At 73.6% G+C, this 112,002-nt stretch carries 110 protein-coding genes and 2 riboswitches (2 of these 112 running past the window's edge); of the genes, 59 read left to right on the top strand and 51 right to left on the bottom strand.

What is annotated here, in order from left to right:
* The 4 genes from GA0070562_RS26045 to GA0070562_RS26030 all read right to left on the bottom strand — a co-directional run.
* Positions 1-1,456 carry the 5' portion of an ABC transporter substrate-binding protein gene (locus tag GA0070562_RS26045; RefSeq protein WP_091426977.1) on the bottom strand. Its footprint begins 221 nt before the window's first position, so 1,456 of the gene's 1,677 nt are visible here — the first part of the coding sequence; it begins with the start codon at positions 1,454-1,456; the stop codon falls past the left edge of the window.
* Positions 1,457-1,573: 117 nt separating this feature from the next.
* Positions 1,574-2,575 carry a LacI family DNA-binding transcriptional regulator gene (locus tag GA0070562_RS26040; RefSeq protein ID WP_091426976.1) on the bottom strand — a complete coding sequence of 334 codons (1,002 nt, stop codon included), beginning with the start codon at positions 2,573-2,575 and terminating at the stop codon, positions 1,574-1,576.
* Positions 2,576-2,803: 228 nt separating this feature from the next.
* The gene (locus tag GA0070562_RS26035) at positions 2,804-3,526 is read right to left on the bottom strand and encodes an FkbM family methyltransferase (protein ID WP_175438884.1); all 723 of its coding nucleotides are present in this window, start codon (positions 3,524-3,526) and stop codon (positions 2,804-2,806) included.
* A gap of 397 nt (positions 3,527-3,923) precedes the next feature.
* Positions 3,924-4,304, bottom strand: coding sequence for a YccF domain-containing protein (locus GA0070562_RS26030; protein WP_175438877.1), 381 nt, complete (start codon positions 4,302-4,304; stop codon positions 3,924-3,926).
* Positions 4,305-4,399: 95 nt separating this feature from the next.
* On the opposite strand from GA0070562_RS26030, the gene GA0070562_RS26025 reads away from it, so the two are divergent.
* The 5 genes from GA0070562_RS26025 to GA0070562_RS26005 are packed head-to-tail and all read left to right on the top strand — an operon-like array spanning position 4,400 to position 8,606.
* Positions 4,400-5,560 carry an FUSC family protein gene (locus GA0070562_RS26025; RefSeq protein WP_254663872.1) on the top strand — a complete coding sequence of 387 codons (1,161 nt, stop codon included), beginning with the start codon at positions 4,400-4,402 and terminating at the stop codon, positions 5,558-5,560.
* 9 nt (positions 5,561-5,569) lie between these two features.
* Positions 5,570-6,679, top strand: coding sequence for a M24 family metallopeptidase (locus GA0070562_RS26020; RefSeq protein ID WP_091426973.1), 1,110 nt, complete (start codon positions 5,570-5,572; stop codon positions 6,677-6,679).
* A complete protein-coding gene (locus GA0070562_RS26015; protein WP_091426972.1) occupies positions 6,676-7,818 on the top strand; it encodes an acyl-CoA dehydrogenase family protein in 1,143 nt (380 codons plus the stop codon). The genes GA0070562_RS26020 and GA0070562_RS26015 overlap by 4 nt, the downstream gene beginning before the upstream one ends.
* Positions 7,819-7,827: 9 nt before the next feature.
* Entirely contained in the window at positions 7,828-8,043 is a 216-nt protein-coding gene (locus GA0070562_RS26010) for a DUF433 domain-containing protein (RefSeq protein ID WP_091426971.1), read from the top strand.
* A gap of 59 nt (positions 8,044-8,102) precedes the next feature.
* Complete coding sequence (locus GA0070562_RS26005) at positions 8,103-8,606, top strand: Lrp/AsnC family transcriptional regulator (RefSeq protein WP_091427090.1); 504 nt, start codon at positions 8,103-8,105, stop codon at positions 8,604-8,606.
* On the opposite strand, the gene GA0070562_RS26000 is transcribed toward GA0070562_RS26005, so the two are convergent.
* Positions 8,539-9,150 carry a histidine phosphatase family protein gene (locus GA0070562_RS26000; protein ID WP_091426970.1) on the bottom strand — a complete coding sequence of 204 codons (612 nt, stop codon included), beginning with the start codon at positions 9,148-9,150 and terminating at the stop codon, positions 8,539-8,541. The two genes, GA0070562_RS26005 and GA0070562_RS26000, sit on opposite strands and share 68 nt — an antisense overlap.
* 160 nt (positions 9,151-9,310) lie before the next feature.
* Here GA0070562_RS26000 and GA0070562_RS25995 point away from each other — a divergent pair, with 160 nt between their 5' ends.
* Positions 9,311-9,505 carry a CsbD family protein gene (locus GA0070562_RS25995; protein WP_073829538.1) on the top strand — a complete coding sequence of 65 codons (195 nt, stop codon included), beginning with the start codon at positions 9,311-9,313 and terminating at the stop codon, positions 9,503-9,505.
* A gap of 63 nt (positions 9,506-9,568) precedes the next feature.
* Here the strand turns inward: GA0070562_RS25995 and GA0070562_RS25990 are convergent, their stop codons facing one another.
* The gene (locus GA0070562_RS25990; protein WP_091426969.1) at positions 9,569-10,975 is read right to left on the bottom strand and encodes a KamA family radical SAM protein; all 1,407 of its coding nucleotides are present in this window, start codon (positions 10,973-10,975) and stop codon (positions 9,569-9,571) included.
* 143 nt (positions 10,976-11,118) lie between these two features.
* Between GA0070562_RS25990 and kdd the strand changes: the two genes are divergently transcribed.
* Genes kdd through GA0070562_RS25960 form a run of 6 tightly spaced genes read left to right on the top strand, consistent with a single transcriptional unit; the run spans position 11,119 to position 17,850 of the window.
* Positions 11,119-12,180, top strand: coding sequence for an L-erythro-3,5-diaminohexanoate dehydrogenase (kdd, locus tag GA0070562_RS25985; RefSeq protein ID WP_091426968.1), 1,062 nt, complete (start codon positions 11,119-11,121; stop codon positions 12,178-12,180).
* A gap of 4 nt (positions 12,181-12,184) precedes the next feature.
* On the top strand, positions 12,185-13,807 hold the full coding sequence (locus GA0070562_RS25980; protein ID WP_091426967.1) for an amidohydrolase: 1,623 nt from the start codon (positions 12,185-12,187) through the stop codon (positions 13,805-13,807).
* The gene (gene kamD / locus GA0070562_RS25975; protein ID WP_091426966.1) at positions 13,804-15,363 is read left to right on the top strand and encodes a lysine 5,6-aminomutase subunit alpha; all 1,560 of its coding nucleotides are present in this window, start codon (positions 13,804-13,806) and stop codon (positions 15,361-15,363) included. Before GA0070562_RS25980 ends, kamD begins: the two co-directional genes overlap by 4 nt.
* Positions 15,360-16,115 carry a lysine 5,6-aminomutase subunit beta gene (gene kamE, locus GA0070562_RS25970; protein WP_091426965.1) on the top strand — a complete coding sequence of 252 codons (756 nt, stop codon included), beginning with the start codon at positions 15,360-15,362 and terminating at the stop codon, positions 16,113-16,115. Before kamD ends, kamE begins: the two co-directional genes overlap by 4 nt.
* Positions 16,112-16,504, top strand: coding sequence for a 3-aminobutyryl-CoA ammonia lyase (gene kal, locus GA0070562_RS25965; protein ID WP_091426964.1), 393 nt, complete (start codon positions 16,112-16,114; stop codon positions 16,502-16,504). Before kamE ends, kal begins: the two co-directional genes overlap by 4 nt.
* An 11-nt stretch (positions 16,505-16,515) precedes the next feature.
* The gene (locus tag GA0070562_RS25960) at positions 16,516-17,850 is read left to right on the top strand and encodes a glutamate mutase L (RefSeq protein ID WP_091427089.1); all 1,335 of its coding nucleotides are present in this window, start codon (positions 16,516-16,518) and stop codon (positions 17,848-17,850) included.
* Between the two features lie 434 nt (positions 17,851-18,284).
* On the opposite strand, the gene GA0070562_RS25955 is transcribed toward GA0070562_RS25960, so the two are convergent.
* The 4 genes from GA0070562_RS25955 to GA0070562_RS25940 all read right to left on the bottom strand — a co-directional run bounded on the left by GA0070562_RS25955 (position 18,285) and on the right by GA0070562_RS25940 (position 24,574).
* Entirely contained in the window at positions 18,285-19,067 is a 783-nt protein-coding gene (locus tag GA0070562_RS25955) for an ABC transporter permease (RefSeq protein WP_091426963.1), read from the bottom strand.
* A complete protein-coding gene (locus tag GA0070562_RS25950) occupies positions 19,064-20,038 on the bottom strand; it encodes an ATP-binding cassette domain-containing protein (protein ID WP_091426962.1) in 975 nt (324 codons plus the stop codon). Before GA0070562_RS25950 ends, GA0070562_RS25955 begins: the two co-directional genes overlap by 4 nt.
* Positions 20,039-20,106: 68 nt before the next feature.
* Positions 20,107-23,217 (bottom strand): ATP-binding protein, encoded by a 3,111-nt coding sequence (locus tag GA0070562_RS25945; protein ID WP_091426961.1) that lies wholly within the window; start codon positions 23,215-23,217, stop codon positions 20,107-20,109.
* A gap of 52 nt (positions 23,218-23,269) precedes the next feature.
* Positions 23,270-24,574 carry a low temperature requirement protein A gene (locus GA0070562_RS25940; RefSeq protein ID WP_225853306.1) on the bottom strand — a complete coding sequence of 435 codons (1,305 nt, stop codon included), beginning with the start codon at positions 24,572-24,574 and terminating at the stop codon, positions 23,270-23,272.
* Positions 24,575-24,707: 133 nt separating this feature from the next.
* On the opposite strand from GA0070562_RS25940, the gene lnt reads away from it, so the two are divergent.
* The 3 genes from lnt to GA0070562_RS25925 are packed head-to-tail and all read left to right on the top strand — an operon-like array spanning position 24,708 to position 27,696.
* Positions 24,708-26,303 (top strand): apolipoprotein N-acyltransferase, encoded by a 1,596-nt coding sequence (gene lnt / locus GA0070562_RS25935; protein WP_244254754.1) that lies wholly within the window; start codon positions 24,708-24,710, stop codon positions 26,301-26,303.
* A gap of 26 nt (positions 26,304-26,329) precedes the next feature.
* Positions 26,330-27,121: a polyprenol monophosphomannose synthase gene (locus GA0070562_RS25930; RefSeq protein WP_091426958.1), complete on the top strand. Its 792-nt coding sequence runs from the start codon at positions 26,330-26,332 to the stop codon at positions 27,119-27,121.
* A gap of 53 nt (positions 27,122-27,174) precedes the next feature.
* Positions 27,175-27,696 carry an FxsA family protein gene (locus GA0070562_RS25925; protein WP_091426957.1) on the top strand — a complete coding sequence of 174 codons (522 nt, stop codon included), beginning with the start codon at positions 27,175-27,177 and terminating at the stop codon, positions 27,694-27,696.
* Positions 27,697-27,759: 63 nt separating this feature from the next.
* On the opposite strand, the gene GA0070562_RS25920 is transcribed toward GA0070562_RS25925, so the two are convergent.
* Entirely contained in the window at positions 27,760-28,101 is a 342-nt protein-coding gene (locus tag GA0070562_RS25920) for an RNA polymerase-binding protein RbpA (protein ID WP_007070998.1), read from the bottom strand.
* A 225-nt stretch (positions 28,102-28,326) separates the two neighbouring features.
* Between GA0070562_RS25920 and GA0070562_RS25915 the strand changes: the two genes are divergently transcribed.
* Positions 28,327-29,808 (top strand): peptide MFS transporter, encoded by a 1,482-nt coding sequence (locus tag GA0070562_RS25915; RefSeq protein WP_091427088.1) that lies wholly within the window; start codon positions 28,327-28,329, stop codon positions 29,806-29,808.
* Between the two features lie 6 nt (positions 29,809-29,814).
* On the opposite strand, the gene GA0070562_RS25910 is transcribed toward GA0070562_RS25915, so the two are convergent.
* From GA0070562_RS25910 to GA0070562_RS25900, 3 genes are read right to left on the bottom strand one after another with little or no spacing between them, the layout of a single operon-like run.
* Positions 29,815-30,405, bottom strand: coding sequence for a pyridoxamine 5'-phosphate oxidase family protein (locus GA0070562_RS25910; protein ID WP_091426956.1), 591 nt, complete (start codon positions 30,403-30,405; stop codon positions 29,815-29,817).
* Between the two features lie 60 nt (positions 30,406-30,465).
* Positions 30,466-31,638 carry a hypothetical protein gene (locus GA0070562_RS25905; protein WP_091426955.1) on the bottom strand — a complete coding sequence of 391 codons (1,173 nt, stop codon included), beginning with the start codon at positions 31,636-31,638 and terminating at the stop codon, positions 30,466-30,468.
* A 12-nt stretch (positions 31,639-31,650) separates the two neighbouring features.
* A complete protein-coding gene (locus GA0070562_RS25900) occupies positions 31,651-33,003 on the bottom strand; it encodes an MFS transporter (RefSeq protein WP_091426954.1) in 1,353 nt (450 codons plus the stop codon).
* Positions 33,004-33,082: 79 nt separating this feature from the next.
* On the opposite strand from GA0070562_RS25900, the gene GA0070562_RS25895 reads away from it, so the two are divergent.
* From GA0070562_RS25895 to GA0070562_RS25880, 4 genes are all read left to right on the top strand, one after another.
* A complete protein-coding gene (locus tag GA0070562_RS25895; protein ID WP_091427087.1) occupies positions 33,083-33,733 on the top strand; it encodes a TetR/AcrR family transcriptional regulator in 651 nt (216 codons plus the stop codon).
* 71 nt (positions 33,734-33,804) lie between these two features.
* Positions 33,805-35,112, top strand: a complete 1,308-nt coding sequence (locus tag GA0070562_RS25890; RefSeq protein ID WP_091426953.1) for a flavin-containing monooxygenase — start codon at positions 33,805-33,807, stop codon at positions 35,110-35,112.
* A complete protein-coding gene (locus GA0070562_RS25885) occupies positions 35,109-35,951 on the top strand; it encodes an SDR family NAD(P)-dependent oxidoreductase (protein WP_091426952.1) in 843 nt (280 codons plus the stop codon). The genes GA0070562_RS25890 and GA0070562_RS25885 overlap by 4 nt, the downstream gene beginning before the upstream one ends.
* Before the next feature lie 10 nt (positions 35,952-35,961).
* Complete coding sequence (locus tag GA0070562_RS25880; protein WP_091427086.1) at positions 35,962-36,471, top strand: NUDIX hydrolase; 510 nt, start codon at positions 35,962-35,964, stop codon at positions 36,469-36,471.
* On the opposite strand, the gene GA0070562_RS25875 is transcribed toward GA0070562_RS25880, so the two are convergent.
* The 5 genes from GA0070562_RS25875 to GA0070562_RS25855 all read right to left on the bottom strand — a co-directional run bounded on the left by GA0070562_RS25875 (position 36,468) and on the right by GA0070562_RS25855 (position 45,917).
* Complete coding sequence (locus tag GA0070562_RS25875) at positions 36,468-38,645, bottom strand: glycoside hydrolase family 95 protein (protein WP_091426951.1); 2,178 nt, start codon at positions 38,643-38,645, stop codon at positions 36,468-36,470. The two genes, GA0070562_RS25880 and GA0070562_RS25875, sit on opposite strands and share 4 nt — an antisense overlap.
* Positions 38,642-39,667 (bottom strand): LacI family DNA-binding transcriptional regulator, encoded by a 1,026-nt coding sequence (locus tag GA0070562_RS25870; RefSeq protein WP_091426950.1) that lies wholly within the window; start codon positions 39,665-39,667, stop codon positions 38,642-38,644. The genes GA0070562_RS25875 and GA0070562_RS25870 overlap by 4 nt, the downstream gene beginning before the upstream one ends.
* On the bottom strand, positions 39,664-42,072 hold the full coding sequence (locus tag GA0070562_RS25865; RefSeq protein WP_091426949.1) for a beta-glucosidase family protein: 2,409 nt from the start codon (positions 42,070-42,072) through the stop codon (positions 39,664-39,666). Before GA0070562_RS25865 ends, GA0070562_RS25870 begins: the two co-directional genes overlap by 4 nt.
* A gap of 236 nt (positions 42,073-42,308) precedes the next feature.
* The gene (locus GA0070562_RS25860; RefSeq protein ID WP_091426948.1) at positions 42,309-43,505 is read right to left on the bottom strand and encodes an ROK family transcriptional regulator; all 1,197 of its coding nucleotides are present in this window, start codon (positions 43,503-43,505) and stop codon (positions 42,309-42,311) included.
* 48 nt (positions 43,506-43,553) lie between these two features.
* Positions 43,554-45,917: a TIM-barrel domain-containing protein gene (locus GA0070562_RS25855; protein WP_091426947.1), complete on the bottom strand. Its 2,364-nt coding sequence runs from the start codon at positions 45,915-45,917 to the stop codon at positions 43,554-43,556.
* 115 nt (positions 45,918-46,032) lie between these two features.
* Here GA0070562_RS25855 and GA0070562_RS25850 point away from each other — a divergent pair, with 115 nt between their 5' ends.
* A complete protein-coding gene (locus GA0070562_RS25850) occupies positions 46,033-48,042 on the top strand; it encodes a beta-galactosidase (RefSeq protein WP_091426946.1) in 2,010 nt (669 codons plus the stop codon).
* 14 nt (positions 48,043-48,056) lie between these two features.
* On the opposite strand, the gene GA0070562_RS25845 is transcribed toward GA0070562_RS25850, so the two are convergent.
* Entirely contained in the window at positions 48,057-48,686 is a 630-nt protein-coding gene (locus GA0070562_RS25845; protein ID WP_393353601.1) for a LysE family translocator, read from the bottom strand.
* Positions 48,687-48,890: 204 nt separating this feature from the next.
* On the opposite strand from GA0070562_RS25845, the gene GA0070562_RS25840 reads away from it, so the two are divergent.
* Entirely contained in the window at positions 48,891-49,433 is a 543-nt protein-coding gene (locus GA0070562_RS25840) for a GNAT family N-acetyltransferase (protein ID WP_091426944.1), read from the top strand.
* Here GA0070562_RS25840 and GA0070562_RS25835 read toward each other — a convergent pair.
* Complete coding sequence (locus tag GA0070562_RS25835; protein WP_091426943.1) at positions 49,428-49,832, bottom strand: YkvA family protein; 405 nt, start codon at positions 49,830-49,832, stop codon at positions 49,428-49,430. The two genes, GA0070562_RS25840 and GA0070562_RS25835, sit on opposite strands and share 6 nt — an antisense overlap.
* 134 nt (positions 49,833-49,966) lie before the next feature.
* Between GA0070562_RS25835 and GA0070562_RS25830 the strand changes: the two genes are divergently transcribed.
* Positions 49,967-50,437 carry a DnaJ family domain-containing protein gene (locus GA0070562_RS25830; RefSeq protein ID WP_091427085.1) on the top strand — a complete coding sequence of 157 codons (471 nt, stop codon included), beginning with the start codon at positions 49,967-49,969 and terminating at the stop codon, positions 50,435-50,437.
* Positions 50,438-50,443: 6 nt separating this feature from the next.
* Here GA0070562_RS25830 and GA0070562_RS25825 read toward each other — a convergent pair whose 3' ends face one another.
* The gene (locus GA0070562_RS25825) at positions 50,444-51,010 is read right to left on the bottom strand and encodes a maleylpyruvate isomerase N-terminal domain-containing protein (protein WP_091426942.1); all 567 of its coding nucleotides are present in this window, start codon (positions 51,008-51,010) and stop codon (positions 50,444-50,446) included.
* Between the two features lie 5 nt (positions 51,011-51,015).
* Positions 51,016-51,792: a class I SAM-dependent methyltransferase gene (locus tag GA0070562_RS25820; RefSeq protein WP_091426941.1), complete on the bottom strand. Its 777-nt coding sequence runs from the start codon at positions 51,790-51,792 to the stop codon at positions 51,016-51,018.
* A 31-nt stretch (positions 51,793-51,823) separates the two neighbouring features.
* Between GA0070562_RS25820 and GA0070562_RS25815 the strand changes: the two genes are divergently transcribed.
* Together GA0070562_RS25815 and GA0070562_RS25810 are read left to right on the top strand one after the other, a co-directional pair.
* Positions 51,824-52,717: an MBL fold metallo-hydrolase gene (locus GA0070562_RS25815; protein ID WP_254663871.1), complete on the top strand. Its 894-nt coding sequence runs from the start codon at positions 51,824-51,826 to the stop codon at positions 52,715-52,717.
* Between the two features lie 467 nt (positions 52,718-53,184).
* Entirely contained in the window at positions 53,185-53,931 is a 747-nt protein-coding gene (locus GA0070562_RS25810) for an SDR family oxidoreductase (RefSeq protein ID WP_091426940.1), read from the top strand.
* Here the strand turns inward: GA0070562_RS25810 and GA0070562_RS25805 are convergent.
* Positions 53,911-54,504: a TetR/AcrR family transcriptional regulator gene (locus GA0070562_RS25805; protein ID WP_091426939.1), complete on the bottom strand. Its 594-nt coding sequence runs from the start codon at positions 54,502-54,504 to the stop codon at positions 53,911-53,913. The two genes, GA0070562_RS25810 and GA0070562_RS25805, sit on opposite strands and share 21 nt — an antisense overlap.
* 121 nt (positions 54,505-54,625) lie before the next feature.
* Between GA0070562_RS25805 and GA0070562_RS25800 the strand changes: the two genes are divergently transcribed.
* Positions 54,626-55,825, top strand: coding sequence for a macrolide family glycosyltransferase (locus tag GA0070562_RS25800; RefSeq protein ID WP_372443373.1), 1,200 nt, complete (start codon positions 54,626-54,628; stop codon positions 55,823-55,825).
* A 43-nt stretch (positions 55,826-55,868) separates the two neighbouring features.
* Here the strand turns inward: GA0070562_RS25800 and GA0070562_RS25795 are convergent, their stop codons facing one another.
* Positions 55,869-56,405: a DUF1062 domain-containing protein gene (locus GA0070562_RS25795; protein ID WP_225853373.1), complete on the bottom strand. Its 537-nt coding sequence runs from the start codon at positions 56,403-56,405 to the stop codon at positions 55,869-55,871.
* Between the two features lie 327 nt (positions 56,406-56,732).
* Between GA0070562_RS25795 and GA0070562_RS25790 the strand changes: the two genes are divergently transcribed.
* Positions 56,733-57,350: an acyl-CoA-like ligand-binding transcription factor gene (locus tag GA0070562_RS25790; RefSeq protein ID WP_091426936.1), complete on the top strand. Its 618-nt coding sequence runs from the start codon at positions 56,733-56,735 to the stop codon at positions 57,348-57,350.
* A gap of 69 nt (positions 57,351-57,419) precedes the next feature.
* Entirely contained in the window at positions 57,420-58,988 is a 1,569-nt protein-coding gene (locus GA0070562_RS25785) for an MDR family MFS transporter (protein WP_091426935.1), read from the top strand.
* 64 nt (positions 58,989-59,052) lie between these two features.
* Here GA0070562_RS25785 and GA0070562_RS25780 read toward each other — a convergent pair whose 3' ends face one another.
* From GA0070562_RS25780 to GA0070562_RS25770, 3 genes are all read right to left on the bottom strand, one after another.
* Positions 59,053-59,361 carry a hypothetical protein gene (locus GA0070562_RS25780; RefSeq protein WP_091426934.1) on the bottom strand — a complete coding sequence of 103 codons (309 nt, stop codon included), beginning with the start codon at positions 59,359-59,361 and terminating at the stop codon, positions 59,053-59,055.
* Positions 59,362-59,506: 145 nt separating this feature from the next.
* The gene (locus tag GA0070562_RS25775) at positions 59,507-60,325 is read right to left on the bottom strand and encodes a TIGR04222 domain-containing membrane protein (RefSeq protein ID WP_091426933.1); all 819 of its coding nucleotides are present in this window, start codon (positions 60,323-60,325) and stop codon (positions 59,507-59,509) included.
* Between the two features lie 13 nt (positions 60,326-60,338).
* Positions 60,339-61,880, bottom strand: coding sequence for an ArnT family glycosyltransferase (locus GA0070562_RS25770; protein ID WP_091426932.1), 1,542 nt, complete (start codon positions 61,878-61,880; stop codon positions 60,339-60,341).
* A 108-nt stretch (positions 61,881-61,988) separates the two neighbouring features.
* Here GA0070562_RS25770 and GA0070562_RS25765 point away from each other — a divergent pair, with 108 nt between their 5' ends.
* The 7 genes from GA0070562_RS25765 to GA0070562_RS25735 all read left to right on the top strand — a co-directional run bounded on the left by GA0070562_RS25765 (position 61,989) and on the right by GA0070562_RS25735 (position 66,685).
* Complete coding sequence (locus GA0070562_RS25765) at positions 61,989-62,477, top strand: GNAT family N-acetyltransferase (protein ID WP_091426931.1); 489 nt, start codon at positions 61,989-61,991, stop codon at positions 62,475-62,477.
* A 67-nt stretch (positions 62,478-62,544) separates the two neighbouring features.
* Entirely contained in the window at positions 62,545-63,099 is a 555-nt protein-coding gene (locus tag GA0070562_RS25760) for an isochorismatase family protein (RefSeq protein ID WP_091426930.1), read from the top strand.
* A gap of 62 nt (positions 63,100-63,161) precedes the next feature.
* On the top strand, positions 63,162-63,689 hold the full coding sequence (locus tag GA0070562_RS25755) for a DUF2087 domain-containing protein (RefSeq protein ID WP_091426929.1): 528 nt from the start codon (positions 63,162-63,164) through the stop codon (positions 63,687-63,689).
* Complete coding sequence (locus GA0070562_RS25750) at positions 63,686-64,195, top strand: GNAT family N-acetyltransferase (RefSeq protein WP_225853372.1); 510 nt, start codon at positions 63,686-63,688, stop codon at positions 64,193-64,195. Before GA0070562_RS25755 ends, GA0070562_RS25750 begins: the two co-directional genes overlap by 4 nt.
* Positions 64,196-64,269: 74 nt before the next feature.
* On the top strand, positions 64,270-64,704 hold the full coding sequence (locus GA0070562_RS25745; RefSeq protein ID WP_091426928.1) for an Hsp20/alpha crystallin family protein: 435 nt from the start codon (positions 64,270-64,272) through the stop codon (positions 64,702-64,704).
* A gap of 115 nt (positions 64,705-64,819) precedes the next feature.
* Complete coding sequence (locus tag GA0070562_RS25740) at positions 64,820-65,809, top strand: tyrosine-type recombinase/integrase (RefSeq protein ID WP_091426927.1); 990 nt, start codon at positions 64,820-64,822, stop codon at positions 65,807-65,809.
* A 30-nt stretch (positions 65,810-65,839) separates the two neighbouring features.
* On the top strand, positions 65,840-66,685 hold the full coding sequence (locus GA0070562_RS25735) for an LLM class flavin-dependent oxidoreductase (protein WP_091426926.1): 846 nt from the start codon (positions 65,840-65,842) through the stop codon (positions 66,683-66,685).
* 3 nt (positions 66,686-66,688) lie between these two features.
* On the opposite strand, the gene GA0070562_RS25730 is transcribed toward GA0070562_RS25735, so the two are convergent.
* On the bottom strand, positions 66,689-67,060 hold the full coding sequence (locus tag GA0070562_RS25730) for a VOC family protein (protein WP_091426925.1): 372 nt from the start codon (positions 67,058-67,060) through the stop codon (positions 66,689-66,691).
* Positions 67,061-67,159: 99 nt separating this feature from the next.
* Here GA0070562_RS25730 and GA0070562_RS25725 point away from each other — a divergent pair, with 99 nt between their 5' ends.
* Positions 67,160-67,618, top strand: coding sequence for an Rv0361 family membrane protein (locus tag GA0070562_RS25725; protein ID WP_091426924.1), 459 nt, complete (start codon positions 67,160-67,162; stop codon positions 67,616-67,618).
* A 3-nt stretch (positions 67,619-67,621) separates the two neighbouring features.
* Here GA0070562_RS25725 and GA0070562_RS25720 read toward each other — a convergent pair whose 3' ends face one another.
* From GA0070562_RS25720 to GA0070562_RS25710, 3 genes are all read right to left on the bottom strand, one after another.
* A complete protein-coding gene (locus GA0070562_RS25720; protein WP_372443374.1) occupies positions 67,622-68,308 on the bottom strand; it encodes a thymidine kinase in 687 nt (228 codons plus the stop codon).
* Positions 68,309-68,405: 97 nt separating this feature from the next.
* Positions 68,406-69,797 carry an MFS transporter gene (locus GA0070562_RS25715; protein ID WP_091426922.1) on the bottom strand — a complete coding sequence of 464 codons (1,392 nt, stop codon included), beginning with the start codon at positions 69,795-69,797 and terminating at the stop codon, positions 68,406-68,408.
* Between the two features lie 20 nt (positions 69,798-69,817).
* Entirely contained in the window at positions 69,818-70,585 is a 768-nt protein-coding gene (locus tag GA0070562_RS25710; protein ID WP_091426921.1) for a glycerophosphodiester phosphodiesterase family protein, read from the bottom strand.
* 88 nt (positions 70,586-70,673) lie between these two features.
* On the opposite strand from GA0070562_RS25710, the gene GA0070562_RS25705 reads away from it, so the two are divergent.
* Both GA0070562_RS25705 and GA0070562_RS25700 read left to right on the top strand, forming a co-directional pair.
* Entirely contained in the window at positions 70,674-71,123 is a 450-nt protein-coding gene (locus tag GA0070562_RS25705) for a helix-turn-helix domain-containing protein (RefSeq protein WP_225853371.1), read from the top strand.
* Positions 71,116-71,484, top strand: a complete 369-nt coding sequence (locus GA0070562_RS25700; RefSeq protein WP_091426919.1) for a DUF4180 domain-containing protein — start codon at positions 71,116-71,118, stop codon at positions 71,482-71,484. The genes GA0070562_RS25705 and GA0070562_RS25700 overlap by 8 nt, the downstream gene beginning before the upstream one ends.
* 173 nt (positions 71,485-71,657) lie before the next feature.
* Here the strand turns inward: GA0070562_RS25700 and GA0070562_RS25695 are convergent, their stop codons facing one another.
* Both GA0070562_RS25695 and GA0070562_RS25690 read right to left on the bottom strand, forming a co-directional pair.
* Entirely contained in the window at positions 71,658-72,308 is a 651-nt protein-coding gene (locus GA0070562_RS25695) for a flavodoxin family protein (protein ID WP_091426918.1), read from the bottom strand.
* Positions 72,309-72,369: 61 nt separating this feature from the next.
* Positions 72,370-73,137, bottom strand: coding sequence for a lysophospholipid acyltransferase family protein (locus GA0070562_RS25690; RefSeq protein WP_091426917.1), 768 nt, complete (start codon positions 73,135-73,137; stop codon positions 72,370-72,372).
* Between the two features lie 208 nt (positions 73,138-73,345).
* On the opposite strand from GA0070562_RS25690, the gene GA0070562_RS25685 reads away from it, so the two are divergent.
* Positions 73,346-74,758, top strand: a complete 1,413-nt coding sequence (locus GA0070562_RS25685) for a cytochrome ubiquinol oxidase subunit I (protein ID WP_091426916.1) — start codon at positions 73,346-73,348, stop codon at positions 74,756-74,758.
* A gap of 17 nt (positions 74,759-74,775) precedes the next feature.
* The gene (gene cydB / locus GA0070562_RS25680) at positions 74,776-75,774 is read left to right on the top strand and encodes a cytochrome d ubiquinol oxidase subunit II (protein ID WP_091426915.1); all 999 of its coding nucleotides are present in this window, start codon (positions 74,776-74,778) and stop codon (positions 75,772-75,774) included.
* A gap of 69 nt (positions 75,775-75,843) precedes the next feature.
* Here the strand turns inward: cydB and GA0070562_RS25675 are convergent, their stop codons facing one another.
* On the bottom strand, positions 75,844-76,542 hold the full coding sequence (locus tag GA0070562_RS25675; RefSeq protein ID WP_091426914.1) for a DUF6319 family protein: 699 nt from the start codon (positions 76,540-76,542) through the stop codon (positions 75,844-75,846).
* A 65-nt stretch (positions 76,543-76,607) separates the two neighbouring features.
* On the bottom strand, positions 76,608-77,072 hold the full coding sequence (locus GA0070562_RS25670) for a peroxiredoxin (RefSeq protein WP_244254875.1): 465 nt from the start codon (positions 77,070-77,072) through the stop codon (positions 76,608-76,610).
* Positions 77,073-77,162: 90 nt separating this feature from the next.
* On the opposite strand from GA0070562_RS25670, the gene GA0070562_RS25665 reads away from it, so the two are divergent.
* Positions 77,163-77,555: a YciI family protein gene (locus GA0070562_RS25665; RefSeq protein ID WP_091426912.1), complete on the top strand. Its 393-nt coding sequence runs from the start codon at positions 77,163-77,165 to the stop codon at positions 77,553-77,555.
* Positions 77,556-77,574: 19 nt separating this feature from the next.
* Positions 77,575-78,795: an RNA polymerase sigma factor gene (locus tag GA0070562_RS25660; protein ID WP_091426911.1), complete on the top strand. Its 1,221-nt coding sequence runs from the start codon at positions 77,575-77,577 to the stop codon at positions 78,793-78,795.
* Positions 78,796-78,813: 18 nt separating this feature from the next.
* Here GA0070562_RS25660 and GA0070562_RS25655 read toward each other — a convergent pair whose 3' ends face one another.
* Positions 78,814-79,647: a patatin-like phospholipase family protein gene (locus GA0070562_RS25655; protein WP_091426910.1), complete on the bottom strand. Its 834-nt coding sequence runs from the start codon at positions 79,645-79,647 to the stop codon at positions 78,814-78,816.
* A 72-nt stretch (positions 79,648-79,719) separates the two neighbouring features.
* Here GA0070562_RS25655 and GA0070562_RS25650 point away from each other — a divergent pair, with 72 nt between their 5' ends.
* Positions 79,720-80,448, top strand: coding sequence for an SDR family NAD(P)-dependent oxidoreductase (locus GA0070562_RS25650; protein ID WP_091426909.1), 729 nt, complete (start codon positions 79,720-79,722; stop codon positions 80,446-80,448).
* 51 nt (positions 80,449-80,499) lie between these two features.
* Here the strand turns inward: GA0070562_RS25650 and GA0070562_RS30955 are convergent, their stop codons facing one another.
* Both GA0070562_RS30955 and GA0070562_RS25645 read right to left on the bottom strand, forming a co-directional pair.
* Positions 80,500-80,625, bottom strand: coding sequence for an MFS transporter small subunit (locus tag GA0070562_RS30955; RefSeq protein ID WP_255474251.1), 126 nt, complete (start codon positions 80,623-80,625; stop codon positions 80,500-80,502).
* Positions 80,622-82,040: an OFA family MFS transporter gene (locus GA0070562_RS25645; RefSeq protein WP_091426908.1), complete on the bottom strand. Its 1,419-nt coding sequence runs from the start codon at positions 82,038-82,040 to the stop codon at positions 80,622-80,624. The genes GA0070562_RS30955 and GA0070562_RS25645 overlap by 4 nt, the downstream gene beginning before the upstream one ends.
* 180 nt (positions 82,041-82,220) lie before the next feature.
* Between GA0070562_RS25645 and pdxY the strand changes: the two genes are divergently transcribed.
* The 5 genes from pdxY to GA0070562_RS25620 all read left to right on the top strand — a co-directional run bounded on the left by pdxY (position 82,221) and on the right by GA0070562_RS25620 (position 86,910).
* Positions 82,221-83,072: a pyridoxal kinase PdxY gene (pdxY, locus tag GA0070562_RS25640; protein ID WP_091426907.1), complete on the top strand. Its 852-nt coding sequence runs from the start codon at positions 82,221-82,223 to the stop codon at positions 83,070-83,072.
* 97 nt (positions 83,073-83,169) lie between these two features.
* The gene (locus tag GA0070562_RS25635; protein ID WP_091426906.1) at positions 83,170-83,634 is read left to right on the top strand and encodes a helix-turn-helix transcriptional regulator; all 465 of its coding nucleotides are present in this window, start codon (positions 83,170-83,172) and stop codon (positions 83,632-83,634) included.
* 5 nt (positions 83,635-83,639) lie between these two features.
* Positions 83,640-84,050 carry a VOC family protein gene (locus GA0070562_RS25630; RefSeq protein WP_091427082.1) on the top strand — a complete coding sequence of 137 codons (411 nt, stop codon included), beginning with the start codon at positions 83,640-83,642 and terminating at the stop codon, positions 84,048-84,050.
* A gap of 8 nt (positions 84,051-84,058) precedes the next feature.
* Positions 84,059-84,508 carry a pyridoxamine 5'-phosphate oxidase family protein gene (locus tag GA0070562_RS25625; RefSeq protein WP_091426905.1) on the top strand — a complete coding sequence of 150 codons (450 nt, stop codon included), beginning with the start codon at positions 84,059-84,061 and terminating at the stop codon, positions 84,506-84,508.
* A 26-nt stretch (positions 84,509-84,534) separates the two neighbouring features.
* Entirely contained in the window at positions 84,535-86,910 is a 2,376-nt protein-coding gene (locus GA0070562_RS25620) for an ATP-binding cassette domain-containing protein (RefSeq protein ID WP_091426904.1), read from the top strand.
* 39 nt (positions 86,911-86,949) lie between these two features.
* Here GA0070562_RS25620 and GA0070562_RS25615 read toward each other — a convergent pair whose 3' ends face one another.
* The 3 genes from GA0070562_RS25615 to GA0070562_RS25605 form a co-directional block, all read right to left on the bottom strand.
* Positions 86,950-87,657 carry a response regulator gene (locus tag GA0070562_RS25615; RefSeq protein ID WP_175438876.1) on the bottom strand — a complete coding sequence of 236 codons (708 nt, stop codon included), beginning with the start codon at positions 87,655-87,657 and terminating at the stop codon, positions 86,950-86,952.
* Between the two features lie 98 nt (positions 87,658-87,755).
* On the bottom strand, positions 87,756-89,018 hold the full coding sequence (locus tag GA0070562_RS25610) for a sensor histidine kinase (RefSeq protein ID WP_091426903.1): 1,263 nt from the start codon (positions 89,016-89,018) through the stop codon (positions 87,756-87,758).
* A 7-nt stretch (positions 89,019-89,025) separates the two neighbouring features.
* A complete protein-coding gene (locus tag GA0070562_RS25605; RefSeq protein ID WP_091426902.1) occupies positions 89,026-89,595 on the bottom strand; it encodes a hypothetical protein in 570 nt (189 codons plus the stop codon).
* 289 nt (positions 89,596-89,884) lie between these two features.
* Here GA0070562_RS25605 and lanKC point away from each other — a divergent pair, with 289 nt between their 5' ends.
* The 4 genes from lanKC (at position 89,885) to GA0070562_RS25585 (ending at position 96,553) form a co-directional block, all read left to right on the top strand.
* Positions 89,885-92,530, top strand: a complete 2,646-nt coding sequence (gene lanKC / locus GA0070562_RS25600; protein ID WP_175438875.1) for a class III lanthionine synthetase LanKC — start codon at positions 89,885-89,887, stop codon at positions 92,528-92,530.
* A gap of 354 nt (positions 92,531-92,884) precedes the next feature.
* Positions 92,885-94,150: an MFS transporter gene (locus tag GA0070562_RS25595; protein ID WP_091426900.1), complete on the top strand. Its 1,266-nt coding sequence runs from the start codon at positions 92,885-92,887 to the stop codon at positions 94,148-94,150.
* Positions 94,151-94,306: 156 nt separating this feature from the next.
* A complete protein-coding gene (locus GA0070562_RS25590) occupies positions 94,307-95,035 on the top strand; it encodes a hypothetical protein (RefSeq protein WP_091426899.1) in 729 nt (242 codons plus the stop codon).
* A gap of 522 nt (positions 95,036-95,557) precedes the next feature.
* Positions 95,558-96,553: a tyrosine-type recombinase/integrase gene (locus tag GA0070562_RS25585; protein WP_091427080.1), complete on the top strand. Its 996-nt coding sequence runs from the start codon at positions 95,558-95,560 to the stop codon at positions 96,551-96,553.
* On the opposite strand, the gene GA0070562_RS25580 is transcribed toward GA0070562_RS25585, so the two are convergent.
* Entirely contained in the window at positions 96,543-97,565 is a 1,023-nt protein-coding gene (locus GA0070562_RS25580; protein WP_091426898.1) for a beta family protein, read from the bottom strand. The two genes, GA0070562_RS25585 and GA0070562_RS25580, sit on opposite strands and share 11 nt — an antisense overlap.
* Positions 97,566-97,690: 125 nt before the next feature.
* Here GA0070562_RS25580 and GA0070562_RS30950 point away from each other — a divergent pair, with 125 nt between their 5' ends.
* Together GA0070562_RS30950 and GA0070562_RS25570 are read left to right on the top strand one after the other, a co-directional pair.
* Positions 97,691-98,710, top strand: a complete 1,020-nt coding sequence (locus GA0070562_RS30950; RefSeq protein ID WP_091426897.1) for a hypothetical protein — start codon at positions 97,691-97,693, stop codon at positions 98,708-98,710.
* A riboswitch (ZMP/ZTP riboswitch) is annotated at positions 98,709-98,790 on the top strand. Its footprint overlaps the gene before it by 2 nt.
* Before the next feature lie 13 nt (positions 98,791-98,803).
* A complete protein-coding gene (locus GA0070562_RS25570; RefSeq protein WP_091426896.1) occupies positions 98,804-99,670 on the top strand; it encodes a bifunctional 5,10-methylenetetrahydrofolate dehydrogenase/5,10-methenyltetrahydrofolate cyclohydrolase in 867 nt (288 codons plus the stop codon).
* 3 nt (positions 99,671-99,673) lie between these two features.
* On the opposite strand, the gene GA0070562_RS25565 is transcribed toward GA0070562_RS25570, so the two are convergent.
* Complete coding sequence (locus tag GA0070562_RS25565; protein WP_091426895.1) at positions 99,674-100,453, bottom strand: endonuclease/exonuclease/phosphatase family protein; 780 nt, start codon at positions 100,451-100,453, stop codon at positions 99,674-99,676.
* Between the two features lie 174 nt (positions 100,454-100,627).
* Between GA0070562_RS25565 and GA0070562_RS25560 the strand changes: the two genes are divergently transcribed.
* Entirely contained in the window at positions 100,628-101,401 is a 774-nt protein-coding gene (locus GA0070562_RS25560; RefSeq protein WP_175438874.1) for a sulfite exporter TauE/SafE family protein, read from the top strand.
* Positions 101,386-102,189 (top strand): GNAT family N-acetyltransferase, encoded by an 804-nt coding sequence (locus tag GA0070562_RS25555; protein ID WP_091426894.1) that lies wholly within the window; start codon positions 101,386-101,388, stop codon positions 102,187-102,189. The genes GA0070562_RS25560 and GA0070562_RS25555 overlap by 16 nt, the downstream gene beginning before the upstream one ends.
* Here the strand turns inward: GA0070562_RS25555 and def are convergent.
* A complete protein-coding gene (gene def, locus GA0070562_RS25550) occupies positions 102,169-102,678 on the bottom strand; it encodes a peptide deformylase (protein ID WP_091426893.1) in 510 nt (169 codons plus the stop codon). The genes GA0070562_RS25555 and def overlap by 21 nt on opposite strands.
* Positions 102,679-102,699: 21 nt before the next feature.
* On the bottom strand, positions 102,700-103,197 hold the full coding sequence (locus GA0070562_RS25545; RefSeq protein ID WP_091427078.1) for a MarR family winged helix-turn-helix transcriptional regulator: 498 nt from the start codon (positions 103,195-103,197) through the stop codon (positions 102,700-102,702).
* Positions 103,198-103,245: 48 nt separating this feature from the next.
* Here GA0070562_RS25545 and pip point away from each other — a divergent pair, with 48 nt between their 5' ends.
* A complete protein-coding gene (gene pip, locus GA0070562_RS25540; RefSeq protein WP_091426892.1) occupies positions 103,246-104,211 on the top strand; it encodes a prolyl aminopeptidase in 966 nt (321 codons plus the stop codon).
* A 70-nt stretch (positions 104,212-104,281) separates the two neighbouring features.
* Here pip and GA0070562_RS25535 read toward each other — a convergent pair whose 3' ends face one another.
* Entirely contained in the window at positions 104,282-105,475 is a 1,194-nt protein-coding gene (locus GA0070562_RS25535; RefSeq protein WP_091426891.1) for a chorismate-binding protein, read from the bottom strand.
* Between the two features lie 123 nt (positions 105,476-105,598).
* Here GA0070562_RS25535 and GA0070562_RS25530 point away from each other — a divergent pair, with 123 nt between their 5' ends.
* On the top strand, positions 105,599-105,799 hold the full coding sequence (locus tag GA0070562_RS25530) for a DUF5999 family protein (protein WP_013286363.1): 201 nt from the start codon (positions 105,599-105,601) through the stop codon (positions 105,797-105,799).
* A gap of 94 nt (positions 105,800-105,893) precedes the next feature.
* Here the strand turns inward: GA0070562_RS25530 and gcvP are convergent, their stop codons facing one another.
* A complete protein-coding gene (gene gcvP, locus GA0070562_RS25525; protein ID WP_091426890.1) occupies positions 105,894-108,716 on the bottom strand; it encodes an aminomethyl-transferring glycine dehydrogenase in 2,823 nt (940 codons plus the stop codon).
* A 73-nt stretch (positions 108,717-108,789) separates the two neighbouring features.
* Positions 108,790-108,880, bottom strand: a riboswitch (glycine riboswitch).
* A gap of 57 nt (positions 108,881-108,937) precedes the next feature.
* Complete coding sequence (locus tag GA0070562_RS25520) at positions 108,938-109,780, bottom strand: NAD-dependent protein deacetylase (protein WP_091426889.1); 843 nt, start codon at positions 109,778-109,780, stop codon at positions 108,938-108,940.
* Positions 109,781-109,945: 165 nt separating this feature from the next.
* On the opposite strand from GA0070562_RS25520, the gene GA0070562_RS25515 reads away from it, so the two are divergent.
* Positions 109,946-110,602 (top strand): NAD(P)H-binding protein, encoded by a 657-nt coding sequence (locus GA0070562_RS25515; protein WP_091426888.1) that lies wholly within the window; start codon positions 109,946-109,948, stop codon positions 110,600-110,602.
* Positions 110,603-110,651: 49 nt separating this feature from the next.
* Here the strand turns inward: GA0070562_RS25515 and GA0070562_RS25510 are convergent, their stop codons facing one another.
* Together GA0070562_RS25510 and GA0070562_RS25505 are read right to left on the bottom strand one after the other, a co-directional pair.
* A complete protein-coding gene (locus GA0070562_RS25510) occupies positions 110,652-111,329 on the bottom strand; it encodes a DivIVA domain-containing protein (RefSeq protein ID WP_091426887.1) in 678 nt (225 codons plus the stop codon).
* Positions 111,326-112,002, bottom strand: the 3' portion of a protein-coding gene (locus GA0070562_RS25505; protein WP_091426886.1) for a globin domain-containing protein. The gene runs 499 nt beyond the window's last position; 677 of the gene's 1,176 nt are visible here — the last part of the coding sequence; its start codon lies off the right edge, out of view; the stop codon is at positions 111,326-111,328. Before GA0070562_RS25505 ends, GA0070562_RS25510 begins: the two co-directional genes overlap by 4 nt.

Genomic DNA, 112,002 nt, shown 5'->3' with positions numbered 1-112,002 from the left:
CGTTGGCGTACGACACCAGCGCGTCGGTCGCCTCCTTGCTCTGGAACCGGCCGAAGTTGCCGGCGGGCGAGGCGGTGCCGACCGGCTTGAGCACCCGGCCGTCCATGACGGTCCGGTAGATGTCGTACGGCGTGGCGCCGCTCTCGGTCCACCGGAACGTGGCCTCGAAGTTGCCCTGCTCGACGTTGCGGAACCAGGCGTCCTGGTTGGCCTTGTCGACTGTGGCCGCGATGCCGATCTTCGCCAGGTTGCCCTTCACGATCTCCAGGCTGGTCTGGTAGTCGGACCAGCCGGCCGGGTCGGTGAGCCGGATCGTGACCGGCTTGCCGCTGCGGTCCTTCAACGTGTTGCCGTCGAGCTTGTAGCCGGCGCCGGTGAGCAGCGCCTTGGCGCCCTCGACGTCGACCTTGTGCTCCTGGCCCTTGTACTCGGGCGCGATGAACGAGTCACCGGCCGGGCTGGGCAGGCCGGTCACGCTCTTGACCTCGGGGTGGAAGTAGCCGGCCTCCGCGGTGGTGAAGATGTCCGCCCGGTCGACGACCATGTTCATGGCCTTGCGCAGCGTCGGGTCGTCGAACGGCTTCTTCGTGGTGTTCAGGTAGAGGCCGTGGATGCCCAGCACCGGCGGCGCCCACATCTTGTGGTTCTTCTGGTCCTTGGCCACGAACACCGTCTGGTAGTTCGGGATGAAGACGAAGCTCCACTCCGACTCGCCGTTCGCCAGCGCGGTGGTCTGCGCGCTGTTGTCGGTGTACGAGGTGTACCGCAACTCCTTGACCTTCGGCGCGTCCTGCCAGTAGCCGCTGTCGCGTACCGCGAGCGTCATGCTCGCCGGGGTGAACGACTTCAGCGTGTACGGGCCGCTGCCGACCGGCTGCTTAACCGGGTCGCTCGCCGGGTCGGCGATCTTCTCCCACAGGTGCTTGGGCACGATCGGCACCCGCCACAGCACCTTCTGCTGGTTGACGAACTGCGGGCTGGCCATCGAGATGGTGACCTCGTTGCCGCTCGCGGTCGCGTCGGTGTACGGCACGCCCTGATCGTTGAGGGCCGGGAACTTCTTCACCAGGTTGTAGGTGAACGCGACGTCCTCGGCGGTGACCTTCTGCCCGTCGGACCAGGTGGCGTTGTCCCGGATGGTCACCTTGACCGTCTTGTAGTCCGACGACCACTCGGCCTTGGTGGCCAGCCACGGCTTGAACGGCTCGGCCGGCTTGACCGGGTTCCACATCATCAGCGGCTCGTAGATCTGCCACCGGTAGCCGAGCGACGCGGCGGCCGAGGTGGTGAGGAACGGGTTGTTGTTCTCCGCCTGCGGGCCGTTGGGCATGCCGACGTTCAGCACAGTCGCGGCCTGGCCGCTCTTCTTGTTCGCGTTCGGGCTGTCGCCGCAGGCGGCGGCGCCGGTGACCATCGCGCCGGCCAGCGCGAGGGCGAGGAGTTGCCGTCTTCTCATGGAGGTCTCCCTCGGTGGTCCCGCGATCCTCGGGCGGGATGTGGTGGATGGAGGGTGTGCGGTGGTGCCACCGGCGGGCGGGCCCGCCGGCGTGGTCGCCGGGTGCGGCGGGGTGGGTCAGGTGACGCGTGTCGAGTCGCGGGCGGTGAAGCCGGTCGGGATGACGGTCGGGGTGTCCGGCAGCGGGGTGCCGGTGAGGTGGCCGATGAGCAGGCGGGCGGCGGCCGTACCCATCTCCCGCAGTGGCTGGCGCACGGAGCTCAGCGGCGGGTGGGTGTGCCCGGCCAGCGGCAGGTCGTCGAAGCCGACCACCGCCACGTCCTGCGGGACGCGCCGCCCGGCGTCGCGCAGCGCCTGCAACGCCCCGGCGGCCGACAGGTCGTTGTGGGCGAAGACGGCGTCGAACGGCACGCCGTCGGCGAGCAGCCGCCGCACCGCCGAGCGCCCGCACTCGAAGGTGAAGTCGCCCTCCACCACCCGGTCCGGCTCGATCGGTACGCCCGCGTCGGTGTAGGCGCCGGCGAACCCGGCGAGCCGCTCCCGGGTGCAGCCGAACTGCCGCAGGCCGGTGACGACGAGTGGCCGCCGCCGGCCGAGCGCCAGCAGGTGCGCGGCGGCGGCCCGCGCGCCCGCCTCGTTGGTGGTCCGCACCGACGGGAAGCCGGGCTGGTGGCCCCGGTCGTCGATGAGGATGACCGGCAGGCCACGCCGGTGCAGCTCGGTGATGTAGTCGAGCGTCCCCTCCGGTTCGACCACGAGCAGGCCGTCGAACGACTTGGCCGACACCTGGGAGGCGAACCGGCGCATCGACTCGTCGCCGTGGGTGCAGGTGAACAGCAGCATGCCGTAGCCGGCGGCCTCGACCACGTCGGCCGCGCCCTGGAGGACCTCGCCCATCCAGGGCCAGGTCAGCGCGGGGACCAGCATCCCGACCACCCGGGTACGCCCACGGGCCAGCCCGACCGCGCGGGCGCTCGGCACGTACCCGAGGTCGCTGATCACGGCCCGGACCCGGTCGGCGGTGCGCACGTGCACCTCGCCCTTGCCGTTGAGCACCCGGGAGACCGTCGTCTTGCTCACCCCGGCGCGGGTGGCGACGTCGGCGATGGTGATCGGCACGTGACGCTCCCGGGTCGCAGGGATGAGCGGAGTGTTTCGGAACCGGTTGCGGAAGCGGTTCCGTGGCAGTCAACCCAAGTGGCGCGGCTCACGTCAATCACAGACGGATAACGATGCATTGCTAAGTTCGAGCTTTGAAAAAAGTGCCCGTGCAGGGGGTCTGCCGATCAGGGCGTTGAGCAGGGTCGATGCCGTCCGGCCGGACCGTCCTCCATCCGAAGTGGAGGTTCAGGGACGCGCGTACACGTCGCCGGAGTTGGCTTCGTCCGGCAGCGCGCCCAGGTATGCGGCCACCTCGGCGGCCGGGCGCCAGCTGGGCAGCGCGAACTCCATCTCGTCACCGATCGCCACCGTGAACCGGGTGAAGCCGAGCGCGGTGAGCCGGTCCAGGCAGCGCGCCGCCGCCACCCGGGCGATGGTGGTGAACTCGAACGACAACGCCGGGACCGGCCGGCTCAGCCCGGCCAGCACGGCGTCCTCGAAGCCCTCCACGTCGATCTTCACGAACGCCGGTACGCCGTACGCGGCCACGAGCGCGTCCAGTGTGGTGCCCGGCACCTCGATCTGCGCGTCCCAGGTCTCACCCGCCCAGCCGGGCGCGCCGTCGGCGGCGCGGACGAACCCGGGGGAGGCGGTGGAGACCGTCGGGTTGGCCGAGTTGACGTGCAGTCGCACCGGGCCGCCCGCACGCCCGCAGGCCGCCTCCACCACTGTCACCGCAGCGTCGCCCGCGTACATCTCGCGCAGCGCCCGGGCGCACAGCGGCTGCGGCTCGACCGCCACCACTGTCGCGCCGAGCCGGCGGAAGCTGCCCAGCCGGTCGCCCACGTGCGCGCCGACGTCGAAGACCAGGTCACCGGCGCGGACCAGCGGGGCGTAGAACGCGTCGAGGGCGGCGTCGCGAGCCGGGTCGCCGTGGTAGAACTCCAGCGATCGGCGCAGACCGGACATCGCCGGGTCCGCCTTGAGCGTCTCGATCACCCCGTCCCGCACACCCCCGACGCTAGCCGCCGCGCCTTGATGGCGAGCCGCATTCGCGTCCGTGAGGCAACCACCCCATCCTCCTAGGATGCAGTAGAGGTGGTGCGCCCGGATCGGCCCGGCAGATCTTGGTAGAAAACGGCCCTTATAGGGGCCACTTCCTACCAAGATCTGCCGCGGTCCCGGTGACCGGAACGCGGATCCCGCCAGTCAAGACGTGCGCTCGTTGACCGAGGCGCCCCACCATGGGTGGAACCTCATGGGTGTCAAACACGGGCGGAGACACCCATGAGGTTCCACCCGCTCACGCGTGGCGGGGGAAAGGGCTGGGCGCGGCGAGGGCTGACGGTCGGGCCCGTCGGTGTGGTTACGGCGTTTCGACGACCTCCTGGCCGAGCGGCCACAGCGCCGCCGGGACCAGCTTGAAGTTGGCCACCCCGAACGGGATGCCGATGATCGTCACGCAGAGCGCGATCCCGGCGAGGATGTGCGAGAGGGCCAGCCACCAACCGGCCAGCACCAGCCAGAGCACGTTCGCCAGTCCGGAGGGGAGCCCGGCGCCGGGCTTCGACACGAGGGTGCGGCCGAACGGCCACAGCGAGTACGAGGCGAGCCGCAGTGAGGCGACGCCGAAGGGGATGGTGACGACGAGGACGAAGCAGATCAGGGCGGCGATGCCGTAGCCGAGGGCCAGGACGAAGCCGCCACCGAAGACGAGCCATAACAGGTTCAGCAGAAAGCGGATCACCACTCCATGATCCCTCGCGTCCGCAAGCGCGGGGCGGCCTGGGAATACCGGTGTGGATGCCGGGTAGAGGAGGGCGTGACCGAGCCCGAGCCGTCGTGCCTGTGGCGTTCGGGCGGGCGGGCGCTGCCGTGACCCCGGTGGCTCCGGCGGCGCGCCGCGAGTTCCGGGAGGCGTACGAGCGGCTGCGCCGGTACTTCATCGTGGCCCTCCAGGCGGGTCTGGCCGCCGGTCTGGCCTGGTACGTGGCCAGCACGCTGCTCAAGAACCCGCAGCCGCTGTTCGCGCCGGCGGCAGCGGTGGGCACCATCGCCGCGGCGATCGGCAACCGGATCCGGCGCACCGCCGAGCTGCTCGGCGGCGTGATCCTCGGTGTGCTGGTCGGCGACCTCATCATCAAGGTGATCGGGGCCGGACCGGTGCAGACCGGCCTGGTGGTCGCGTTCGCAATCTCGCTGGCGGTGGTGATCCGGGGCAGCGGCGCCGTGATGGTGCAGGCCGGCAGCACCGCGGTCCTGCTGGGCACGGTGGAGCCCAACGCGCCGGACCTGGCCGTGCCGCGGACGGCGAACGCGCTGGTGGGCGGCGGGGTGGCGGTGGTGGTGGCGTTGCTGTTGCTGCCGCTGAATCCGGTCCGGGTGGTGCACCGCGCGGCCGGGCCCACGCTGGACCTGTTCGCCAAGGAGCTGACGGCGACGGCGAAGGCGCTCGCCGCCCGGGACGCCGGGGAGGCCGAGGCGGCGCTGGGCCGGCTGGAGGCGGCCGAGGCCGAGCGGAAGCAGACCACCGAGATCGTCGCGGCGGCCCGGGAGGTGACGGCGTTGTCGCCGTGGCGGTGGCGGCGCCGGGCCCAGTTGCGCCGCTACGAGAACGCCGCCGCCCACCTGGAGCTGGCGTACACGAACAGCCGCAACATGGTCCGCCGGGTGGTGGCGTTGCTGGAGGCCGGGGAGCCGGTTCCGCCGGCCCTGCCGGCCGCGGTCGAGGCGTTCGGGCAGTCGCTGCGGCTGCTGCACCGTGACTTCCTGGCCGGGCGGCCGCCGGACATCGCCCGTACCCGGGCGCGGGACGCCGCGCGGGAGGCCGGCCGGGCGCGTGCCGCCGGTCTCGGTTTCTCCGGCACGATCGTGGCCTCGCAGCTGTTCATCGTGGTCGGCGAGTTGCTGCGGGCGTCCGGCATGACCAAGATCGAAGCGGACCGGATGGCCGGCGTCTGCGAGCATCGACCGGACTCCCGCCCGGACCCAAACGACCGTTAAGCTTCGGCTGTGGGAATCGAGGAACTGTACCCCGCCGGGCGACTGACCGCGGCCCAGCGCGCCACCGCCGCGGCGGGCCTGGACGCGCTGCTGCTCACCCCGGGTTCCGACCTGCGCTACCTGACCGGCTACGACGCCCGCGAGGGGGAGCGGCTGACCTGCCTGGTCCTGCCCGCCGAGGGCGAGCCGACGCTGGTCGTGCCGGTGCTGGAACGGCCGGACGCCGAGGCCGCGCCCGGCGCCGGGTACCGGATCGTCGACCACGCCGACGGCACCGACCCGTGGCCGCTGGTGCGCGCGGCGCTACCCGGCCCGGTCCGCGCCGTCGGTCTGGCCGACCGGATGTGGGCACAGCAGGTCCTCGCGCTGCGCGACGCGCTGCCCGGCGCTGCCCAGCGGCTCGCCTCCGACGTGCTGCGGGAGATGCGGATCCGCAAGTCGCCGGCCGAGGTGGCCGCGCTGGCCGAGGCGGGCGCCGCGATCGACGCGGTGCACCTGCGGATGGGGGAGTGGCTGCGCCCTGGCCGCACCGAGCGGGAGGTCGCCGCCGACCTCGCCGCCGCGATCCGGGCCGCCGGGCACGCCGCTGTCGACTTCGTCATCGTGGCCGCCGGCCCGAACGGCGCGAGCCCGCACCACGGCACCTCGGACCGCCCGATCGGCGTGGGCGAGCCGGTGGTGGTCGACATCGGCGGCACCATGCCGTCGGGCTACCGCTCCGACTGCACCCGCACGTACGTCGCCGGCGGCCCCGCCCCGGCCGAGTTCGTGGACTACTACGCGGTGCTGCGGGAGGCGCAGCGCGCCGCGGTGGCCGCCGTCGCGCCGGGCGTGACCGCCGAGGCCCTCGACGCGGTCGCCCGCGACGTGATCGGCGCCGCCGGTTTCGGCGACGCCTTCCTGCACCGCACCGGCCACGGCATCGGCCTCGACGGCCACGAGGAGCCGTACGTGGTGACGGGCAACCCCCGGCCGCTTCAGGCCGGCATGGCTTTCTCGGTCGAACCCGGGATCTATCTCGCCGGGCGGCACGGAGCCCGGATCGAGGACATCGTCGTCTGCACGACGGACGGCGGGCAACGGCTCAACACCACCCCCACGGAGCTCATCGCGCTATGAACGTCGACCGGATCCTGCCCACCGACGAGGCCCACGACCTGCTGGACCTCGCCACCGAACTCGCCGACCGGGAACTGGCCCCCAAGGCCGCCGGTTTCGAGGAGCGCGCCGAGTTCCCCCGGGAGGTGCTGCGCACCCTGGGCCGGGCCGGCCTGCTCGGCCTGCCGTACGCGGAGGAGCACGGCGGCGCCGCCCAGCCGTACGAGGTGTACCTCCAGGTGCTGGAGATCCTCGCCAGCCGGTGGCTGGCGGTGGCCGAGGCGGTCAGCGTGCACACGCTGTCCTGCTACCCGCTGGCCCAGTTCGGCACCGACGAGCAGCGCAAACTACTGCCGGACATGATCGGCGGGGAGCTGCTCGGTGCGTACTGTCTATCCGAGCCGCAGGGTGGCTCGGACGCGGCGGCCCTGACCACGCGGGCGGTGCGCGACGGCGACGCGTACGTGGTGACCGGCACCAAGGCGTGGATCACGCACGCCCGGGTGGCCGACTTCTACAACATCTTCTGCCGCACCGGCGGCCCCGGCCCGAAGGGCATTTCCTGCCTGCTGGCCGACCGGTCCACGCCGGGCATCCACCCGCAGGCCGCCGAGCGCACCATGGGGCTGCACGCCTCCCCGATCGCGCAGATCGCCTTCGACGACGCCCGGGTGCCGGCGGAGCGGCTGGTCGGCGGCGAGGGCGCCGGGTTCGCCATCGCGATGTCCGCGCTGGACTCCGGCCGCCTGGGCATCGCCGCGTGCGCTGTGGGCCTGGCCCAGGGCGCGCTGGACTACGCGGTCGGCTACGCCCGGGAGCGCCGCCAGTTCGGCCGGGCGATCATCGACTTCCAGGGGCTCGGGTTCAACCTGGCCGACGCCGCCACCCAGATCTCGGCCGCGCGGGCGCTCACGCTCGCCGCCGCGCGGCTGCGTGACGCCGGACGCCCGTACTCGATCGAGGCGGCCAAGGCGAAGCTGTTCGCCACGGACGTGGCGATGCGGGTGACCACCGACGCGGTGCAGGTGCTCGGCGGCGCCGGGTACGTCGCCGACCATCCGGTCGAGCGGTACATGCGTGAGGCCAAGGTGCTCCAGATCGTCGAGGGCACCAACCAGATCCAGCGACTGGTCATCTCCCGCGCGCTGGCGAAGGGCTAGCCTGTCGCGGTGACCTTCCCCCGGATCACCGTGGACCCCGACGTCATGGGGGGTGCGCCCTGCGTACGGCAGTCGCGCATCCCCGTGGCCACCCTGCTGGCCATGATGGCCGAGGGCATGTCCGTCACGGACATCCTCACCGACCTGCCGTTCCTGGACGAGGAGGACATGGCGGAGGTGCTGAACTTCGCCGCGGACGCGGTGCGCGACCGGACGGCCCGCTGAGCGTCACCGCGGCGGGCCGGGTGCGGCGTGGGAGCGCTTTTCCGGCTACTGTGCAGCGCGTGGAGGAGATCGACCGTGCCATCGTCGCCGCGCTGACCGGGGACGGTCGGCTGTCGTACACGGATCTGGCCGAGCGGGTGGGCCTGTCGGTGTCGGCCGTGCACCAGCGGGTCCGCCGGCTGGAGCAGCGCGGTGTGATCAAGGGGTACGTCGCCCGTGTGTCGTTCGAGGCGTTGGACCTGCCGCTGACCGCGTTCGTGGCGATCCGGCCGTTCGACCCGTCGCAGCCGGACGACGCGCCGGAGCGGCTGGCGCACCTGCCCGAGATCGACTCGTGCTACTCGGTGGCGGGGGAGGACTTCTATCTCCTGCTGGTGCGGGTGGCCGGTCCGGCCGATCTGGAGCGGGTGCTCCAGGAGATCCGCACGGCCGCGAACGTCACCACGCGCACGACGGTGGTGCTGTCGACGCCGTACGAGAACCGGCCGCCGAAGATCAGTGGCGAGCTGACCGGTCGGGGGCGTCCCCGTCCGTCGGCGGAGCCGGCAGGTTCCACCGCCTGATCACCCGCCGGCCGTGCTCGTGACCGAGCACGCTGAGCGTGGCGGTGTCCAGCCGCAGCAACGCGCCGGCCGAGGGCGGCAGCCCGATCCAGCGGGCCCCGAGCACGCGCAGGCTGTGCCCGTGCCCGACGAGCGCGACGTCGCCTTCCTCGAGCAGCGGGGCGACCCGGTCCAGGACACGGTCCAGGCGTGCGCCGACCTGCTCCGGGGACTCGCCGCCGGGACCGCCGTCGGTCCAGATCGTCCAGCCGGGCCGTTCGGCCTGGATGTCCGCGGTGGTGCGGCCCTCGTACTCGCCGTAGTGCCACTCGGCCAGGTCGGGCTCGATCGCGTCCACGGTGAGCCCGGCCAGGGCGGCGGTGCGGGTGGCGCGCTGCCGGGGGCTGGACAGGACCCGCGCGAAACGCCGGCCGGCGAGCAGCGGAGCCAGCGCGCCTGCCTGCCGCTCGCCGTCGGCTGTCAGCTCCAGGTCGGTGTACGAGGTGTGCCGGTGGGCGGCGCTCCACGTTGTCTCGCCGTGCCGGATCAGCAGGATCTCGTTCACCGGCCCAGTCAACCATGGTCGGGCGGCGTCGGCCGGGCGTCGAACCTTCAACCTATTGTCCTAGGACGCACTACGCGATGTGCGCCGGTCAACGGCGTTTCACACGACAGTCACCGGGGACGCGACAAGGGCAAGGCGTAGCCGGACGAGGGAGGGCGACATGAGCTTCACCGACAAGGCGAAGAACAAGGCCCAGGAGATGAGCGGCATGGCCAAGGAGCGCATCGGCGACGTGACCGACAACGAACGGTTGCGGGCCGAGGGCGCCTCCGAGCAGAGCACGGCGCGCGCCCGGCAGGCCGGGGAGCACGCCAAGCAGGCGGGCCGCGACGTCAAGGACGCCTTCAACAAGTGAGTACGCGAACGGCGGGCCACCTCATCGCAGAGGTGGCCCGCCGTCGTGGCGCTGGGGCCGGGATCAGTCGTCGCGGTGCGCGAGCCACCAGGCCTGGCCGGCCTCGGGCAGCATATCGATCGGGTCGTAGTAGGCGTAGCGCTTGTTCAGCGCCTCCAGGTCGGCCGATTCGATCGAGGTGCGGTAGTTCTTCGTCCAGTAGGAGATGCCGCGCTCACGGTCGTAGTCGGTGAGCATGTGCACCCAGCGCTTGCCGACGAACGGCACGTCGCAGACGATCCGCGGGGTGGCGTAGCCGGGCAGGTAGCCCATGATGTCGTGCTGGAGCTGCTGGGCGTGCCAGACGGGGACGCGCCAGTGCTCGGCGTTGGGGATCATGTCGCACATGTAGAAGTAGTACGGCAGGATGCCCGCCTCGCCCTGGAGCGCGAAGCAGAGGTCGAGCAGGTCGGCGCTGGTGGCGTTGACGCCGCGCATGAGCACGCCCTGGTTGCGGACGTCGCGTACGCCGACGTCGAGCGCGGTCTGGGCGGCCTTGGCGACGAGCGGGGTCAGCGACTGGGCGTGGTTGACGTGGGTGTGGATGGCCAGGTTGACGCCGCGGCGGGCGGCGGTGCGGGCGACCCGTTCGAGGCCCTCGACCACGTCGGGCTGGAGCCAGTGCTGGGGCAGGCCCATGAGCGCCTTGGTGGCGAGCCGGATGTCGCGGATCGTCTCGATCTCCAGCAGCCGCATCAGGTACGACTCGAGGTTGCGCCACGGCACGTTGGCGACGTCGCCACCGGAGACCACCACGTCGCGTACGCCGGGGTGGGCCTTGAGGTAGGTGATGTGGGCGTCGTAGCGGTCGACGGGCTTGAGGGTGAGCTTGAGCTTGTCGACGGCGGGGGTGGAGTTGCCGACGAGGTCCATGCGGGTGCAGTGGCCGCAGTACTGCGGGCAGGTGGAGAGCAGCTCGGCGAGGACCTTGGTGGGGTAGCGGTGGGTGAGGCCCTCGGCGACCCACATGTCGTGTTCGTGGAGGCTGTCGCGGCTGGCGTACGGGTGTGAGGGCCAGTCGGTGCGCCGGTCGGAGGCGACCGGGATCATGTAGCGGCGGATCGGGTCGGCGAGCAGCGCCTCGGTGCTCATCGGCTGATGCGGCACCATGGTGTTGAGCATCTGCGGCGGCACCAGCATGGACATGGTGGCCAGGGCCTTCTGGTCGGCCTCCAGGTCGGCGTAGAAGGTCTCGTCGACGGTGTCGCCGAGGACGGCGCGGAGCTGCTTGATGTTCTTGACGCAGTTGACCCGCTGCCACTGGGCGCTCTCCCACTGGTCGCGGGTGATGTGGCGCCAGCCGGGGAAGCGGGTCCAGTCGGGTTCGACGAGGGGCGCGCGGCGGTATTCGTAGGGCTGTCCGGCGGCCGGGACGGTGGCCGGCGCGTGGCGGGGCGTCGGGATGGTCTCCACCGGTTGGGTCTGGGTCACGGCCCCTCCTCGTCACTGTGCGGGTTGATCAACGGTTGCGAAGGCTACTGGAAAATCTGCGGTGAAGAAATTAGTCTGCCGTAAGTTTTCCCGCGACGCGACCCCTGGCCGGGGGTTCGGGCGGCTGGACATAGGGGGTCGGCGTGACGTCACCGGTGGGCCTGCACCGAGTCGTGGAGCCGGCGGGGGTGCTCCCGCAGGCGGCCTGGCGGCTGGACCCGGACCCGCGGATCGCGGCGAACGAGGTGCGGATCCGGGTCGAGCGGCTGAACCTGGACGCGGCGAGTTTCCGGCAGCTGGCGGAGAAGCACGGCGGCGACGGGGACAAGGTCCGCGCCGAGGTGCTGGAGATCGTGTCGACCCGGGGGAAGATGCAGAACCCGGTGACCGGTTCGGGCGGCATGCTGATCGGCACGGTCGAGGAGGCGGGCCGCCGGTCGCCGCTGGGGCTGAAGGCTGGTGACCGGGTGGCGACGCTCGTGTCGCTGACGCTGACGCCGCTGACGATCACCGACGGGCTGGCCCGCTGGGACGGGCGCAGCGAGCAGGTGCCGTGCGACGGGCACGCGATCCTGTTCGCCCGGTCGATCGCGGCGGTGCTGCCGCCGGACCTGCACCCCGAGTTGTCGCTCGCGGTGCTGGACGTGTGCGGGGCGCCGGCGTTGACGGCGCGGGTGGTGGCCGAGCAGGTGGCGCGGCGGTCCCGCGAGGGTGATCCGCGTCCGGTGGCGGTGGCGGTGATCGGCGGGGCCGGCAAGAGTGGGTCGTTGTCGCTCGCGGCGGCGCGGCGGGCCGGCGCCGCCCGTACCGTCGGGGTGGTTCCGGTGGCCTCGGAGCGGGACGCGTTGACGGCGGCCGGGCTGGCCGACGTGGTGGCGCTCGCGGACGCGCGGGATCCGGTGGGGCTGTCGACGGCGGTGACGACGGCGCTGGGTGTGCCGGCGGACGTGACTGTGGTGTGCGTGGACGTGCCGGGGTGTGAGCACGGCGCGGTGCTGGCCACGGCGGACGGCGGTACGGTGATCTTCTTCTCGATGGCGACGAGCTTCGCGGCGGCGGCGCTGGGCGCGGAGGGCCTGGCGGCGGACGTGACGATGCTGGTGGGCAACGGGTACGTGCCGGGGCACGCGGCGCTGGCGCTGGACCTGTTGCGTGCCGAGCCGGGGGTGCGCGGTCTGTTCGAGGCCCGTCTGGCGGCAGACTGAGACCATGACGAACCCCTCGACGCTGTATCGCGGCGGAGTGCTGCACTGTCCGGCCGACCCGAGCGCGACCGCGCTGCTGGTGCGCGACGGGCGGATCGCCTGGCTGGGCACGGGCGCGGACGCGCCGCGGGCGGACCGGGTGGTGGAGCTGGGCGGTGCGCTGGTGACGCCGGCGTTCGTGGACGCGCACGTGCACGCGACGGATACCGGGTTGGCGTTGTCGGGGCTGGATCTGTCGGCGGTGCGGTCGGCGGGTGAGCTGCTGGAGGCGGTGTCGGCGTTCGCGGCGGGTCTGCCGGGTGACGCGGTGGTGCTGGGGCACGGCTGGGACGAGTCGGCCTGGGCGGATCCGGCGTTGCCGGACGCGGCGGCGCTGGATCGGGCGGCCGGCTGGGCGGATCCGGCGTTGCCGGACGCGGCGGCGCTGGATCGGGCGGCCGGTGGGCGGCGGGTGTATCTGTCGCAGGCGTCGATCCATTCGGCGCTGGTGTCGGCGGCGTTGCTGGGGGCGTGCCCGGAGGTGGTGTCGGCGGCCGGGTACGAGGCGTCGGGGTGGCTGCGGCGCGACGCGCATCACGTGGTGCGGGCGGCGGCGTTCAGCTCGGTGACGCGGGCGCAGCGGGTGGCGGCGCAGCGGCGGGCCCTGGAACACGCGGCGTCGCTGGGTGTCGCGGCGGTGCACGAGTGCGGTGGTCCGGACATCTCCGACGAGGAGGACTTCACCGGGCTGCTGGCGATCTCGGGGGCCGGGGTGCCGGAGGTGTACGGGTACTGGGGTGAGCTGCTGGGTGCGGCGAAGGCCCGGGAGCTGGGCGCGGTGGGCGCGGGTGGTGACCTGTTCGCGGACGGGGCGCTGGGGTCGCGGACGGCGCACGTGTCGGCGGCGTACCTGGACGGTGAGGCGGGGGCGTGCGGGCACGGGTACGTGTCGGCGGAGCAGGTGCGTGATCATCTGCTGGACTGCGCGGCGCACGGGTTGCAGGGCGGGTTCCACGCGATCGGGGACGCGGCGATCGGGACGGTGCTTGCGGGGTTCGCGCTGGCGGCGCGGACGGTGGGCACGGACCGGTTGCGGGCGGCCCGGCACCGGGTGGAGCACGCGGAGATCATGAGCAAGGCGCTGATCGCCGGGTTCGTGGAGTACGGGATCGTGGCGTCGATGCAGCCGGCGTTCGACAGGTTGTGGGGCGGCGCGGGCCGGATGTACGAGTCGCGGCTGGGGTTGGCGCGGTCGTTGGAGTCGAATCCGATGGGTGCGATGCACGGGGTCGGTGTGGCGTTGGCGTTCGGGTCGGATTCGCCGGTGACGCCGCTGGATCCGTGGGGGTCGGTGCGGGCGGCGGCGGCGCATCACAACCCGGCGCAGCGGATGAGTGTGCGGGCGGCGTTCGCGGCGCACACGCGTGGCGGGTGGCGGGCGGTGCACCTGGACAACGAGGGTGTGCTGGCGTTGGGGGCGCCGGCGACGTTCGCGGTGTGGGACACCCCGGCGGGCGTGGAGCGGGGGCTGCCGGTGGTGCTGGCCGAGGATCCGGAGTTGCGGGGCGCGGACGATCCGACGCCGCTGCCGGTGTGCCGGGCCACCGTGTTGCGCGGTGACGTGATCTATGAGGAAGGGTCTTCGTGACAGGGAAGCTTGGGCTGGATCCGGCGCTGGTGGCGCGGGCGCGGGAGTTGGCGCGCCGGGCCGGGCAGCCGGTGGTGGATCTGGCGCGCAGCCACACCACGGTGTCGGTGGAGCGGGCGGTGCTGCGGCTGGCCGGGGTGACCGGCGCGGACCCGGACGGCATTCCGTGGGTGAACCGGCTCGTGGACGCGGTGGTCGCGGACGTGGGGCTGGGGCACGGGGTGGCGGCGCCGGTGTTCGACGCGCTGGTCCGTGAGGACATCGCGGATGTGACGTTGCTGGCGCAGAAGGCGGCGGCCGGGTCGGTGCGGTTCGGGCAGCCGTCGGGGAAGGCGGCGACGGCTGCGCGGCGGGCGTCGCGTAAGGCGGTGGCGGCGGGGGTCCGGGCGATCGACAGGCGGCGCGCGGAGCGGGACCGGCTGGTGAAGCGGTTCGGCGATCCGGAGCGGCGGCCGTGGATCTATCTGATCGTGGCGACGGGTGACATCTACGAGGACATCCCGCAGGCGCAGGCGGCGGCGCGGGCCGGCGCGGACGTGATCGCGGTGATCCGGTCGACGGGGCAGTCGCTGCTGGACTACGTGCCGGAGGGTGCGACCCGGGAGGGGTTCGCGGGCACGTACGCGACGCAGGAGAACTTCCGGTTGATGCGGGCGGCGCTGGACGAGACGTCGCGGGAGCTGGGCCGGTACGTGCGGTTGACGAACTACGCGTCGGGTCTGTGCATGCCGGAGATGGCGACGCTGGCCGGCCTGGAGCGTCTGGACATGATGCTCAACGACTCGATGTACGGGATCCTGTTCCGTGACATCAACCCGATCCGCACGTTCGTGGACCAGCGGTTCTCGCGGCAGGTGCACGCGCGGGCGGGGATCATCATCAACACCGGTGAGGACAACTACCTGACCACCGCGGACGCGGTGGACGAGGCGCACACGGTGACGGTGTCGCAGCTGCTCAACGAGTTCTTCGCGCACGAGGCGGGGCTGGCGGACTGGCAGCTGGGGCTGGGGCACGCGTTCGAGATCAACCCGGATGTGCCGGAGTCGTTGCGGTTGGAGCTGGCGCACGCGTTGCTGGCGCGGGAGTTGTTCCCGGACGCGCCGTTGAAGTGGATGCCGCCGACGAAGCACATGACCGGTGACGTGTTCCGGGGCAACCTGCTGGACGGGTTCTTCAACCTGGTGGGCACGATGACCGGGCAGGGGATCCTGCTGGTCGGGATGATGACCGAGGCGGTGGTGACGCCGTGGCTGTCGGACCGGGACGTCGCCCTGCAGAACGTGCGGTACGTGCTGGGCGCGGCGGGCGGGTTGCACGAGGACTTCGTGCCGGCGCCGGGCGGGTTCATCCAGCAGCGGGCGCACCGGGTGCTGGGTGAGGCGGTGGACCTGCTGGAGCGCATCGGTGACCAGTCGTTGCTGACGGCGATCGCCGAGGGCACGTTCGGGATCATGAAGCGGCCGGCGGACCGGGGCAAGGGCCTTTCCGGGGTGGCGCGGCACGAGGCGGACTACTACAACCCGGCCACCGAGATCCTGGAGCAGCCCCTGTGAGCGAGAAGACGATCGTGCGGCCGTACGGGGACACCACCGGTGACGGCATGGTGCAGGTGTCGTTCACGTTGCCGGTTCCGCACGACAAGCGGGCCGAGGGCGCGGCGGTGCAGCTCGCGAACAAGATGGGCATGGATCCGGCGATGCTGGTGCACGCCAAGCCCATCGGCGACGGGTTCACGTTCTTCGTGGTGTACGGGCGGGTGAACCACCTGGTGGACCTGGCGAAGGTGCAGGTGGTGGAGCGTGACTATCCGCTGCTGTCGGCCAAGGAGGTCAACGCGGTGGTGAAGCGGCGGCTGCGCCGCAAGCTGTCGGTGGTGGGCGCGTGCATCGGCACGGACGCGCACACGGTGGGCATCGACGCGATCCTCAACGTCAAGGGCATCGCCGGGGAGAAGGGCCTGGAGTACTACCGGGAGCTGAAGGTCACGAACCTGGGCGCGCAGGTGAGTGTGCCGGAGCTGGTCGAGGCGGCTCGGCGGGAACGCGCCGACGCGGTGCTGGTGTCGCAGGTGGTGACGCAGCGCGACGCGCACCTGCACAACACGCGGGAGATGTCGGCGGCGTTCCGGGAGGCGATGCCGGCCGGGCGCCGGCCGCTGCTGATCGTCGGCGGGCCGCGGTTCGACGAGACGATGACCGGCGAGCTGGGCGTGGATCGGATCTTCGGCCGTGGCACCACTCCGGGTGAGGTCGCCAGTTACCTCGTCCACGCTTTGATCACTTCCAGGAAGGCGAACACCCCATGAGCGATCCGCGTGTCGGTCTCACAGTCGTCCACCGCCGGTACGTGCCGTACTCCCACGCCCACTACGCGGGCAACCTGGTCGACGGGGCGTACGCGTTGGGGTTGTTCGGTGACGTGGCCACCGAGGTGTGCATCCGCACCGACGGCGACGAGGGGTTGTTCGCCTCGTACTCGGATGTGCAGTTCCGGGCGCCGATGAAGGCCGGTGACGTGCTGGAGGTGACGGCGACGGTGACCCGGGTGGGCACGCGCAGCCGCACGATCGACTTCGCCGCGACGGTGGTGTGCCGGGGCCGGCCGGACAAGGGCGAGTCGGCCGCCGAGGTGCTCGACGAGCCGATCGTGGCGGTCACCGCGACCGGCACGGCGGTCGTACCGCCGTCGGCGTGAGCGAGCCGATGTTGCGCGCCGTCGTCTGCGCGGACGTCGGGTCGACGTACACGAAGGCGGCGGTGGTCGACCTCGACGGCGGCCGGCTGCTGGCGGCGGCGTCCGCGCCCACCACTGTGGGCACCGATGTGCTGCACGGGCTGGATGCCGCGGTCGGCGCGGCCACCGCGTCGGCCGGGGTCGCCGAGGTGCCCTGGTACGTGTGTTCGTCGGCCGGGGGTGGGTTGCGCCTGGCGGTGATCGGCTACGAGCCGCTGGTGACCGCTCAGGCGGGCCGGCGGGTCGGCCTGTCGGCGGGCGCGAACGTGGTGCACGTGGCCGCCGGGCGGCTGTCGGGGGCGGATGTGGCGGCGTTGCGGGCGGCCCGCCCGGACGTGGTGCTGCTGGTGGGCGGCACCGACGGTGGCGACGCGGACACGGTGGCGCACAACGCGACGCGGCTGGCGAAGGCCCGGTTCCGGGTGCCGGTTGTCCTCGCCGGCAACGCCGACGTGCGTGACGACCTGCACGCGCTGCTGGCGGGCGCGGGGGTGCCGGTGACGGTGGCGGGCAACGTGCTGCCCCGCATCGGGGTGCTGGAGCCGGCGTCGGCGCGGGCGGCGATCCGGGAGGTGTTCCTGCGGCACGTCATCGGCGGCAAGAAGCTGTCCCGGGGTGCCCGGTTCGCGCGGCTGGTCCGCGCCGCGACGCCTGATGCGGTGCTCACCGGCGTGGAGGTCCTCGCCGGCACGCTCGGCGGCGATCTGGCGGTGGTGGACGTGGGCGGGGCCACCACCGACGTGTACTCGGTGCTGACGCCGGACGAGCGCGACAGCGGCCCGAGTCAGGAGGTCGCCGGAACGCTGTGGCGGGCCCGTACCGTCGAGGGTGACCTGGGCATGCGGTGGAGCGCGCCCGGTGTGGTGCGCGCGGCGGTCGAGGAGCGGCTTCTCGACCCGGCCGACGAGCCGGAGCTGGCGGCCGCGGCGGCGGTGCGGGCCGCCGATCCGGGGTTCCTGCCCGCCGGTGACGCGCAGCGGGCCGTGGACCGGCGCATCGCGGCGCTGGCGGCGACCGTGGCGTTGCGGCGGCACGCCCGGGGCGCGGCGACGGGGGAGCGGGCCGGGCGGGACCTGCGGGAGGTGAAGCTGCTCGTCGGTTCCGGTGGGGTGCTGCGGCACGCCGAGCCGGGCGACGCGGCGGCGGTGCTCGACGCGGTGCTGACCGATCACGCGGGTGGGTGGGCGTTGCCGCGGTCGGCCCGGCCGGTCGTCGACGTGGACTACGTGCTGGCCGCCGCGGGGCTGCTCGCCGGCGACCATCCGGGTGCGGCGGCGGCGATGCTGCGGCACCACCTCGGTGCCTGAAGCAGGCTCAGGAATCGAGACGCGCCGACGCGACACGCCGTGTTGCAACACACGACAGGCCCGGGTGGGTTGACAGCGGCGGGGGTCTACGCCGTACCGTCTTTGAGTCCTACCACGGGAAGCGGCTGTTGTTCGCTTCGTCCCTTCGTCCGCTGGCCGAGCGACCGGAAGGTTGCGGCGGCCAGGTCCAGCGGGCGGGGGTCGGCGGGGCGGCGCGAACCGGTCGCGGTTACCGGTGTACGGGCAGGGTGAGAGGCACGGCCAGTAGACAACGGCCAGGCGGGGGCAGCCAGTCCACGTCGGGTCGGTCCGAAGGTCGGCGCCGATCGTCTTCGCCCCACCGGCCGGGAAGGGCCTGGGAGCATCGGGGCGCGGCTTCGGCCGCGCCCCGATTTCATCCCCCCGATGTTCCCCGTGTCAGCGGCCGAGCCCTCTCAGCGGCCCAGCCGCCGGTAGCTGCGCACCGCCGCCGGGGCGGCCACCGCGATCAGCGCCAGCGGCCAGGCGATCGCCAGTTCCAGCGCGTGCCGGGCCGGCCACGAGTCCCCGCCCAGGCCCGGGTTGCCGAACAGGTCCCGGGCCGCCGCCACGGTCGCTGACAGCGGGTTCCACGCGGCGATCGCGCCCAGCCAGTCCGGCATCAGCTCCGGCGCGACGAACACGTTGGACAGGGCGGTCAGCGGGAACGCCAGCGGGAACACCACCACCGCGACCGTGTCCGGGTTCGGCACGAGCAGCCCGAACAGGATGCCCACCCAGGTCATCGCGACGCGCAGCAGCAGGATCAGCGCCACCGCCGCCAGTGCCGGGCCGATGCCCTCGCGCCACTGCCAGCCCACCAGCAGCCCGCACACCACCAGCGTGGTCATCTCCAGGCACGCCCGTACCAGGTCGGCGCCGGCGCGGCCGGACAGCAGCGCCGAGCGGGCCATCGGCAGTGACCGGAACCGGTCCACCACGCCCCGGCCGGCGTCGACCGCGATCGCCGACGCGGTCGCGCCGAGGCCGTAGAGCATCGTCATGACGAACACGCCGGGCAGCAGGAACTCCCGGTAGCTGCCCTGGCCCGGCACGGTCATGCCGCTGCCGAACACGTAGCCGAACACCAGCACGAACATGATCGGCAGGGTGAAGTAGAGGATGATCTCCTCCGGTGCGCGGACGACGTGCCGCATGTTCCGCCCGGCCATCAGCCATCCGTCGGTCAGCGCCCTCACGACGCCACCCCCACCCGCTGCGCGTCGGCGTGGGCGCCGGTGAGCCGCAGGAACGCCTCGTCGAGCGTGGGCCGGCGGACCAGGACGTCCTCCACGGCGATCCCGGCGTCGTCGAGGGCCCGCAGCACGGCGGTGAGCACGGCGATCCGGTCGGCGACCGGCGCGTCCACGCGCCGCAGCTCGGCGTCCACAGTCGCGGCCGCGCCGGTGGCCCGTTCCACCACAGTGGCCGCGGCGGGCAGGTCCGTCGCGTCGGCGACCACCAGTTCCAGCCGGTCGGCGCCGATGCGGGCCTTCAGATGCTCCGGGGTGCCCTCGGCCACGACCCGGCCGGTGTCGATGACGCAGACCCGGTCGGCGAGGTGGTCGGCCTCCTGCAGGTACTGGGTGGTCAGCAGCACCGTGGTGCCGTCGGCGACCAGTTCCCGCACCGCCGTCCACAGGCCGTTGCGGCTGCGCGGGTCCAGGCCGGTGGTCGGCTCGTCGAGGAACAGCACCCGCGGCGGCACCACCAGGCTGGCCGCCAGGTCCAGTCGGCGGCGCATCCCACCGGAGTAGGTGCCGGCCGACCGGTCGGCCGCCTCGGTCAGCCCGAACCGGTCCAGCAGTTCCTCGGCCCGGCGGCGGGCCCGGCGCGCGGACAGGCGGCGCAGCCGGCCGAACAGCACCAGGTTCTGCCGCCCGCTGAGCACCTCGTCGACGGCCGCGTACTGGCCGGTCAGGCTGATCGCGGCGCGGACCCGGTCCGGGTCGGAGGCGACGTCGTACCCGGCCACCCTGGCCCGGCCGGCGTCGAACCGCAGCAGCGTGGTGAGGATCCGCACCGCTGTGGTCTTGCCCGCCCCGTTGGGGCCGAGCACCCCGTACACGGTGCCGGCCGGCACGGCCAGGTCGAAGCCGTCCAGTGCGGTGGTGCGGCCGTATCGTTTTCGTATCCCGTCGGCCAGCACGGCCGTCGTGTCGTCGGTCATGGGTGTCAGCGTCACCGGCGTCGCTGACCGGGCGCGTACGGCGCGCGCACCGGGCGGCGCCGCGCCGGTCAGCGGCCGTCGAGCAGCGCCAGCGCCCGCTGCCGGGGCAGGTTCGCGCCGCCGGCGTACGCGGTGGCGAACGCCGCCTCGCCCAGGCGTTCCCGCAGCGTGGCGGCGGTCGGTGTGCCGGCCGGGGCGTCGGCCGCGCCGGTGCCGGCCAGCAGCGCCGCCGCCGCGCCCAGCAGGCGGGCCGCCGCCTCGTGGTCGCCGTCGCGCAGCAGCGGACCGGCCAGCCCGTCGGCCGCCGCGGCCACCACCGGCGCGTCCCACACCCCGGCGTCGGCGGAGAGGACCTGCCGGTAGTGGGCGCGGGCTGTCGCCGGGTCGCCGGCGGCGTCGGCGAGCTGCCCGAGCGTCACCAGCGCCGCCAGCCGCACCACCTCGGCGCCGAACCAGCCCGACGGGCACTGCGCGACCGCCCGTTCGCACAGCGCCCGCGCCCGCTGCGGGTCGCCGTCGCGGCGGGCGATCTCGCCGAGCCCCAGATCCGCGGCGGCGACCAGCTCCGGCGCGCCGGCCGGCCCGGCGATGCGCCGCACCCGCCGGTAGTCCTCGGCCGCGCCGGCCAGGTCACCGGCGACCAGCCGCCCGTCGGCGCGGGTACGCAGCAGCTCCGCCAGGTCCAGGGTGGAGCCGAGCTGTTCGGCCAGGTCCAGCGCCTCCGCCATCGGCGCGGCCGCCGACGCGACGTCACCGGTGCGGTAGGCGGCCTCGGCGCGGGTGGACAGCGTCACGATCATGCCCCAGCGGTCTTCGAGGGCCCGGAAGCCGGCCAGCGCGGCGTCCAGCTCGGCGCGGGCCTGCTCGTGACGGCCGTGCAGCAGGCTGACCATCGCCGTGCCCAGCAGGCCCAGCGCCCGGCTCCACGGGTCGGTGCCGAGCAGCCGGTCCTGGACGGCCTGCTCGTGCAGCGCCGCCGCGTCCTGCGGTGACGGGGGGCCGCTGGCCATGCCGGACAGGTACAGCAGGAACGGATGCCGGGGCGGCCGGGCCAGGGTCCACAGGATCCGCGACGCGGTGTCCACCTCGCTGCGGTCACCGCCGCCGGCGAGCGTGGCGACCAGCAGGCCCAGCGCGTACTCCTCGGCCAGGTCGCCGGGCGGGCCGTCGAGCCGGTCGACCAGCCGCCGGGCCAGCGCCGCGCCCTCCCCGCGCAGGCCCCGCAGCCACCAGTAGAACGCCAGCGCCGCGACCAGCCGCAACCCGGTGCCGGTGTCCGCGTGGCGCAGCGCCGCGTGCAGGTCGTCACGGGCTGCGTCCAGGCGGCGCAGCCACCGGTCCTGGCCGACGCCGCGCAGGCCCGCGTCGCCGGCCAGCGCCAGATCCAGGAAGTACGCGGCGTGCGCGTCCCGCACCCGCGCGTCCTCGCCGTGCTCGGCGAGCCGGGCCGCCGCGAACTCGCGGATCGTCTCCAGCATCCGGTACCGCCCGCCGGTGGCCTCCACCAGCGACTTGTCCACCAGGCCGGTGAGCACGTCCACGACGTCACCGGCGTCCGGCGCGCACACGGCCTGCACCGCGGCCAGGTCGGCGGCGCCGGCGAACACGCTCATCCGGGCGGCCAGCCGCCGCTCCGGGGCGTCGAGCAGGTCCCAGCTCCACCCCACGACCGCCTCCAGCGTGCGGTGCCGGGGCGCCGCGGTGCGGTCACCGCGGCGCAGCAGCCGGAACCGGTCGTCCAGACGCGCCGCGACCTGCGTCACCGGCAGGGCCCGCAGCCGCGCCGCCGCCAGCTCCAGAGCCAGCGGCAGCCCGTCGAGGGTGCGGCAGATCCGCAGCACCGCCGGGGTGGTGGCGGCGTCGAGGGTGAACCCGGGAGACACGTCGGCGGCCCGGTCGGTGAACAGCCGCACCGCCGGGTACGCGGCTGCCGCCTCCGGCGCGGCCGGCCCGTCCGGGGCGGGCAGCCCGCCGACCGGGCACAGCGCCTCGCCGGTGAGCCCCAGCGGCTCCCGGCTGGTGGCGAGCACCCGCAGGCCGGGCGCCGCGGCGAGCAGCCGGCCGGTCAGCCGGGCCGCGTCGTCGACCACGTGCTCGCAGTTGTCCAGCACCAGCAGCAGCCGCCGGTCGGCCAGCGCCGCGACCAGCCGGTCGGTCAGGTCGGCCGGGCCGCCGGGTGTGCGCAGGCCGGCGTCGCGCAGGTCCAGCGCGGCCAGCACCGCCGGCGCGACCGGCGCCCCGGGTGTCACAGCGGCCAGTTCCACCAGGCACACCGGCCCGTCGTGGCCGGACGCGACGGTGGTGGCCAGCCGGGTCTTGCCGGCGCCGCCCGGGCCGTGCAGCGTGACCAGCCGCGCCGCGCCGAGCAGGTCGTGGACCCGCCGCAGTTCCGGTTCCCGGCCGACGAAACTGGTGAGCGGGCTGGGCAGCCGCGCGGCCGGCGCGGCGTCGTCGCGCAGCAGCGCCGTGTGCAGCGCGACCAGCTCCGCCGACGGGTCGGTGCCCAGTTCCTCGGCCAGCACCCGCCTGGCGTCGGCGTAGACGGCGAGGGCCTCGGCGCGGCGGCCGGCGCCGTGCAGGGCACGCATCAGCAGACCGTGCAGCCGTTCCCGCAGCGGATGCGCCGCCACCAGGTCCCGCAGCTCGGCGATCAGCGGCACGCCGGCCGCCGCGAGCGACAGCTCCGCCTCGACCCGGTCCTCGACCGCGGCCAGCCGCGCCTCCCGCAGCCGGGCCGCCTCGGCGTCGGCGAACGGCGCGCCCGTCACGTCCGCGAGGGGTTCGCCGCGCCACAGGCCGAGCGCGTCGCGCAGCAGCGCCGCCGCGCGGTCCGGATCACCGGCGGCCAGCGCCGCCCGCCCGGCCGCCGCCAGGCCGGTGAACCGGTGCACGTCCACCCGCTGCGGGTCGACGGCCAGCCGGTAGCCGGCCGGACCGAACTCGATGTGCGCGTCCGGCAGCAGCCGCCGCAGCCGCGACACCTGCGACTGCAGCGCGTTCGCGGCCTGCTCGGGCGGCCGGTCGCCGTACACGCCGTCGACGAGGCGCTGCGGCGCCACGGTGCGGTCGGCGTCGAGCAGCAGCAGCACCAGCAGCGCGCGCAGCCGCCCGCCGGCGACGGGCAGCACGCTGCCGTCGGCCGCGTACGCCTGGGTCGCGCCCAGCACACCGAACCGCATGCGCCCGATTGTCGCCTGTCGCCGGTGACGCCCACACTCCCCACCCGCGGGGTCACAGGTGGTGCCGGCGCCATTCGGACTGCTCCTGTTCGGCGGCGACCTGCTCGTCCAACGCGGTCCGGCGCACCTGACTGCGCCACGGGTCGGCCGACCGCAGGCCCAGCAGGACCACCGAGACGCTGGCCACCGCCAGGATCGCCAGCGCGGCCACCGCAGGCAGCCGGCCGGCCCACGGCAGTCCCACAGCCATCGCGGCCGTCACGGCGGTGGGTACCGCCGAAACGCGGTGCGTCGCGCGCACCCCCAGCGCCAGCAGCCCCAGCATGTAGATGACCAGTCCGGCGAACAGCACCCGGTTGTCCAGAGCGGCGGCGTGTTCCCGCCAGGGATCACCGCGCGGGTGGGAGATGGCGGTGAGGTAACGCTTGAGGCCGAGGGCGAACAGGATGATCCCGGTGATCAGCGGCAGGTGCAGGTAGGCGTAGGCGTCGCGGGCGAGCGCTGCCCGTGCGCGCACGTCGCGGGTGCGATGCAGGCGCTGCTCCAGCGCGGGCGCCAGGCTGTCGAAGTACAGCCACCACAGCGCCGCGATGATGGTGATGCCGAGCACCGACGCCACGATCACCGGCCACGTGGCCGGCAAGCCGGCGCTCAGCTTCGGCCCCAGCCCGAGCGAAATGATCGACTCGCCGAGCGCGATGAGCAGGATCAGGGCGTACCGCTCCGCCCAGTGGGCGGCGGACACGACTGTCAGCCCGGCGCTGGGGGCGAGGCCTCCGGAGGTGTACTCGATGCAGAGCGCGGCCAGCCACAGCGCCAGCGGCAGCCACGCCACCCAGGTCTGCTGGGGCGACTCGGGCAGGGCCGCGGTGGCGAGAATCAACGCCACGCTGGTCAGCGGCGGCAGGCCGAGGCGCACGGCGGTCCGTCCGCGGTGGCTGCTGCGGCTGAGGAACACCAGCACCTGGGCCGCCCGGATGACGAGGTAGCAGCAGGCGAACAGAACCGCGGCGGGCGGTCCGGACTGCCGCTGCGCCGGCCCGTCGGCGAACGCCGCCGGCATGGCCAGGGTCAGAACGAACAGGGCCGCCACCGTCACCGCGCCGACGAGCGGCATCACGCCCTGGTCGGTACGGACGACATTGCCCACGGCGGCGAAGGACACCCAGCACCACCACAGCAGCAACAGCAGCAACAGCCCGGCCAGCAACGACCTGCCGCTCAGGGTTTCGGAGAGCACGTTGGTGACGTTCAGGAACGCGAACACGAACACGAGGTCGTAGAACAACTCGACCCGGGTGACGCGGGAGCCGGGCGCGGTCGGCAGGATGCGGCCCCGTCCCCGCTCAGCGCTCATGCTGCCGAGCATGACAGCGGGGCTCCGCCCACCGGGCGCAGTTGTCCGATCGGTGGCGCAGGGGTCCGGGCCGACGACCGGTACGGGCGGGTAGCCTTCGGCCCGTGATCGAGGGGAGAAGCCGGTGACGACGCTGGACCGGGAACAGCCGCGTGCCACCGACGGGGCACCCGGCGACGGCGGCGCGCGTCCCCTGCCGCTGACGCTGGCCGTGCCGGCCGCCGTGCTCGCCGGGGTGGCGCTGCTGCTGGCGTTCCCGCCGTACGGGTGGTGGCCGCTGGCGCCGGTCGGCGTGGCGTTGCTGGCCGCCGCCGTGCACCGGCGGCGGCTGCGCGCCGGCGCCGGGCTGGGCTTCCTGACCGGGCTGGCGTTGTTCGCGCCGCTGCTGGAGTGGACGAACCTGCACACCGGCTACCTGCCGTGGGCGCTGCTGTCGCTGCTCCAGGCCGCCTTTCTGGCGCTGCTGGGCGCCGCCACCGCCTGGGTGTCGCCGCTTGCGGACCGGCACCGGACGGCGTGGCCGCTGCTCACCGGCGTGCTGTGGGTGGGGCAGGAGGCGCTGCGTGACCGCGCCCCGTTCGGCGGGTTCCCGTGGGGGCGGCTGGCGTTCAGCCAGGACACGTCGCCGCTGCTGAAGCTCGCCGCGCTCGGCGGCGCCCCGCTGGTCACGTTCGCCGTCGCGGTCGCCGGCGGGCTGCTGGTGACCGCCGCGTGGCGGGACTGGCGGCGTACGCCCGGGCAGTGGCGGCCCGTCGCCGGGCTGACCGCCGCGCTGGTGGCGCTGCTCGCCGCGGGCACGGCCGTGCCGACCGGGGTACGCGGCGCGGGCGACACCGTCACCGTAGCGATCGTGCAGGGCAACGTGCCCCGTCTCGGGCTGGACTTCAACGCGCAGCGGCAGGCGGTGCTGAACAACCACGTCGACGCGACGCTGGACCTGGCGCGGCGGGTCGCCGAGGGCGGCCAGGCGCGGCCCGACATGGTGGTGTGGCCGGAGAACTCCAGCGACATCGACCCGCTGCGCAACCCGGGCGCGGGGGAGCGGATCTCCCAGGCCGCCGACGCGATCGGCGCGCCGATCCTGGTCGGCGCGGTGCTGGTCGGGCCCGGTCAGGGGCAGGTGCGCAACGCGGGGCTGCTGTGGCGGCCGGGCACCGGCGCGGACCTCGACCAGGTGTACACGAAACGGCATCCGGTGCCGTTCGCCGAGTACGTGCCGCTGCGCTCCGTCGCCCGCAAGATCAGCTCCCAGGTCGACCGGGTCCGTTCCGATTTCGTACCCGGTGACCGTCCCGGCGTGCTGGACGCCGGCCCGGCGGTCCTCGGCGACGTGATCTGCTTCGAGGTGGCCTACGACGGCATCGTTCGGGACACCGTCACCGGCGGCGCGCAGCTGCTGGTGGTGCAGACGAACAACGCGACGTTCGACGTGGCCGAGGCCCGTCAGCAGATGGCCATGGTGCGGCTGCGGGCGGTGGAGCACGGCCGGGCCGCGTTGATGGCCTCCACGGTCGGGGTGTCCGGGTTCGTTTCCCCGGACGGGCGGGTAGACGGTGCGACCGGGTTCAACACCGCCGCCGTGGTGGTGCGGCAGATGGAACTCGGCGACGGGCGTACCCCGGCGACCACGGCCGGGGTGTGGCCGGAGGTGGCGCTGACGGCGCTGGCGGTCGCGGCCCTGGCCGGCGCGGCCGTGCTGCGCCGCCGCCGGGAGGTCGCTCCCGGCTGAGCCGACGAGCGGGAGGCGGTGCGACGGTGGGCGTGGCAGCCGACAGGCGGACGGTCGGCCATCGCGGGGTGGGGCGGGTCCTGGTGGTCATCCCCACCTACAACGAGGCCGACAACGTCGGGCGCATCGTCGCCCGGGTACGCGCGGTGGCGCCGGCGGTGGACGTGCTCGTCGCCGACGACAACAGCCCCGACGGCACCGGCGCGATCGCCGACACCCTCGCCGGGAACGACCCGCGGGTGCACGTGCTGCACCGGGAGGGCAAGGAAGGGCTCGGCGCGGCCTACCTGGCCGGTTTCGCCTGGGCCCGCACCCGCGGCTACGACGCGGTGGTGGAGATGGACGCCGACGGCTCGCACGCCCCGGAGGACCTGCCGGCGCTGCTGCACGCCGCCCGCGACGCCGACGTGGTGATCGGCTCCCGGTGGACCCGCGGCGCGCGGGTGCTGAACTGGCCGTGGCGGCGGCTGCTGCTGTCGCGGGTGGGCAACCTGTACGCGCGGCTGGCGCTGGGCATGCCGGTCAGCGACGCCACCGGCGGCTACCGGGTGTACCGGTCCAGCGCGCTGGACGCGATCGACCTGGGCTCGGTGCGTTCCCAGGGGTACGCGTTCCAGGTGGAGCTGTCGCGGCTGGCGCACCGCGCCGGGGTGCGGATCGTGGAGGTGCCGATCACGTTCGCCGAGCGGGAACACGGCGACAGCAAGATGAGCCCGCTGATCGTGGCCGAGGCGCTGTGGCGGGTCACCCGCTGGGGGGTGCGGGACCGCCTGGCGACCGCGTCCGCCCGCCCGGACGCGCTCGCGCGCTGGCCTTGAGCGAGGGCGTGTCATGCTTGAGGGGCGTGATGACCCCGGGCTGATGAGGTGAGATGCGCCGAGGACTGAAGTACGTACCACCGGCCCTGCTGCTGCTCGCGCTGCTGGAGCTGACCGTTTTCGTGCTGGTCGGCCGGGCCGTCGGGTTCGGCGCGGCGGTGCTGCTGGTGTTCGGGGCGTCCCTGCTGGGTCTGGTCCTGCTGCGCCGCGAGGGCATGCGGGCGTGGCGGAGTTTCCGGGCCGCCGCCCAGGCGGGCCGTCCGCCGGGCCCCGAGGTGACCGACGGGCTGGTCGGGCTGCTGGGTGCGCTGATGCTGGCGCTGCCGGGCCTGGTCAGCGGCGTGGTGGGCCTGCTGTTGCTGGTGCCGCCGCTGCGCCGGCTGGCCGGTGGCGGGGTGCGCCGGGCCACCGAACGACGGGTGTCGTCGATGGTCGCCGGTGACCTGTTCGGGCCGCGCCGGGTGCGCGTGTACCGGGGTGCGCCGCAGCCGGCCCCGGAGCCCTCGCCGGCCCCGGCGCCGCAGCCGGTCACCGACCCGGGCAAGGCCATCGAGGGCGAGATCGTCGACCGCTGAGGCGGTGGAGACAGCGAAACGCCCCCGGGTGATCCCGGGGGCGTTTCGGCGTCCTACGGACGGTCAGGCACGACCGCGGCGGGTCCGGACCTCCTGGAGCCGCTCGGCGAGGATGTCCTCCAGCTCGGCGATCGAACGCCGCTCCAGCAGCATGTCCCAGTGGGTACGCGGCGGCTTGGCCTTCTTCTGCTCCGGCTCGGTGCCGTCGACCAGGCGGGCGACGCTGCCGTCGAACTTGCACTCCCAGGTCGTCGGGACCTCGGCGTCGACGGCGAACGGCACCTCGAACTGGTGGCCCTTGGCGCAGAGGTACTCGCGGGTCTGGCGCGGCGCGAGCTCCGTGTTGCGGTCGGATTCGTAGCTGACCGCGCCCAGCCGGCTACCGCGCAGCATGCGCTCGCCCATGATCGACTTCCCCTCGTTCGTGGTGCTGGTCTTCAGGTGTAACGACCGGTCACCGCTCGCCCATTCCCCGGCCCACGGCGGCAGGGCCGTACGCGGGTCGGGAGTGTCAAGGGTAACCGGCCATGACAGCTGCCCGGCGGGGTCGTCCCCGGCCGGGCCGAATCGGTGGAGTGTTTCGCCTGTCAACGGGGATGTTACCCACCTGTTTGCGTGCCGGAGGTGACGATGAGCAGTGACGCGCCGGTCGGGGCCCGGCCACCCGCCGGGAAGACCTTCTTCGGTCATCCCCGTGCGCTGTCCACGCTCTTCCTCACCGAGATGTGGGAGCGGTTCAGCTTCTACGGCATGCGGGCGATCCTCGTGCTGTACCTGACGGCCGCGGTCGCCGACGGCGGGCTGGACCTCGGCGAGTCCAGCGCCAACGCCGTGTACGGCACCTACAACGCCATGGTCTACCTGATGGCGCTGCCCGGCGGCTGGGTCGCCGACCGGCTGATCGGCGCGCGGCGCAGCGTGCTGTGGGGCGGCGTGGTGATCGCCGCCGGTCACTACGTGATGGCGATCCCCACCGGGTGGAGCGTGTTCGCCGGCATGGCGCTGATCGTGCTCGGCACCGGCCTGCTCAAACCGAACATCTCCACCATGGTCGGTGACCTGTACGAGCGGGACTCCCCGCGCCGTGACGCCGGGTTCTCCATCTTCTACATGGGCATCAACCTGGGCGCGTTCATCGCGCCGCTGATCACCGGCTTCCTCGGCGAGAAGATCAACTGGCATCTGGGGTTCGGCGCCGCCGCGGTCGGCATGACCTTCGGCGTGCTCCAGTACGTGCTGGGCCGCCGTAACCTCGGTGACGCGGGCGCCCGCCCGGCGGACCCGCTGCTCGGCGCCGACCGGCGGCGCGCGCTGACCCGAATCGGCGTGGCCAGTGTCGTGGTGCTCGCCGCCCTGCTGGTGCTGCTGGTGTCCGGCTGGTTCACCGTCGACACGGTGGTCAACCTGCTGACCGTGGTGACGGTGCTGGTCACGGTCGGCTACTTCGCGCGGATCCTCACCGACCGGGAGATCAGCGGCACCGAACGCAGCCGGATGAAGGCGTACGTGTGGCTGTTCCTGTTCGCCGCCTCGTTCTGGCTCATCTACGACCAGGCCGGGTCGGTGCTGAACATCTTCGCCGCCGACCGGACCGACCGCTCGGTGGGCGGGTTCACGTTCCCGGCGTCCTGGTTGCAGTCGGTGAACCCGATCCTCATCATCATCGGCGCGCCGCTGGCCGCCGCGCTGTGGCTCAAACTCGGGCACCGGGTGTCCACGCCCACGAAGTTCGCCGTCGGCCTGGTGCTCAACGGTCTGTCGTTCGTGCTGATGGCCGCCGCCGCGCGGGCAGCCGTCGGCGGCGACCTGGTCTCACCGCTGTGGCTGGTCGCGGTGTACGCGATCCAGGTCGCCGGCGAGCTGTCACTGAGCCCGGTCGGCCTGTCGGCCACCACGAAACTCGCCCCGGTCAAGTACGCCAGCCAGATGCTGGGCCTGTGGTTCCTCGCCACCGCCGTCGGCGACGCCATCGGCGGCCAGGTGGCCCGGCTGGCCGACACCTGGTCCCAGCCGGTGTACTTCCTGACCTTCGGGCTGGCCTCGGTGGTGCTGGGCCTGGCCGCGGTGATGTTCACCCGCCAGATCCGGCAGCTGATGGCCGGCATCCACTGACCGCGCTCACACCGCCGGGGTGGGCGGCAGCGGCAACGGCAGGCCGGGCAGCCCGTCGAGGCTGGTGGCGACGTGGTCCTTGCCCGCGAAGTACGCGCTCAGCGACGCGTCGTCCTCCCGGGCGAACCGGCGTTCGTGCAGGTCCCGGTCGGCGTCGTAGGTCATGAACGGCACCGCGTATCCGCAGGTGTCGCGGATCAGCTCGGCGTGCGCCACGATGACCGCGCGCAGCCCGTGCGGACCGGGGTCGATGTCGGGGAAGTGGGCCAGCAGACCGGCCCAGCGCGGATCGTCGCGGAACACCGGCTCACCGCGCCCGTGCACCCGCACGATGTTGGGCGGGCCCGTGAACGCGCACCACATCAGCGTGATGCGGCCGTTCTCCCGCAGGTGGGCGATGGTCTCGGCGTTGCTGCCGGCGAAGTCGAGGTACGCCACAGTGCGTTCGTCGAGCACCGCCAGGCAGCCGCGCAGCCCTTTCGGGGAGAGGTTGACGGTGCCGTCACCGGACAGCGGGGCGGTGGCGACGAAGAACATCGGCTGCGCCTCGATGAAGTCCCGCAGCCGGCCGTCGATGCGCTCGTATGTCTTTCCCATGCCCCGATCCTCGCCCCCGGCCGGGGTATGGCGCTGCCCCGTTCCCAGCCCGTGGCCGCCTCAGCCGGTCCGCGTGCCCAGCCGCGCCAGCGCCGTGGCCAGATCGCTGACCTGGTCGGCGAGCTGCCCGGCGCGGCGCTGCGCGGCGTCCCGGTCCGCCTCGATCACGGCCGTGCGCGCGGCCAGCTCGGCCGCCCGGGCCTCGGCGGCGCTCGCGGCCCGCCGCGCCTCGGCCAGCTCCGCGGCCAGTGCGTCCCGCTCGGCGGTACGGGCGGCAGCCTGCTCCACCGCGGCGGCCACGTCCGCGCGGGCCCGTTCGACGGAGGCGGCAGCCTCGGCGCGGACGCGTTCCAGTGCCGCCTCGGCGTCGGCGCGTGCCGCGTCGGCCCGGTCCCGCTCGGCCCGGGCCTGCTGCGCGGAGGCGGCCTGGGTGTCGGCCCGCTCGGTCGCGGCACGGGCGGAACGCTCCGCCTCGGCGGCCCGGGCCTGGGTTGCCTGCGCCTCGGCACGGGACTGTTCGGCCCGGTCGAGGGCCTCGGTGGCGGAGCGGGTAGCCCGTTCGGCGTCGGCGCGGGCGGCGTCCCGTTCGGCGGTCAGCTCGGCCGCCCGGCGGCGTTCGGCGTCGCGTTCGGTGCGTACCGTGCGCAGTTCGTGCCGGGCCGCGTCGCGGTCGCGTTCGGCCTGCACCCGCAGCGCCTGCGCCGCGCCCGCCTCGGCGCGGGCCGCGTCCCGGGCGTCCTCTGCTGCGGCGGCCCGTTCGGCCGCGGCGGACGCGGTGGCCTCCGCCCGCTCGGCGCGGTCGGCGGCAGCGTCGCGTTCGGCGTACGCGGCGCGGGCCTGCTGCCGCTCGCGAGCAGCCGCCGCGGTGGCGTCCTCGGCCTCGCGGCGGGCCTCGTCGCGTTCGGCGTGCGCCGCCGCGACCTGCGCGGACGTCTCCGCGCGCAGCTCGGCGAGCTGCCGTTCCACACCGGCCGGGGACAGCTCGGCGTGCAGCGCCTCGGTGAGCGTCTCCACGATCTGGTCGAGCCGGTCCACGGCCTCCCAGGTGCGCGCCACCTGACCGGGCAGGCCGGGGGAGTTGCGGTGACGCATCCGCGAGTTGCGGGCGGCCCGCTGGCAGGCGCCGTCGTTGTCCCGGCAGTAGCGGAACGGGCGGCCCGCGCCGGCGCGTTGCGGCACGTCGCGTCCGCAGTGGGCGCAGGGTCGGATGTCGGTGGCGGGCTCGGCGTCCATCGGGCGCGAAGTCTATCCGGCGGCGTCGGCCCGGGCCGCGCCGTCGAGGGTGTAGCGGCGTTGCAGCAGCACAGCGATCACCATCACGGTGGCGGGCAGCAGCCCGAAGCCGTAGCGCAGCGCGTCGAGCGCGGCCGGGGACTGGGTCACGGTCTGCCCGGCGGTCGAGGCCACGAACCCGCCGGCGGCCAGGCACAGCGCGTACGCGTAGGGGCCCAGCGCCGCGCCGGTGGCCTCGGTGGCGGTCCACACCCCGGTGTACGTGCCGGCCCGCTCGGTGCCGCCGGCCGCGCGGATCACGTCGGGCAGCATCGAGAACGGCAGCAGTTGCATGCCGGCGAACGCCACCCCGAGCACCGCCACGGCGGCGACCAGCACGGGCAGCCCGGCCGGACGGCCGACGGCGAGCACGAGCGACCCGGCGGCGAACGCGGCCTGCCCGGCGAGCAGGGCACGTTGCTTGCCGATCCGCCGCGCCACCGCCAGCCAGCCCGGCGTGACGAGCAGCGCGGGTGCGACGAACGCGGCCACCAGCACGGTGGTGAGCCCGGGGCGGCCCAGCTCGTACTCGGCGTAGTAGGGCACACCGGCCAGCACCAGGTGGGTGGTGGTGGACATGGCCAGGTACGCGCCGACCAGCCAGCGGAACTGCCGGTCGCGCAGGCTGGCCGCCAGCGCCCGCCACCCGCCCGGGCCGTGCGGCGGGACCGTGTCGGCGGCGGTACGGCGCAACCGGCCGATCCCGGCGACGCCGACGAGCATCGCGGCGAGCATGCCGGCCGCCAGTAGCACGCCCATCCGCAGGTAGCCGTCGCGGGTGGCGTCGTCGCCGCCGGCCAGCAGCGGTGCGAGCAGCCCGGAGACCAGGATGCCGAGCGTCAGCACCACCATCCGGAACGCCATCAGCCGGGTCCGCTCGTGGTAGCCGATCCGCAGGTCCGCCGGGGTCGCCAGGTAGGGCACCTGGTACGCGGCGAACAGCAGGTTGCCGGCGACGAAGAACACCGCCACCCAGCCCGCCGCGGCGGCGCCGGTGAGGTCGCCGGGCACCGCGAACAGCGCGGCGAACGCCAGTGGCAGCACGCACCCGGCCAGCAGCAGCCGGCGGCGGTGGCCCCGGCGGGCCTGCTCGACGTCGCAGCGGTGCCCGATCCACGGGTGCAGCAGCACGTCGGCGATCTTCGGCAGCAGCAGGGTGAGCCCCGCCAGCCACGGCGCGACCGCCAGCACGTCGGTCAGGAAGTAGAGCAGCAGCAGCCCGGGCACTGTGACCCAGACGCCCATGCCGAGCGAGCCGGTGGCGAACCCGACGAGCGGGCCGCGCGGCAGGGTGACCGCGTCGGAGCGCTGATCCAGCCCGGTCATGGCGGTCTCCTGTCCTCGGGGCACGCCGCCCCCAATCCAACGGTTGCTGGATTGTAGGGGGAACAATGGCCGGATGACCATGCCTCGCCGCCGGCCGGGCCGGCCCCGCCGCGACGACCAGCGGCCGACCCGTGACCTGGTGCTCGCCGCCGCCACCGCGTTGTTCGCCGAACGGGGCTTCGACGCGGTCAGCGTGCGCGACGTCGCCGCCGCGGCGGGCGTGGACGCGGCCACCGTCGTGCACCACACCGGCACCAAGGCGCAGCTCTACGACGCCTGCTTCGCCCGCGTGTTCAGCGCCGAGCGGGAGGTCATCGAGGCCGCCGGGGAACGCGCCCGGGCGGCCCTGTCGGCCGGGTCGCCCGACGCGCTGCGGGCGCTGCACGACCTGGTGGACGTGTTCGTCGACTTCCTGGAGGACCGGCCGGAGACGACAGCGCTGTGGCTGCGCCGCTGGCTGGAGCCGCAGCGGCACGGTGAGCTGGACCGTCGCTACGCCGCGCCGCTGTACGGGCTGGTCGAGGAACTGCTGGTGGCCGCAGCCGGGGCCGGCGCGCTGACCGAGCCGACCCCGCACGTGACGGTGCGTTCCCTGGTCTGGGCGGTGCACGGGCACGTGGTGGCGCTGGCCGCCGGGGCCGGCTCGGGCGCGCGGGAGCGGCGGGAGTTCCGGGCGTTCGTGCACCGGTTCCTCGACGCGCTGTACCGGGGCGGCCCGCCGGACGCCTGACCGGCACCGGCCTTGACGCCGGCCTCCGCTCCGGGCGATTATCCATCGGTCGTTGGATTAAGGAGGCGGGCATGGCCGTACCGAGGGTCGCCGTCGTCGGCGCCGGAGCCGCCGGACTGGCCACACTCAAGGCGCTCGCCGACGCCGGTGTCCCGGCGATCGCGTTCGAGGCGGCCGACACGCTCGGCGGCCTCTGGGTGTACGGCGCACCCGGCTCGCCCGCGTACCGCACGCTGCACCTGAACACCAGCAAGGGGCGCACCGAGTTCGCCGACCACCCGATGCCGGCCGACTGGCCCGACTACCCCGACCACACCCGCGTCGCCGGCTACCTCGGCGACTACGCCGACCGGTTCGGGCTGCGCGAGGCGGTACGGCTGCGGCACACCGTCGAGCGGGTCACCCGCACCGGTGACGGCTGGCGGGTGCGCGCCACCGGCCCGGACGGCCCGGTCGAGGTCGACGTCGAGGCGGTGGTGGTCGCCAACGGGCACAACCGGGTGCCGAAGCGGCCCGAGCCGTATCCGGGCGAGTGCACGGCCGAGCAGATGCACAGCCACGACTACCGGGGACCGGAGCAGCTCGCCGGGCGGCGGGTGCTCGTGGTCGGCGGCGGCAACTCGGCCATGGACATCGCCGTCGACGCCTCGTACGCCGCCGCGCGCACGCTGCTGTCGCTGCGCCGCGGCGTGTGGGTGGTGCCCAAGTACCTGCTGGGCCGCCCGTCGGACACGCTCAACGGCGCGCTCGCCCGCCGGCTGCCCTGGCGGCTGCGGCAGCGGATCAGCCAGACCATGATCACCACCGCCGTCGGGCCGCCCAGCCGGTACGGGCTGCCCGCGCCGGCGCACGGCTTCCTCCAGGACCACCCGACGCTGTCCGACGCGCTGCTGTCCCGGCTCACCCACGGCGACATCCAGGCCCGGCCCGGCATCGCCCGCTTCGACGGCGACCGGGTCGAGTTCACCGACGGCCGCGCCGACGAGGTCGACCTGGTCGTGTGGTGCACCGGCTACCGGGTCGAGATGCCGTTCCTCGACCCGGCGCTGGTCGGCGACGGCGCGGACCGGTTGCCGCTGTACCGGCACGTGTTCCACCTGGACGCGCCCGGGCTGGCGTTCGTCGGGCTCATGCAGTCCACCGGCGCGGCGTTCCCCCTGGTCGAGGCGCAGGCCCGGCTGGTGGCCGCGCGGCTGGCCGGCACCTGGGCGCCACCGGACGCGGCCCGGCAGGCCGCCGCCTGCCGCGAGGAGCTGCGCGCCGCCACCGCCCGGTGGGGGCAGCGCCGCCCGCACATGCGCGTGGACTTCGACGTCTACCTGGCCGAGCTGGGCCGCGAGCTGGCCACCGGGCGGCGCCGGGCCGGGGCGGCACGATGAGCGCGCCGGGCCGTAGCAGCGCGCTGGCCGGGCGGCGGGTGCTGGTCACCGGCGCTCGGGGCACGTTCGGGCAGCACCTGGGCGCGGCGCTCACCGCGGCGGGCGCGCGCGTGGTCGGGCTGGACCTGCACGCCGACGCCGACGCCACACCGCCGGTGCTCGGCGTCGACCTGACCGACCCGGCCGCGACGCCACCGGCGGTGGCCGCCGCCGTCGACCGGCTCGGCGGACTGGACCTGCTGATCAACAACGCCGGTGTGGGCGGCCCCGCGCCCGCCGAGCTGCCGCCGGACGAGGTGGTACGCCGCCAGATCGAGGTGAACCTGCTCGCCGCCTGGCGGACCACAGCCGCCGCGATGCCGGCCCTGGAGGCGGCCCGCGGCCGGGTGATCTTCGTGGCCAGCCGGATGGCCGTGCTGCCGCTGCCGCTCGCCGCCGCCTACGGGGTCAGCAAGCGGGCGCTCGTCGCGTACGCCGACGCGCTGCGCCACGAGGTCGGCACGCACGTCGGCGTCAGCGTCGTCTACCCCAGCATGGTCGCCTCCCCGATCCACGACAGCACGGTGGCGGCCGGGCTGTCGCTGAGCGGGGTGTCGCGGCCGGAGCCGGTCGAGGGGGTGGTGGCCGCGATCCTGCACGCCGCCACCGCCCGGCGCGCCCCACGGGACGTGGCCACCACCCGGCGCGGCCGGATCGAGATGGCGCTGGCCCGGCACGCTCCGGCGCTCGCCGACCGGATGGTGCGCCGTACCGTCGCCGGGCGGCTGGCCGCCGGTGACCTGGACGGTGCGGCGCTGGCCGAGGGCATGGTCCGGCGGCACCGGCAGGCCCGCCGGTAGCCTGCTCGCCATGGCCGTCTCGCCCTACATCGCCCGGCTGCGCCGCCACGTCGGCCACGACCTGCTGATGCTGTACGGCGTCAGCGGCGTGGTGACCGACGACGCGGGGCGGGTGCTGCTGGCCCGCCGGGGGGACAACGGCCGATGGTCGGTCCCGGCGGGCACCGTGGATCCGGGCGAGCAGCCCGCCGACGCGCTGGTGCGCGAGGTCCGCGAGGAGACGGGCGTGACGGTGACGGTCGACCGGCTGGCAGGTGTCGCCACCCATCCGGTGGTCTACCCCAACGGCGACGCCTGCGAATACCTCAACGTCTGGTTCCGCTGCCGGGCGATCGGCGGGGCGCCGACGGCCGACGGCGACGAGTCGCTGGCGGCGGCCTGGTTCGCTCCGGACGCGCTGCCGGACCTGGACGACTGGGCGCGGCTGCGGATCTCCACCGCGCTCACCGACGACGCCCCGCCCTGGTACGTCGTGCCGGGGGAGAGTCACCCGGCGCTGAACCGGCCCGACAACCTCTAGCGGAACACCACCTCGTACGGCCGGTCCGGGGTCAGCTCCACCGCACGGTGGCCGCCCGGCGCGTGCACGACCACGCGCTGCGCCACCGGCGACACCAGCCGCGCCCCCACCCGGCCCGACCCCCAGGTCAGCTCCTCGACGGTGACCCGGCCCCGGCAGGTGATGCCGCGCAGCGTCCCGGCGGGCAGGCCGGGCGGCGGCGCGGGCAGCAGCCGCAACGTGCCCGGGCGCGACTGCACCAGCGACTCGATCAGCACCGCCGGCAGCGCGTGCGCGGCGTCGGCGTTGTACGTGGTCCGGCCCGGGTTGTGCGCGCTCATCAGCGACCGGAAGAACATGTCCGCGCCGAGGATCCTGCGCAGGTTCGCCGCGACCAGCTCGCCGTCGCGCAGCCGGGCCGCCGCCAGCGCCCGGTGCAGGCTGCCGTGCGCCGACTGGTTCTCGTCGCCGCGCAACGTCAGCGCCCGGTGCGCGGCGGCGGCCAGCTCCGGGGTGTCGTCCGGGTCGATCTCGTCCAGTGGCCACACCGGATACAGGTGACTGACGTGCCTGTGGTCCTCGTCGCCGGTGCTGCCGGGCCACGCCCACTCGGCGAGCGCGCCGCGCCGGTCCACCAGGTAGCCGGGCGGCCGTACCCCGGCCCACCGGTCGGCGCCTGTCACCTCGGCGGCCAGCCGCAGCGCGTGCCGGGCCGCGGCGACGTCCATGGTGGCGTTGACCGCGACCGGAGAGGTCCGGCCGGTGTCGTCGTACGGGCCGGTCTCCGGCGAGTACGACGGCAGCAGCGCGGGACGTCCGTCCACGACGGTCAGCACGTCGGCGAAGAAGTCCGCCACCTCGGCCAGCCAGCCGGCCACCTCGCCCAGCGGCTCACCGGTGACCAGGTGGTGTTCGTGCAGCGGGTGCAGCAGCCAGTCCGCGCCGGCGAGCCACGCGGTGAACGGCCACTCCGGGTGGACGTGGAACAGGTGCCCGTGCTCGCCGTCGGTGCGGCTGGGCGCCAGCAGCCCGCGTGCCCCGTACACCGCGCGGGCGTTGGCGCGCCAGTGGTCCACCTGCGCGGCGACCAGCCGGGCGTGCGCCGCTGTGACTTCCGGCAACGCGCCCACGTTCGCGCCCGCGAGCTGGAGGTTCAGGTTCGCGTCGGTGGTGAAGTCGCCGGCCCACGCGGCGTCCCACGAGCCCAGCCACAGCCCGGTCAGCCGGGGCGGCAGCACGCCGCTGGCGCTGAACAGCAGGTACCGGCCGGAGTGGAACAGCCGTTCCAGCAGCGCCGGGTCCAGCCGGTCCGGCGCTGCGGCCTGCCGGGCCAGCAGCTCACCGACAGGCAGCGCCCGGTCGGCGGCGGGCACGCCGAGGTCCAGGCCGACCCGGGTGTACGGGCCGTGATGGCGGGGCACGTGCCGGGCCAGCAGCGTGTCGTAGTTCCCGGCGAGCGCGGCGAGCCGCCGTTCCGAGGCCCGGGTACGCCAGGGCGGCTTCTCGGGCCGGTCGACGAGCGTGGTGAGCAGCGCCGGTCCGCGTACCCGTACCCGGTCGCCGTCGACGCTCGCGTCGCCGCGCAGCAGCGTCAGCCCTTCGAACCCGTACGCCCCGCCGCGTTCCGGGTAGCGGGCGCGTATTCGCAGGAACACCAGCCCGTCGCGGCGGTACGCGGCCTGCTCGTACACCACGTCGGCCGGGTTGCCGGGCAGCTCACCCGTCACCCCGACGACGCAGTCGCCCTGGTCGAGGTGGATCACCGCCACGGCGCCGGCGCGGGAGGCGAAGCAGCGCCGCCGCCCGCCCGACCACTCGACAGTCACCTCGCCCGTGGCGAAGTCGGTGTCGCGCCGGTAGCCGGAGACCGGTCCGGGCGGCGCGTCGACGGTGAGCGCGAACCCGGGGTGGAACGACTGGGTCCACTCCAGCTCCCGGCTGCCGGTGAGCAGCCGGGCGGCCTCGGCCCGCCGTCCGGCGAGCACCAGGGCGCGGATGTACGGCATCCGGCCGGCCAGCTCGGGCGCGCGGGCGTGCCGGGTGCCGTTGGGCAGGACGAGCCGGTGGTGGTTCACCACGATCCGCTCCGCGTGCGGCCGCCCGTGGACCATCAGGCCCAGCTCGCCGTTGCCGGTGAGGAACGCGTCGGTCCAGTCGTCGGCCGGTGCGGTGTCGTGGATGCGGTGCGCCGTCACCGGCCGGTCCCGCCGCTGGTGTCCCGCACGGTCAGGTGCGGTTCCAGCAGTGTCACCTCCGGCACCGGCTCGCCGTTCAACCGCCGCATCAGCAACGCCACCGCCTGCCGGCCGACCTCCTCGGCGGGCACCGGCACGCAGGTGAGCCCTGACTGTTCGGCCAGTTCATCCGGGCAGATCGCGACGACCGACACGTCGCGGGGCACCCGGCGGCCCAGCAGCGGCAGCGTGGCGAGCACCGGGCCGACCGCCGACTCGTTCTGCACCACCAGCCCGGTGACGTCCGGGTGGTCGGCGAGCAGCGCCTCCAGGTCGTGGCGTACCGCCGCCGGCCCCTCCTCGCAGGGCCGGGTCACCGCGTCGACGCCGAGCCGCCCGGCGGCGGCGCGTACCCCGGCGCGGGTGCGGTGGGCGAACCCGGTGCCCCGGTCGTAGACCGCGGCGGGCGCGCCGAGCAGCGCGACCCGCCGGTGCCCGGCGGCGGCCAGGTGTTCCACGCACAGCTCCCCGGCGCGCCGGAAGTCGAGGTCGACGCAGGCCAGTCCGGTGCTGTCGGCGGGGTGCCCGATCAGGACGCCGGGTAGCGCCAGCTCGCGCAGCAGCGGTACCCGGGAGTCCTCCAGCTCCACGTCCATCAGCAGCACGCCGTCGACGAGCGCGCTGCCGGCGATGCGGTGCAGCCCGGCCGGTCCCTCGTCGGCGGTGACCAGCAGCACGTCGTGGTCGTGGCGGCGGGCGGTGGTGACCACCGCGGTGGCGAAGCGCATCACCACTGGCACCTGCATGCCGGTGCGCAGCGGCAGCACCAGGGCGATCACGTTGGCCTTGCGGCTGGCGAGCGCGCGGGCCCCGGCGTGCGGGTGGTAGCCGAGCGCGCGGACGCTGGCGAGCACCCGGCTGCGGGTGGTGGCCGAGATGGTGCGTTTGCCGCTGAGCACGTACGACACGGTGCTGGCCGCCACCCCGGCGTGGCGGGCCACGTCGGCGATGGTGACCTGCTCGCCAGGGGTCCGGCCGCTCACCGGGCCGTCCCGAAGCTGGTGCCCGCCGGTTCGGCTGTCGCGTCGCCGCCGGTGACGGTGAGCGCGCCGGCGAGCCGGATGTCCCGCGCGGACCTGCCGACCAGCACCGAGTGGACGGCGTCCTCCACCACCATCGCGGCGCGGGTCTCGTCCCACCAGGCCAGTTCGGCGGTACGCAGGCGCATCGTCACCCGGGCGGCGCAGCCCGGGTCGAGCGTGACGCGGGCGAAGTCGCGCAACTGCCGCAGCGGCTGCTTGACCCGCGAGCGCCGCTGCCGGGTGTAGAGCTGCACGACCTCGGTGCCCGGGCGGCGGCCCGTGTTGGTGACCTCGACGCTCACCTCCACCTCCTCGCCGGCGCGCGCCGTGGCGGTGCTCAACCGGAGGTCAGCGTAGTCGAACTCGGCGTAGCTGAGCCCGTGCCCGAACGGGTACAGCGGCTCGCCCCGGTGGTAGAGGTAGGTGGCGTCGGCGCCGATGACGTCGTAGTCGAGCAGGTCCGGCAGTTCGGCGGCGTCGGCGTACCAGGTCTGGGTGAGCCGCCCGCCCGGGTCGGCGGCGCCGAGCAGCACGTCGGCCAGCCCGTTGCCGTGTTCCTGTCCACCGTGGGCGCTCCACAGCACCGCCGGCAGGTGCTCCTGCGCCCAGCCGGCCGCGTACGGGTAGCTGCTCGTCAGCGCCAGCACGGTACGCGGGTTCGCGGCGTGCACGGCCCGCAGCAGCTCCGCCTGGCCGGTCGGCAGGGCCAGGTCGGCCCGGTCCTCGGTCTCCCGGCCGTTGACCATCGGGTGGTTGCCGAGCACCACCACCGCCACGTCGGCGGCGGCCGCCAGCGCGGCGGCCTCGGCCGCCCCGTCCACGAGCAGCGTCACTGCGAACACGGCCGGGTCGCCGGTGGCGACGCTCAGCCGCCCGTCCGGTGCGACGCCGACGTGCCGGCCGGTGGCCAGGTGGTGCAGCAGCGCGGTGCCGTGGGGCCGGTGGTGCAGGCGGAACGTCTCGCGTACCACCCAGCCGCCCGGTCCGTCGCGGTCTGCCACGAGGGCCCCGGTGTCGTCGGCGCCGACGTACCGGCCGGTGTCCACGGCGCGCAGCGCCACCACGTCGCGCCCCCAGTCGACCACGTCGAACTCGGCCGGGCTGTCGCCGAGCGCCAGCGGGCCGTCGCCGTCGTGGCGTACCGCCCGGTCGCCGACGTGCAGGGTGATCCGGTCCGCGCCGGGATGGGTGGTCACCTCGGGCAGGCGCCCGAGCAGCCCGGCGTACGCGCTGATCGTGTACGGCGGGGTGCCGCTGTACCAGTCGGTGAGCACCGTGTCGGCGAGCGGGCCGAGCACCGCGACGCGGGTGCTGGGGCGCAGCGGCAGCAGGCCGTCGTTGCGCAGCAGCACCACCGACTGGCGGGCGGCCTCGCGGGCGAGTTCCCGGTGGGCGAGGCTGTCGAGCGTGTGGGGCGGCACGTCGTCGTGGGGATCGGGGTTCAGGTCGCCCAGCCGCGACCGGACGGACAGGATCCGCCGCACCGCCCGGTCCACGTGGGAGACGTCGACGAGGCCGCGGGCCAGCGCCTCCGTGAGCCGCTCCACGGTGGGGGTGCTGTCCTCGTCGTCCTCGGTGAAGCTGTCGATGCCGGCGCGCAGCGCGGCGGCGAAGCCGGCCACGTGGTCGGGCAGGTGTCCCTGCACGCCGGCGATGTTGCCGACCGCCCCGGCGTCGCCGACCACCATGATCTCGTCGTCGGCGTAGCCGCGCAGCTCACCCTCGATGAGCGGGCTCAGGTGCGCCGGCACGCCGTCGACCAGGTTGTACGACGCCATCACCGCCACGGCTGCGCCGGCCGCCAGCGGGGCGCGGAAGGCCGGCAGCTCGTACTCGCGCAGCATCCGGGGCGGCAGGTCGCTGGAGGTGGTGGCCCGGTCGGTCTCGTTGTTGTAGCCGAGGAAGTGCTTGAGCGTCGGCGCGGTCCGCAGCCGGATCGGGTGGTCGCCGCGCAACCCGAGCGCGTACGCGGTGGCCAACTCGCCGGTCAGCCACGGGTCCTCGGACCAGCCCTCCTCGTTGCGTCCCCACCGGGGGTCGCGCAGCGGGTTGACCACCGGCGCCCACACGTTGAGGCCGACGCGGTCCGGGTCGGCCCGGTGCTTGACGCGTACCTCGTCGCCGACGGCGGCCCCCACCGCCCGGATCAGGTCCGGGTTCCAGCTCGCGGCCAAGCCGATCGCCTGCGGGAAGACGGTGGCGGTGCCGAGCCACGCGACGCCGTGCAGCGCCTCGGTGCCGGTGCGGAACGCGCGCAGGCCGAGCCGGGGCACCGGCGCCTGCCACTGGTGCAGCAGGCCGAGTTTCTCCGGCAGCGTGAGCCGGGCCAGCAGGTCGTCCAGACGATGGGGGACGGGGTCGGTCATGGTGGGCGCCTCCGGTCGGCGTACGTGCTGCCGCTCGTCCGTCGAAGCGCTTCGACGGACGAGCCGGTGATGCGGCGTCGCGTACGCGAAAAGGGGTGGTGGGGGTGCGGCAGTGTCGGCCCGGAGCGGTGGTGAAGCGCTTCGACAACCGCCGAAAAACACGCCGCTTCGGGTTGCCCGGTCCCGGAACGCGGCGCTACCGAGGTTGGCACCTTCCGGCCGGTGCGGTCAAGGGGTCATCCGGCGGGCAGGCGCCCGGCCTCCACAGTGGCCAGCGCGGCGGTGGCCCCGCCCAGCGCCCCGGCCGCGGACCCGAGCGTGCTGGCCTCCAGCCGCACGCCGGGCGGAACCGGTGTGCGGGCCGCGAGTTCGGCGTGGGCGGCGGGCAGCAGCCACGGCGCGAGCGCCGCCAGGTGCCCGCCGACCACCACCACCTCCGGGTCGAGCAGCCCGGACAGCACCGACGTCGCCTGCCCGAGCAGCCGGCCGATCTCGGTGAGCCCCGTCCGTACCGGCTCGTCCCCGGCGCGGGCGAGTACCTGGATCCGTTCCACCTCCGGCAGATGGTCGGTGACCGGGCCGGCGCCTGGTAGCAGGCGGCGGATCACCGCGTCCACGCCGAGCAGCGCGGTGAGGCAGCCGCGCCGCCCGCAGTCGCAGGCCGGTCCGTCCGCGGCCAGGGGCAGGTGCCCGACGTCGCCGGCGAAGCCCCGGCCGCCGCGCAGCAGCCGGCCGCCGCTGATCAGGCCCGCGCCGATCGCCGGCCCGCCGGTGAGGTGCACCAGGTCGGTCGTGGCGGCGTACGGGCCGTGCCGCCGCTCGGCCAGCACGGCGAGGTTGGCCTCGGTGTCGACGGCGACGGGGAAATCCCTGTCGCGTAGCGCGCGACGAACCGACGCGGCCAGCGGCACGCCGCGCCAGCCCAGCGCGGGTGCGGCCGGCACGTCGCCGTCGGGGTCCACCAGCCCGGGTACGGCTACGGTGAGGCCGAGCACGGTGCGGTCGGCGCCGATCCGGTTGACGGCGCGCCGGGTCAGCGCGGCGAGCGCCTTCACCGTCTCCTCGGGACCGGCGGTGGCGGCGGGGAACGCGCGCCGCCAGGTCAGCACCGGGTCGCCGCCGAGTCCCGCGGCGACCGCGACCAGTTCGTCCGCGCCGACGCGCAGGCCGAGCCCGACGTAGCGGGAGCCGTCGAGGACGAGCATGGTGGCCGGGCGGCCCACCCGGTTCTCGGTCAGCCCGGTCTCCCGCAGCAGGCCGTGTTCGATCAGCTCGGCGACCAGGCTGGAGACGGTGGCCTTGTTCAGCCCGGTGTGGGCGGCGACGTCGGCCCGGGAGCAGGGGGCGTGACGGCGGACGTGCCGGAGCACCGCGGCCCGGTTGGTCACCCGCACGTCGCCGAGGTCGGCCGTCGGCCGGTCGATGCTGATCACGTACTGCCCGCCTCCTGCGCCCGGCCCCGAGTTCGGCTACAGCTTAAACTAAAGGGGCGAGATTCCGGCCGGCCGGTCTCCGCCGCCGAACCACGGCGCGAACGGCGTCACCGGGACCGGCTCGCCGTCGAGCACCGCCCGGCGCGGCGGGTCCGTCCCGACGACGCTGACCCCCCGGACGTCCAGCGGCCCGTCCACGCGCACGCGCAGCGTGTCGCCGTCGCGTACCGCCGTGACAGTGGTGTCGCCTTCGGGGTCGTGCACCACGCTCACGCCGTCGACGCCGCCCCAGGCCACGAGCGTGACGTCCCGGAACGGGCCGGTCCCGACCGTCGCCGCGGGTGCCACGGTGGGGATCAGCGCGCCGTGGCGCACGTACAGCGGCAGCCGGTCCAGCGGCACGCTCACCCGCAGGTGCCGGCCGCCGGGGTGCCGCTGCCCGGTGTCCGCGTCCAGCCAGTCGTCGCCCGTCGGCAGGTAGACGGCGCGCTCGCCGGACGGGTCGAGCACCGGCGCCACCAGCAGGTCGGGGCCGAGGCGGTACTGGAGGTCGGCGGTCCAGGCGGCCGGGTCGTCCGGGCTGTCGACGAGCAGCGCCCGCAGCATCGGGCCGCCGGTGCGGGCGCTCGCCACCGCCGCCGACCAGAGGTACGGCAGCAGCCGGTAGCGCAGCCGCAGCGCGTCCACCGCGTGCCGTTCCGCCTCGGGCGGGAACTCCCACGGCAGCCGGCTGGTGGTGCCGTGCAGCCGCACCAGCGGCGAGAGGGCGCCGAACTGGGTCCAGCGCACGTACAGGTCCGGCTCGGGTGTGCCGTGGAAGCCGCCGGTGTCGTGGCTCCAGAACGGCACCCCGGACAGCCCGTGGGACAGGCCGCCGCGCAGCGTGCTGGCCATGCCGGGCCAGGTGGCGTTGACGTCGCCGCTCCACTGCGCGCTGTGCCGCTGCCCGCCCAGGTACGACGAACGGGCCCACACGGTGCGGTGCCCGGCCACCTCCTCGGTGACGTCGGCTACCGCGTCGTTGAACAGCAGTGCGTACACGTTGTGCAGTTCGACGCCGGTCATGCCGTTGTGTGCCACCGCGTCGGCGGGCACGCCCTCGGCGAAGTCGGTCTTGAACGCCGCGACGCCCTGCGCCAGCAGCGGTCGCAGCAGGCCCTGGAACCAGCGCACCGCGGCCGGGTTGGTGAGGTCCACGACGGCGCATTCCGGGTAGCTGCCGTGCCAGGTGTCGGCGACGTACGTGCCGCCGTCCGGGCGGCGCAGGAAGTACCCGGCGGCCTCGGCCTCGGCGTAGAGCGGGCTGCCGGTCATCAGGTACGGGTTCATCCAGAGGCACACCCGGAAGCCCTGCTCGGTGAGGTCCTTGAGCATGCCGTCCGGGTCGGGGAAGGCGTCGGCGTCCCAGCGCAGATCCGACCAGTGGCCGGCGACCTGCCAGTAGCAGTCGAGGTGCAGCACGTCGCAGGGGATGTCCCGCTCCCGGATGCGCCGGGCCCGTTCCAGCACGCGCTGCTGGCTGTCCGGGAAGAAGCCGGAGGAGATCCACGCGCCGAACGCCCACCTCGGCGGCAGGTACGGCCGTCCGGTCAGCGTGTCGAGCCGGTCGAGCACCTGCGCCGGGGTGGGCCCGGCCAGCACGTAGTAGTCGAGCAGGTCGTCCGGGACGAGGATCTGCACGCTGCTGTGGGTGCTGGCGCACACGTCGAACTGCACCGGCAGCCCGCTGTCGACGAGCACGCCGTAGCCGCGGTCGGAGAGGTAGAACGGCACGTTCTTGTGCGAGCGGTCGGACTCGCCGCCGAAGGCGTCGAAGTTCCACATCAGCGGGCGCTGGCCGCGCTTGTCCAGCGGGGTGAACTTTTCGCCGAAGCCGACGAACCGTTCGTCGCCGGGCGCGACGAAGCTCTCGTGCCAGGCGACCGGCTCGCCGTCGAACGTGGAGCGGCCGAGCGGCAGCGTGCGGCGGCGACCGCTGATGTCCCGGGTACCGCCGTCGGAGGCCAGCAGCAGCCGCCCCTCAGGAGTGAGGAACCGCAGCCCCCACGGGTCCAGGCACAGCTCGGCGACCACGCCACCGGCGCCGACCCGGACGTGTCCGTCGGTGACGGTCACGGCGGCGGGGTGCGGCTGCGGGTGGACCAGTGTCAGCGCGGCCGCGGACCGGCTGCGGACCGAGAGGTCGTCGGCGAGGCGTACCCGGATGATCCCGTCGCCGGCGGCCTCGACCCGCGCGACCAGCGTGCGGCCGGACGCACAGGTCGCGGTGAGCGTGACCCCGTGCGCGTCGGTCGCGGCCACCTCGGCCCGCAGCACGTCGTCGGCGCCCTCCTCGCCGGGGGCGCGGACCGGCAGGTCGGGCGGGTCGGCCACGAACGTCTCGTACGGGACCAGCGGCGGGCGGTACGGCATGGGCGTCTCCTCGCGGCGTCCACGGGCGGTCCCGCCAGTTTCTTTGGAAGCCCAACTAACTGTCAATGATCGACGGCATTGACTTTCCTTCTCACCTGTTCCTATTTTGGCCGGGATGACAACTAAAGCGCCGTGGGACGACGGCCGTCTCTGCTACGGCGGCGACTGGAACCCGGAGCAGTGGCCGCCGCGGGTGTGGCGCGAGGACGTCGCCCTGATGCGTGCCGCCGGGGTCAACCTGGTCACGGTCGGCGTGTTCGCCTGGTCCCGGCTGGAGCCCGAGCCCGGCCGGTACACGCTCGACTGGCTCGACGACGTGCTGGACCTGCTGCACTCGGCCGGCATCCGCGCCGCCCTGGCCACCCCCACCGCCTCGCCGCCGCCCTGGTTCTCGCTGCGCCACCCGGACGCGCTGCCGGTCACCGCCGACGGCGTCCGCCTGACCCACGGCAGCCGCGACACCTACTGCGCCGCCGCGCCCGCGTACCGCGACGCCGCCCGCAGCATCGCCGGGGTCCTCGCCGCCCGCTACGCACACCACCCGGCGCTGGCGCTGTGGCACGTGCACAACGAGTACGGCACCACCTGCCACTGCCCGCACGCCGAGGCGGCGTTCCGCCGCTGGCTCACCACCCGCTACGGCGACCTCGACGCGCTCAACGACGCCTGGGTCACCAGCTTCTGGAGCCAGCACTACTCCGACTGGGCGCAGGTCGGCACGCCCCGCGCCACCCAGTACCTCGCCAACCCCGGCCAGCTGCTCGACTTCCGTCGCTTCTGGTCCGACACGCTGCTGTCCGCGTACACCGAGCAGCGGGACCTGCTGCGCGCGGCGAACCCGGCCGTGCCGGTCACCACCAACTCCGTGCTCGGCGACTGGGTGCCGGTCGACCACGCCCGCTGGGCGCGCGAGGTCGACCTGGTGGCGATCGACCACTACCCGTCCACGACCGACGCGGGCGCGGAGGAACAGACCGCGCTCGCCGCCGACCTCGCCCGCGGCTGGGCCCGCCACGGCGCCGGACGGCCGGTGCCGTGGCTGCTCATGGAGAGCGCGCCCAACCAGATCCACACCGCCGGGCGGATGCACACCAAGGAACCCGGCCGGATCACCCGGCACAGCCTCGCCCACGTCGCACGCGGCTCCGCCGGAGTGATGTTCTTCCAGTGGCGCGCCCCGGCCGGCGGCGCGGAACGCTTCCACTCCGCAGTGGTGTCGCACGCCGGGGCGGACACCCGCGTGTTCCGCGAGGCCACCGACCTGGGCGCCGCGCTGGGCCGGCTCGCCGGGACCGCGCCGGGCCGCGTCCAGTCGGCCGTGGCCGTCGCGTACGACGCGGCGAGCGGCTGGGCGCTGCGGCACCCGGGGATGCCCCGCGACGGACTCGACCACCCCGGCGAGGTGGCCGCCGCGCACCGGGCGCTGTGGCACGCGGGCGTCACCGCCGACGTCGTGCCGCCCGGCAGCCCGCTCGACGGCGCCCGGCTGCTCGTGCTCCCCGCCCTCTACCTCGCCTCGGACGCCACAGCCGACTGGGTACGCCGGCACGTCCACGGCGGCGGGCACCTGCTGGTGACCTGGCTCAGCGGCGTGGCCGACGAGCACGCCCGGGTGCGCCTGGGCGGCTACCCGGGGGCGTATCGGGACCTGCTCGGCGTGCGGGTGGAGGAGTTCCACCCCCTCGCCGACGACGAACAGGTGTCGCTGACCGGCGGCGGGACCGGCCGGATCTGGTCGGAGACGGTCCACACCGACGGCGCCGAGACGGTGAGCGCGTACGCCGGGGGAGTGCTGGACGGGCGGCCCGCCGTCGCCCGGCACCGGGTCGGCGACGCGTACGCCTGGTACGTCTCGACCCGTCCCGACGACGACACCTACCGGCGGCTGCTCACGGAGGCGGCCCGGCTCGCCGGTGTGACCCCGACCTGTCCCGGCGCGCCTGCGGGCGTGGAGGCGGTACGCCGGCACGACAGCGACGGGACCCTGCTCTACCTGCTCAACCACACCGACCAGCCGCAGCGGGTGCCGGTCACCGGGCTCGACCTGCTGACCGCCGCGACGGTCGACGGCTCCCTGACGCTGGAGCCGGGCGCAGTGGCGGTGCTACGCGAGGCAGCGCGCTGATGCGCGTACCCGGGTCAGGGGGTGGCGACGGCGGCGCGGGAGCGGTCGGCGGCGATCCGCACCGCGAGCGCCGCCAGCACCGTGCCCATCACGTACCGCTGCAGGCGCGCCCAGCCCGGCCGGCGGGTGAGGAACGCCGACACCGAGCCGGCGCTGAACACGATGAGCGCGTTCACGGTGAGCGCCACGACGATCTGGGTCAGGCCGAGCAGCAGACTCTGCACCGCCACGTGCCCGCGCGCCGGGTCGACGAACTGCGGCAGCAGCGACACGTACAGGATGGCGATCTTCGGGTTGAGCAGGTTGGTGACCAGGCCCATGGTGAACAGGCGCCGGGGCCGGTCGGGCGGCAGCGGCGTCGGGGTGAACGCCGACGTGCCACCGGGGCGCAGCGTCCGCCAGGCCAGCCACAGCAGGTACGCCGCGCCGGCCAGCTTCACCGCCGTGTACAGCGGCGGGACCAGCACGAACACGGTGGCGATGCCGGCCACCGCGGCGGCCAGGTAGACCAGGAAGCCGGCCGCCACGCCGAGCAGCGACACCAGCCCGGCCCGACGCCCCTGTGTGACCGACCGCGACACCAGGTAGACCATGTTCGGCCCGGGCGTGAGCACCAGACCGAGCGCCACCAGGCCGATTCCCATGACTGCACCGACAGTGACCACATAGCCTCCCCGCTCCCGCCTAACCGGACCCTACGCCCACCCGCCGCCCCGCACTGTCCCCTCCCACCGTCACTGCGTCGATCATGAGTTGGCTGCCGTTGGCGTCCGATTTGTCGCCGCCAACCTCATGATCGCCCGGGCAGGGGGCGGTGGTGCCGGTGTTGCGGCGGTGATACTTGCGGCATGTCGATCGTGCTGTCCGCGCCGGCCACCCCGACCGCGCCCGCGCTGCTGCTGCGTCCGTGGCGCGACGGTGACGCCGACGCGCTGATCGAGGCGTACCGGGATCCGGTGCTGCGCGCCTGGACCAGCCATCCGGTGACCGGCCCGGCGCAGGCGCAGGTGTTCCTGCGCCGCAGCCACCAGGGCTGGGCCGCCGGGCACCGGTTCATGTTCGCGGTGCTGGAGGGGGAGCAGGTGGTGGCCTGCGTGGTGCTCAAGGACGTTCGCCCGGGCCGTCCGGCCGCCGAGGTCGGCTACTGGACGGCCGCGCCGGCACGGGGCCGGGGCGTCGCGCCACGGGCGGTGGAGGCGGTCACCGCGTGGGCGTTCGCCCGGTTCGCCGCCGTCGGCCTGACCCACCTGGAGCTGCTGCACCAGGTCGACAATCCGGCGTCCTGCCGGGTGGCGGAGAAGAGCGGGTACGCGTTCGCCGAGGTGCTGCCGGCCCGCCCGCCGTTCCCCCGGGACGGCCACCGCCACGTCCGCCACCGGCCGGTCTCATGACGAAGAAGTGACAGTGCTGCCGATCAGGCGCAGCAGCAGCCGCGGCTCGCCCGGCCACGCGTCGAGCAGCACCTGCCGGGGCATCTGCCGGGCGGCGTAGCGCAACGCGAGCGCCACCACCACGATGTCGTCGAGCGGGCCGATCACCGGCAGGAACTCCGGGATCAGGTCGATCGGGCTGGCCACCCAGAGCCCGGCGGCCACGATCGCGACCCGGGCGCGGCGGGGCACCCGCGGGTCGCGGCGCAGCCGTCGCACGGCGGTCACGCAGTCGGGTACGAACGCGGTCAGATCGCGCAGGATCCCCGGCGGCAGGCGCCGGGCCAGCAGCACCAGCACCGCCCAGCTCGCGACCAGGCAGGCCGTCGCCACAGCGAGTCCGATGAGCCAGTCGCGCACGCCGTCACCCCTTTCCGTTTCCGGTGGCACGCTACGCGGCGTCCCCGCCCGGGCGCGCGGGAACAGTCCGGCCCCGCGCGACGCTGAGTCTTGTCGGACGGCGGCGGATACCGTGGGTACGGGAGGTGACGGCGGTGACGACAGGCTGGGAGGCCGCGGTCGAGGCGCAGATCCGCTCGGCCCAGGAACGCGGCGAGTTCGACAACCTGCCGGGTGCCGGCAAGCCCATCCCGGGGCGCGACATGCCCTACGACGAGGGCTGGTGGATCCGCAGCTTCATGGAGCGCGAGCAGATCCCGTCCGACCTGCTGCTGCCCACGCCGCTCCAGTTGCGCCGCCGCATCGAACAGCTTCCGGCCGAGCTGCGCGACCTGCCCACCGAGGAGGCTGTCCGGTCGTACGTGGCGGCGCTCAACACCGAGGTGGTGGCCTGGCTGCGTACCCCGACCGGGCCACGCGTGGTGGTCCGTCCGGTGAACGTCGAGGAGGCGGTGCGCCGCTGGCGCGCCGATCGGGACGGCGGCGCGCCGGCCGTCACGGCACCGGAGCCGCCCCGCGCGGACCCGACCCGCCCGCGCCGCCGCTGGCGCTGGTGGCGCCGCTGAGAGCGCTCAGCGAAGCGCCGCCTGCCAGGTCCACGCGGTACGCCGCGGCCGGTCGCCGAGCGGTGCGCGGCCGGTCAGCCACAGCAGCACCGGCGCCGGCTCGCCGTCCGGTGCGTCGGGGAACAGCCGGTGCACCACCCCGGCACACAGCCCGGCGGGTGGCGACCAGTCCAGGCCGAGCCCGCGGGCCAGGTCGTGGGTGTGCAGCAGGATCTCGGCCACGCCCATCGCGGCGAACCCGCCCGGATCGCACGGGCCGAAGTGCCACGCCCGGTCGTCCGGGCTCGCGGCGTCGATGGTGGCGGCGAGCATCCCGGCCGCGGCCGCCGCGACGGTGAGCACCTCGGCGGGCGCGGCGTCGGCGCGTACCCGCAGGTCGAACGGCAGATAGCCGCCGCCGGGCCGACCGGAGACCTGACCGGCGTACGCGACTAGGTCGTGCGCGATGTGCGCGGCGGTGGTCCAGCAGGACCAGTCCAGGTCTCCGGCACGTACCGTCCAGTTCCGGTCGGTGGCGGGCCGCAGCACGGCGGTCATCGCGGCGGCGGCGGACCGGACGTCCGCGCCGCTCATCGTCCTCACAGCCGGCGTACGCGCAGCACGCACGTCAGCATCGGAAGCGTGAACTCCCCGTCGGCCGTCTCCGGCCGGCTGGCCAGGTACGCGCGGATGCGGTCGAGGGTCTCCGTGCGCTCCTGTTCCGGCATGACCAGCATCCCGGCCCTGGTGGCGAGCGTCGCCACCAGCGAATCGGCGGTACGGCGCTGCCCGTGCGGGAACTCCGCCTGCTCGGGCGAGCCGAACCGGGCCTCGCCGGTCGTCGGCAGGTGCATCGTCGCTGTGGCGACGCGCCAGCTCGCGGGCGTGTCGCGGGGGCCGATGGCGGCGCTTCCGCTGACCGCCGCGAGCCCTGCCACCCAGTCGACCCGGTCGTCCACGACGTTCCACAGTCCGGCAAGGACACCGCCGGGTGCGAGGACGCGGGCGATCTCCGGCCCGGCGACGGCCATGTCGAACCAGTGCATGGCGTTGCCGGCGACCACGGCGTCCACGGAGGCGCCCGGCAGGGGGATCGCCTCGGCGCTGCCGGACAGCGCACGGACGTCCGGCACTGTGCGGCGGAGTTCGGCGAGCATCTCCGGGTCCGGCTCGACGGCAGTCACGTCGCCGCTCACCTCGGCCAGCGTGGCGGTGAGCTTGCCGGTGCCCGCGCCGAGGTCGAGCACCCGCGCGCCGGGTGCGGGTTCGAGCGCCCACCGCAGGGCGGCCCGCGCGTAGTCCGGTCGGTGTTCGGCGTACGCGGTCGCTGCCGCGCCGAACGACGAGGAGTGCCGACGTCGTGCGTCTTCGTCCATCCGGTCACCCTATCGACGGCCCGCGATCGTCGTGGCCCTCGACGTCGGCCCGCCTCACTACCATTCGCGCATGGCCGCCGCAGCACCTGTCGAAGCGACCTTCTTCGGAACGTCGTCCCTCCACGTGTCGGACGGGATCTCGGGGATCCTGATCGACGGCTTCTTCTCCCGGCCCTCTCTCCTTCGCGTCGCGCTGGGCCGCGTCGCACCGGACCGAGGGCGGATCACCAGCGCCCTCTCCCGGGCCGGGGTGACCCGTCTCGACGCGCTGTTCGTCGCCCATTCCCACTACGACCACGCCATGGATGCCCCCGAGGTCGTCAAGCACCTCGGAGGCAGGCTGTTCGGTTCCGAGTCGACCCTGAACGTGGGGCGCGGCTCGGGCCTCGCCGAGCAGGCGATGACGCGTATCGCGGACGGAGACGCGCACACAGTCGGCGCGTTCACAGTGCGTCCGCTCGGCGGTGTGCACAGCCCCGGCAACAGGTTCCCGGGCGTGATCGAGGAGCCGTTCGTGCCGCCGGCCAGGGCGAGCAGCTACCGCGACGGCGGGTGCTTCTCGTTCCTCGTCACCCACCCCAGCGGCGCGATGCTCATCCACCCGAGCGCCAACGTCGTGCCGAACCAGTTCGACGGAATCGATGTCGACGTCCTCTACCTCGGTGTCGGCGCCCTGGGCGCGCAGTCACATCGGTTCCAGGACGACTACTGGCGGCACGTGGTGGAGGCGACCCGGCCCCGCATCGTCGTGCCGATCCACTGGGACAACTTCTTCGTCGCGCTGGACCGGACGTTGCGGCCGCTGCCCGCCCTTCTCGACAAGTTCGCCACGACGACGGAGTTCCTCCGCCGCAAGAGTGCGGAGAGCGGCATCCCGGTGCGGTTCCAGGACGCCTTCGAGGTCATCAGACCGTTCGTTCGCTAGGCCGCCGACCCGCCGCACGACGACGGGCGCCTGCGTACCCATCAGGTCACGTCGCCCGGCCGGCTACGGCGCGAGCGCCGAGGCGATGAGGGCTACCGTCCTGTCGTCGTCCTTCGCCAACCGTTCCAGCACGGCGCGCCCAGGGCACGCCGGATCTGCTGTAGCGACAGTCCCAGCGAGCGCAGGCTCTCCACGTGGAAGATGCGGCGGGCGTCCTCGGCGACAGGGACCACCTCCTGCGTCCCAGTGAAGACCTTGCCACGGTGTCAGGGTCAAGCGACGCCGCCGTTTCCAATTAACGGATTACCGGTAACAACATTCCACCAATTCATACCGGCAAACCAGGTCAAATCGCCACCACATCATAATGACAGTTATGTGCGCGTGGCGACGTGGCGGCGAGGGACCACGCCTCGGCCCGCCCTGCGGACTACGGTGAGGCGGTCGCATCCGAGGGGAGGGTGGCAATGCGGATCGCGATTGCGGGCGCGACGGGCCGAATCGGGGCGCTGACCGCGGACGCGCTGAAGCGGCAGGGGCACGACGTCGTACGCGTCAGCCGCTCGCTGGGCGTGGATCTGATGACGGGCGACGGGCTGGACGAGGCCCTCGCCGGCGTCGAGGCGGTCATCGACACGACAAACGTGGCGGCAGCGGAGCGTTCCGAGACGGTGGCGTACCTCGGCGCCCTGACCCGCAACCTGCTGGAGGCCGAGCAGCGCGCCGGCGTGCGGCACCACGTGCTGCTGTCGATCGTCGGCATCCACCGGGTCGACGACAATGCCCACTACGCGGGCAAGCGGGAGCAGGAGCGACTGGTGGCAGGCGGACCGGTGCCGTGGACGATCGTGCCGGCCACCCAGTTCCACGACTTCGCCGCCATGGTCACCGGTTGGACCGAGCGCGACGGCGTCGCCACTGTCGCGCCGCTGCTGGTGCAGCCGATTGCGCCCCGGGACGTCGCCGACATCCTCGCCGAGGTCGCCGTCGGCGAACCACAGGGGCATCACGTCGACATCGCCGGACCCGCGACGGAGGATCTCGTCGACATGGCCCGGCGCACCAACGAGGCGCGCGGTCGCCGGGTCCGGCTGGTTCCGACGTGGTCGGGCGTGTTCGGCACGTCGATGTCGGGCAACGTGCTGCTGCCGGGCGACGGCGCGCGCATCGCGCCGACCAGCTTCGACGACTGGCTAGCCGCGGGCGCTCGTTGACGGGCTGACGGCGGCGACGACCAGGTCGACTATGCCGTCGGCGTAGTCGTCGGTCAGCGGGCCGTTGCGCAGCAGCCAGCGGTGGTAGAGCGGGCCGAACAGCAGTTCCACCACCTGGTCCAGCGCCGCGTCGGGGCGGACCTGACCGGCCTCGCGGGCGGCCTCCAGGCGTACGCGAACCGCGTTCAGCTGGGGGCGGAGCAGCCGGTCGCGCGCCTGGCCGGCCAGGTCCTCGTCGGCGAGTGTCTCGATGGTGATGGCCCGGGTGGTCGCCGACAGTCGGGGATCGGCGAACTCGGCGACGGTGGCCCGGAGAACCTGGCGCAGATCTGCGCGCAGGTCGCCGGTGTCGGGCAGGGCGATGACCTCCGGCATGTCGTCGGCGAGCGCGTCCAGGATGACCGCGCCCTTGCCGCGCCACCAGCGGTAGATGGTCTGCTTGCCGACTCCGGCGCGGGCGGCGATCGCCTCGACGGTCAGGGCCGGGTAGCCGGTCTCGGTCAGCAGTTCCAGGGCGGCGGCGAGGATCGCGCGGCGGGACTGCTCGTTGCGGCGGGCGGGCTGCGGGGTCACCCCAAGAGCTTACGCGAGACGAGACGTGCCGTCTTGACGAGGCAGCCGCGCTGTGATCTTCTAAGCGAGACGGACCGTCTCGTCTCAGTGAAGGTCAGGAGAGCAGTTGCCGCACATCGCCATGGTCAGCATCCCGTTCCACGGCCACGTCAACCCGAGCTTGGAGATCATCCGTACCCTCGTGCAGCGCGGTCACCGGGTGACGTACGCCAACGATCCGGCCTTCGCCGAGGTCATCCGGCGCACCGGCGCGGAGCTGAAGCCGTACGCCTCGACGCTGCCCGCCGACGGCGGCGCCGGAACCGACGATCCGATCGAGCAGCTCACGCTCTTCCTCGACGATGCGGTCGCCATGCTGCCGCAGCTGCGGGCCGCCTATGCCGACGACCGGCCGGATCTGTTCCTCTACGACATCGCCGGCGCGCCGGCTCGGCTGCTCGGCGAGCAGTGGGGGATCCCGGCCGTCCAGCTCTCCTCCACGTTCGTGGCGTGGGACGGCTACGAGCAGGAGATGGCGCCCGTCGTGGAGGCGATGCGGGCCGACCCCCGCGGCGCCGACTACTACCGGCGGTTCACGGCGTGGCTGACCGTGGAGGGTTCGTCCGTCACCGACAGCATGGCGTTCCAGGGGCGGCCGGTCCGCAGCCTCGTTCTGCCACCGGAGGCGCTTCAGCCGAACGCCGACCGGGTGGACCGGTCGGTCTACAGCTTCGTCGGGCCGGTCCTGGGGGACCGCTCCGACCAGGGTTCCTGGGTACGGCCGGAGCGCGCCGGAAAGGTGCTGCTGGTTTCGCTCGGCTCGGCCTTCACCCGGCAGCCCGAGTTCTACCGTCGCTGCGTCGCCGCATTCGGTGACCTGCCCGGCTGGCACACCGTTCTGCAGATCGGCGAGCACGTCGATCCCGCCGAACTCGGTCCCGTACCGGACAGCGTCGAGGTCCATCGGTGGGTGCCGCAGCTGGCCGTACTGGAGCAGGCGGACGCCTTCGTCACCCACGCCGGCATGGGCGGCAGCAGCGAAGGTCTCTACTGCGGCACGCCGATGATCGCCGTACCGCAGGCGGCCGACCAGTTCGCGAACGCCGAGCAGCTGGCCGCCCTCGGCGTCGCCCGGGTCGTCGACTCGGCCACCGTCACCGCCGCGGAGCTGCGCGAGACGCTGCTCGCCTTCACGTCGGACCCCGCCGTGGTGGCCCGCAGCGCCGAGTTGAAGCGGCAGGCCCGCGCCGCCGGGGGCGCCGGCCGGGCCGCCGATCTGATCGAGGCCGAACTCACCGCGGCGCGCCGTGGTACCGGGCTGCGTGCCGCGAGCGGCGGGTGAAGCGTGGTCGCGGCGGCCGGGTGCCGCCGCGACCACGCCCCGGTCAGTCCTCCGCCAGCACTGTGAAGGTGAAGGCGGAGCTCGTCGGACGCTTCAGCGGGATGTCGCACTTGACCCGGCGCAGCACCTCGGACCGGGTGAGGCCGAACCGGTGCGCGATGATCCGGTCCGGGCGTACCGGCACCGGGTCGTCGAACGTGACGTTCACCTGGACCGGCCACCCGTCGAGCGGCACCGTGGGCGCGTCGAGCGTCCACGCGCCGGTCCAGTCCAGGGTGAAGCGGCAGCGCCGGGCGAACGCCGGGTCCAGCAGTGTGGCAGCCACCAGGTCGGGATCGTTGAGGTGGTGGCCGTGCAGATCGACGGGGTCGAACGAACCGACCGTCGCCCGCTCGCGGACGGTGAGCTTGACGGTCCGGTCGCAGGACACGCAGTGCACCAGCAGCCACACGTCCAGCAGCTTGCCGTTGGCGTTGACCCGGAACCGTCCCCGGGCGGCGGTGGCCGACTCCGCCCGGCAGGTGACGCAGCGCAGCGACAGCAGCGGAAGGCGGGTCCGGCGTACGACCCAGGGCAGCACGATATGAGGTTGGGATGACATGAGACCTGATCTCTGAAGACCTGACGCGAGGCCGATTACGCGCGGCCTCGGACGCTGTGTCCGGGCGCGCGTGGGCAGCCCGGCGAGCCGGCGCAGGCGTCGGCTACAGGCGTGGGGAACGTGTCAGGTTCTAAAGAGCAGGAGGGGTCACGCGGGATCGTCCTTCTTCGCTGCGATGACAGGTGCAGGGACCGTACGGCACTGCCGAAATCCCTCTCAACCCGTTTTCCGGTGCCGCTGCGTCCCGCATCACTTTCACTCACTAAAAGTTTGCACTGCCTGCAAGATCGCTCGTAGGGTCGTGGCATGACCTCGGATCAGAGCCGCCCCGGCCTGCGTGACCGCAAGAAGCGGCAGACCCGCGCCGCGCTCAGCGCCGCAGCGCTGCGCCTGGTCGCCGAGCGGGGCCTGGACCAGGTGACGGTGGAGGAGATCAGCGAGGCCGCCGACGTGTCGGCCCGCACCTTCTTCAACTACTTCCCGAGCAAGGACGAGGCGCTTCTCGGCGACCAGCCGACCGAGCGCGAGGTGCTTGCCGCCCGCATCGTCGCCGCCCCGCCGGAGCTGTCCGCGTTCGACGCGCTGCGGCTGGCCTTCGACGACGTGGTCGAGGCCATCGAAGCCGATCGGGAGGTGTGGCTGCTGCGCCTGCGGGTGATCGCGGCGAACCCGTCGCTGCTGCCGCGTCTGATCAGCGGCAACGCCGAGACCGAGCAGGTGATCGTCGCGGCGGTGGCCGCCCGGCTGGGGCTCGACCCGTGCCACGGGCACCCGACGCTCGTCACCACTGTCGCCGGCGCGGTCTTCCGCACGGCCCTGATGCAGTGGGTCGAACAACCCGGCACGACGACGCTGCGCGAACTGACCGCCGGGGCGTTCGCCGCCGTCTCCGCCGGCCTGCCCGATCCGTACGCCGCGACCTGACGCCTCCCATCCGTACCGGCCGCCGCCCTCGCGCGCGGCCACTCGCACGTGCACACGACAAGGAGTTCGATGACCACCGCCACTGTTCCGCCCGCCGAGACGGGTACGCGGATGTCACGCCGGGAGGTCCTCCAGGCGTTGTCCGGCCTGATGGTCGGCATGTTCGTGGCGATCCTCGCCTCGACGGTGGTGGCGAACGCGCTGCCCCGGATCATCGCCGACCTCGACGGCAGCCAGACCGTCTACACCTGGATCGTCACCAGCGAGCTGCTCGCGATGACCGCGACGGTGCCGCTGTGGGGCAAGATGGCCGACCTCTACAGCAAGAAGCTCCTCATCCAGCTGTCCCTCGGCCTGTTCGTGGCCGGTTCGCTCGTCGCCGGCTTCACCCCGAACGTCGAGGTGCTGCTGCTCAGCCGGGTCATCCAGGGCATCGGCGCGGGCGGCATGACGGCGCTCGCCACGATCGTCATGGCGGCCATGATCCCGCCGCGTGAGCTGGGCCGGTACGCCGGCATCTTCGGCGCCGTCTTCGGTGTCGGGACCATCGCCGGCCCGCTGATCGGTGGCGTCCTGGTCGACACGTCCTGGCTCGGCTGGCGCTGGTGCTTCCTGATCGGTGTGCCGTTCAGCCTGCTGTCCATCGCGCTGCTCCAGAAGACCCTGCACCTGCCGGTGGTGCGCCGCAAGGTCCGCATCGACTGGCTCGGCGCCCTGCTGATCACCTCGGGCGTCTCCACGCTGCTGATCTGGTCGTCGCTGGCCGGCAACAAGTTCGACTGGGCCTCCGGCTGGACCGCGCTGCTGGTCGGCGGCGGCCTGGCGCTGCTCGCGCTCGCCGTGTTCGTCGAGGCCCGCACCGAGGAGCCGATCATCCCGCTCGGCATCTTCCGCAACCGCACCGTCAGCCTCACCACGGTGGCCAGCATCCTGGTCGGCGTGGCGATGTTCGGCGGCACCGTGTTCCTGTCGCAGTACTTCCAGACCTCGCTGGGCAAGTCGCCGACAGCGGCCGGCCTGATGAGCCTGCCGATGGTCCTCGGCCTGCTGGTCTCCTCGACAGTGGCGGGCCAGCTGATCACCAAGTACGGCCGCTGGAAGATGTTCCTGGTCGCCGGTGCCGCGGTGATGACCGTCGGCATGCTGCTGCTGAGCACCATCGACGCGACCACGAGCGTGCCGGTGCTGTCGGTCTACATGGCGGTGCTGGGTGTCGGCGTGGGCATGCTCCTGCAGAACCTGGTGCTGGCCGCGCAGAACGACGTGCCGGCCGCCGAGCTCGGCGCGGCCACCTCGGTGCTGACGTTCTTCCGCAGCATGGGCGGCGCGGTCGGCGTCAGCGCGCTCGGTGCGGTCCTGGCGAACCGGGTGACCTCGCTGACCGTCGAGCGGCTGGGCCCGATCGCGGCCGGCGGCGGGTCGGCCGAGGTGCCGGACCTGTCCGCCCTGCCGGAACCGGTGCTGCGGGTCGTGCAGGACGTCTACGGCATCGCCACGTCGGAGATGTTCCTCATCGGCGCGCCGTTCGCGCTGCTCGCCCTGATCGTCGTGCTGTTCATCAAGGAGAAGCCGCTGAACACGCTCAGCGGTGACGAGCGCCGGGCCCGCGAGGAAGCAGCCGCCGCCGGCATGCACTGACCACGTCCGACCGAGCGTGGGGCCGCCCCCGGGAGCACCGGGGGCGGCCCCTTCCTGCGTACGGTCAGCGTTCGGTGCGGTCGTTGATCTCGGTGCCGGACTCGCCGGGCATGGCGCCGATCGCCTCCTCGGCGGCCCGGCCGCCGGTGCTCTCGTCGCCCTGCGTCAGCGAGCTGCGGGGCAGCCCGGCCAGGTGCGCCGGGTCCTCGATCGGCTGGGGCGGCCACTGGTCCTGCGTACCGTCGGTCACCCCGGCGCGGCGCAGCGCCTCGACCAGCTGGTCCGGCGACAGGCGGTCGACCTCCTGTATGCCGGCCCCGCGCGCAATCGCCTGCAGTGTCTTCAGGTCTTCGCTCACGAATGTCTCGGCCATGCCCGAGCCTTCCCGGCCCGCAAGACAAGGAAACCGGCGTGCGCCGACGGCCTGCCCGCCCGAGCCGTCGATCATGAAGTTGTACCGGGCAAACCGGACACGGATCGCCGTCAACTTCATGATCGACGCGAAATGAGAGGTTTGGTCAGCGGCGGGCGGGTTTGCGGTCGGGGCGCGGGCGGTCGCGTTCCGGGTCGACGCCGACCTGCACGGCGAAGGCCGGGTCCACGGCCAGTAGCGGCCGGGGGCCGAACAGTGCCATCCCGGTCAGCAGCGTGTCGGTGTCGCGGCCCTGCCAGACCGGGCGGCGCTCCGGGTCGAGGCCGGCGTGCTCGCGGCGCAGCCGCCGCAGCAGCCGGCGGGCGGCGGCGCCGGTCTCCGGCACCTCGGTCAGCCACCAGGCGCCGAGCGCGGTGGCCAGGCAGCACAGCAGCAACCCGGCGACCGAGGCCGGACCGCCGGCGGAACGCCCCTCGACCGCGCTGTCCACCAGCCGGGTCAGCCCGGCCGCGGCGACCGCGAACAGCGGCACCGTGCCCAGCGCGATCCGCCGCCGCTGCGCGCGGGTGAGCAGCCACCCGTCGCGGACCAGCCGCCCGACGGTACGGCGCAGCGCCCGGCCCACGGCCGGGTCGGCGAGCACGGCCGCCCAGGTCTGCGGGCGGCGCAGCGCGGTGTGCAGGGCGCGCACCAGCGGGGGCGAGCCGGGCGGGGGCGGTCCCTGCGCGTGCAGGGTGGCGAGTTCGCCGACGTCGACCCCGCCCGCGCGGCGCAGCGCCGCCACCCCGACCTGGCAGGCCAGCAGCGCCCGGTCGGTCAGGTACGCCAGCTCGACCCGGTCGGGTGTGGCACCCCGGGTACGGCGGCCGGTCAGTTCGCGTACCGCCAGGGCGATCACGACTGCTACGGCGACCGCGCCGAGGTAGTCGAGGAGAAAGATCGGCCCGCTGACTCCCCAGAGCATGGCGGCAAGTATCTCAGGAGCCGTGGCGTACCTCGGTGTCCCAGATCTGTGACCACGGACGCCGCAGTCCTCGCGCGACGAAGATCGGCTCGCCGTTCTCGTCGTTGTCGACATCGACCCGCTGGTCGACCCGGCCCACCTCGGTGACCTCGGTGAACCAGGCACGCAGCCGGTCCGGGCGGGACCAGCCGACGACGATCACCACGTCGGCGTCGTCGGGCGGTCGGCCGAACGTGGCCATGCTGTTGTGCCCGGAGTACGCACGCGGCAGTCCTCGGTCCGGCCCGTAGCGGGCCAGCGCGCCGGCCTCGCCGTAGTTGCCGGTCAGCACCACCGCCCGGTCGCGCTGCGCCGAGGGCAGCGCGCGGTGCACGGCGGCCACCGAGTCGGCGAACTCGGGCCAGCCGATGGTCTCGCCCGCGTCGTAGTTGGCCGCGACCACGAACCCGGGCAGCCGGTCGGCCGGCAGCGTGGGCAGCAGCAGCACCGCGCTGCTCGCGGCCATCAGCACGGCGGCGGTGACCAGCAGCGCCTGCCGGACCCGGGCCGTACCGCGCCGCGCCCACTCGACGGTCGGCACCACACCGGCGGCGGTGAGCACCAGGAGAAGCGGCGCGTCGTAGTAGCCCTTGCCGCCGGCCACCACCACGATCGCCACCACCACCAGCCACGCCCAGGCCAGCGACCGGTACGCCACCCAGGACGGCCGGCGCAGCAGCGCGACCAGCCCGGCGACCCACACCGGAACCGCGAACGGGCTGATGATCAGGAACTGGAGCACCACCGCGTCGATCCGGCCGCTGTAGGAGCTGTCGCCCTCGGCGATCGACGCGGCGACGTCGAGCTGCGGCAAGCCGTGCGCGGCCTGCCACGCCGCGTACGGCACGGCGAGCAGCACGGCGACGCCCGCCCCGGCGAGCACCCACCGGTCCCGCAGCAGCCGGCGCGGCCCGGCGATCAGCAGACCGGCGACCAGGCCCACGCCGAGCAGGGCGGGCAGTGGTTTGTTGAGCAGGCCGACGCCGAGCGCGAGCCCGGCGCCGAGCGCCCACCGGGTGTCGCCGGTGCGCATCATCCGTGCCACGCAGAGCGCGGCGGCCAGCCACACCAGCAGGTCGACGCTCGTGGTGCTGAGCAGGTGGCCGCCGGCCAGGACGATGCCCGAGGCGGCGGCGAGCACCGCCGCGGCCGTCTGGGCGACGCGTCCGGCGCCGAGCTGCCGGGCGATCGCGGCGACCAGCACCACCGCCGCGCCGCCGATGAACGCCGACGGCGTACGCAGCACCACCAGGTTGCCCGGCGCGATCGTGTCGGCCAGCCGCGCCAGCGCCGGCACGAGCGGCCCCTGGTCGACATAGCCCCAGTCGAGGTGCCGCCCGCACAGCAGGAAGTACAGCTCGTCGCGGTGATAGCCGTAGCGACCGGCGAGCGACAGCAGCACAGCGGTGAGGATCGCGCCGACCGCGAGGGGCACGGCGGTACGCGGACCGGCGGGCGGCGGGCCACCGGGCGCGGCGGCCTCGCTCCGATCGATGTCGGCGACTGATTCGGCCACCTGCCCATGATGGCCCCGGCCGGTGGTTCGCCGGTGCCCCGCCGCCCTCGGCCGGGTGGACGGAAACCGGTGGCCGGACGGCCGGGGCGGCGGTTAGCGTGCGCGCCGATGCTGATTCGTGACTACACCGACGCCGACTGGGACCAGGTCCGGCCGATCCTCGCCGACGTCGTCACCGCCGCCGACACGTTCGCGTACGACGCGGACTGGCCGCCGGAGACGTTGCGGGAGGTGTGGGTGGAGCGCCCGCCGGGGCGTACCTCGGTCGCGGTGGACCACGACGGCACGGTGCGGGGCACCGCGAAGATGGGCCCGAACCGGCCCGGGCCGGGGTCGCACGTGGCGACCGCGAGCTTCATGGTCGCGGCGGACGCCCGCGGCCGGGGTGTGGGCCGGGCGCTGTGCGAGGAGGCGCTGGACTGGGCCCGGCGGCAGGGTTTCGCCGCGATGCAGTTCAACGCCGTGGTGGAGACCAACACGTCGGCCGTGGCGCTGTACCGGCGGCTCGGCTTCAGCGTGATCGGCACCGTGCCGGAGTCGTTCGGGCACCCGACGATGGGACGGGTGGGGCTGCACGTCATGCACCGGCGGCTGTGAGCGCGGCCCGGAACTGTCGGGGGCCGGGGCTAGGTTGACCTGGACCTTCACCACCCGAGGAGCCGCCATGACCACGCTCACCGACCGCCCGCGCGCCGCGCTGCTCGTCATCGACGTGCAGAACGGCGTGGTGAGCGGCGCCCACGACCGCGACCGTGTCGTCGCCACCATCGCCGGCCTGGTCGACCGGGCCCGCGCCGCCGACGTTCCGGTGGTGTGGGTGCAGCACCGCAGTGACCACCTGCCGGCCGACAGCGAGCAGTGGCGGATCGTGCCCGAGCTGTCGCGCCGCGACGACGAGCCGTTGGTGCACAAGGCCTACGGCGACTCCTTCGAGGACACCGACCTGGAGTCGGTGCTCGCCGCCGCGCGGGTGGGCCGGCTGGTCGTGACCGGCGCGCAGACCGACGCGTGCGTCCGCTCCACGCTGCACGGCGCATTCACCCGCGGCTACGACGCCACGCTCGTCGCCGACGCGCACACCACCGAGGATCTGTCCGCCTACGGTGCGCCGCCGCCCGCGCAGGTGATCGCCCACACCAACCTCTACTGGAGTTTCCAGACCGCCCCGGGGCGCACGGCCGGCACCGTCGACGCCGCCGAAGTGGACTTCGCGGCCTGACCCGCGGCCGCGGCGCGAAAACGCCTGGCCGGATCCGGCGGGTTGCTGACAGGCTGCCCGCCATGACCGCTCATGCCCTCGCCGGGGCGCTCGCCGACGAGCGCCGCCGGACCGTGTTCGCCGCGATCGTGCTCGGCGCCCGGGACGTGCCGGCCGTGGTGGCCGGTACCGGCCTGCCCGCCCGCGACGCCGCAGTGGCCGTACGCCGTCTCACCGACGCCGGGGTGCTCGCCGACGACGAGGGCGGGCTGCGGGTCGACGCCGAGCGGCTGCGGGAGTTCGCCCGGGCCGGGGCGGCGGCACCGGCGGTCCCGGCCGCGAACCCGCGCGAGGCGATCCTGCGCACGTTCCTGCGCGACGGCGCGCTGACCCGGCTGCCCGCGCAGCGGGGGCGCCGCCGGGTGCTGCTGGAGCACATCACCGAACGCACCTTCGAACCCGGGCGGCGCTACCCGGAGCGGGAGGTGGACGACGCGCTGCGCCGGTGGTGCGAGGGCGGCGAGGCCGACCACGTGACGCTGCGCCGCTACCTGATCGACGACATGCTGCTCACCCGCGAGCAGGGCGTCTACTGGCGGACCGGGCCGTGACCGGCTGGAGCACGCAGGTCGTGCGACCGGACGAGCCGGACGCGACGCTGATGTTGCGCGAGTACATGGCGGAGATGGTGCGCCGCTGGTACGGCCGCCCGGAGCGGCCCGGTGAGGTCGACGCCGCGCTGGCCGAGGACCCGAGCGACGACCTGGCCCCGCCGACCGGGCTGCTGGTGCTGGCCCGCCGCGACGGCCGGCTCGCCGGTTGCGCCGGGCTCAGGTGGCAGCCGGGCTGGGCCGAGCTGACCCGGGTGTACGTGCGCCCGGAGCACCGGGGCGCCGGGGGCGGGGCGGCGCTGATAGGGGCGATCGAGGCGTACGCCGCCGGCGGCGGGGCGACGCGGATCCGGCTGGACACCCGCTCCGACCTGGTCGAGGCGCGTGCCCTGTACGCCCGGCACGGCTACCGGGAGATCCCCGCCTTCACCAGCGGTCCGTACGCGCAGCACTGGTTCGAGAAGGCGCTCGCGGGCCGAGTTGACGACGTGGCGGAGGCGCGCTAAAACAGAACCAGGAACTTGAGTCACCAGGACTCAACTTGAGACCTTGGGCCAGGAGAACCGAGGAGGCAAGAGCCATGTTGATGCGTACCGACCCGTTCCGCGAGATCGACCGGATCGCCGAGCAGTTCTTCGGCACCACCGCCCGGCCCGCCGTGATGCACCTGGACGCCTATCGCGACGGTGACCACTTCTACGCGGCGTTCGACCTGCCCGGTGTGGACCCGGACAGCATCGACTGCACAGTCGAGCGCAACGTGCTGACCGTCCGCGCCGAGCGTCGCCGTCCCACCGGCGAGAACGTCGAGCTGGTCGCCGCCGAGCGTCCGATGGGCACGTTCACCCGGCAACTGTTCCTGGGCGACACGCTCGACACCGACCGGCTGGAGGCCGGCTACGACAACGGGGTGCTGACGCTGCGCATCCCGATCGCCGAGCGCGCCAAGCCGCGCCGGATCACTGTGAGCACGCCCGCCGAGAACAACGGCCGGCGTCAGCTCACCACCGCCTGAGCACGTCACGCCGACGCGCGGGGGAGGCCGGGACACCGGCCGACCCCGCTTCGTCGTACCGGCGGATCAGCGCGCCTCGTCGCCAAACCCCCCGCCGGCTGAGAACCTTTCTCACATGCTTCGCCCCGAGGTGCTGCCCCGCGCCCGCCCCGCCGCCCTGCCCGCCGGCCCGGCCGACGTCACCGAGGCGTGGCTGCGCAACCGGCGGCTGTCCGAGCACACCCGCGACGCGTACCGCCGCGACGTCACCGGCTGGCTGACCTGGTGCGCCGAGCACGCCGTCGACCCGCTGCGGGCCACCTTCCTGGACGTCAACACCTACGGCCGTGAGCTGGAGTCCACACCCCGCGGCCGCGCGGGCCGCCCGCTCACCCCGGCCACCGTCGCGCGCCGGCTGTCCGCGCTGTCGAGCTGGTACGACTTCCTGGTCAAGCTGGGCGCGGTGCCCGCCAACCCGGTGTCGGCGGCGGACCGGCCGCGCGTCGACCGGGACCACTCCGCCACCGTAGGCCTGACCCCCGACGAGGTCGACGCGCTGATCGCCGCCGCCGAGGCCGACACCGGCCCGGCAGCGGCCCGCAACCGGGCCGCCGTCGCGCTGCTGGCCGACCTGGGGCTGCGGGTCGGGGAACTGGTCGCGCTGGACGTGTCCGACCTGGGCACGGAACGCGGTCACCGCAGCGTCCGCTTCGTCGGCAAGGGCGGCAAGGTACGCCGGCGCGCGCTCACCCCGGGCACCGCGTACGCGGTCGACGCCTACCTGGCCGCACGGGCCGCCGCGCAGGGTGTCACGGTGCCGGCGCTGACCGGTCCGCTGCTGGTCACCGCCACCGGCGGCCGGATGGACCGGCACGCCGTGTTCCGGCTGGTGCGCCGCCTCGCGCAGCGGGCCGGGATCGCCGCGTGGGCGAAGTTGTCGCCGCACTCGCTGCGCCACGCGTTCGCCACCACCGCGCGCTCGGAGGGAGTGCCGCTGGAGGACGTGCAGGACGCGATGGGGCACGCCGATCCGCGTACCACCCGCCGCTACGACCGGGACCGGCACAACCTGGACCGGGATCCGGCGTACGCGATCTGGGCGGCCCGGGCCCGCCGCCGCGGCTGAACCGTCGCACCCGCGCCGTAGGGTGCCGGCATGCGACACGGACTGGAGATCGCCTGCGGCGGCGGCACGCTGACGGTGGCCGAACTCGTGGCGCTCGGTGAGCTGGCCGAGCGGGCCGGCTGGGACGGGGTGTTCCTGGAGGACTATCTCGTCCACCACGCCGGAGACGACCCACCCACCTGGGATCCGTGGCTGGTGCTGGCGGCGGTCGCCGGGCGCACCGAGCGGGTACGGCTGGGGACCACGGTGACCGCGCTGCCCCGGCGCCGGCCGGCCAAGCTGGCGCGGGAGGTGCTCACCCTCGACCACCTGTCCGGGGGCCGGGCCGGCGTCGCGGTCGGAGTCGGCGACCCCGCAGACCGGGGCCTGGCCGCATTCGGCGAGCCCACCGACCTCAGGACCCGCGCCGCGATGCTCGACGAGGGCCTCGACCTGCTGGTGGGACTGCTCGGCGGCGAACCGGTCACGCACCGCGGCGTCCACTACCGGGCCGAGGGCGTGGCGCTGCGTCCCCCGCCCGTGCAGTCGCCCCGGGTGCCGGTCTGGGTGGGCGGCAGCACCCAGGCGAACGCGGTGCTGCGGCGTGCCGCCAGGGCGGACGGGATCGTGCCCTACAAACTGACCGACACCGACGGCTGGTCCGACTTCACGCCCGACGAGGTGGCCGGCCTGGTCGCCGCCCTGCCGGCCCGCCGCGCGGACGGGCAACCGTTCGACGTGGCCGTCGGGGGCCGGCGGCGACGTCCCGACGAGCGCGCCGAGCGGGCCTACCTGGCACAACTGGCGGCGGCGGGTGCCACCTGGTGGCTGGAGTACGTCCCGGCCGCTGATCCGGCCGCGATGCGGGCCGCGGTGCTCCGCGGCCCGCTGCGCTGACCGTCAGCCCTGCGGGCGGGGGCAGAGGCAGAACGGCTGCCCGATCGGGTCGATCAGCACGGTCCACCGCTCGCCGCCGGGCTGGAACTCGGGGCGGGTCGCCCCGGCTGCCACCAGGTCCTTCTCCGCGGCCGCCACGTCGTCGACATAGAGGTCCAGGTGGTAGCGCTTGTCGCCGCTCTCGTCCGGCCAGGCCGGCGGCGTGTAACCGGGCACCAGGCCGAACCCGATCGCCGGGCCGTCCTTGACGATCATGGCGTACTCGGCCTCGCTGTGGGTTGTCTCCCATCCCAGCGCCTTGGCGTAGAAGGCGGCGTGCGCGGCCGGGTCGGAGCTGTCGAGATTGATCATGGCGATGTCGGCGTGAGCTGTCATGCGGACATTCTGCCGCCGATACCCGCCGTTTTCTGTCCGGCACGAGCGCGCGTCGCAACCGGCTGCGCGTCACCGTCCGGTTGCCTACCGTCGACAATGATGGGCAGGCAGCAGGAGTGGCACCACACGGCCCGGCGTCGCCGGCCGCTACGCGCGGGCGTGCTGATCGCCGGTCTCGGCGTGGGCACCTGCCTGATCGGGGTGGCCGGGCTGGCGGCGTGGAACGCACAGGTGGTGCTTCAGGCCGACGGGCCGGTGCGGGACACCGCCGACGGGTTCTTCCGCGACGTCGCGGCCGGTGACACCGACGCGGCGTACGAGCGGCTGTGCGCCGAGGCCCGCGGCAAGTGGAGCCGTACCGGCTTCGGGAGCTGGGTGCGGACCCCGCCGCAGGTGAGCGGCTACGAGATCGTCGACGTGTCGGTGGCGACCCGGTCCGGCAAGCCGACGGGGACGGTGATCGTGCGGATCAACCGCGACGGCGGCGGCAGCGAGGAACGTGAGTTGCCGGTCGTGCCGGAGGGCGGGTCGTGGCGGGTGTGCGGGGATCCCTTCTGAGGCTCAGGCACGCGGGCCGAGGTCCCCCGAGCGGTAGTGGCGCCGACACAGCACCTGGTAGCGCACGTCGGCGCTGTCCACGGTGTCGCCGATGACGACCTGCGCGCCCTCGCGGACCACCCGGCCGGCCACCACGCGGGCGTTGAGCAGCCCTTCCCGGCCGCACCAGCACAGCACCTCGACCTGGATGCGGGCCACCTCGTCGGCCAGTTCGAACAGCCGCTGCGCTGCCGGGAACAGGCAGGAGCGGAAGTCGGTGGCCAGGCCGAAGGCGTAGACGTCGACGTCGAACCGGTCGACCAGCTCGGCCATCTGCTCGATGTGTTCGAGGTTGTAGAACGAGGCCTCGTCGCAGATCAGGTAGTCCACGCGTACCCCCTCGGCCCACGCGTCCCGAACCAGGACCCGCAGGTCGAGGTCGTCGGTGACCTCGACGGCCTCGTGGGCCAGGCCGATGCGGGTGGTGACCTGCGGGCCCAGCGAGCGGTCGATGCGGGTGGTGAGCAGGCCGCGGCGGCCCTGCCGGGCGTGGTTGTGGTTCATCTGCAACGCCATCGTGGACTTGCCGCAGTCCATCGGCCCCCAGAAGAACTTCAGCGCGGCGGCGTGCAGCGGCCGGCCGTCGACGCCGCGGGCGGCGGCGCAGCCGGTGGCTCGGTCGTCGCCGGGCCCCGGCAGGGGGCGGGCCAGGCAGGTCGGGGCGGCGTCGTCGGTCACGTCGGGGCAGCCTAGTCCATCGACGCCGCCTGATTCGGCGCGCGATGATCCACAGGTCGGGGCGCGGGGGTCAGAGCACCCGGGGCGGGGTGTTGCCGGCGGCGATGATGGCCCGGCGCATTGGCACGGCGGCCAGGAGCGCGAAGCCGACCACGAAGAAGATCAGCAGCGACACCAGGCCCACCCGGTACGACGAGGTCAGCTGGAATACCAGGCCGAACGCCAGCGGGCCGAGCCAGCTGGTGCCCTTGTCGCTGATCTCGTAGAAGCCGTAGTACTCGCCCTCCTTGCCCGCCGGGATGAGCTGGCTGAACAGCGACCGGCTCAGCGCCTGGCTGCCGCCGAGCACCAGGCCGATGCAGCCACCGAGGATCATGAACGGCACGGGCGCCTCGGCGGGCAGCCGGAACGCGGCGATGATCACACCGGTCCAGAGCACCAGCGACAGCAGCACGGTCTTCCACGCGCCGATGCGCTTGGCGAGCGCGCCGAGGGCGAGCGCGCCGCCGAAGGCGAGGAACTGCACCAGCAGGATGGTCACGATCAGAGTGCTCTGCTCCAGTCGCAGTTCCTCGGTGCCGTACTGGCTGGCGAGGGTGATGACGGTCTGGATGCCGTCGTTGAAGACCAGGAAGGCGAGCAGGAAGTACAGCGTCAGCGGGTACGCCTTGATCTCGCGCAGGGTGCGCCCGAGCTGCCGGAACCCGTCGGTGAGCACGTTGCCGCCCGCCTGCAGGGCCGCGGCGGTGGGGTGTTCGCGCAGCCAGCGCAGCGGGACCAGGGTGAACGCGGCCCACCACACGCCGGCCGACACGATCGACCAGCGGGCCAGGTCCAGCGTGCGCTGGGCGTTGCCCTCCTCGCTGAGCATGGTGACGGCGACCAGGTTGAGCGCGAGCAGCAGCCCGCCGCCGAGGTAGCCGATGGCCCAGCCGCGGCTGGAGATGCCGTCGCGGTCGTCCGGGCCGCCGAGTTGCGGCAGGAACGAGTTGTAGACGACCACGGCGGCGCCGAAGGAGATGTTCGCGATCAGGAACAGCGCGCCGCCGAGCAGGTAGCGCTCACCGGTGACGAACGCGAACGCGATGGTGGCGCCGGCGCCGGTGAACGCGGCGGCGGCGAGCAGCCGCTTCTTGTGCGCCGACCGGTCGGCGATCGCGCCGATCACCGGCAGCACGAACACGGTGAGGAAGACCGACAGCGAGATCAGGTACGGGTAGAACGAGCCGGCGGCGACCTTGATGCCGAGCGGGTACACGGCGCCGTCGCAGCTGTCCGCGCCCAGTTCGCAGCCGGCGGCCAGCTCGGTGACGGTGGTCAGGAACGGCCCGAGGAAGACCGTGATGACTGTGGTCTGGAACGCGGAGTTCGCCCAGTCGTAGAAGTACCAGCCGGTGCGCTCGCGGCGGGTGCTGCCCGGTCCGGCGGGGTCGGCGACGGCGGGGGTGACCGTATCGGCCATCGGGGGTCGTCCTCGGGGGCTCAGGCGGCCCAGTGGCCGCGACTGCGATAGACGTCACGGAGCACGCTGACGTGATCGGTCATGATGCCATCCACACCAAGATCAAGTAAGTGGTGCATCTGGGCGGGTTCGTCGATCGTCCAGACGTGCACCTGCAACCCGATCCGGTGGCAGTACGCGAGGAACCGCCGGTCCACCACCGGCACCCGACCGAAGGAGACCGGCACCTGCGCGGCGACCACGGACGGGGGCAGCCGCAGGGGCCGTCCGTGCAGCGAGGCCAGCCGCAGCCGGGCCACGCCGCGCATACCGAGGCTGGTGGCGGCCCTCGGCCCGGCCAGCGCCCGCAGCCGGGCCAGCCGGGCGTCGCTGAACGAGGCGAGCAGCACCCGGTCGCCGGCCCCGGCCCGGGTGACAGTGGCGACTGTGGGCTCCGCGCCGCCGTCGGACTTCACGTCGATGTTGAACCGCACCTGCGGCCAGGCGCCGAGCACCTCGTCCAGGCGGGGCACCAGGGCGGCCCCGCCGACGCGCACCGAGGACAGGTCGGCCCACCGCAGGTCGGCGATGCGGCCCGGCTCGCCGGTGACCCGGCGCAGCGTCGGGTCGTGGAAGACCACCGGCACGCCGTCGGCGGTGGCGTGCACGTCGGTCTCCACGTACCGGTAGCCGAGGGCGACGGCGCGGGCGAACGCGGCGGCGGTGTTCTCGTCGCCGTCGGCCGCGCCACCGCGGTGGGCGAACGCCAGCGGCGCCGGTGCGTCGAGGTAGCCGTGACGGGGCTGCACGCGGGCAGTATGCCCGTCCTGGGTGGCGCTCACATGGCCGGGCGGTGAAATTACCTATCGTTCCCTGAGACGGCTAGGATATGGTGCGATGAGTAACGACATGTACTCGGTGGATCAGGTTGCCGACCTGCTCGGCCTGCACGTGCGCACCGTGCGCGGCTACATCCGCTCCGGCCGGCTGCGGGCGACGCGGATCGGCAAGCAGTACCGGATCGCCCGCGCGGACCTGGACACGCTGACCGGACGGCCCGCGTCGCCCTCGGCGCCGGGGGCGGAAGTGTCGAGCGTCGTACGCCTCGACGGCGTCGACCGGGCCGCCGCCGACCGGCTCGGCACGCTGGTACTGGCCGGTGTGAACACCAACCACGACCCGGACCGTCCGCTGCGCGTGCAGACGGTCCACGACGAGGAGCGGCACCGCATGACCATCGTGATCCTGGGCGACCTCACCGCCACCGCCGACCTGCTGCGCCTGCTCGACGGGGTGCTCGGCGGCGGCAACGGCCTGCTCGGCGGCGGGGAGCGCGGCCGTGACTGACCTGATGCAGGAGCGCGCCGGCGTGCCGGTGCTGGTCTGCGACCCGGACGGCCCGCCGATCGCCACCGAGCGCGACGCGCTGGACCTGATCGGCGCGGCGTTCCTCGGCGCCACAGTGGTGGCGGTGCCGGCGGAGCGGCTCGATCCCGGCTTCTTCACGCTCGGCACCCGCTTCGCCGGCGAGGTGATGCAGAAGTTCGTCAACTACCGGCTGCGCCTGGCGATCGTCGGCGACATCTCCGAACATCTGGAGCGCAGCGGAGCGCTGCGCGCGCTGGTGGCCGAGTCGAACCGGCACGACCAGGTGTGGTTCGTACCGGACCTGGCCGCGCTCGACGCCCGCCTGCGCGCCACGACCTGACCCACCCCCGTCCTCGCCCGCGCTGCCTCGCCCCACCCCACCTCGCCTCGCCTCGCCTCGCCGATCTTGCGCTTGCGGCCCTCGTCGGGGGCGGTTGGCCGGGTTTGCCCGGGCACCAACTGCAAGATCGGCGGCGGCGGCGCAGGGACCCGGCGCGGTCGGGTCGCGCCGGGTCAGCCGGGCCGGCTGCTGGGGCCGACGCCCGCGTCACGGGTTCCGGGCGGCGGGTAGGGCCGCTCCGCGAGCAGCCGGGCCAGGTGGGCGCTGTTGAGCGCCAGCGCGGCCGTCGTGCGGCCGGTCGTGTCGGGTTTGGGACGGGCGTCGACGTAGTCGGTCTTGTGCAGCGCCTCCCCGACCCAGTACGTGGCCCCGGCGGCCGGGCAGGTGAACCCCACCTCGTTGAGTGCCTGCTGCACCTCGGCGATGGTGTGGTGCGCGCCGTCCTCGTTGCCGACCACTGCCACCCCGCCGACCTTGCCGTAGGTGCGCAGGCGACCCTGGTCGTCGGTCTCGGACAGCTCGGCGTCCAACCGTTCGAGGACCATCTTGGTCACCGACGAGGGCTGGCCGAGCCAGATCGGCGTGGCGATGATCAGGATCTGGGCGGCGAGCAGCTTGGCGCGGATGGCGGGCCAGCCGTCTCCGTCGCCCTCGTCGACGGAGACCCCGAAGCGCACGTCGTGGTCGACCACCCGGACGATCTCGCCGTCGACGCCTTGATCGGCCAGCGCGTCGAGCACCTCCTGACCGAGCACCTGCGAACTGGACGTCGCCGGGGAACGCTTCAGGGTGCAGTTGAGAACTAGTGCTCGAACAGCGGTCATGACCGGGTCCTCTCCGCGTACGGGTGCGCGGCTTGATACCCGCCACCGCGGCCGGGATGCGTCAGCCGGCGCGGCGGCGGTGCGCGCGACTGTCGTCCACCGGGCGGCCGGGGTCGACGTGCCGGGGCCGGTCGGGCTCGTCGGGCCGCAGCAGCACCAGATTGTCGGTGATCGCGTCGATGATCCGGTCGGTGGCCTGCCGGGCCGCGCCGGGGGAGCCCGACCGCAGGTCGTCCAGCGGCACCGGCGCGCCGAAGTGCACCCGGATGGCGGGCCGGCGGGCGACCGCCCGCGCCACCGCGCCCAGCATTCCCTTGGGCGCCTGGTAGGGCAGTACCTCGTGCGAGCCCCACTGGGCCACCGGTACGACAGCGGCGCCGCTTGCGAACGCGAGGCGGGCGGCGCCGGTCTTGCCCCGCTCGGGCCACATGCCCGGGTCGAGCCCGATGCGTCCCTCCGGGTAGACCACCACCACCGATCCGCCGGCCACGGCCTCGGCGGCGACCTCCAGTGACCGGTGCACCGCGGCGGTGCCCCGGTCGACGCGGATGTGCCCGGCGCGGCGCATCAGCGATCCGATCACCGGGGCGCGGAACAGGCCGCCGGTGGCCATGATCCGGGGCGCGACGCGCCGGACCCGGCAGGCGGCGGCGAGCACGATCGGGTCGAACGGGCTGATGTGGTTGGCGGCCAGGACCAGCGGTCCGCGGCGCAGCGCGTCGGGCACGTCGCCGGTGACCTCCAGCCGGCCGACCAGCCCGACGGCAGCGCGAGCGAGCGTCTGCGCGCCCCGCCACAGCAGCGGCGCGCGCCAGGGGGTGCTGTTCATCAGTGCTGGATGGTCGCACGAGCAGGCACGGGCCGGGGAGCCGGAGGGGTCCTCCGGCAAGGGTGATCCCGGGACCGCAGGTCCTCCGGCAAGGGTGATCAGGGTCATTGGTCCCGGGCCGGGTGGGGCCCTGCGGCCCTGCTGCTTTCTCTACGACGCCGAGTAGTATCTACTACGTCTCGTAGTATGCACAGCTGGGGGTTTTCTGGTGGACGCGTTGGACGTCGCCCGCTGGCAGTTCGGTGTCACCACCGTCTACCACTTCTTGTTCGTGCCGTTGACCATCGGCCTGTCCGTGCTGGTGGCGATCCTCCAGACCATGTGGCACCGCACCGGCAACGAGCGGTACCTCAAACTCACCAAGTTCTACGGCAAGCTCTTTCTGATCAACTTCGCGATGGGTGTGGTCACCGGCATCGTGCAGGAGTTCCAGTTCGGCATGAACTGGAGTGACTACTCCCGCTTCGTCGGCGACATCTTCGGCGCGCCGCTGGCCATCGAGGCCCTGGTGGCGTTCTTCCTCGAATCCACGTTCATCGGCCTGTGGATCTTCGGCTGGGACCGGCTGCCCAAGCGCCTGCACCTGGCCGCGATCTGGGCCGCCGCGATCGGCACCAACCTGTCGGCGTACTTCATCCTCGCCGCGAACTCGTTCATGCAGAACCCGGTCGGCTTCCGGATCAACCCGGAGAGCGGCCGCGCCGAGCTGACCGACTTCGTCGCCGTCCTGACCAACAAGGTCGCCCTGGTCACCTTCCCGCACACCCTGGCCGGCGCGTTCCTGGTCGCCGGGTCGCTGATGGTCACCGTCGGCCTGTGGCACGTGATGCGCAACCGCGACAGCGCCGACACCGGCGCGTACCGCTTCGCCACCAAGCTCGGCTCCTGGGTCGTGCTGATCTCCTCGGCGCTGGTCGTGCTCACCGGCGACATCCAGGGCAAGATCATGACCGAGGTGCAGCCGATGAAGATGGCCGCCGCGGAGGGCCTCTACACCACTGAGAGCCCCGCCTCCTTCTCCGTGCTCACGGTCGGCAGCCTCGACGGCAGCCGTGAGCTGTTCGCCATCAAGATCCCGTACCTGCTGTCGTTCCTCGGCACCGGCGACCCCAACGGCACCGTGCAGGGCATCAACGACCTCCAGGCCCAGTACGCCAGCCAGTACGGACCCGGCAACTACGCCCCGATCATCCCGGTCACCTACTGGAGCTTCCGCTTCATGATCGCCTTCGGGCTGGCCGCCGCCGCGATCGCGCTGCTGGTGCTCTGGAGCCAGCGCAAGGGCCGCACCCCCACCAGCAAGTGGCTGCTGCGCGCCGGCCTGGTCATGCCCGTGTTGCCGCTGCTGGCCAACTCCTTCGGCTGGATCTTCACCGAGATGGGCCGCCAGCCGTGGATCGTCTTCGGCGAGATGCTCACCCGTGACGGCGTGTCCCGCAGCGTCTCCCTGACCGAGGTGCTCACGTCCTTCACCGCGTTCACGCTCATCTACGCCGTCCTCGCGGTGGTCGAGTTCAAGCTGCTGGTCCGCTACGCCCGCGCCGGTGTCCCGGACGTCACCCCCGACGACGACACCGACGACACCGACGACGCCGAGCGCCCGCTGGCGTTCGCCTACTGACACCCCGGAGCCCAACCGTGGAACTGACGACCGTCTGGTTTCTCCTCGTGGCCGTGCTCTTCACCGGCTACTTCATCCTCGAAGGCTTCGACTTCGGCGTCGGGATGCTGCTGCCGGTGCTCGGCCGCGACGACCGGCAGCGCCGCGTCCTGATCAACACCATCGGCCCGGTCTGGGACGGCAACGAGGTGTGGCTGATCACCGCCGGCGGCGCCATGTTCGCCGCCTTCCCCGAGTGGTACGCCACCCTGTTCTCCGGCTTCTACCTGCCGCTGCTGCTCATCCTGCTGGCCCTGATCGCCCGCGGCGTCGCCTTCGAGTACCGCCACAAGCGGCCCGAGGCGGCCTGGAAGCGCCGCTGGGACCAGGCCATCTTCTGGGGCTCGGCGATCCCGGCCGTGCTGTGGGGCGTGGCGTTCGCCAACATCTTTCGCGGCGTGCCCCTGGACGCCGACCACGAGTACGTCGGCGGCCTGGTCGACCTGCTCAACCCGTACGCGCTGCTCGGCGGCCTGACCACGCTGGGGCTGTTCCTCACCCACGGCGCGGTGTTCCTGGCGCTGAAGACCACCGGTGACATCCGGGAGCGCGCCGGCGCCCTCGCGGTGAAGCTCGGCGTCGGCACCGCCGTGGCCGCCGTGGCGTTCCTGAGCTGGACGCTGACCATCCGCTCCAGCGCCGCCGCCGTCGTGTTCGCCGTCGGCGCCGCCCTCGCCCTGCTCGGCGGTCTGGCCGCCGCCAAGGTACGCCGGGAGGGCTGGGCGTTCACCGGCACGGCGGTGGCGATCGCCCTGGCCGTGGCGACGCTGTTCGCGGCGCTGTTCCCGAACGTGATGCCGTCCACCCTCGACGCGGCCGGCACGCTCACCGCCACCAACGCCGCGTCCACCCCGTACACCTTGAAGATCATGACCTGGGTGGCCGTGGTGTTCACGCCGATCGTGCTCGCCTACCAGGGTTGGACGTACTGGGTGTTCCGCCGCCGGATCGGGGTACAGAACATCCCGCAACACTGATCGACCTGTGGGCGCAGGGGCGCGGGGCCGGTGCGAGGGGGTCGCACCGGCCCCGCGGGGCGTTCGGGGTCAGCGCGCCTCGCGCAACTCCGCCAGCCGCGCCTCGATCTCGGCCAGCTCGGCGCGCAGCTTCTCCGCCTGCTGCTCGGCCTCGGCCCGCTCGGCGGCCAGGATCTGCTCCACCGCCTCCTGCACACCGGGCACGTCGACGAGCGCCACCATCCGCAGCGCCTCGGCCGGCTTCACCACGTACGGCCGGGCCAGCGCCTTCGTGCCCTGCTGTGCGGCCACCGTCCACTCGCCCTCGGCGTAGGCGAGCGTCACGGTCAGCCCCGGCGGGGTCTTCGGCTTCGCCGCCTTCGCCGCCCGCTTCGCCGGCTTCGATTCCGCCGCCGGCTGCTCGGCCTTCGGCTCCTCCCGCCGCGGCGCCGGCACCCGGGGGGTGTCCAGCACGAACTCCGGCTCCGGCGGCGCCGACGCCTGCTCCGGCTCCGGCTCCGGCTCCGGCTTCGCCTCGGCGGCCGGACGCCGCCCGGCGCCCTTGGGGGCGATCGCCACGTCGGCGGGGGAGAAGGGCAGCTCGTCGCGGCCGAACCGCACCACCACGAACTCCTCCGACGCCGCCGGGTCGGTCAGCTCCACCACCTGCCCGAGCTGCCCGGCCATCTGCCCGGCCGCCTCGGTGAACACCACCCGGGGCTTGCGGCCCGCCGCAAGGGCCTCCCGGATTCCCTGAATCTCGTCAGTGGACAAACCCTGACCCGCCATCACGCCCTCTTCCGTACACCTGTTTGACGCAGCCTTGATACCAGCCGGCTGCGACACCGCGATGATCAGCCCCCGAGGGCCCGCAGCGCCGCGTCGGCGTGTTCGTTCATGCTCAGCTCGCTGTGCACCACTGCGAGCACCCGCCGGTCGGTGCCGATCACGAACGTCATCCGCCGGGTGCTCAGCGCGCCCAGCGGCAGCCGCCGCCGCACCCCGAACGCCCGCGCCACGGTGCCGTCGACGTCGGACAGCAGCGGATAGTCGAACCCGTGCCGGCGGGAGAACTCCGCCTGCCGCTGCACCGGATCCCGGCTGATCCCCACCCGAGCCGCGCCCACCGCCGCGAACTCCGCCGCCAGGTCCCGGAAGTGGCAGCTCTGCGCCGTGCAGCCCCGCGTCATCGCCGCCGGGTAGAAGAACAGCACCACCGGACCGGCGGCCAGGAACTCCGACAGGCGCCGTGGCGTGCCCGTCTCGTCCGGCAGCGTGAAATCCTCGACCAGGTCACCGACACCCACCGCGTCACTCATGACGCGAGGATATGTAGACATCGCCGATCCCGCTCCGTCGTACCCGGTGAGCGGCGGGGAGGCACCGCCGCACGACGCGAAGGACAGACAGTGAAGTACGTGATCATGATCCACTCCAACCCGGAGCCGTGGGGCCACCCCACCTCCGAATACCTCGCCGCCCACCAGGAGCTGCCCGCCGACGTACGCGAACGGCTCAACGCCGACTTCGAGCAGGTGATGACCGAGCTGCACGCCAACGGTGAGCTGGTCGTCGGCGAGGCGCTCGCCGACCCGCGCACCGCCCGGCTCTACCGGTGGAGCGACGGCGCGCCGCTGGCGACCGACGGCCCGTACTCCGAGGCCAAGGAACACCTCGCCGGCTTCTTCCTCATCGACGTGGAGGACCAGGCCCGCGCCGAAGCCGTCGCCGCGAAGTTCGCCGGCCCGGGGGAGACCGTCGAGCTGCGGCCCTCGATGTGGCCGGGCGGGTCCGATCAGTAACGCCACGCCCCTCGCGGACGTGTGGCGCCGGGAGGCGCCGCACGTCCGCGCCGCGCTGCTGCGCCGCTACGGGCACCCCGACGCCTGCGAGGACGCCCTCCAGGACGCGGCGGAGGTGGCAGCCGCCCGGTGGCCGCTCACCGGCCTCCCCGACGAACCCCGCGCCTGGCTCATCCGGGTCGCCTCGCGACGGCTGATCGACCGGATGCGCGCCGAGGAGGCCCGCACCCGCCGCGAACGGCTCGACGCCGCCCGGCAGCCCGACGCCGGCGTCGTACCGCCCGTCGACGACACGCCCGTGACCGGCGCCGACGACACGTTGCAGCTGCTGTTCCTGTGCTGCCACCCGGCGCTGAGCCGCCCCTCACAGGTAGCGCTGACCCTGCGCGCGGTGGCGGGACTGCGGGTCGAGCAGATCGCCGCCGCCTACCTGGTGCCGGCCCGGACCATGACGCAGCGGCTGAGTCGGGCCCGTGCGACCCTGCGCGAGGCCGGCGCCCGGTTCACCATGCCCCCGCCGGACGCGTTGCCCGACCGGGTGGCCGCCGTGCTCGACGTGTGCCACCTGGTGTTCAGCGAGGGCTACACCCGCACCTCCGGTGACCAGCTCCTCGACGTCGAACTCGCCGAGGAGGCGATCCGGCTCACCCGGCAGGTCCACGCCGCGCTGCCCGACCACCACGAGGTCACCGGCGCGCTGGCGCTGATGCTGCTCACCCACGCCCGGTCACCCGCCCGCACCGACGCCGCCGGCGACCTCGTGCCGCTGGCAGACCAGGACCGCTCCCGCTGGCGCCGCGAACTCGTCGACGAGGGCGTCACGCTGCTCGGCCGGGCCCTGCCCCACGGCCCGGTGGGCCGCTACCAGCTCCAGGCGGCCATCGCCGCCGTCCACGCCGAGGCGCCGGCCTTCCCGGACACCGACTGGCTCCAGATCAGCGTCCTCTACGACATGCTGAGCCGGGTCGCCCCCAGCCCGTTCGTCACGCTCAACCAGGCCGTCGCCGTGGCCATGGCGCACGGCCCCGACGTCGGGCTGGCCCTGCTCGACCCGCTGCTGGCCGACCCGGCGATGCGCGGCCACCACCGGCTGCACGCCGTCCGCGCACACCTGCTCGAACTCGACGGCGACGCGCAGGCCGCCGCCGAGCACTACCGGCTGGCCGCCCGGCTGACCGGAAGCCTGCCCGAACAGCGCTACCTCAACCGGCGGCTGGCGCGCCTGACCAGCGACTCCTGATCCGTCCGGCGGCTGCGGTCACCGCCACACCCCGGCCACCTCGTCGGCCACCGCGTCGGCCTGCGCGAACCCGGCCCGCGCCGACGCCGCCCGCCGCGCCGGGTCCAGCACGTTGCGGCCGATCGCCGTCCGCGCCGCCCGGTCCGGCGACACCACGGCCACCCGCGCCCCCGCCTCCCGCAACGCCGCCACCTGCGCCGACAGCCGCGGCATCGGCCCCACCGCCGCACGCGTCGGCGCCAGCACCACCACCCGATCGCAGCCGGCCGCCAGATCCGCGTTCACCGGCGAGCGGACCCCGCCGTCGACGTAGCGCCGGCCGCCGACTGTGACCGGCGGCCACACCCCCGGCACCGCGCAACTGGCGCCCACCGCGTCCACCAGCGGCACCCCGCTGTCCGCGTCGAACACCACGAACTCGCCGGAGGCCGCGTCCACGGCGGTGACCAGCAGCCGCGCCGCAGGCCAGTCCGGCGACGGCAGCCGCGCCGCGATCACCGCCCGCCGCGACTGCTCCGACGGGGTACGCGCCGACAACGCCATCGCGCCGATACGTGCCCGGGCCCGCGCCGCGTCCCGGCCACGACCGCCCGCCCACGCCCAGCGCAACAGCACCCCCGTCCCCAGCCGGGCCGGCACCTCGTCGCGGGGCGGCCGCAGCTGCGCCTCGTACAACTGCGCCGGCGGCGTGCCCGAGCGCACCTGCGCCCCGACGACCGACCCGGCCGACGTGCCCACCACCAGGTCAGCCTCGTCCAGCCGCAGGCCGTGCCCGGCCAGCCCGGCCAGCAGACCCAGCTCCCAGGCCACCCCGGTCACCCCGCCACCACCCAGCACCAACGCGCGCCCCATGTGACAGTCCTCTCCACCCCGGATGGTCCCGCCCACGGTAACGTCGCCCCCACCGCACAGGGGAGAAGGGCATTGACCTCCGTCACCATCATCACCGGGGGAGGGCGCGGCATCGGCGCGGCCACCGCCCGCCGGCTCGCCACCGAAGGCCACGACCTGGTCATCGGCTACCGCGCCGACCACGCGGCCGCCGAGGCGGTGGCCGCCGACGTACGCGCCGCCGGCCGCCGCGCAGTCACCGTCGCCGCCGACACCACCGACCCCGACGAGGTACGCCGGATCTTCGACGCCGCCGACCGGCTCGGCCCGCTCACCGGCCTGGTCAACAACGCCGGCGTCACCAGCCCGATCGGCCCGTTCACCGACCTGCGCGTCGACGACCTGCGCGAGGTCGTCGACGTCAACCTCATCGGGTACGTCCTCTGCGCCCAGCAGGCGGCCCGGCGGCTCACCCGCGGTGGCGCCATCGTCAACGTCTCCTCCGTGGCCGCGACGCTCGGCTCACCCGGGGAGTACATCCACTACGCCGCCGTCAAGGCCGCCACCGACACCCTCACCGTCGGGCTCGCGAAGGAACTCGCGCCGCACGGCATCCGCGTCAACGCCGTCGCCCCCGGGATCATCCGCACCACGATCCACGCCCGCTCCGGGGTGCCCGACCGCCCGGACAGCGCCGCCGGGCGGATCCCGATGGGCCGCGCGGGGGAACCCGAGGAGGTCGCCGGCGCGATCGCACACCTGCTCGGCGCGGACGCCTCGTACACCACGGGCGCGGTCCTGCGCGTCGGCGGCGGCCTCTGACCCGGGCGGCGGCCCGGGGGTTGCCGCCCCCGGGCCGCCGCGTCGCGTCTCCTACTGGGTGAACAGCTTCGCCGCCGTGATCACCGTCTGCACCACGCCGTAGCCCAACAGCGCCGACACCAGCAGCCACGACACCACCAGGCGAACCAGCTGCCCGCCACCGCTGTGCTCGTTCACGATCCGCTCCTCTCCGTCGATCCCGGCTGTCCCTGCTCCGTCTCGCCCCGCCCGGACGCGGGCTCGTGGTACCGCTGCGGCACCGGCCGCACCAGCAGGTTCGCCACTAGCCCCACCGCCAGCACGCCGACCATCGTGAACAGCGCCGGCCGGTACGCCGCCGCGGTCAACGTGCCCGGCTCGCCCTGCGCGTCGAGGAACCCGTTGACGATCAGCGGCCCGGCCACGCCCGCCGCCGACCACGCGGTCAGCAGCCGGCCGTGGATCGCGCCCACCTCGAACGTGCCGAACAGGTCCCGCAGGTACGCCGGAATGGTCGCGAACCCGCCGCCGTAGAACGACAGGATCACGGACGCCAGCAGCACGAACAACGCCGTCGAGGTCTGCCCCACCAGCGCCAGCACCAGGTACAGCACCATGCCCACACCCAGGTACACCACGTAGATCGGCTTACGGCCGATCACATCCGACGTGGACGACCACACGAACCGGCCCGCCATGTTGAACAGCGACAGCAGTCCCACGAACCCGCCGGCCGCCGCCACCGACACCGCCGACGTGCCGCCCTCGCGGAAGAAGTCCTGGATCATCGGACTGGCCTGCTCCAGGATCCCGATCCCTGCGGTCACGTTGCAGAACAGCACCACCCACAGCAGCCAGAACGACCGCGTCCTGACCGCGTTGGCCGCCGACACGTTGGCGGTGGTCACCAGCGGCTTCTCGGCCACCTTGGCCGGATCGAACCCGGCCGGGCGCCAGTCCGGCGCGGGCACCCGCACGTTGAACACCCCGAACATCATGATCACGAAGTAGCCGACGCCGAGCGTCACGAACAGCCACACCAACGCCGACCCGGACGCCGTCGAACCGCTGTCCGACGGGTCGTAACCCGCGTCGTAGAACGACAACAGCTGCCGGGACAGGGGAGAGGCCACCATCGCCCCACCGCCGAACCCCATGATCGCCAGCCCGGTCGCCAGACCCGGCCGGTCCGGAAACCACTTGATCAACGTGGAGACGGGGGAGATGTAGCCGATCCCCAGACCGATGCCGCCCAGCACGCCGTACCCCACATACAGTAGCCACAGCTGCCCGGTCGCGATGCCCAGCGCACCGACCAGGAAACCCGCCGCCCAGAAACACGCCGAGACGAACATCGCCTTACGCGGCCCGTTCGCCTCCACCCACGTACCGGCCACCGCGGCCGACAACCCCAGCATCACGATCGCGATGCTGAAGATCACCCCGATCGCCGTCTGACTCGTGTCGAAATGCGCGATCAGGGAGTTCTTGTACACGCTCGTCGCGTACACCTGCCCGATGCACAGATGGATCGCCAACGCGGCCGGAGGGATCAGCCAGCGGCTGTACCCCGGCGGCGCGACGGTGTGCCGACGATCGAGTGCGGAAAGCATCGTTGCTTCCTCCGTCCAGATGGCGAGAACACAGGCGGTTCATGCCCCCACCGCACGCTGCGCCCAAACCCGCCCCGCGCCCGGCGGTCGAAACGCTGAGCCGAACGGTCACCGCCGCAGCCACCTGTCGTCACCCCACCACCGCCCGTCACACCCGCCCCGGGATGCGACCATGAGCAGGTGAAGATCCTGTCCATCCAGTCGTCGGTCGCCTACGGCCACGTCGGCAACTCCGCCGCCGTGTTCCCACTGCAACGCCTCCGACACGAGGTCTGGCCGGTCCTGACCGTGCACTTCTCCAACCACACCGGCTACGGCGCCTGGCGAGGCCCGCTGCTCGCCCCCACCGACGTCGCCGACGTCATCGCCGGGATCGAGGACCGCGGCGTGCTCGGCACCGCCGACGCGGTCCTCTCCGGCTATCAGGGCGACCCCGCCGTCGGCGCGGTCATCCTCGACGCCGTCGCCCGCGTCAAGGCCGCCAACCCGGCCGCCCTCTACTGCTGCGACCCGGTCATGGGCGACGTCGGCCGGGGCATGTTCGTCCGCCCCGGCATCCCCGAATACCTGCGCGACACCGTCGTACCGCGCGCCGACATCGTCACCCCCAACCAGTTCGAGCTGGAGTTCCTCGCCGGCCGCACCACCGACACCCTCGACGATCTCCTCGCCGCCGTCGACACCGTCCGCGCCGCCGGCCCACGGCACGTCCTGGTCACCAGCGTCCTGCACGGCGACCTGCCCGCCGGGCACCTGGAGGTCGTCGCCGTCTCCGACGAGGGCGCCTGGGCCGTCACCACCCCGCTGCTGCCGATCGCCCCCAACGGCGGCGGCGACGTCACCGCCGCCCTCTACCTCGCCCACCTCGTCACCACCGGCTCACCGCAGACCGCGCTGGAACGCACCACCAACTCGATCTACGCGGTACTCGAGGCGACCCTGGAAGCCGGCACCCGGGAACTGCAACTCGTCGCCACCCAGGACGCCATCGCCGACCCACCCACCCGCTTCGCCGCCCGCCGGCTGCGCTGACCGCCGCCCGGGTGCGCCCGGGCCGCGGGTGCACCCGGCGGCGACTCGCCGCTCGAACAGGTGGACGACACCACCGCCCAGCAGGCAAGATGCGGACGTGCCACCGCACCCGGCCACCGACGACCCCGCGTTCGCCCAACGCCTGCGCGACCTGACCCGGCTGCGCCGCGTCCGCGACCGCATCGACCGCGAGTACGCCAAACCCCTCGACGTCGAAGCCCTCGCCCGCGGCGAGCACATGTCCGCAGGCCACCTCAGCCGCCAGTTCCGCCAGACCTACGGCGAATCCCCGTACGCGTACCTCATGACGCGCCGCATCGAACGCGCCATGGCCCTGCTGCGCCGCGGCGACCTCAGCGTCACCGACGTCTGCTTCGCCGTGGGCTGCCAGTCCCTGGGCACGTTCAGCACCCGCTTCACCGAACTCGTCGGCGAACCACCCAGCGCCTACCGCGCCCGCCACGCACCCGACACCGCGGAACCACCCCCGTGCCTGACCAAACAGGTGACCCGACCGATCAGGAATCGAGAAGCCCGCACCGGCCGGCCACCACTAGCGTGACCACCATGACGATCACCATTCACTACGCGTTCCTGCCCCACACCGACGCCGACGCCGCCCTCGCCTTCTACCGCGACACCCTCGGCTTCGAACTGCGCAACGACGTCGGCTACCAGAACATGCGCTGGCTCACCGTCGGCCCGCCGAACCAGCCCGAGACCGGCATCGTCCTGCACCCGCCGGCCGCCGACCCCGGCATCACCGACGACGAACGCCGCACCATCCTCGAACTCATCGCCAAGGGCAGCTACGGCGCGCTCACCCTCGCCACCGACGACCTCGACGGCCTGTTCGACCGCCTGGCGGCCAGCGGCGCCGACGTCGTCCAGGAACCCACCGAACAGCCCTACGGCGTACGCGACTGCGCCTTCCGCGACCCCACCGGCAACCTCATCCGCATCAACGAGCGGCGCTGACCCCACCCATGACCGACGCGCCCCGCACCCGCGCCCGCCGCCGCCACGACACCACCCACCGCCTCGACCACGACGTCGACTGCTGGGTCGCCACCGCCGACCCCGACGGCACCCCGTACCTCGTGCCCCTGTCCTTCGACTGGGACGGCGACACGCTGCTCGTCGCCACCCCGGCCGACAGCCCCACCGGCCGCAACCTCGCCACCGGCCGCGCGCGCATCGGCCTCGGCCCGACCCGCGACGTCACGATGATCGACGGCGACGTGGAAAACCTCGCCATCGACGCCCTGCCCACCGAGCGCGGGGACCGCTTCGCCACCCGAACCGGCTTCGACCCTCGTACCCTGACCACGCCCTACCGCTGGTACCGCATCACGCCGCGCCGCATCCAGGCCTGGCGCGAAGCCGACGAGCTGCCCGGCCGCACCCTGATGCGCGACGGCCGCTGGCTCGACTGACACCCGCAAAACCGGACGGAGACACCATGAGCAAGGCCACCGCCGGCCTGCACCACGCCGACAGCCACGACATCATCCGCGTCCACGGCGCCCGCGAGAACAACCTGCGCAACGTCGACGTCGAGATACCCAAACGCCGCCTCACCGTCTTCACCGGCGTCTCCGGCTCCGGCAAGAGCTCACTGGTGTTCGGCACCATCGCCGCCGAGTCACAGCGCCTCATCAACGAGACCTACAGCGCCTTCGTCCAGGGCTTCATGCCCACCCTGTCCCGCCCCGAGGTCGACATCCTCGAAGGCCTCACCACCGCCATCATCGTCGACCAGGAACGCATGGGCGCCGACCCCCGCTCCACCGTCGGCACCGCCACCGACGTCAACGCCATGCTGCGCATCCTGTTCAGCCGCCTCGGCGACCCCCACATCGGCCCGCCCAACGCCTACTCGTTCAACGTCCCCTCCGTACGGGCCGCCGGCGCCATCACCGTCGACCGCGGCCCCGGCAAGACCCAGACCAAGAAGGGCACCTTCAACCGCCTCGGCGGCATGTGCCCCCGCTGCGAGGGCCGCGGCGCCGTCACCGACTTCGACCTCACCGTCCTGTACGACGAGAAGCTCTCCCTCAACGAGGGCGCCATCACCATCCCCGGCTACAGCATGGACGGCTGGTACGGCCGCATCTTCCGCTCCAGCGGCCTGTTCGACCCGGACAAGCCGATCCGCGACTACACCAAGCGTGAGCTGGACGACCTGCTCCGCAAGGAGCCCACCAAAATCAAGGTCGACGGCATCAACGTCACCTACACCGGCCTCATCCCGGCCATCCAGAAGTCGATGCTCGCCAAGGACGTCGACGCCATGCAGCCCCACACCCGCGCCTTCGTCGAACGCGCCGTCACGTTCACCACCTGCCCCGACTGCGACGGCACCCGCCTGGCCCCCGAAGCGCGCTCCTCGAAGATCAACGGCATCAACATCGCCGACGCCTGCGCCATGCAGATCAGCGACCTCGCCACCTGGGTACGCGACCTGCACGAACCCTCCGTCGGCCCGCTGCTCAAGGCACTGGGGGACGCCCTCGGCTCGTTCGTCGAGATCGGCCTCGGCTACCTCAGCCTCGACCGGCCCGCCGGCACCCTCTCCGGCGGCGAGGCCCAGCGCACCAAGATGATCCGACACCTCGGCTCGTCCCTCACCGACGTCACCTACGTCTTCGACGAACCCACCATCGGCCTGCACCCGCACGACATCGCCCGCATGAACAGCCTCCTGCTGCAACTGCGCGACAAGGGCAACACCGTCCTGGTCGTCGAACACAAACCCGAGACCATCGCCATCGCCGACCACGTCGTCGACCTCGGCCCCGGCGCCGGCAGCGCGGGCGGCACCATCTGCTACGAAGGCACCGTCGGCGGCCTGCGCGCCAGCGGCACCACCACCGGCCGCCACCTCGACGACCGCGCCACCCTCAAGGACAAGCTGCGTACGCCTGCCGGCGCGCTGCCCATCCGCGGCGCCCGCACGCACAACCTGCGCGACGTCGACGTCGACATCCCCCTCGGCGTCCTGGTCGTCGTCACCGGCGTCGCCGGCTCCGGCAAGAGCAGCCTCATCCACGGCTCACTGGCCAGACGCGAGGACGTCGTCAGCGTCGACCAGACCGCCATCCGCGGCTCCCGCCGCAGCAACCCGGCCACCTACACCGGCCTGCTCGACCCCATCCGCAAGGCCTTCGCCAAGGCCAACGGCGTCAAGCCCGCCCTGTTCAGCGCCAACTCCGAAGGCGCCTGCCCGACCTGCAACGGCGCCGGCGTCATCTACACCGACCTCGGCATGATGGCCGGCGTCGCCAGCACCTGCGAGGACTGCGAGGGCAAGCGGTTCCAGCCGGCCGTCCTCGACTACCACCTCGGCGGCCGCGACATCAGCGAGGTCCTCGCCATGTCCGTCGACGAGGCCGAGACGTTCTTCAGCGACGGCGAGGCCCGCACCCCGGCCGCCCACACCATCCTCGACCGGCTCGCCGACGTCGGCCTCGGCTACCTCACGCTCGGTCAGCCCCTCACCACGCTGTCCGGAGGGGAGCGGCAACGGCTCAAGCTCGCCACCCGGATGGGGGACAAGGGCGGCGTGTACGTCCTCGACGAACCGACCACCGGCCTGCACCTGGCCGACGTCGCCCAACTGCTCGGCCTGCTCGACCGGCTCGTCGACGCCGGGAAGTCCGTCATCGTGATCGAGCACCACCAGGCCGTCATGGCGCACGCCGACTGGATCATCGACCTCGGCCCCGGCGCCGGTCACGACGGCGGCCGGATCGTCTTCGAGGGCACCCCGGCCGACCTCGTGGCCGCCCGGTCCACACTCACCGGCGAACACCTCGCCGACTACGTCGGCGCCTGACCGCCGTGCCCGCTGAGGCCCCCGGCCGCGCCACGGGCCTCAGCGGGACAGGCCGGCCATCCGGGCCGGCGGCGCCGTGCCGGGCTCCACCAGGCCGCACTGGTACGCGGCCACCACCGCGTGCGTCCGGTCACGCATCCCCAGCTTCGCGAGAACCCGGCTGACGTGGGTCTTGACCGTCGCGTCGCCGAGCACGAGATGCTCGGCGATCTCCCGGTTCGACATCCCGTACGCCATGAGCACCAGGACCTCGCGTTCCCTCGGGGTGAGCCCGCGCATCTGGACCGGTGTGGGCAGCCCCGGGTCGGGCCGGGCGGCGAGGTCGTCGAGCAGCCGCCGGGCGACGGCGGGATCCAGCCACGCCTCTCCGTCGGCCACCGCGCGGATGGCCGACACCAGTTCCTCGGGCGCGGCGTCCTTGAGCACGAAACCGGAGGCGCCCGCCCGCAGCGCGGCGTGCACCGCCTCGTCCACGTGGTAGGTGGTCAGCATGATGATCCGTACCGGCCGGTCGGCGTCGTCGATGAGCTTCTCCTCGGCCATCGACCTGGTGGCGGCCAGACCGTCGGTGCCGGGCATCCGCACGTCCATGAGCACCACGTCCGGGCGCAGGCGCCGACCGAGTTCCACGGCCTGCGCCCCGTCGTCGGCCTCGGCGACGACCTCGATGTCCGGCTCGTTCGTCAGGAGCATCGCGAGTCCCGCCCGTACGAGCGGCTGATCGTCGGCGAGCAGCACCCGGATCATGAAGGCTCCCGTCGTCGGCGGCCGTGACCGCGGCCCCACCACATGATCATCGGTGTCGGCGTCGGCGGCTAGCCGGATGTCGCACAGCGGACACGCGTTCACCCGACAGCGGGCACCCCGCCGTCACCCGGCGCCGCCACGAGGTCGCCGCGCTGCGCGACCGGCAGCGTCGCGCTCACCCGGAACCCGCCCTCGGGACGCGGCCCGGCGACCAGGCGACCACCGACGCGTTCCAGCCGCTCGGCGAGGCTGGCCAGCCCGTTGCCGGTCGACAGTCCCGCCGCCGTGCCGCCCGCCTCGCGGCCCGTGCCGTCGTCGTCGACGCGCAGCAACACCACCCGCTCCTGCCACGCGAAATGCACCGTCGCGCAGGCACGCCGCCCGACGTGCTTCAGCGTGTTCGTCAGGCTCTCCTGCACCGTCCGGTACGCCGCCAGCTCGATACTCGGATCCAGCGGCCGAGGGCTGCCGGACACCGACATGGTCACCGTGAGCCCCGCGCACCGCATCGACGTCAGGAGCACCTCGATGTCGTCCAGCCGCGGCTGCGGACCCGGCTCACCGTCGGCCGCCGGACCCGAGTCGGCCCGCATCACCGCCAGCAGCCGCCGCAGCTCCGCCATCGCCTGCTGCCCGGCCTGCTGGATGTGCAGCAGCGCCTCCCGGGTCCGCTCCGGGTCGGAGGCGCTGATCCGTGCGGCACCGGCAGCCTGCAGAACCATCACGGTCACCGAGTGGGACACCACGTCGTGCAGCTCGGCGGCGATCCGGCGACGCTCCAACGCCACCGCCTCGGCCCGGGCCAGACGCCGTTCCCGTTCCAACTGGGCCACCCGCCGCCGGTGCCGCCGCACCACCGAACCGGCCGCAAACGCGGCGGCGTAGATGAGCGCGAACATCAGCGCGGTGACCGCGAACTCCCCGGCCCGCGCGCCCGGGCTCGGTTCCACCCGGAACGAGTCGAGCGCGCTGAGCAGGCTACGCGCGCACGCCGCCGCGTACGCCGCCGCCGACACCACGAACGGCCGCAACGCCGCCACCGTGTACAGGGCGACGATCAGACCCACCCACGGCCGGTAGTCGTGCACCAGGAACCACATCGCCGCGCCGTGGGCGCACTCGAACACGAACACGGCGACCGGCGCGCGGGCCCGCCACCACAGGGCGCCGATCGACAGCACCGCGGCGAGCACCTGCAGCCACTGCCGGGCCGGGCCGACCGGCTCGCTCTGGATCACCACCGACGAGGCCGTGAACAGGTCGAGCAGGCACAGCACCGGCAGCAGCAGAAAATCGTGACGCCACCATCTCGCAGCCCGCGCCGGGCCAGACGGCGCCACCGCACCGGTCACCGTGGTCATCGGCGGGCTAGGAGTCTTCGGCCGGGCAGCCGATCCCGAACAACCGGCAGGTCCAGGACAACGGGGAGCCGTCGTCGTCACCGCCGCCGTCACCGTCCGGCGGTGGCGTGGCCGCGCTCACCCGGTGCGTCGTCACCGGCGCCGCCGGCCGGCCCGGCACACCCGGCCGGCCCGCCCCCACCAGCACGACCGACGGCACGACGGCACCGGCGGCGTCCGCGGCCACCCGCCACCGCCGGTCCTCCTCGTCAGCGAGCAACGCCAGCACCCGGCGCACCGCCGACGCGTCGGTGCCGTACCCACCGGGAACCGTCTCCTCGGCGATCGACACCATCAGCAGGTCCGCCGGGTCACGGTGCAGCACCGACACCTCGGCGACGGTGAGCGGCCGCACGTCCGCGCCGGTGACCCCGACCAGACGCACCGCGTCACCGGACCGCGGCCGGCCGGCACCCACCGTCCTCAGCAGACAACGCCGGCCGTCCAACGCGACCCCACGCGCGACTGTCACCCACCCGGCCGGCCGCTGCGCCTGCAGGAGCAGAACCGTCGGCGGCGACTGGACCTCGGTCTTCATCAAGGACCTCCAGAGAACAGGGAAAGGGCGGGCGAACAGCCCGCGTACGCGACGAATTCTGGCCGACACCGGCCCCGGCGGACGTCCCCGTACCGGGTGACATCCGGTGTCACCTTCCAGACCGACCCCCGGCGCCCCGCACCGGGCCGGGGAGGACCCCGAACCTCGCCCCACAGCCCGACGCCAGGACCGGCCGGCTACGACCACGATGGAACCAGTCCGGACGACGGCGGCGACACACCGAACGCCCCGGACACCCATCCCATCCGTCACGGCCGCGAGGATTGCCATGCCCACGCCCGGTGCGTTCCTGATCGCCGACCCGGTCCACGTCGACTCACCGGCGTACGTCGCCGACACGGCGAGCCGGTTCCCGCTGGCCGACCAGACCCCGCCCACCGGCTGGCGCGTCGCCGAGCACGGCGGCTGGATCATGTGGCACCCCACCCAGGCGCAGCTGCCGCAGCAGGGCTGGAAGGTACACGTGTCAGTGGGCCTCGACGACGCCGCCGACGTGCTCGACCTGGTACGCGACCACTGCGTACGCCACCACGTCGCCTTCAAGTTCCAGCGCAGCCGCCGGCTCGCCCTGGTCAACAACGAGAAGTACGCCCACCGCGCCGGCAGCGGCAAACTCGCCGCCCTGTACCCGGCCGACGACACCGCCCTGCGCCGCATCCTCGACGACCTCGGCGCCCGGCTCGCCGGCTACCGCGGCCCGTACGTCCTCAGTGACCTGCGCTGGCACGACGGCCCGCTCTACCTGCGCTACGGCGGATTCGCCGAACTCTGGTGCGTCGACGGCGACGAACCCGTCCCCGCCGTCGTACGCCCCGACGGAGTCCTCGTCCCCGACCGGCGCGAACCCGTCTTCACCGTGCCCGACTGGGCCCCCGTACCCGGCTTCGTCGCCGAACGCATCGCGGCAGCAGCCGCCGAGACCGACGACGACCCGCCGTACCGCATCGACGAGGCCCTGCACCACTCCAACGCCGGCGGCGTCTACCGCGCCACCGACCTGCGCGACGGCCGCACCGTCGTCCTGCGCGAAGCCCGGCCGCTGGCCGGGCTCGACGGAGCCGGCACAGACGCGCTCACCCGCCTGCGCCGCGAAGAGGACATGCTGCGGCGCCTCGCCGGCCTCGACTGCGTACCACGACTGCTCGACCGCCTCACCTGGTGGGAACACGAATTCCTGGTCGAGGAGTTCGTCGAGGGGGACACCCTGCAACACCACCTGGCCATGCGGCACCCCCTGATCCACCCCGACCCCACCGACCAGGAACTGGCCGACTACACCGCGTGGGCGCTCGACGTCATCGACCGGGTCGAGACGGCACTGTCCCAGGTACACGCCAGGGGAGTGGTCTTCGGCGACCTGCACACCGCCAACGTCATGATCCGACCCGACGGCCGGATCGTGCTCGTCGACTTCGAACAGGCGTACCTGGTCGACGAGGACTTCACCCCGTCACTGGGCGACCCCGGCTTCGCCACCCCGCGGATACGTCGCGGCCCGGCCGTCGACAGGTACGCGCTGGCCTGCCTCCGACTCGCCGTCTTCCTACCGATCACCCAGCTCACCGCCCTGACCGACGACAAGTTCCACGACCTGACGAGCGCGGCCCGACGATTCCCCCTGCCGGCCGGCTACCTCGACCGCATCCGCGACGACCTGCACACCGCACGCACCGCGCCCACCACCGACGGCGCCGGCACCACGGCACCCGACCGCAGCCGCGTCACCCGCTTCCCCTGGCCCACCGGCCAGGCCGCCGACCACACCCCGCTGCTCGAATCACTCGCCGCCGGAATCCGCGCCACCGCCACACCGCACCGCACCGACCGGCTCTTCCCCGGCGACCCCGGACAGTTCCCGCACGGCGGCGCCGCCCTCGCGCACGGCGCCGCCGGCGTCATCTGGGCACTGGTCACCACCGGCGCCGACTACCCCGAACGCGACGAACACCTCGACTGGCTCGTCCGCGCCGCACGACGCCTACCCGCCACGCACCTCGGCCTCTACGACGGCCTCGCCGGCATCGCCGCGCTGCTGGACCACACGGGACGCCACGACGACGCCGCAGAACTACTCGACCGATGTCGCACCGGCCTCCACGACCGGTACGGCCCCGGCCTGCACAGCGGCCTCGCCGGCATCGGACTCGCCCTGCTCCGCACCGGCCGACCCGTCCCCGACGACGCCCTGCGCATCGGCGACCGGCTCGCCCGCACCCTCACCGGCGACACGAAACAGCCCGTCCCCGAACCCGCCCGCCCCGGCCTGCTCCGCGGCTGGTCCGGCCCGGCCGTCCTCCTCACCCGGCTCCACGAAGCCACCGGCGACCCCACCTGGCTGCGCGCCGCCCGCACCGCCGTCCGCCGCGACCTCGAACACACCGTCCGCGACGACAGAGGCAACCTTCACGTACGCGACGGCGCACGACGACTGTTCTACCTCGACGAAGGCAGCTCCGGCATCGCCGTCGCCGCACACACGCTGCTCCACCACGGCGAACGCCCCTGGCTGCGCGACGTCGTCACCACCGTCCGCCGGACCGTCGACGTCGAATTCGTCCTGCTGCCCGGCCTCTTCCACGGCCGCGCCGGACTGCTCGCCACCGCCGCCCTGCTCGCCGACGACCCACCACCGGACCGACCGCGCGCCATGCGTCCCGTCGGCCTCGTCCGCGACGGCGCGGCCCGCCACCACCCGGCGCACCTGACCCGGCTCGCCTGGCACGCGTACGCCCTCGACGGCCGCCTCGCGTTCCCCGGCGACACCCTGCTGCGCATCTCGACCGACCTGGCCGCCGGCGGCGCCGGAATCCTGTCCGCGATGCACGCCGCGCTGCATCGCACCGGAGTCACACTGCCCTTCCTCGACGCGCCCACCCACGTCGCGTCCACCGACCACCTCCTCGCCGCGAGCTGAACCAGCCGGCACCCACAAACACCGTCGGACCCGCCGACGGCCCTCCGGACGACACCGGAGGCCCGACCACCACACCCACGAAGGAGGTGAACCCCCATGACGAAGCTCCTCAACCTGCAGGCCATGGCCACGCAGAACGGCACCCGCCACGCGGTCCCGCCGCAGTCCAGCAGCATCAGCATCGCCTGCTGCAACGGCTGAGACGGCAGTGGCGACAGGGCCACCGGCCCCGGCCACACCTGATCCGCCTGGCGACCCGGGCGGGCGGCCCCCCGCCCGCCCGGGTCCGTCGTCAATCCGCCCCACAGCCGGTGGAGCCGACCTCCCGCCCGCCACCACGCCAACGGAGCCCCCATGCCGCCCACCGGCCTGCGACACAACCGCGACTTCCTCCTGATCACCGTCGCCCGGACCGCCTCCAAACTCGGCACCCAGGTCACCGCCGTCGCCACACCGCTACTCGTCCTGATGATGACCGGCTCCGCCACCGACGCCGGCCTCGTCGCCTTCGCCGAGGGCATGGCCCTCGTCCTCGTACTCCTGCCCGCCGGCCTGCTCGCCGACCGCCGCGACCGGCGCATCCTCATGCTCTGCTGCGACGGCGGCGCGCTCCTCGCGGTCACCGGCGTCACCGCGCTCGCCCTCGTCGGAGACGCACCGGTCCTGCTGATCGCCGTCCTCGCCGCCGCCACCGCCGGTCTCGGCGCCGCGCTGCAACCCGCCGCCGCGGCAGCCACCCGCGCCGTCGTCCCGGCCCGCGACCTGCGTACGGCGACCGTGTTCAACGAAACCCGCAACGGCGTCGTACACCTGGCCGGCCCACCGCTCGGCGGCTTCCTGTTCGGCCTCACCCCGGCACTACCGTTCCTCGTCGACGCGATCTCCTACGCCGTCTCCCTCGTCGCCGTAGCCCTGCTGCGCGGCCCGCTCGGCCGGTCCCTGACCACGCCGGGGGAGTCCCTGCCCCGGCAGGCGGTCGCCGGTGTCCGCTTCCTGTGGCGCCACCCCTCACTGCGGTTCACGCTGCTCAGCGGCGCCGTCCTGAACTTCGCGTTCGCCGGCGTGCTCCTGGCGATCATCGTGGTGCCGGTCCGCAACGGCGCCTCCGGCCTGTCCGCCGGAACCGTCATGGCGTGCGTCGGGCTCGGCGCCGTCGCCGGGTCACTCGTCGCGTCCTGGCTGACCGCCCGGATACCCACCCGCTGGCTGATCCTCGCGGTCGTCTGGGCCTGCGGCGTGCTGACCGCAGCCATGGCCACCACCGACAACGGACTGGTCCTCGGCGCGCTGGCCGGCGCCTGCGTCCTCGTCGTACCAGCGGCCAACATCAGCATGCTGACCCTCCAGACGCTGCTGACCCCCGGCGACCTCCAAGGCAGGGCCAACGCCGCCACCAGCTTCATCGCGCTGATCGTCGCGCCGTTCGGCCCGGCGCTGTCCGGTCTGCTGATCGACCGGGTACCGGCCCCGATGGTGTTCGGCAGCTTCGCAGCCGTCATGCTGGCCCTCGCCGTCGTCGCCGCCCTCGCGCCCGCTGTACGCGCCATGCCCGATCTGCGGTCCGTCGAGGACGTCCAGGAGGCGGGCGAGGCCGAGGACCGCGACCCGCAGCCGGTCTGAGCTGACCGTCGCGCCGGCCGGCGCAGGGGAGAGGCGCCGGTCGACGGGCCCACTCCTCATGACCACGCCGGAACGTTCGGATGATCACGAGAGCGCATCGCCCGTGCCACCATGTAGAGCCTTCCCGGGACAGGCCACAAGGGACGAGGTGCCGCCATGGAGCTGCGCAGAAGCCGACAGACGCTGTGGAGCGGCCTCGCGATCTTCCTCGTCGGCATGGCTCCGCTGCTCTATCTCACGCCCTCGTCGACCGTCAGGTGGGCTTTTGTCGGCCTCTGGATGCTGGCGGCCGGCGTGTTCGTCGCCTACCAGCTCAGGCCGTTCCGGTTCCGCATCGGCGCCGACGGGCTGGACCTGCGGGTCGCCGGGATCGACCGGCTGGTGGCGTGGGCCGAGATCGAGGCTGTCGTCCTCGACCAGCCGCTACCGTCGGGCGGCCGGAAGCAGAGAGCCGCATCGGTGTTGCTGGTGCCGGCCACCGCCTCGACGATCGATCGTCGGCTCACCGGCCGCAGCCCGGTCGACGGCCGGCCGGCCCTGGTGCTGCTCGATCTCGACCAGGTGCAACAGCCGCCGGGTGAGGTCGCTGCCGCGCTGGCGCACTTCGGGGGAAGCCGCTTCACCGACGCCCGGCAGCGGGCTCCGCAACGGTCGGGGGCCCTGCCGGACCTGGATGCACTGAGCTGGCTGTCCGACCTGACGCCGCGAGTCCAGAAGGCGCTCGACTCGGGCGACGCGGCGCAGCGGCAGGCGCTCAAGACAGAGGTCGACGCGGCGCTCGCACGACTGTCCGAGGAGCCGGCCGCCAGCGGCAGGCCACGGATGGACAAGGTTCTGAAGGCGATGTCGGACGCGCTCGGCGCGGAGGACATAAAGCCTGGCTGAGCACCCCGTCGCCGGATTCGATAATGTACATTATGTCAAGTAACGCGGAGGCGGGCCTCCCCGGGCACCCCATAGCGAGCTGACCGCCAGGAGCGACGGGCGTTCACAGGACGCCTACTCCTTGCGCGGCTTGCAACGCTGTGACGCGCGGGCGCCGGCACACTCATTCGGCCACAGTGAGCGGCCCGAGCCCGCCTCAGGTGATCAGCGCTGAGGCGCTGATCCACCGGCGCGGGCACCGGTCGCGCCGTCATTCGCACGCGGCGACTCCGTAGCCCTGGAGCCCCCCACGCTCAGCGCTCCACGCCCAACCCACCCCGGCTACGCCCACTCGCCCTACCCCAGGCTCCGTCGATCATGAAGTTGACAGCAATCGGCGCCCGTTTTGTCGCCGCCAACTTCATGATCGACGAGGTGGGCGGCCTGGGGTGCGGCGGGGGCGGTGGCCGGATGTGGAGGCTCGCCACTCTCCCCCGGTGGGTGCTCCTGGCGGGAACGCGAGAATCATGCATAATATCCCTTATGCATGACAAACCGGACGAAAGGGTGAGGGCTCTCATCGAGGAGTTTCTCACCGCCCGGGCCACCCGTAAGCCCTCACCGCACACCCTGGCCGCGTACCGGAGGGATCTGATTACTGTGGCCGAGCTGGTGGCGGCGGACGGTGAGGCCACTCCCCTCCCCCTGGACCGGCTGGCGGTCAGCGCCCTCTCCCCCCGCGTGATGCGCGCGGCGTTCGCGCGGTTCGCCGCTCCCCGCGCCGCCGCGTCGGTCCATCGCGCCTGGTCGACGTGGAGCAGCTTCTTCACGTTCCTGGTCGCCGAGGGCGTCGTACCGGGAAATCCGATGCCTGCGGTGGGCCGGCCCCGCACGCCTCTCCCCCGGCCCAAGCCGCTGCGGGGCGAGGACACCCCGGAGGAACTGCTGGCGGCGGTGGCGCGCGCGGAGGGCCGGCAGCGTGATCCGTGGCCGGAGCGCGACCTGGCGGTGCTGGCGCTGGCGTTGTGCGCGGGGTTGCGGTTGTCGGAGTTGCTGGCGCTGCGGGTGTCGTCGGTGGCCGGGCGCGCCGGCGAGCGGCGGGTGGACGTGGCGGGCAAGGGCGGGCGGCCGCGTACGGTGCCGATCGAGGACGCCGTGGACCGGGTGCTGGCCGGATATCTGGACAGTCGGCGGCACCGGTTCGGGTCGCGCAGCGTGCGGCCGGACGCGCCGTTCCTGGTGGACCGTCAGGGTGAGGCGTTGCGGCGGGGTGGGCTGCAGTACCTGGTGGAGTCGTGTTACCGGCGGGCGGGCATCGGTGACCGGGTGCCGCGGGGCGCTCGGTTGCACGCGTTGCGGCACACGTTCGCGACGCGGCTGGCGGAGGACGGAGCGAGCGCGGCGGAGATCATGCGGTTGCTGGGGCATGCGTCGTTGGCGTCGTCGCAGACGTACATCGAGGTGACGGCGGGTCAGCAGCGGGCGGCGGTGGCGGCGAACCGCACCAACCGGGCGTTGTCGGGGTTGCTCAAGCGGTAGTGGTCAGGCCGAGTTGAGCGGTCACGTACGCCAGGTGGTGTGACGTTCCCCAAGCGATCCAATCCGTGGCGACGCCGGTCCCGGCATGGCCGGCGGCGCGCAGGACGATCTGTTCGTCTCCCCAGGAGAGGTGCCGTCCGGCGGCTGGCCAGTGGTCGGCGGACACAAGGGCCTTGCAGATGTCGTAGATGCCGATGTTGCCGTTGCCGTCGCGCGTGGCTCGGTAGGCCCACCAGGCGTCGTGGTGGGTGTAGCGGATGTTCGGTGCCGGCCCGCGTGCTCCGGAGCTCATGCGGGGACAGGTGATGCCGTAGTCGGCGAACTGGATGTCGTGCTCCTGTAGCCGCTTCCAGAGATCGAAGTCCCTCCGGCGCAGCGGGGTGGCCGTGTGGGCCGGCACGTGGGAGATGTTCGCGGGCATGGCACCCGCGGCGACGACGACTGTCTTCCAGGGATGGCGTCGGGCCCATGCGAGGTGTTTACGGACCAAGGGTTCGGCGCTGGTGAGGTCCCGGTCGGAGGACACCTCAGCGACGTCGAGGATGAGGATGCAGTCCTCGGGATGCAGTTCGGTGGCGGACAGAACGTGACTCAGTCGGGCGCCGGTTTCGGCCGCGTCCGGTTCGGTGTGGTCGGCGGGGAGCCGTATGACGCCGCCGTACGGGGCGGCGGCGTCACGGACGTCCGCCAGTTGTGCGGGGGTGTCGTGCAGGTGGGCGACGGGCAGGGCGGGGATCCCCCATCGGTGCAGGTCGTCGGCGATGTCCTGGAGTGGTCGGCGGATACCGGTGGTGGGCTCCGGGAGGTGACGCACGTCGACAGCGATGGCCATGTCGCGTGGGATGGATTCCTGCGCGCGTTGGCTGAAGGCGGAGGCGGCCTTGATCGGACCCTGGTCGGACGGTGGCACGTCGAAGATCGGGAGGATGTGCGGCACCAACTCATCCGCGATGTGGTCGAGGGCCCGGAATTCGGCTTTTCGGCCTTTGAGGATCGGATAGTAGCCCGCCATTGCATCGCCCCACACGATTCGACGACAGTCACTTGTATCGATGTTCCACGTTCTGTGTCCGATCGACAACCTTCCGTGTCAATGAGGGCGGGTGTGGGCGTTGCCGGGCTGGCAGGATCGGCGGGATGCGAGTTGGTGCGGCACGGGCGGTGGCGGTCGGGTGGGTGCGGGAGCAGATGCGCGTCGATCCGTCGATCGAGGGGGCGTTCTTCAGCGGGTCGACTGTGGGGTTGCCGGACGACGCGCTGCTGCCGGTGTGGTCGGACGTGGACGTGTTACTGGTGCGCTGGAACGTCGGCGCGAAGGTGGGCAAGTTCGTGCACCGGGGGGTGCTGCTGGAGGTCAGCACTGTCACGTGGGAGGAGTTGGGTGGCCCGGAGGACGTGCTGGGGTCGTGGGTGTTCGCGCCGATGTTCCGTACCGATGGGGTGATCGCGGATCCGTCGGGCCGGCTGGCCGCGGTGCGGGAGCGGGTGGCGGCGGGGTTCGCGGATCCGGTGTGGGTGCGGGCGCGGTGCGCGGGCGTGCGGCGGCGGATCGAGGCCGGGTTGCGGGCGGACCGCGGTTCGGCGCCGGTGGCGGAGCAGGTGCTGGCGTGGGTGTTTCCGACGTCGTTGCTGGCGGTGTGGCCGGCGGTGGCGGGGCTGGCGGATCCGACGGTGCGGCGGCGGTACGTGCGGGCCGAGCGGGTGCTGTCGCGGTTCGGGTTCGCGGATCGGTATCCGGAGCTGCTGGACACGCTCGACGGCGGCGGGGCGGGTGTGGACGCGGCGCGGGTGCGGGAGCATCTGGCCGGGTTGGCGGTGGTGTTCGACGAGGTGGCGCGGTTGCCGCGGGAGGAATTCGCGTTCGGGGCGGATCTGGGTGCGGCGGGGCGTCCGGTGGTGTTCGACGGTGCGGCTGAGCTGGTCGAGGCGGGCCGGCATCGGGAGGCGATGTTCTGGGTGCTGGTGACGTACGCGCGGTGTCATGTGGTGTTGGGTCCGGTGGCGCCGGAGCGGGAGCGGGCGTTCGGGGCGGTGCTGGCGGATCTGGGGGTGGCGTCGGCGGCGGATCGGCGGCGGCGGGCGGACGGTTTGCTGGCGGCGTTGCCGGGGTGGCAGACGGTGGTGGATGCGGTGGCGGCGGAGGCTGTGGCAGGCTGAGGGGGAACGCGACTGGCGGCACGGGGATGGGTGAACCATCGGGGAGCTCGTCGTGGGGGTCGACCGCCTGGGCCTCCGCGGGCGAGGTGTCGTATGTCTTCTGCGCGGTTGCTGCCGGGTGTCCCGGTGGCGGAGCGGGTCTTGTCGGAGGTCGCCGCGTCGGTGGCGGAGCTGCGTGCGGCGGGGGTGACGCCGGCGCTGGCGACGGTGCTGGTGGGTGACGACGACGCGAGCGCGGGTTATATCCGGATCAAGCAACGGCAGGCGGCGGAGCTGGGTTTCGTGTCGCCGCACATGCATCTGCCGGCGTCGGCGTCGCAGGCGGATCTGCACGCGGTGCTGGCGGATTTCAACGCGGACAAGACGGTGCACGGGGTGCTGGTGCAGTACCCGATTCCGGGTCACCTGGATTACGACCGGGCGTTGGCGGTGCTGGATCCGGACAAGGACGTGGACGGGATGCATCCGGTGAACATGGGCCGGCTGGCGTTGGGGTTGCCGGGTCCGCTGCCGTGTACGCCGGCGGGGATCGAGGCGTTGCTGGCGTTCCACGGTGTGCCGGTGGCGGGCCGGGAGGTGGTGATCCTGGGCCGGGGTGCGACGTTGGGCCGTCCGTTGGCGATGTTGCTGGCGCAGAAGCGGCCGACGGCGAACGCGGCGGTGACGGTGGTGCACACGGGGGTGGCGGACTGGCCGCGGTACACGCGGCGGGCGGAGATCCTGATCGCGGCGGCGGGGGTGCCGGGGATCGTGCGGCCGGAGCATGTGCGTCCGGGTGCGGTGGTGGTCGGTGGCGGCGTGCGGTACGAGGGGCGGCGGTTGCTGCCGGACGTGGACGAGTCGTGCGCCGAGGTGGCGGGTGCGATCACGCCGCGTGTGGGCGGGGTGGGTCCGACGACCGTGGCGATGTTGTTCCGCAACGCGGTGGAGGCGGCGCGGCGGCAGAGCGGTCTGGGCTGAGCGTCAGCCGAGGTCGACGACGAGGGGCCGGTGGTCGGAGATGGTGGCCAGCGGGGTGTGGACGGCGGTGACGGGTGGGAGCCGGTCGAGGCCGTGCCGGTCGGCGAGGATGTGGTCGAGCTGGACGCGGGGTTGCCCGGCCGGGTAGGTGGGGCGGCGGGCCAGGGGCTGCCAGCGGGTGAGCGCGGCGGCGGGGCCGGCGGGCAGGTTGAGGTCGCCGAGCAGGATCCGGGGTGCGGGCAGGGTGCGCAGGACGCGGACGACGCGGCGTAGTTGCCAGACGTTCCAGCCGGGTACGAAGGACAGGTGAGTGGCGGCGACGGTGAGAGGGCCGTGGGGGGTGTCGATGACGGCGGCGAGCACGACGCGGGGTTCGTCGCGGAGCAGGACGAGTCCGCCGCCGGGGCCTGGTGCGTAGATGGGTGAGCGGACGGGGGCGGCGCGCAGCCGGGTGACCTGCCAGGAGCGGACGGGGTGGCGGCTGATCAGGCCGATGCCGTAGAGGGGTTCGCCGTGGCCGTCGTCGTCGTGGGTGAGGGGGCGGAACTGTTCGCCGGGGGTGCCGACGACGGCGGCGGCGAAGCGGTGGTGGTCGGCGTGCAGGGCGCGGGCGGCCACCGCGGTGAGGTCGAGTTTGCCGCTGCGGGTCTGGTCGCGGTCGACTTCCTGGAGGGCGAGGACGTCGGCGTCGAGGTCGGTGACGGCGGCGGTGAGCCGGTCGGGGTCGACGAGCCCGTCGGTGAGGGAGCGGCCGTGCAGCAGATTGAAGGTGGCCAGGCGCACCTGGACACCCTACGTCGTCGTGGGAGTCTTGCCGGGTGCTGAGACTGTTGTGCTGTTCGATGCTGGTGTTCGTGGCGGTGGGGTCGGTCGGGGTGTGGTTGCGGCGTCGCCGGGGGCGGTGAGGCTGGCCACAGGTGGTCTCGTCGCTGGTGGTGGCGTGGGCAGAATGCGGCGGTGGATGCCCTGTCGTTGACGACGTTGCTGACCGCTGCCCTTCTGGCCGGGTGGGTGGACGCGGTGGTGGGCGGCGGCGGTCTGTTGTTGTTGCCGGCGTTGCTGGTGGCGGCGCCGGGTGTGCCGGTGGCGACGGCGTTGGGCACGAACAAGCTGGCGGCGATCTTCGGTACGTCGACGGCGGCGGTGACGTACGCGCGGCGCACGAAGCTGGACTGGGCGGTGGCGGGTCCGGCGGCCGGGTTGGCGGTGCTGACGGCGGGGTTGGGTGCGGCGTTGGCGGGGGCGGTGCCGGGCAGCGCGTACCGGCCGGTGGTGCTGGTGGTGCTGGTGGCGGTGGCGGTGTTCGTGCTGGCGCGGCCGTCGCTGGGTGTGGTGGCGTCGCCGCAGCGGCGTACCCCGAAGCGGGTGGTGGTGGCGGTGGCGGTGGCCGGTTTGGGCATCGCCCTGTACGACGGGTTGATCGGGCCGGGTACCGGGACGTTCCTGGTGCTGGCGTTCACGGCGATTCTGGGTTCGGATTTCGTGCACGCCTCGGCGATGGCGAAGGTCGTGAACGCGGGCACGAATCTGGGTGCGCTGGTGGTGTTCGGGTTGACCGGGCACGTGTGGTGGGCGTTGGGTGCGGCGATGGCGGTGTGCAACGTGGTGGGGGCGGCGGTGGGCGCGCGGATGGCGTTGCGGCGGGGTGCCGGGTTCGTGCGGGTGGTGCTGCTGGTGGTGGTGCTGGCGCTGGTGGCCCGGTTGGGTTATGACCAGTGGATGGCGGGCTGATCGCGGTGGCGGTGCGGGCGGAGCACGACCGGGCGGTGCTGGCGGGCCTGCTGGGCCGGGATCCGGTGTTGCACGCGTACCAGTTGGGTGATCTGGACGATTTCTTCTGGCCGTACACGTCGTGGTTCCGGCGTGGCGACCAGGTGGTGTTGCTGTATCACGGGGTGGAGTTGCCGACGTTGCTGGCGTTCGCGGCGCCGGATCGGGTGGCGGAGCTGGCCGGGTTGCTGGTGGAGGCGGCGCCGGTGTTGCCGGCGCGGATGTGGGCGCACCTGTCCCCCGGTCTGGAGGCGGCGCTGGGCCGCTGGTTCGTGGTGTCGGAGGCGGCGGCGCATCACCGGATGGCGTTGACGGATCCGGTTCGGCTGGCGGCGGTGCCGGGGGTGGGTGAGCCGTTGGGGCCGGCGGACGCGGCGGAGCTGGCCGGGTTGTACGCGGTGGCGTATCCGGGGAACTGGTTCGACGCGCGGATGTTGGAGACGGGCCAGTACGTGGGTGTGCGGGAGCGTGGTCGGCTGGTGGCGGTGGCGGGGGTGCACGTGTTCTCGCCGCGGTGGCGGGTGGCGGCGCTGGGGAACGTGACGACGCATCCGGACGTGCGGGGTCGTGGTCTGGGTGCGGGTGTGGTGGCGGCGTTGTGCGCCCGGCTGCGCGCGTCGGTGGATCATGTGACGTTGAACGTACGGGCGGACAACGCCGCGGCGGTGCGGTTGTACGAGCGGCTGGGGTTCTCCCGGGTGGCCGGGTTCACCGAGTGCGCGTTGACGTCAGCGGCCGCGGCTGGGTGAGTCGAAGCGGCCGGCGCGGATCTCGCGGAGGGCGCGGCGGCGGGTGTCGCCGCGCAGCGTGTCGACGTAGAGGCGTCCGCGCAGGTGGTCGGTCTCGTGTTGCAGGGCGCGGGCGAGGAAGCCGCTGCCGGTGATGGTGAGCGGTTGGCCGTGCTGGTCGTAGCCGTGGGCGGTGGCGTGCAGCGCGCGGGGGGTCGGGAAGTACAGGCCGGGGATGGACAGGCAGCCTTCCTCGTCGTCCTGGAGTTCGTCGGACACCTCCAGGGTGGGGTTGACCATGTGGCCGCGGTGGCCGTCGGCGTCGTAGACGAACACCTGGGCGTTGACGCCGATCTGGGGTGCGGCGACGCCGGCGCGGCCGGGTGCGCCGAGCAGGGTGTCCATCAGGTCGGTGACGAGGGCGCGCAGTTCGGCGTCGAAGCTGGTGACGGCTTCGCTGGGGGTGCGCAGCACGGGGTCGCCGATGATCCGGATGGGGCGCATAGTCATGTCCGGAAGGCTATCCGTTGCTTACCGTTCGCGGGTGTCCGGTGGGGTGTCGAGGAGCCCGGTGTCGGCGATGCGGTCGCGCAGGGGGCGGCGGCGCAGGGCGTCGAGGACGGCGTACAGCTCGTCGGCGAGCGGCACCGGCAGTTCGGTGTCGAGGTGGCGCACGGCGGCGGTGGTGGCGGCCCATTCGGCTTCGACGGCGGGCAGCAGGGCGCGGGCGCGGTCGGTGAGGGTGACGATGCGGTGGCGGGCGTCGGCGCCGGGGCGCAGGTCGACGAGGCCGGCGCGGCGCATCTGGGCGACGGTCTGGCTGGCGGCGGAGTGGGTGACGCCGACGCGGGCGGCGAGGTCTCGGATGGGCAGCGGGCCGTCGGCGACGAGCGCGCGCACGACAGGTGAGTAGCGGGGCCGGTAGTCGGTGAGGCCGAGCCGCTGGTGGACGGCGGCGACGTCGCCGTCGAGGACGTCCAGGACGTGGCGCAGTAGGGTGCCGAGGGCGTCGCGGTGGGGGGCGGTCACGTCCACTAATGTAACAGCGCTGTTGTATCTGACTCGGGGAGGCCACTGATGTATCCGCCGATCGAGCCGTACGCGCACGGCATGTTGGACGTCGGGGACGGGCAGCGCGTGTTCTGGGAGACGTGCGGCAACCCGGACGGCCGCCCGGCGCTCGTGGTGCACGGTGGCCCTGGTTCGGGCGCGAGCGCGTCCTGGCGGCGGCTGTTCGACCCGGCCGCCTACCGGATCGTGCTGTTCGACCAGCGCGGCTGCGGGCGCAGCACTCCCCCGGCCTCGGATCCGGCGACCGACCTGTCGGTGAACACCACCGGGCATCTGCTGGCCGACATGGAGGCGCTGCGCGTACACCTGGGGATCGACAGGTGGCTGCTGTGCGGCGCGTCGTGGGGGTCGTCCCTTGCCCTGGCGTACGCGCAGCGCCACCCGGATCGGGTGAGCGCGCTGGTGCTGTTCAGCGTGGTCGCCAACACCAGCCGCGAGATCGAGTGGGTGACCCGGGACATGGGCCGGGTGTTCCCGCAGGAGTGGGCGCGGTTCCGCGACGGCGTGCCCGAGGCCGACCGCGACGGTGACCTGTCCGCCGCGTACGCCCGGCTGGTCGCCGACCCGGACCCGGCGGTGCGGGACAAGGCGGCGCAAGACTGGTGCGACTGGGAGGACGTGCACGTGTCCCTGGCCGGCGGGTACGCGCCGAGTCCCCGGTACGCCGACCCGGTGTTCCGGTACGGGTTCACCCGGCTGGTGACGCACTACTTCGCCAACCGGGGTTTTCTGCCCGACGGGCAGCTGCTGCGCGACGCGGGTCGTCTCGCCGGCATTCCGGGGGTGCTGGTGCAGGGCCGGCTGGACGTCAGCGGCCCGCCGGACATCGCCTGGCAGCTGACCCGGGACTGGCCGGACGCGCGGCTGGAGATCGTGGAGTCCGGCGGCCACGGCGGCGGGCACGGCATCAGCGAGCGGGTGGTCGCCGCCCTGGACGCGTTCGCCGCCGACCGGAGCACTGCCACCGGCTAGCCCCGCCGCCGGCTAGCCCCGCCGCGCGAGGCCGGGCCGCGCAGCCGGGGCCGGTCCGGCGGACAGCCCGTCAGCCGGCGAGCAGGGCGCGGATCGGGGCGGCCTTGGCGGCGGCCTCGGCGACCTCGGCGGCCGGGTCGCTGTCCCAGGTGATGCCTCCCCCGGCCCACAGGTGCAGCAGGTCCCCGTCGGCGGCGGCGGTGCGGATGGTCAGGCCCAGGTCGAGGCGGTCGGGTCCGACCCAGCCGAGCGCGCCCATGCTCGCGCCGCGCCCGACCGGCTCCAGCGCGGCGATGCGCGCCAGGGCGGCGTGTTTGGGCGCGCCGGTGACCGACCCGCCGGGGCACACCGCGCGCAGCAGGTCGGCCAGGCCCAGGCCGTCGGCGGGCGCCGCCGACACGGTGGACTCCGCCTGCCACAGGTCACACCAGCGGCGTACGGCGAACAGCTCGTCGACGCGCACCGAGCCGGTGCGGGCCACCCGGGCCAGATCGTTGCGTTCCAGGTCGACGATCATGACGTGTTCGGCGCGTTCCTTGGCCGAGGCGAGCAGGTCGCGGCGTCCGGCGGGAGTGGCCGGCCGGGTGCCCTTGATCGGGCGGGTGACCAGCCGGCCGCGCTCGACGGCGATGAGGGTCTCCGGGGAGGCGCAGCCGAGCGCCCAGCCGGGGCCGTGCAGGGTGCCGCCGTAGCGGGCGCCGGGCAGCGCGGCGAGGCGGGCCAGCGCGGGCAGCGGATCGCCGCTGTACGGGGCGGCGGCGTGGCCGACGACGTTGACCTGGTACACGTCGCCGCGGGCGATGGCGTCGCGGACCGCGCCGACGGCGGTGGCGTGCGCGGCCGGGGTCCAGCTGTCGCGCCAGCCTCCGAGCCGCCAGGGCGCGAGGGCCGGGCGCGGGGGCGGCACCGGGCGGTCGGCGTGGTGGTAGACGACCACGACCAGGTCGGGCAGCGCCGGCGCGGGACTCGGCGCGCCGGGCGACACGCCGATGGCGTACGCGCCGGCGGCGGCGGACAGGTACAGCGCGGCGCCGCACACGCCGGCGTCGGGTTCGTGGCGGCCGGGGCGGGACAGGTCGTCGCGGGCGATGCCGTGCGCGGCGAGGAAGCGTTGTGCCAGGTCGGCGGGGTCGCCGCCGTCGCCGGTCGACCAGTGCAGGCGGGCGGTCTCGACGAGCCGGCGGCGGCATCCGGGCGGCGCGCCGGGAGCATCGACCTCCACCGCTGGGAGCGCTTCCACGACGTCCGGGCGGTTCCGGGTCATCCGTTCAGCCCATTCTGGGTGAACAAGACGCATCCTTGCTCGTTGCCGCTCAGTTTTCCTTGGTACTGTGCGTCACTGGTCATGTGAACCATGACACAGTGCCCCCACAGTCCGGAGAACCCGATGTGTCAGCACCAGCCCACCTGCCCCTCCGCCGACGCGACCGACCGCGAGGCCGCCCGCGTTCTCGCCTGCTTCCCTGAGCAGGGCTGGAGCCTGCTCTGCAACGGTGTCATCGTCTTCGAGGACACCGGTGAGCTGCTCCCCGACGGGCGCACCATCGCCCCGCACCGGGGCCCGGCCCGCCACGCCCTCGTCGCCTGAGCGATCACGCAGCGTCAGTGAGCGTACGCGCCGGTCAGGACCGTCCGGCGCACCGGCCGGGGCGGCGAGAGCCCACCGCCCCGGCGTCAGCCGCTCAGTCCTCGAACGCCTCCGGCGCGGGGCACGAGCAGACCAGGTTCCGGTCGCCGTACGCGCCGTCGACGCGCCGCACCGGAGGCCAGTACCGGCCCGCCCGGTCCACACCTGCCGGATAGGCGCCCACCGACCGCGGGTACGGATGCGGCCACTCGTCGGCGGACACCATCGCCGCGGTGTGCGGCGCGTTGGACAGCGGGTTGTCCCCCGCCGGCCACTCCCCCGAGCCGACCTTGTCGATCTCCGCCCGGATCGCGATCATCGCATCGCAGAAGCGGTCCAGCTCGGCCAGGTCCTCGCTCTCGGTCGGCTCCACCATCAGCGTCCCCGCCACCGGGAACGACATCGTCGGCGCGTGGAAGCCGTAGTCGATCAGCCGCTTCGCCACGTCGTCCACGCTCACACCGGTGGCCTTGGTCAGCGGCCGCAGGTCCAGGATGCACTCGTGCGCGACCAGGCCCTTGTTGCCGGCGTACAGCACCGGGAAGTGGTTGCGCAGCCGCGCCGCCACGTAGTTCGCCGCCAGCACGGCCACGCCGGTGGCGCGGGCCAGCCCGTCGGCGCCCATCATCCGCAGGTACGCCCACGGGATCGGCAGGATCCCCGCCGACCCGTGGTTGGCCGCCGAGATCGCCGGTCGCCCGTCGGCCCGCGCGCCGAGGGGGTCGCCGGGCAGGAACGGCGCCAGGTGCGAACGCACCGCGACCGGTCCCACACCCGGGCCACCACCGCCGTGCGGGATGCAGAACGTCTTGTGCAGGTTCAGGTGCGACACGTCCGCCCCGAACCGGCCCGGCTTGGCGAACCCGACCAGCGCGTTGAGGTTCGCGCCGTCGACGTACACCTGCCCGCCGGCGTCGTGGACCTTCGCGCACAACTGGGCGATGCCGGTCTCGTACACGCCGTGCGTCGACGGGTACGTCACCATGATCGCGGCGAGCGCGTCCCGGTGCTTGTCGATCTTCGCGTCGAGGTCGACCAGGTCGACGTTGCCGTCGGCGTCGCAGCCGACCACCACCACCCGCATGCCGGCCATCACCGCCGACGCGGCGTTGGTGCCGTGCGCCGACGACGGGATCAGGCACACGTCGCGGTGGGCCTCGCCGCGCTCCCGGTGGTAGGCGCGGATCGCCAGCAGCCCGGCCAGCTCACCCTGCGACCCGGCGTTGGGCTGCACGCTGACCGCGTCGTAGCCGGTCACCTCGGCCAGCCAGCCCTCCAGCTGCGCGATCAGCTCCCGGTACCCGGCGGTCTGCTCGTCCGGCGCGAACGGGTGCAGGTGCGCGAACTCGGGCCAGGTGATCGGCTCCATCTCGGTGGTGGCGTTGAGCTTCATCGTGCACGACCCCAGCGGGATCATGCCCCGGTCCAGCGCGTAGTCGAAGTCGGCGAGGCGGCGCAGGTACCGCAGCATCGCCGTCTCGGAGTGGTGGCTGTGGAACACCGGGTGGGTGAGGAACTCCGACGTGCGGGCCAGCCCGTCGGGCAGGGCCGCGTCGGCGTCGCCGTCGAACCCGTCGACCCCGAACGCCTCCCACACCGCGGCGAGGTGCGCGGACGTGGTGGTCTCGTCGCAGGACACACCGACCCGGTCGGCGTCGACCAGCCGCAGGTTCACGTTGCGCGCCGCGGCGGCCGCCACCACCTGCGCGGCCCGGCCCGGCACCACGGCGGTGACGGTGTCGAAGAACGGCCCGTCGGCCACGTCGACGCCGCCGGCCCGCAGGCCGGCCGCGAGCCGCGCCGCCGCCTCGTGGGTACGCCGGGCGATGGCCCGCAGCCCGTCCGGGCCGTGGTAGACGGCGTACATGCCGGCCATCACCGCGAGGAGCACCTGGGCGGTGCAGATGTTGCTGGTCGCCTTCTCCCGCCGGATGTGCTGCTCGCGGGTCTGCAACGCCAGCCGGTACGCCGGGTTGCCGTCGGCGTCGCGGGACACCCCGACCAGCCGGCCCGGCAGCATCCGCTCCAGGCCCGACCGCACCGCCAGGTAACCGGCGTGCGGCCCGCCGAAGCCCATCGGTACGCCGAAGCGCTGGGTGGTGCCCGCGGCGATGTCGGCGCCGATCTCGCCCGGCGGGCGCAGCAACGTCAACGCCAGCAGATCCGCCGCCACCGTCACCAGCGCGCCCACGCCGTGCGCCGCCTCGACCAGGGCCCGATGGTCCCGGACCGTCCCGGACGCGCCCGGGTACTGCAGGTGCAGGCCGAAGAACTCCGCCGGCAGCTCGTCGCGCTCGACGTCGAGGACCCGCACGTCGATGCCGAGCGGCTCGGCGCGGCTGGCGATCACCGCGACGGTCTGCGGCAGCGCGTCGGCGTCGACCACGTACACCGGGCTCTTGCTCTTGGACGCGCGGCGGGCGAGCGTCATCGCCTCGGCCGCGGCGGTGCCCTCGTCGAGCATCGAAGCGTTCGCGACTGGTAGCGCAGTCAGGCCGGACACCATGCTTTGGAAGTTCAGCAGCGCCTCCAGCCGGCCCTGGCTGATCTCCGGCTGGTACGGCGTGTACGCGGTGTACCAGGCCGGGTTCTCCAGCACGTTACGGCGGATCACCGCCGGGGTGTGCGTGCCGTGGTAGCCCAGGCCGATCATGGACACGGCCACGGTGTTACGCGACGCGAGGGCGCGCAGCTCGGCGATCGCCTCCCGCTCGCCGGCCGGGGCGGGCAGGTCCAGGGTGCCGTGCCAGCGGATCACCTCGGGGATCGCGGCGTCCATCAGCTCGTCGACCGAGCCGTAGCCGACTGTGTCCAGCATCCGGCGTTCGTCGTCGCGCCCGGGGCCGATGTGCCGGTCGGCGAACTGCTCTGCGGTCATGCGCTGCGCTCCTTGGTGGGGCGAGGTCGACGGGTCGGCCTCCCCCTGAGTCGCGCTGACGCGCTCCACAGCGCCTGCCCACGTGGTCCTTTTGCCTGAGAGGTTCCGGGGAGAATCTGCCCCTTCGGCGCCGTCGGGTCGACGGTCTCTCCCACGTGGGTGGTACCGGCACCTCCAACGCTACCAGCGGGCGTGTTTCCGGCTCATGTCCCGGGGGTTGATCACACCGGCGCCGGGGCCACCGCCAGCCGGTCGGCGAGCGCGCACAGGGTGGCACCCAGCGGGGCGTCCAGGCGCAGCGCCGCGTAGCCGTCGCCGCGGGTGACGCCCTGGTTGACGATCGCCACCGGGATGCCGTGGCGGGCCGCGCGCAACACGAACCGCCGCCCCGACATCACCGTCAACGACGACCCGAGCACCAGCAGCGCCCGGGCCCGCTCGACCAGCGCGAAACAGTCCGCGACCCGCGGCGCGGGCACCGTCTCGCCGAAGAACACCACGTCCGGTTTCAGCATGCCGGTGCCGCAGATCCCGCAGTCGACGGTGCGGAACCCGGTCACCGCCTCGTCGGGCAGGTCCACGTCGCCGTCAGGGTTGACGCGCGCCACCCGCGCGCCGAAGCCCGGATTCGCCTCGGACAGGCGCCGGTGCAGCTCGTCACGGCCGGTGGCGTTGCCGCAGTCCAGGCACGTCACCTCGTCGAGGCGGCCGTGCAGCTCGATCACGCCGGTGGCGCCGGCGGCGGTGTGCAGCCCGTCGACGTTCTGGGTGATGATCCCGCCGAGCAGCCCGGCGTCCTGCAGCCGGGCCACCGCCCGGTGCCCGTCGTTGGGCGCCGCCCGGGCGATGGTCTGCCAGCCCAGGTGACTGCGCGCCCAGTACCGCCGGCGCGCCAGCGGATCCCGGGTGAACTCCTGGTACGTCATCGGGGTGTGCCGGCGCGCCGCGCCGCTGGGCCCCCGGTAGTCCGGGATGCCCGACTCGGTGGACAGGCCCGCGCCGCTGAGCACCACCACGTCCCCGGCGGCCACCAGCCGCGCCAGTTCCTCGAACGCCTCACTCACCCGTCCATGGTCCCTCGCCGCGCCGCTGACCGCCCCTCCCGCCCGCCCCAGCCCCGCTGATCATGAGGTTGGCGGTGGTCCGACGCGGCGTGTCGTACCGCCAACCTCATGATCGACGAGGCCGGTCGTCCGGCGGGGCCGCCGGGTCCGGGCTAGGTTGAGCGCATGCGCGTCGTCATCGCCGGAGGGCACGGAAAAATCGCCAAACTGCTGGAGCGGGAACTGGCCGGACGCGGAGACACCGCGCTCGGACTGATCCGCAACCCCGACCACGCCGCCGCGCTGCGCGCCGCCGGCGCCGAACCCGTCGTCTGCGACCTGGAACACACCGACGTCGACACCCTCGCCGCCCATCTCGCCGGCGCCGACGCGGTCGTGTTCGCCGCCGGTGCCGGACCCGGCAGCGGCGCCGCCCGCAAGGACACCGTCGACCGGGGCGCCGCCGTGCTGCTCGCCGACGCCGCCGTCCAGGCCGGGGTACGCCGCTACCTGCTGGTCTCCTCCATGGGCGTGGACGCCGCGCCCGCCGACGGCACCGACGACGTGTGGGCGGCGTACCTGCGGGCCAAGAAGGCCGCCGAGGACGACGTCGCCGCACGAGACCTCGACGTGACGGTGCTGCGACCCGGCCGCCTCACCGACGACGAACCCGCAGGCCGGATCACCCTGGCCCGCCACGTCGAACCCGGCGCGATCAGCCGCGCCGACGTGGCCCGGGTCCTGCTCGCCCTGCTCTACACCCCGGACACCGCCGGACACACCCTGGAACTCGTCGGCGGAGACAGCCCCATCGCCGAGGCGGTCGCCGCCGTCACCGCCTGACCCACCGTGCACGTCCCGGCCCGCCCGCCGCGGCGGACCGGGACGCCGGTCAACGCTGGTGGCGGGACAACGCCGGCTGCGGCGAGCCCCCACCGCCCTGCGGCAGCTCCCGGGCGATCCGCTCCATCGTGCGCGACAACTGCTCACTGCCGTCGTCCAGGTGCCGGGCCGCCGCCTGCATGTGCGAGATCATCATCTCGCCGAAGATCCGCAACGCCTCCCGCGTCGCCACCGAGTCGTCGAAGCCGCTCCCGGCCGCGCTGCGGTACTCCGTCACCGCCCGCTCGGCCTCCCGCTTCGCCTCCTCCGCCGCCGCCCGCATGTAACTCTCGTACTGCGTACGGGCGTACTCGGCGACCCGGCGCGCGTAGTCGTGGGCCTGCGCGATGATCTGCTCGGCCTCCCGCTGCGCCGCCGACAACAGGTTGACCTCCTTCGCCGCCGGCGTCACCGCCTCGGTACTCGGGATCACCCCGTGCCGGTGCAGCTCCAGATGATCGTTGAGCCGCTCGTTCTCCGCCCGCAGGTTCGCCACCTGCGCCGCCAGCAGATCCAGCTCGTCGGCCACCTGCAACCGGAACCGGTCCACATCGGTCTGGTCGTAGCCGCGCCGGGTGAACGCCGCCGACCCGAACTCCCACCGCCGGACCCGGTCCGAGGTCAACCGCACCTGCACCGGACCGGACACCTGCTGCGCGTCGTAACTGCTGATCGGACCCGCACTCACCGGCCCACCTCCGTCGCCTGCAACCCGTCCGCGCCGGTCATCGTCCGCCACGCCGGGCCGTACCAGTGCTTGCCGTAACCCTCGTGATGCACCTGACCCGGCTGGTACCCGGCGCCGGTCAACGCCGCCACCGAATGACCCACCATCTCGTCGGAGCCGCACACGTACACGTGCCGCGACCGCCAGTCCCCGTCGGCCAGCACCCGGTCGGCGATCCGCACCGACTCGCCCGGCCGGGCCGGATCCGCACCGGCCACGTACGACACCCGCAGCCACGGATGCGTCGCCGCCAACTTGTCGATCGCCTCGCTGTCGTAGAACTCCGTCCGCGAACGGGCACCCACGTACAGGTCCACCCGCCGTCCCGAACCCTCCGCCGCGACCTGCTCCACCAGCGCCTTCACCGGCGCCCAGCCGGTCCCACCGGCCAGCAGCAGCAGATCCGACGACCCGGCCTGCCACAACGTCAGCCGGTCACCCACCGGCGAAGCCAGGTGGAGCTGGTCACCGGCCGCGCACCCGTACACCAGACGCGACGACACCACACCACCCGGCGCGGCCCGCACGTGCAGTTCCACCGTGCCGTCCGGACGCGGCGCGTTCGCCGGCGAGTAGTACCGCCACGACCGCACCGCCGGATGCGACACCCCGATCGACTGGCCCGGCGCGAACG

The organism is Micromonospora tulbaghiae, from assembly GCF_900091605.1.
GTDB lineage: Bacteria > Actinomycetota > Actinomycetes > Mycobacteriales > Micromonosporaceae > Micromonospora > Micromonospora tulbaghiae.
This window is presented reverse-complemented; position numbering and strand designations above follow the sequence as displayed.

What these genes read in the sequence shown, in the direction of transcription:
- GA0070562_RS26035 (WP_175438884.1), bottom strand. Translation starts at nt 3,526, where the DNA reads ATGTCCGGTCTGCGCCGATCGCTGGAGTTCTACCACGGCGACCCGGCT.
- GA0070562_RS26015 (WP_091426972.1), top strand. Translation starts at nt 6,676, where the DNA reads ATGAACGTCGACCGGATCCTGCCCACCGACGAGGCCCACGACCTGCTG.
- GA0070562_RS25995 (WP_073829538.1), top strand. Translation starts at nt 9,311, where the DNA reads ATGAGCTTCACCGACAAGGCGAAGAACAAGGCCCAGGAGATGAGCGGC.
- GA0070562_RS25980 (WP_091426967.1), top strand. Translation starts at nt 12,185, where the DNA reads ATGACGAACCCCTCGACGCTGTATCGCGGCGGAGTGCTGCACTGTCCG.
- kal (WP_091426964.1), top strand. Translation starts at nt 16,112, where the DNA reads ATGAGCGATCCGCGTGTCGGTCTCACAGTCGTCCACCGCCGGTACGTG.
- GA0070562_RS25950 (WP_091426962.1), bottom strand. Translation starts at nt 20,038, where the DNA reads ATGACCGACGACACGACGGCCGTGCTGGCCGACGGGATACGAAAACGA.
- GA0070562_RS25945 (WP_091426961.1), bottom strand. Translation starts at nt 23,217, where the DNA reads ATGCGGTTCGGTGTGCTGGGCGCGACCCAGGCGTACGCGGCCGACGGC.
- GA0070562_RS25940 (WP_225853306.1), bottom strand. Translation starts at nt 24,574, where the DNA reads ATGAGCGCTGAGCGGGGACGGGGCCGCATCCTGCCGACCGCGCCCGGC.
- GA0070562_RS25925 (WP_091426957.1), top strand. Translation starts at nt 27,175, where the DNA reads ATGCGCCGAGGACTGAAGTACGTACCACCGGCCCTGCTGCTGCTCGCG.
- GA0070562_RS25920 (WP_007070998.1), bottom strand. Translation starts at nt 28,101, where the DNA reads ATGGGCGAGCGCATGCTGCGCGGTAGCCGGCTGGGCGCGGTCAGCTAC.
- GA0070562_RS25915 (WP_091427088.1), top strand. Translation starts at nt 28,327, where the DNA reads ATGAGCAGTGACGCGCCGGTCGGGGCCCGGCCACCCGCCGGGAAGACC.
- GA0070562_RS25910 (WP_091426956.1), bottom strand. Translation starts at nt 30,405, where the DNA reads ATGGGAAAGACATACGAGCGCATCGACGGCCGGCTGCGGGACTTCATC.
- GA0070562_RS25905 (WP_091426955.1), bottom strand. Translation starts at nt 31,638, where the DNA reads ATGGACGCCGAGCCCGCCACCGACATCCGACCCTGCGCCCACTGCGGA.
- GA0070562_RS25900 (WP_091426954.1), bottom strand. Translation starts at nt 33,003, where the DNA reads ATGACCGGGCTGGATCAGCGCTCCGACGCGGTCACCCTGCCGCGCGGC.
- GA0070562_RS25895 (WP_091427087.1), top strand. Translation starts at nt 33,083, where the DNA reads ATGCCTCGCCGCCGGCCGGGCCGGCCCCGCCGCGACGACCAGCGGCCG.
- GA0070562_RS25890 (WP_091426953.1), top strand. Translation starts at nt 33,805, where the DNA reads ATGGCCGTACCGAGGGTCGCCGTCGTCGGCGCCGGAGCCGCCGGACTG.
- GA0070562_RS25885 (WP_091426952.1), top strand. Translation starts at nt 35,109, where the DNA reads ATGAGCGCGCCGGGCCGTAGCAGCGCGCTGGCCGGGCGGCGGGTGCTG.
- GA0070562_RS25880 (WP_091427086.1), top strand. Translation starts at nt 35,962, where the DNA reads ATGGCCGTCTCGCCCTACATCGCCCGGCTGCGCCGCCACGTCGGCCAC.
- GA0070562_RS25865 (WP_091426949.1), bottom strand. Translation starts at nt 42,072, where the DNA reads ATGACCGACCCCGTCCCCCATCGTCTGGACGACCTGCTGGCCCGGCTC.
- GA0070562_RS25855 (WP_091426947.1), bottom strand. Translation starts at nt 45,917, where the DNA reads ATGCCGTACCGCCCGCCGCTGGTCCCGTACGAGACGTTCGTGGCCGAC.
- GA0070562_RS25850 (WP_091426946.1), top strand. Translation starts at nt 46,033, where the DNA reads ATGACAACTAAAGCGCCGTGGGACGACGGCCGTCTCTGCTACGGCGGC.
- GA0070562_RS25845 (WP_393353601.1), bottom strand. Translation starts at nt 48,686, where the DNA reads ATGGGAATCGGCCTGGTGGCGCTCGGTCTGGTGCTCACGCCCGGGCCG.
- GA0070562_RS25840 (WP_091426944.1), top strand. Translation starts at nt 48,891, where the DNA reads ATGTCGATCGTGCTGTCCGCGCCGGCCACCCCGACCGCGCCCGCGCTG.
- GA0070562_RS25825 (WP_091426942.1), bottom strand. Translation starts at nt 51,010, where the DNA reads ATGAGCGGCGCGGACGTCCGGTCCGCCGCCGCCGCGATGACCGCCGTG.
- GA0070562_RS25820 (WP_091426941.1), bottom strand. Translation starts at nt 51,792, where the DNA reads ATGGACGAAGACGCACGACGTCGGCACTCCTCGTCGTTCGGCGCGGCA.
- GA0070562_RS25810 (WP_091426940.1), top strand. Translation starts at nt 53,185, where the DNA reads ATGCGGATCGCGATTGCGGGCGCGACGGGCCGAATCGGGGCGCTGACC.
- GA0070562_RS25800 (WP_372443373.1), top strand. Translation starts at nt 54,626, where the DNA reads ATGGTCAGCATCCCGTTCCACGGCCACGTCAACCCGAGCTTGGAGATC.
- GA0070562_RS25790 (WP_091426936.1), top strand. Translation starts at nt 56,733, where the DNA reads ATGACCTCGGATCAGAGCCGCCCCGGCCTGCGTGACCGCAAGAAGCGG.
- GA0070562_RS25785 (WP_091426935.1), top strand. Translation starts at nt 57,420, where the DNA reads ATGACCACCGCCACTGTTCCGCCCGCCGAGACGGGTACGCGGATGTCA.
- GA0070562_RS25780 (WP_091426934.1), bottom strand. Translation starts at nt 59,361, where the DNA reads ATGGCCGAGACATTCGTGAGCGAAGACCTGAAGACACTGCAGGCGATT.
- GA0070562_RS25775 (WP_091426933.1), bottom strand. Translation starts at nt 60,325, where the DNA reads ATGCTCTGGGGAGTCAGCGGGCCGATCTTTCTCCTCGACTACCTCGGC.
- GA0070562_RS25765 (WP_091426931.1), top strand. Translation starts at nt 61,989, where the DNA reads ATGCTGATTCGTGACTACACCGACGCCGACTGGGACCAGGTCCGGCCG.
- GA0070562_RS25760 (WP_091426930.1), top strand. Translation starts at nt 62,545, where the DNA reads ATGACCACGCTCACCGACCGCCCGCGCGCCGCGCTGCTCGTCATCGAC.
- GA0070562_RS25755 (WP_091426929.1), top strand. Translation starts at nt 63,162, where the DNA reads ATGACCGCTCATGCCCTCGCCGGGGCGCTCGCCGACGAGCGCCGCCGG.
- GA0070562_RS25745 (WP_091426928.1), top strand. Translation starts at nt 64,270, where the DNA reads ATGTTGATGCGTACCGACCCGTTCCGCGAGATCGACCGGATCGCCGAG.
- GA0070562_RS25740 (WP_091426927.1), top strand. Translation starts at nt 64,820, where the DNA reads ATGCTTCGCCCCGAGGTGCTGCCCCGCGCCCGCCCCGCCGCCCTGCCC.
- GA0070562_RS25735 (WP_091426926.1), top strand. Translation starts at nt 65,840, where the DNA reads ATGCGACACGGACTGGAGATCGCCTGCGGCGGCGGCACGCTGACGGTG.
- GA0070562_RS25730 (WP_091426925.1), bottom strand. Translation starts at nt 67,060, where the DNA reads ATGACAGCTCACGCCGACATCGCCATGATCAATCTCGACAGCTCCGAC.
- GA0070562_RS25725 (WP_091426924.1), top strand. Translation starts at nt 67,160, where the DNA reads ATGGGCAGGCAGCAGGAGTGGCACCACACGGCCCGGCGTCGCCGGCCG.
- GA0070562_RS25715 (WP_091426922.1), bottom strand. Translation starts at nt 69,797, where the DNA reads ATGGCCGATACGGTCACCCCCGCCGTCGCCGACCCCGCCGGACCGGGC.
- GA0070562_RS25705 (WP_225853371.1), top strand. Translation starts at nt 70,674, where the DNA reads ATGAGTAACGACATGTACTCGGTGGATCAGGTTGCCGACCTGCTCGGC.
- GA0070562_RS25695 (WP_091426918.1), bottom strand. Translation starts at nt 72,308, where the DNA reads ATGACCGCTGTTCGAGCACTAGTTCTCAACTGCACCCTGAAGCGTTCC.
- GA0070562_RS25690 (WP_091426917.1), bottom strand. Translation starts at nt 73,137, where the DNA reads ATGAACAGCACCCCCTGGCGCGCGCCGCTGCTGTGGCGGGGCGCGCAG.
- GA0070562_RS25675 (WP_091426914.1), bottom strand. Translation starts at nt 76,542, where the DNA reads ATGGCGGGTCAGGGTTTGTCCACTGACGAGATTCAGGGAATCCGGGAG.
- GA0070562_RS25670 (WP_244254875.1), bottom strand. Translation starts at nt 77,072, where the DNA reads ATGAGTGACGCGGTGGGTGTCGGTGACCTGGTCGAGGATTTCACGCTG.
- GA0070562_RS25655 (WP_091426910.1), bottom strand. Translation starts at nt 79,647, where the DNA reads ATGGGGCGCGCGTTGGTGCTGGGTGGTGGCGGGGTGACCGGGGTGGCC.
- GA0070562_RS25645 (WP_091426908.1), bottom strand. Translation starts at nt 82,040, where the DNA reads ATGCTTTCCGCACTCGATCGTCGGCACACCGTCGCGCCGCCGGGGTAC.
- GA0070562_RS25630 (WP_091427082.1), top strand. Translation starts at nt 83,640, where the DNA reads ATGACGATCACCATTCACTACGCGTTCCTGCCCCACACCGACGCCGAC.
- GA0070562_RS25625 (WP_091426905.1), top strand. Translation starts at nt 84,059, where the DNA reads ATGACCGACGCGCCCCGCACCCGCGCCCGCCGCCGCCACGACACCACC.
- GA0070562_RS25620 (WP_091426904.1), top strand. Translation starts at nt 84,535, where the DNA reads ATGAGCAAGGCCACCGCCGGCCTGCACCACGCCGACAGCCACGACATC.
- GA0070562_RS25615 (WP_175438876.1), bottom strand. Translation starts at nt 87,657, where the DNA reads ATGATCCGGGTGCTGCTCGCCGACGATCAGCCGCTCGTACGGGCGGGA.
- GA0070562_RS25610 (WP_091426903.1), bottom strand. Translation starts at nt 89,018, where the DNA reads ATGACCACGGTGACCGGTGCGGTGGCGCCGTCTGGCCCGGCGCGGGCT.
- GA0070562_RS25605 (WP_091426902.1), bottom strand. Translation starts at nt 89,595, where the DNA reads ATGAAGACCGAGGTCCAGTCGCCGCCGACGGTTCTGCTCCTGCAGGCG.
- lanKC (WP_175438875.1), top strand. Translation starts at nt 89,885, where the DNA reads ATGCCCACGCCCGGTGCGTTCCTGATCGCCGACCCGGTCCACGTCGAC.
- GA0070562_RS25595 (WP_091426900.1), top strand. Translation starts at nt 92,885, where the DNA reads ATGCCGCCCACCGGCCTGCGACACAACCGCGACTTCCTCCTGATCACC.
- GA0070562_RS25590 (WP_091426899.1), top strand. Translation starts at nt 94,307, where the DNA reads ATGGAGCTGCGCAGAAGCCGACAGACGCTGTGGAGCGGCCTCGCGATC.
- GA0070562_RS25585 (WP_091427080.1), top strand. Translation starts at nt 95,558, where the DNA reads ATGCATGACAAACCGGACGAAAGGGTGAGGGCTCTCATCGAGGAGTTT.
- GA0070562_RS25580 (WP_091426898.1), bottom strand. Translation starts at nt 97,565, where the DNA reads ATGGCGGGCTACTATCCGATCCTCAAAGGCCGAAAAGCCGAATTCCGG.
- GA0070562_RS30950 (WP_091426897.1), top strand. Translation starts at nt 97,691, where the DNA reads ATGCGAGTTGGTGCGGCACGGGCGGTGGCGGTCGGGTGGGTGCGGGAG.
- GA0070562_RS25570 (WP_091426896.1), top strand. Translation starts at nt 98,804, where the DNA reads ATGTCTTCTGCGCGGTTGCTGCCGGGTGTCCCGGTGGCGGAGCGGGTC.
- def (WP_091426893.1), bottom strand. Translation starts at nt 102,678, where the DNA reads ATGACTATGCGCCCCATCCGGATCATCGGCGACCCCGTGCTGCGCACC.
- pip (WP_091426892.1), top strand. Translation starts at nt 103,246, where the DNA reads ATGTATCCGCCGATCGAGCCGTACGCGCACGGCATGTTGGACGTCGGG.
- GA0070562_RS25535 (WP_091426891.1), bottom strand. Translation starts at nt 105,475, where the DNA reads ATGACCCGGAACCGCCCGGACGTCGTGGAAGCGCTCCCAGCGGTGGAG.
- GA0070562_RS25530 (WP_013286363.1), top strand. Translation starts at nt 105,599, where the DNA reads ATGTGTCAGCACCAGCCCACCTGCCCCTCCGCCGACGCGACCGACCGC.
- gcvP (WP_091426890.1), bottom strand. Translation starts at nt 108,716, where the DNA reads ATGACCGCAGAGCAGTTCGCCGACCGGCACATCGGCCCCGGGCGCGAC.
- GA0070562_RS25515 (WP_091426888.1), top strand. Translation starts at nt 109,946, where the DNA reads ATGCGCGTCGTCATCGCCGGAGGGCACGGAAAAATCGCCAAACTGCTG.